General features: G+C 72.1%; 129 protein-coding genes and 22 pseudogenes (2 of these 151 running past the window's edge). 105 read left to right on the top strand and 46 right to left on the bottom strand.

The window, feature by feature from the left end; genetic code table 11:
• The 6 genes and pseudogenes from U6N30_RS25265 to U6N30_RS35785 form a co-directional block, all read left to right on the top strand.
• Nucleotides 1-433: the 3' portion of a hypothetical protein gene (locus tag U6N30_RS25265; RefSeq protein WP_324274433.1), read on the top strand. Its footprint begins 401 nt before the window's first position; only the last 433 of its 834 coding nucleotides appear in the window; its start codon lies off the left edge, out of view; the stop codon is at nt 431-433.
• Between the two features lie 453 nt (nt 434-886).
• Complete coding sequence (gene rpoB / locus U6N30_RS25260) at nt 887-3,364, top strand: DNA-directed RNA polymerase subunit beta (RefSeq protein WP_324274432.1); 2,478 nt, start codon at nt 887-889, stop codon at nt 3,362-3,364.
• Nucleotides 3,346-4,374: a DNA-directed RNA polymerase subunit beta gene (locus tag U6N30_RS35800; RefSeq protein WP_324274431.1), complete on the top strand. Its 1,029-nt coding sequence runs from the start codon at nt 3,346-3,348 to the stop codon at nt 4,372-4,374. The genes rpoB and U6N30_RS35800 overlap by 19 nt, the downstream gene beginning before the upstream one ends.
• Nucleotides 4,375-4,479: 105 nt before the next feature.
• A pseudogene (locus tag U6N30_RS35795) lies at nt 4,480-6,098 on the top strand (DNA-directed RNA polymerase subunit beta'); the annotation flags it as partial.
• Nucleotides 6,099-6,896 (top strand): hypothetical protein, encoded by a 798-nt coding sequence (locus tag U6N30_RS35790; protein ID WP_479690627.1) that lies wholly within the window; start codon nt 6,099-6,101, stop codon nt 6,894-6,896.
• Nucleotides 6,827-8,380 carry a DNA-directed RNA polymerase subunit beta' gene (locus tag U6N30_RS35785; RefSeq protein WP_324274428.1) on the top strand — a complete coding sequence of 518 codons (1,554 nt, stop codon included), beginning with the start codon at nt 6,827-6,829 and terminating at the stop codon, nt 8,378-8,380. The genes U6N30_RS35790 and U6N30_RS35785 overlap by 70 nt, the downstream gene beginning before the upstream one ends.
• A 175-nt stretch (nt 8,381-8,555) precedes the next feature.
• Here the strand turns inward: U6N30_RS35785 and U6N30_RS25235 are convergent, their stop codons facing one another.
• The 5 genes from U6N30_RS25235 to U6N30_RS25215 form a co-directional block, all read right to left on the bottom strand.
• The gene (locus U6N30_RS25235) at nt 8,556-8,831 is read right to left on the bottom strand and encodes a transcriptional regulator (RefSeq protein ID WP_324274427.1); all 276 of its coding nucleotides are present in this window, start codon (nt 8,829-8,831) and stop codon (nt 8,556-8,558) included.
• Between the two features lie 19 nt (nt 8,832-8,850).
• Entirely contained in the window at nt 8,851-9,162 is a 312-nt protein-coding gene (locus U6N30_RS25230) for a hypothetical protein (RefSeq protein WP_324274426.1), read from the bottom strand.
• Between the two features lie 386 nt (nt 9,163-9,548).
• Nucleotides 9,549-10,448 carry an LLM class F420-dependent oxidoreductase gene (locus tag U6N30_RS25225; protein WP_324274425.1) on the bottom strand — a complete coding sequence of 300 codons (900 nt, stop codon included), beginning with the start codon at nt 10,446-10,448 and terminating at the stop codon, nt 9,549-9,551.
• A gap of 92 nt (nt 10,449-10,540) precedes the next feature.
• Nucleotides 10,541-10,756 (bottom strand): hypothetical protein, encoded by a 216-nt coding sequence (locus U6N30_RS25220; RefSeq protein ID WP_324274424.1) that lies wholly within the window; start codon nt 10,754-10,756, stop codon nt 10,541-10,543.
• 261 nt (nt 10,757-11,017) lie between these two features.
• Nucleotides 11,018-11,809, bottom strand: a complete 792-nt coding sequence (locus U6N30_RS25215) for a hypothetical protein (protein WP_324274423.1) — start codon at nt 11,807-11,809, stop codon at nt 11,018-11,020.
• A 637-nt stretch (nt 11,810-12,446) separates the two neighbouring features.
• Between U6N30_RS25215 and rpsL the strand changes: the two genes are divergently transcribed.
• The 40 genes and pseudogenes from rpsL to truA all read left to right on the top strand — a co-directional run bounded on the left by rpsL (nt 12,447) and on the right by truA (nt 35,205).
• Complete coding sequence (gene rpsL, locus U6N30_RS25210; RefSeq protein ID WP_012950487.1) at nt 12,447-12,821, top strand: 30S ribosomal protein S12; 375 nt, start codon at nt 12,447-12,449, stop codon at nt 12,819-12,821.
• Nucleotides 12,821-13,291: a 30S ribosomal protein S7 gene (rpsG, locus tag U6N30_RS25205; RefSeq protein ID WP_029340028.1), complete on the top strand. Its 471-nt coding sequence runs from the start codon at nt 12,821-12,823 to the stop codon at nt 13,289-13,291. Before rpsL ends, rpsG begins: the two co-directional genes overlap by 1 nt.
• A gap of 97 nt (nt 13,292-13,388) precedes the next feature.
• Nucleotides 13,389-15,484: pseudogene (gene fusA / locus U6N30_RS25195) on the top strand (elongation factor G).
• Between the two features lie 99 nt (nt 15,485-15,583).
• Nucleotides 15,584-16,777 carry an elongation factor Tu gene (tuf, locus tag U6N30_RS25190; protein WP_324274421.1) on the top strand — a complete coding sequence of 398 codons (1,194 nt, stop codon included), beginning with the start codon at nt 15,584-15,586 and terminating at the stop codon, nt 16,775-16,777.
• Nucleotides 16,778-16,906: 129 nt separating this feature from the next.
• Nucleotides 16,907-17,212, top strand: coding sequence for a 30S ribosomal protein S10 (gene rpsJ, locus U6N30_RS25185; RefSeq protein WP_014377994.1), 306 nt, complete (start codon nt 16,907-16,909; stop codon nt 17,210-17,212).
• Between the two features lie 15 nt (nt 17,213-17,227).
• Nucleotides 17,228-17,893: a 50S ribosomal protein L3 gene (rplC, locus tag U6N30_RS25180; RefSeq protein ID WP_040338551.1), complete on the top strand. Its 666-nt coding sequence runs from the start codon at nt 17,228-17,230 to the stop codon at nt 17,891-17,893.
• 70 nt (nt 17,894-17,963) lie between these two features.
• A complete protein-coding gene (gene rplD / locus U6N30_RS25175; RefSeq protein ID WP_324274420.1) occupies nt 17,964-18,731 on the top strand; it encodes a 50S ribosomal protein L4 in 768 nt (255 codons plus the stop codon).
• Entirely contained in the window at nt 18,688-19,029 is a 342-nt protein-coding gene (rplW, locus tag U6N30_RS25170; RefSeq protein ID WP_479690626.1) for a 50S ribosomal protein L23, read from the top strand. Before rplD ends, rplW begins: the two co-directional genes overlap by 44 nt.
• Nucleotides 19,030-19,079: 50 nt before the next feature.
• Nucleotides 19,080-19,376: pseudogene (locus U6N30_RS35780) on the top strand (50S ribosomal protein L2); the annotation flags it as partial.
• A gap of 56 nt (nt 19,377-19,432) precedes the next feature.
• Nucleotides 19,433-19,912 carry a 50S ribosomal protein L2 gene (gene rplB, locus U6N30_RS35775; RefSeq protein ID WP_479690552.1) on the top strand — a complete coding sequence of 160 codons (480 nt, stop codon included), beginning with the start codon at nt 19,433-19,435 and terminating at the stop codon, nt 19,910-19,912.
• 31 nt (nt 19,913-19,943) lie between these two features.
• On the top strand, nt 19,944-20,225 hold the full coding sequence (rpsS, locus tag U6N30_RS25160) for a 30S ribosomal protein S19 (RefSeq protein WP_014377989.1): 282 nt from the start codon (nt 19,944-19,946) through the stop codon (nt 20,223-20,225).
• A gap of 20 nt (nt 20,226-20,245) precedes the next feature.
• On the top strand, nt 20,246-20,713 hold the full coding sequence (gene rplV, locus U6N30_RS25155; protein ID WP_479690551.1) for a 50S ribosomal protein L22: 468 nt from the start codon (nt 20,246-20,248) through the stop codon (nt 20,711-20,713).
• Nucleotides 20,713-21,669: a 30S ribosomal protein S3 gene (rpsC, locus tag U6N30_RS25150; RefSeq protein ID WP_324274419.1), complete on the top strand. Its 957-nt coding sequence runs from the start codon at nt 20,713-20,715 to the stop codon at nt 21,667-21,669. Before rplV ends, rpsC begins: the two co-directional genes overlap by 1 nt.
• A gap of 2 nt (nt 21,670-21,671) precedes the next feature.
• Nucleotides 21,672-22,088 carry a 50S ribosomal protein L16 gene (gene rplP / locus U6N30_RS25145; protein WP_097182408.1) on the top strand — a complete coding sequence of 139 codons (417 nt, stop codon included), beginning with the start codon at nt 21,672-21,674 and terminating at the stop codon, nt 22,086-22,088.
• Entirely contained in the window at nt 22,088-22,321 is a 234-nt protein-coding gene (gene rpmC / locus U6N30_RS25140) for a 50S ribosomal protein L29 (protein WP_179715474.1), read from the top strand. Before rplP ends, rpmC begins: the two co-directional genes overlap by 1 nt.
• Nucleotides 22,318-22,620 (top strand): 30S ribosomal protein S17, encoded by a 303-nt coding sequence (rpsQ, locus tag U6N30_RS25135; RefSeq protein ID WP_324274418.1) that lies wholly within the window; start codon nt 22,318-22,320, stop codon nt 22,618-22,620. Before rpmC ends, rpsQ begins: the two co-directional genes overlap by 4 nt.
• A 221-nt stretch (nt 22,621-22,841) precedes the next feature.
• Complete coding sequence (gene rplN / locus U6N30_RS25130) at nt 22,842-23,210, top strand: 50S ribosomal protein L14 (RefSeq protein WP_089336470.1); 369 nt, start codon at nt 22,842-22,844, stop codon at nt 23,208-23,210.
• 2 nt (nt 23,211-23,212) lie between these two features.
• Entirely contained in the window at nt 23,213-23,572 is a 360-nt protein-coding gene (rplX, locus tag U6N30_RS25125) for a 50S ribosomal protein L24 (protein WP_479690550.1), read from the top strand.
• Between the two features lie 5 nt (nt 23,573-23,577).
• The gene (gene rplE, locus U6N30_RS25120; RefSeq protein ID WP_324274417.1) at nt 23,578-24,162 is read left to right on the top strand and encodes a 50S ribosomal protein L5; all 585 of its coding nucleotides are present in this window, start codon (nt 23,578-23,580) and stop codon (nt 24,160-24,162) included.
• Between the two features lie 17 nt (nt 24,163-24,179).
• A pseudogene (locus U6N30_RS25115) lies at nt 24,180-24,364 on the top strand (type Z 30S ribosomal protein S14).
• Nucleotides 24,365-24,494: 130 nt separating this feature from the next.
• Entirely contained in the window at nt 24,495-24,905 is a 411-nt protein-coding gene (rpsH, locus tag U6N30_RS25110; RefSeq protein ID WP_324274416.1) for a 30S ribosomal protein S8, read from the top strand.
• 15 nt (nt 24,906-24,920) lie between these two features.
• The gene (gene rplF / locus U6N30_RS25105) at nt 24,921-25,460 is read left to right on the top strand and encodes a 50S ribosomal protein L6 (protein ID WP_324274415.1); all 540 of its coding nucleotides are present in this window, start codon (nt 24,921-24,923) and stop codon (nt 25,458-25,460) included.
• Nucleotides 25,460-25,882 (top strand): 50S ribosomal protein L18, encoded by a 423-nt coding sequence (rplR, locus tag U6N30_RS25100; protein ID WP_324274414.1) that lies wholly within the window; start codon nt 25,460-25,462, stop codon nt 25,880-25,882. Before rplF ends, rplR begins: the two co-directional genes overlap by 1 nt.
• Nucleotides 25,883-26,077: 195 nt before the next feature.
• Nucleotides 26,078-26,427 (top strand): annotated as a pseudogene (locus tag U6N30_RS34575) (30S ribosomal protein S5); the annotation flags it as partial.
• A 127-nt stretch (nt 26,428-26,554) separates the two neighbouring features.
• Nucleotides 26,555-26,734: a 50S ribosomal protein L30 gene (gene rpmD / locus U6N30_RS25090; protein WP_324274413.1), complete on the top strand. Its 180-nt coding sequence runs from the start codon at nt 26,555-26,557 to the stop codon at nt 26,732-26,734.
• A gap of 13 nt (nt 26,735-26,747) precedes the next feature.
• A complete protein-coding gene (gene rplO, locus U6N30_RS25085; RefSeq protein WP_324274412.1) occupies nt 26,748-27,191 on the top strand; it encodes a 50S ribosomal protein L15 in 444 nt (147 codons plus the stop codon).
• 131 nt (nt 27,192-27,322) lie between these two features.
• Nucleotides 27,323-28,117: a preprotein translocase subunit SecY gene (locus tag U6N30_RS35770; protein WP_479690549.1), complete on the top strand. Its 795-nt coding sequence runs from the start codon at nt 27,323-27,325 to the stop codon at nt 28,115-28,117.
• Nucleotides 28,118-28,119: 2 nt separating this feature from the next.
• Nucleotides 28,120-28,632, top strand: a complete 513-nt coding sequence (locus tag U6N30_RS35765; protein WP_479690548.1) for a preprotein translocase subunit SecY — start codon at nt 28,120-28,122, stop codon at nt 28,630-28,632.
• Nucleotides 28,632-28,871 (top strand): annotated as a pseudogene (locus U6N30_RS35760) (nucleoside monophosphate kinase); the annotation flags it as partial. The gene U6N30_RS35765 and the pseudogene U6N30_RS35760, both read left to right, overlap by 1 nt.
• The gene (locus tag U6N30_RS35755; RefSeq protein WP_324278459.1) at nt 28,858-29,235 is read left to right on the top strand and encodes a nucleoside monophosphate kinase; all 378 of its coding nucleotides are present in this window, start codon (nt 28,858-28,860) and stop codon (nt 29,233-29,235) included. The pseudogene U6N30_RS35760 and the gene U6N30_RS35755, both read left to right, overlap by 14 nt.
• Nucleotides 29,236-29,252: 17 nt before the next feature.
• Entirely contained in the window at nt 29,253-29,927 is a 675-nt protein-coding gene (gene map / locus U6N30_RS25065; protein WP_324278458.1) for a type I methionyl aminopeptidase, read from the top strand.
• Nucleotides 29,891-30,109, top strand: a complete 219-nt coding sequence (locus U6N30_RS25060) for a hypothetical protein (RefSeq protein WP_324274411.1) — start codon at nt 29,891-29,893, stop codon at nt 30,107-30,109. The genes map and U6N30_RS25060 overlap by 37 nt, the downstream gene beginning before the upstream one ends.
• 297 nt (nt 30,110-30,406) lie before the next feature.
• Nucleotides 30,407-30,628 carry a translation initiation factor IF-1 gene (gene infA / locus U6N30_RS25055; protein ID WP_012950459.1) on the top strand — a complete coding sequence of 74 codons (222 nt, stop codon included), beginning with the start codon at nt 30,407-30,409 and terminating at the stop codon, nt 30,626-30,628.
• Nucleotides 30,629-30,699: 71 nt separating this feature from the next.
• Nucleotides 30,700-30,813 (top strand): 50S ribosomal protein L36, encoded by a 114-nt coding sequence (rpmJ, locus tag U6N30_RS25050; RefSeq protein WP_012950458.1) that lies wholly within the window; start codon nt 30,700-30,702, stop codon nt 30,811-30,813.
• Between the two features lie 15 nt (nt 30,814-30,828).
• Nucleotides 30,829-31,209 carry a 30S ribosomal protein S13 gene (gene rpsM / locus U6N30_RS25045; RefSeq protein WP_324274410.1) on the top strand — a complete coding sequence of 127 codons (381 nt, stop codon included), beginning with the start codon at nt 30,829-30,831 and terminating at the stop codon, nt 31,207-31,209.
• A 108-nt stretch (nt 31,210-31,317) separates the two neighbouring features.
• Nucleotides 31,318-31,724, top strand: a pseudogene (rpsK, locus tag U6N30_RS25040) (30S ribosomal protein S11).
• A gap of 35 nt (nt 31,725-31,759) precedes the next feature.
• Nucleotides 31,760-32,386, top strand: coding sequence for a 30S ribosomal protein S4 (rpsD, locus tag U6N30_RS25035; RefSeq protein ID WP_092194948.1), 627 nt, complete (start codon nt 31,760-31,762; stop codon nt 32,384-32,386).
• The gene (locus U6N30_RS25030) at nt 32,272-33,549 is read left to right on the top strand and encodes a DNA-directed RNA polymerase subunit alpha (RefSeq protein ID WP_479690547.1); all 1,278 of its coding nucleotides are present in this window, start codon (nt 32,272-32,274) and stop codon (nt 33,547-33,549) included. The genes rpsD and U6N30_RS25030 overlap by 115 nt, the downstream gene beginning before the upstream one ends.
• A gap of 197 nt (nt 33,550-33,746) precedes the next feature.
• Complete coding sequence (rplQ, locus tag U6N30_RS35750) at nt 33,747-34,439, top strand: 50S ribosomal protein L17 (RefSeq protein ID WP_479690546.1); 693 nt, start codon at nt 33,747-33,749, stop codon at nt 34,437-34,439.
• A 61-nt stretch (nt 34,440-34,500) separates the two neighbouring features.
• Nucleotides 34,501-35,205 carry a tRNA pseudouridine(38-40) synthase TruA gene (truA, locus tag U6N30_RS25020; RefSeq protein WP_324278457.1) on the top strand — a complete coding sequence of 235 codons (705 nt, stop codon included), beginning with the start codon at nt 34,501-34,503 and terminating at the stop codon, nt 35,203-35,205.
• Nucleotides 35,206-35,259: 54 nt separating this feature from the next.
• On the opposite strand, the gene U6N30_RS25015 is transcribed toward truA, so the two are convergent.
• The 5 genes and pseudogenes from U6N30_RS25015 to mobA all read right to left on the bottom strand — a co-directional run bounded on the left by U6N30_RS25015 (nt 35,260) and on the right by mobA (nt 37,274).
• Complete coding sequence (locus U6N30_RS25015; protein ID WP_324274409.1) at nt 35,260-35,553, bottom strand: NAD(P)H-binding protein; 294 nt, start codon at nt 35,551-35,553, stop codon at nt 35,260-35,262.
• 32 nt (nt 35,554-35,585) lie between these two features.
• Nucleotides 35,586-35,942 (bottom strand): annotated as a pseudogene (locus U6N30_RS25010) (NAD(P)H-binding protein); the annotation flags it as partial.
• Between the two features lie 49 nt (nt 35,943-35,991).
• Nucleotides 35,992-36,126 carry an AMIN-like domain-containing (lipo)protein gene (locus U6N30_RS25005; protein ID WP_324274408.1) on the bottom strand — a complete coding sequence of 45 codons (135 nt, stop codon included), beginning with the start codon at nt 36,124-36,126 and terminating at the stop codon, nt 35,992-35,994.
• Nucleotides 36,127-36,161: 35 nt separating this feature from the next.
• Nucleotides 36,162-36,581 (bottom strand): annotated as a pseudogene (locus U6N30_RS34565) (AMIN-like domain-containing (lipo)protein); the annotation flags it as partial.
• A gap of 37 nt (nt 36,582-36,618) precedes the next feature.
• Nucleotides 36,619-37,274 (bottom strand): annotated as a pseudogene (mobA, locus tag U6N30_RS25000) (molybdenum cofactor guanylyltransferase).
• Between the two features lie 65 nt (nt 37,275-37,339).
• Between mobA and fdhD the strand changes: the two are divergent.
• Entirely contained in the window at nt 37,340-38,170 is an 831-nt protein-coding gene (fdhD, locus tag U6N30_RS24990) for a formate dehydrogenase accessory sulfurtransferase FdhD (protein WP_324274405.1), read from the top strand.
• Between the two features lie 8 nt (nt 38,171-38,178).
• Here fdhD and U6N30_RS24985 read toward each other — a convergent pair whose 3' ends face one another.
• The 5 genes and pseudogenes from U6N30_RS24985 to U6N30_RS24965 all read right to left on the bottom strand — a co-directional run.
• Complete coding sequence (locus tag U6N30_RS24985; protein WP_324274404.1) at nt 38,179-38,511, bottom strand: VOC family protein; 333 nt, start codon at nt 38,509-38,511, stop codon at nt 38,179-38,181.
• 60 nt (nt 38,512-38,571) lie between these two features.
• The gene (locus U6N30_RS24980) at nt 38,572-39,045 is read right to left on the bottom strand and encodes a MogA/MoaB family molybdenum cofactor biosynthesis protein (RefSeq protein WP_324274403.1); all 474 of its coding nucleotides are present in this window, start codon (nt 39,043-39,045) and stop codon (nt 38,572-38,574) included.
• 28 nt (nt 39,046-39,073) lie between these two features.
• Nucleotides 39,074-39,562 (bottom strand): cyclic pyranopterin monophosphate synthase MoaC, encoded by a 489-nt coding sequence (gene moaC / locus U6N30_RS24975; protein WP_324274402.1) that lies wholly within the window; start codon nt 39,560-39,562, stop codon nt 39,074-39,076.
• A gap of 151 nt (nt 39,563-39,713) precedes the next feature.
• A complete protein-coding gene (locus U6N30_RS24970; RefSeq protein ID WP_324274401.1) occupies nt 39,714-39,857 on the bottom strand; it encodes a hypothetical protein in 144 nt (47 codons plus the stop codon).
• 176 nt (nt 39,858-40,033) lie between these two features.
• A pseudogene (locus U6N30_RS24965) lies at nt 40,034-40,879 on the bottom strand (molybdopterin molybdotransferase MoeA); the annotation flags it as partial.
• A 144-nt stretch (nt 40,880-41,023) separates the two neighbouring features.
• On the opposite strand from U6N30_RS24965, the gene U6N30_RS24960 reads away from it, so the two are divergent.
• From U6N30_RS24960 to U6N30_RS24910, 11 genes and pseudogenes are all read left to right on the top strand, one after another.
• Nucleotides 41,024-41,404, top strand: coding sequence for a beta-class carbonic anhydrase (locus U6N30_RS24960; RefSeq protein ID WP_324274400.1), 381 nt, complete (start codon nt 41,024-41,026; stop codon nt 41,402-41,404).
• A 322-nt stretch (nt 41,405-41,726) separates the two neighbouring features.
• On the top strand, nt 41,727-42,227 hold the full coding sequence (rplM, locus tag U6N30_RS24955) for a 50S ribosomal protein L13 (protein ID WP_479690545.1): 501 nt from the start codon (nt 41,727-41,729) through the stop codon (nt 42,225-42,227).
• Nucleotides 42,224-42,642: pseudogene (gene rpsI / locus U6N30_RS24950) on the top strand (30S ribosomal protein S9). Before rplM ends, rpsI begins: the two are co-directional and overlap by 4 nt.
• Before the next feature lie 188 nt (nt 42,643-42,830).
• Nucleotides 42,831-44,006, top strand: coding sequence for a phosphoglucosamine mutase (gene glmM / locus U6N30_RS24945; RefSeq protein WP_324274399.1), 1,176 nt, complete (start codon nt 42,831-42,833; stop codon nt 44,004-44,006).
• 92 nt (nt 44,007-44,098) lie between these two features.
• Complete coding sequence (locus U6N30_RS24940; RefSeq protein ID WP_324274398.1) at nt 44,099-44,767, top strand: glutamine--fructose-6-phosphate aminotransferase; 669 nt, start codon at nt 44,099-44,101, stop codon at nt 44,765-44,767.
• Entirely contained in the window at nt 44,695-45,948 is a 1,254-nt protein-coding gene (gene glmS / locus U6N30_RS24935) for a glutamine--fructose-6-phosphate transaminase (isomerizing) (protein ID WP_324278455.1), read from the top strand. Before U6N30_RS24940 ends, glmS begins: the two co-directional genes overlap by 73 nt.
• A 133-nt stretch (nt 45,949-46,081) precedes the next feature.
• A pseudogene (locus U6N30_RS35745) lies at nt 46,082-46,675 on the top strand (holo-ACP synthase); the annotation flags it as partial.
• A 140-nt stretch (nt 46,676-46,815) separates the two neighbouring features.
• A complete protein-coding gene (locus U6N30_RS24925) occupies nt 46,816-47,979 on the top strand; it encodes an NAD(P)H-hydrate dehydratase (protein ID WP_324274397.1) in 1,164 nt (387 codons plus the stop codon).
• Nucleotides 47,976-48,740, top strand: a pseudogene (locus U6N30_RS24920) (alanine racemase); the annotation flags it as partial. The gene U6N30_RS24925 and the pseudogene U6N30_RS24920, both read left to right, overlap by 4 nt.
• A gap of 86 nt (nt 48,741-48,826) precedes the next feature.
• Nucleotides 48,827-49,117 (top strand): alanine racemase C-terminal domain-containing protein, encoded by a 291-nt coding sequence (locus U6N30_RS24915; RefSeq protein WP_324278454.1) that lies wholly within the window; start codon nt 48,827-48,829, stop codon nt 49,115-49,117.
• Nucleotides 49,071-50,291 (top strand): alpha/beta fold hydrolase, encoded by a 1,221-nt coding sequence (locus tag U6N30_RS24910; protein ID WP_324278453.1) that lies wholly within the window; start codon nt 49,071-49,073, stop codon nt 50,289-50,291. Before U6N30_RS24915 ends, U6N30_RS24910 begins: the two co-directional genes overlap by 47 nt.
• Nucleotides 50,292-50,299: 8 nt before the next feature.
• Here U6N30_RS24910 and U6N30_RS24905 read toward each other — a convergent pair whose 3' ends face one another.
• Complete coding sequence (locus tag U6N30_RS24905) at nt 50,300-50,959, bottom strand: TIGR04222 domain-containing membrane protein (protein WP_324274396.1); 660 nt, start codon at nt 50,957-50,959, stop codon at nt 50,300-50,302.
• A 97-nt stretch (nt 50,960-51,056) separates the two neighbouring features.
• On the opposite strand from U6N30_RS24905, the gene U6N30_RS24900 reads away from it, so the two are divergent.
• Both U6N30_RS24900 and tsaE read left to right on the top strand, forming a co-directional pair.
• The gene (locus U6N30_RS24900; protein ID WP_324274395.1) at nt 51,057-51,686 is read left to right on the top strand and encodes a uracil-DNA glycosylase; all 630 of its coding nucleotides are present in this window, start codon (nt 51,057-51,059) and stop codon (nt 51,684-51,686) included.
• The gene (tsaE, locus tag U6N30_RS24895) at nt 51,683-52,135 is read left to right on the top strand and encodes a tRNA (adenosine(37)-N6)-threonylcarbamoyltransferase complex ATPase subunit type 1 TsaE (RefSeq protein WP_324274394.1); all 453 of its coding nucleotides are present in this window, start codon (nt 51,683-51,685) and stop codon (nt 52,133-52,135) included. The genes U6N30_RS24900 and tsaE overlap by 4 nt, the downstream gene beginning before the upstream one ends.
• Nucleotides 52,136-52,139: 4 nt before the next feature.
• On the opposite strand, the gene U6N30_RS24890 is transcribed toward tsaE, so the two are convergent.
• On the bottom strand, nt 52,140-52,310 hold the full coding sequence (locus U6N30_RS24890) for a VOC family protein (protein ID WP_324274393.1): 171 nt from the start codon (nt 52,308-52,310) through the stop codon (nt 52,140-52,142).
• 369 nt (nt 52,311-52,679) lie between these two features.
• Between U6N30_RS24890 and tsaB the strand changes: the two genes are divergently transcribed.
• The 5 genes and pseudogenes from tsaB to U6N30_RS24865 all read left to right on the top strand — a co-directional run.
• Entirely contained in the window at nt 52,680-53,183 is a 504-nt protein-coding gene (tsaB, locus tag U6N30_RS24885; RefSeq protein ID WP_324274392.1) for a tRNA (adenosine(37)-N6)-threonylcarbamoyltransferase complex dimerization subunit type 1 TsaB, read from the top strand.
• Nucleotides 53,180-53,332 (top strand): hypothetical protein, encoded by a 153-nt coding sequence (locus U6N30_RS24880; RefSeq protein WP_324274391.1) that lies wholly within the window; start codon nt 53,180-53,182, stop codon nt 53,330-53,332. The genes tsaB and U6N30_RS24880 overlap by 4 nt, the downstream gene beginning before the upstream one ends.
• Before the next feature lie 79 nt (nt 53,333-53,411).
• On the top strand, nt 53,412-53,843 hold the full coding sequence (locus U6N30_RS24875) for a GNAT family N-acetyltransferase (protein WP_324278452.1): 432 nt from the start codon (nt 53,412-53,414) through the stop codon (nt 53,841-53,843).
• Nucleotides 53,836-54,492 (top strand): annotated as a pseudogene (locus U6N30_RS24870) (tRNA (adenosine(37)-N6)-threonylcarbamoyltransferase complex transferase subunit TsaD); the annotation flags it as partial. The gene U6N30_RS24875 and the pseudogene U6N30_RS24870, both read left to right, overlap by 8 nt.
• Before the next feature lie 65 nt (nt 54,493-54,557).
• Nucleotides 54,558-54,728 (top strand): annotated as a pseudogene (locus tag U6N30_RS24865) (Kae1-like domain-containing protein); the annotation flags it as partial.
• A gap of 311 nt (nt 54,729-55,039) precedes the next feature.
• On the opposite strand, the gene U6N30_RS24860 reads toward U6N30_RS24865, so the two are convergent.
• Nucleotides 55,040-56,230 carry a class I SAM-dependent methyltransferase gene (locus U6N30_RS24860; protein WP_324274390.1) on the bottom strand — a complete coding sequence of 397 codons (1,191 nt, stop codon included), beginning with the start codon at nt 56,228-56,230 and terminating at the stop codon, nt 55,040-55,042.
• Between the two features lie 187 nt (nt 56,231-56,417).
• Here U6N30_RS24860 and groES point away from each other — a divergent pair, with 187 nt between their 5' ends.
• The 3 genes and pseudogenes from groES to groEL (U6N30_RS35735) all read left to right on the top strand — a co-directional run bounded on the left by groES (nt 56,418) and on the right by groEL (U6N30_RS35735) (nt 58,473).
• Nucleotides 56,418-56,726 carry a co-chaperone GroES gene (gene groES / locus U6N30_RS24855; RefSeq protein ID WP_092194970.1) on the top strand — a complete coding sequence of 103 codons (309 nt, stop codon included), beginning with the start codon at nt 56,418-56,420 and terminating at the stop codon, nt 56,724-56,726.
• 105 nt (nt 56,727-56,831) lie between these two features.
• Complete coding sequence (groEL, locus tag U6N30_RS35740) at nt 56,832-57,572, top strand: chaperonin GroEL (RefSeq protein ID WP_479690544.1); 741 nt, start codon at nt 56,832-56,834, stop codon at nt 57,570-57,572.
• Nucleotides 57,566-58,473: pseudogene (gene groEL / locus U6N30_RS35735) on the top strand (chaperonin GroEL). The gene groEL (U6N30_RS35740) and the pseudogene groEL (U6N30_RS35735) overlap by 7 nt, the downstream one beginning before the upstream one ends.
• A 211-nt stretch (nt 58,474-58,684) precedes the next feature.
• On the opposite strand, the gene U6N30_RS24845 reads toward groEL (U6N30_RS35735), so the two are convergent.
• Nucleotides 58,685-58,984, bottom strand: coding sequence for a WhiB family transcriptional regulator (locus tag U6N30_RS24845; protein ID WP_324274389.1), 300 nt, complete (start codon nt 58,982-58,984; stop codon nt 58,685-58,687).
• Between the two features lie 346 nt (nt 58,985-59,330).
• Here U6N30_RS24845 and U6N30_RS24840 point away from each other — a divergent pair, with 346 nt between their 5' ends.
• The gene (locus U6N30_RS24840; RefSeq protein WP_479690543.1) at nt 59,331-60,056 is read left to right on the top strand and encodes a response regulator transcription factor; all 726 of its coding nucleotides are present in this window, start codon (nt 59,331-59,333) and stop codon (nt 60,054-60,056) included.
• A 68-nt stretch (nt 60,057-60,124) separates the two neighbouring features.
• On the opposite strand, the gene U6N30_RS24835 is transcribed toward U6N30_RS24840, so the two are convergent.
• A complete protein-coding gene (locus U6N30_RS24835) occupies nt 60,125-60,766 on the bottom strand; it encodes an ATP-dependent Clp protease proteolytic subunit (protein ID WP_479690542.1) in 642 nt (213 codons plus the stop codon).
• A 221-nt stretch (nt 60,767-60,987) separates the two neighbouring features.
• Entirely contained in the window at nt 60,988-61,317 is a 330-nt protein-coding gene (locus U6N30_RS24830; RefSeq protein ID WP_324274388.1) for a DUF5319 family protein, read from the bottom strand.
• A gap of 195 nt (nt 61,318-61,512) precedes the next feature.
• On the opposite strand from U6N30_RS24830, the pseudogene U6N30_RS35730 reads away from it, so the two are divergent.
• The 4 genes and pseudogenes from U6N30_RS35730 to guaA form a co-directional block, all read left to right on the top strand.
• Nucleotides 61,513-62,097 (top strand): annotated as a pseudogene (locus U6N30_RS35730) (IMP dehydrogenase); the annotation flags it as partial.
• A 125-nt stretch (nt 62,098-62,222) separates the two neighbouring features.
• On the top strand, nt 62,223-63,038 hold the full coding sequence (gene guaB, locus U6N30_RS35725; protein ID WP_479690541.1) for an IMP dehydrogenase: 816 nt from the start codon (nt 62,223-62,225) through the stop codon (nt 63,036-63,038).
• Between the two features lies 1 nt (nt 63,039).
• On the top strand, nt 63,040-64,155 hold the full coding sequence (locus U6N30_RS24815) for a GuaB3 family IMP dehydrogenase-related protein (RefSeq protein ID WP_324274387.1): 1,116 nt from the start codon (nt 63,040-63,042) through the stop codon (nt 64,153-64,155).
• Between the two features lie 31 nt (nt 64,156-64,186).
• Nucleotides 64,187-65,749, top strand: coding sequence for a glutamine-hydrolyzing GMP synthase (guaA, locus tag U6N30_RS24810; RefSeq protein WP_324278448.1), 1,563 nt, complete (start codon nt 64,187-64,189; stop codon nt 65,747-65,749).
• A gap of 117 nt (nt 65,750-65,866) precedes the next feature.
• Here guaA and U6N30_RS24805 read toward each other — a convergent pair whose 3' ends face one another.
• On the bottom strand, nt 65,867-66,418 hold the full coding sequence (locus tag U6N30_RS24805) for an META domain-containing protein (RefSeq protein ID WP_324274386.1): 552 nt from the start codon (nt 66,416-66,418) through the stop codon (nt 65,867-65,869).
• Entirely contained in the window at nt 66,370-67,242 is an 873-nt protein-coding gene (locus tag U6N30_RS24800; RefSeq protein WP_324274385.1) for an META domain-containing protein, read from the bottom strand. The genes U6N30_RS24805 and U6N30_RS24800 overlap by 49 nt, the downstream gene beginning before the upstream one ends.
• 196 nt (nt 67,243-67,438) lie before the next feature.
• Between U6N30_RS24800 and U6N30_RS24795 the strand changes: the two genes are divergently transcribed.
• Nucleotides 67,439-67,789, top strand: a complete 351-nt coding sequence (locus U6N30_RS24795; RefSeq protein WP_324274384.1) for a hypothetical protein — start codon at nt 67,439-67,441, stop codon at nt 67,787-67,789.
• Nucleotides 67,777-68,535 (top strand): sodium:calcium antiporter, encoded by a 759-nt coding sequence (locus U6N30_RS24790; protein WP_324274383.1) that lies wholly within the window; start codon nt 67,777-67,779, stop codon nt 68,533-68,535. Before U6N30_RS24795 ends, U6N30_RS24790 begins: the two co-directional genes overlap by 13 nt.
• Nucleotides 68,536-68,550: 15 nt before the next feature.
• Here U6N30_RS24790 and U6N30_RS24785 read toward each other — a convergent pair whose 3' ends face one another.
• The 3 genes from U6N30_RS24785 to U6N30_RS24775 all read right to left on the bottom strand — a co-directional run bounded on the left by U6N30_RS24785 (nt 68,551) and on the right by U6N30_RS24775 (nt 69,749).
• Complete coding sequence (locus tag U6N30_RS24785; protein ID WP_324274382.1) at nt 68,551-68,853, bottom strand: hypothetical protein; 303 nt, start codon at nt 68,851-68,853, stop codon at nt 68,551-68,553.
• Entirely contained in the window at nt 68,846-69,340 is a 495-nt protein-coding gene (locus U6N30_RS24780; RefSeq protein ID WP_422677979.1) for a LiaF domain-containing protein, read from the bottom strand. The genes U6N30_RS24785 and U6N30_RS24780 overlap by 8 nt, the downstream gene beginning before the upstream one ends.
• A gap of 76 nt (nt 69,341-69,416) precedes the next feature.
• Nucleotides 69,417-69,749: a PspC domain-containing protein gene (locus U6N30_RS24775; protein WP_324274381.1), complete on the bottom strand. Its 333-nt coding sequence runs from the start codon at nt 69,747-69,749 to the stop codon at nt 69,417-69,419.
• Between the two features lie 134 nt (nt 69,750-69,883).
• Between U6N30_RS24775 and U6N30_RS24770 the strand changes: the two genes are divergently transcribed.
• A complete protein-coding gene (locus tag U6N30_RS24770) occupies nt 69,884-70,303 on the top strand; it encodes a PspC domain-containing protein (protein ID WP_324274380.1) in 420 nt (139 codons plus the stop codon).
• A 142-nt stretch (nt 70,304-70,445) separates the two neighbouring features.
• Here U6N30_RS24770 and U6N30_RS24765 read toward each other — a convergent pair whose 3' ends face one another.
• Entirely contained in the window at nt 70,446-70,913 is a 468-nt protein-coding gene (locus U6N30_RS24765) for a hypothetical protein (protein WP_324274379.1), read from the bottom strand.
• A gap of 218 nt (nt 70,914-71,131) precedes the next feature.
• Here U6N30_RS24765 and U6N30_RS24760 point away from each other — a divergent pair, with 218 nt between their 5' ends.
• The 3 genes from U6N30_RS24760 to U6N30_RS24750 all read left to right on the top strand — a co-directional run bounded on the left by U6N30_RS24760 (nt 71,132) and on the right by U6N30_RS24750 (nt 73,210).
• Nucleotides 71,132-71,788: a response regulator transcription factor gene (locus U6N30_RS24760; RefSeq protein ID WP_324274378.1), complete on the top strand. Its 657-nt coding sequence runs from the start codon at nt 71,132-71,134 to the stop codon at nt 71,786-71,788.
• Nucleotides 71,789-71,904: 116 nt separating this feature from the next.
• Nucleotides 71,905-72,459, top strand: coding sequence for a TIGR00366 family protein (locus U6N30_RS24755; RefSeq protein ID WP_324274377.1), 555 nt, complete (start codon nt 71,905-71,907; stop codon nt 72,457-72,459).
• A gap of 136 nt (nt 72,460-72,595) precedes the next feature.
• Nucleotides 72,596-73,210 carry a TIGR00366 family protein gene (locus U6N30_RS24750; RefSeq protein WP_324274376.1) on the top strand — a complete coding sequence of 205 codons (615 nt, stop codon included), beginning with the start codon at nt 72,596-72,598 and terminating at the stop codon, nt 73,208-73,210.
• A gap of 10 nt (nt 73,211-73,220) precedes the next feature.
• On the opposite strand, the gene U6N30_RS24745 is transcribed toward U6N30_RS24750, so the two are convergent.
• The 8 genes and pseudogenes from U6N30_RS24745 to U6N30_RS24720 all read right to left on the bottom strand — a co-directional run bounded on the left by U6N30_RS24745 (nt 73,221) and on the right by U6N30_RS24720 (nt 76,122).
• On the bottom strand, nt 73,221-73,520 hold the full coding sequence (locus tag U6N30_RS24745) for a TfoX/Sxy family protein (protein ID WP_324274375.1): 300 nt from the start codon (nt 73,518-73,520) through the stop codon (nt 73,221-73,223).
• 12 nt (nt 73,521-73,532) lie between these two features.
• Nucleotides 73,533-73,859, bottom strand: coding sequence for a PIG-L deacetylase family protein (locus tag U6N30_RS24740; RefSeq protein WP_324278614.1), 327 nt, complete (start codon nt 73,857-73,859; stop codon nt 73,533-73,535).
• 30 nt (nt 73,860-73,889) lie between these two features.
• Nucleotides 73,890-74,158 (bottom strand): annotated as a pseudogene (locus U6N30_RS24735) (PIG-L deacetylase family protein); the annotation flags it as partial.
• Nucleotides 74,159-74,276: 118 nt separating this feature from the next.
• On the bottom strand, nt 74,277-74,609 hold the full coding sequence (locus tag U6N30_RS24730) for a sigma-70 family RNA polymerase sigma factor family protein (RefSeq protein WP_324274374.1): 333 nt from the start codon (nt 74,607-74,609) through the stop codon (nt 74,277-74,279).
• A gap of 149 nt (nt 74,610-74,758) precedes the next feature.
• Nucleotides 74,759-74,806 (bottom strand): annotated as a pseudogene (locus U6N30_RS34545) (hypothetical protein); the annotation flags it as partial.
• Between the two features lie 233 nt (nt 74,807-75,039).
• A pseudogene (locus U6N30_RS34540) lies at nt 75,040-75,129 on the bottom strand (sigma factor); the annotation flags it as partial.
• A gap of 59 nt (nt 75,130-75,188) precedes the next feature.
• A complete protein-coding gene (locus U6N30_RS24725; protein WP_324274373.1) occupies nt 75,189-75,743 on the bottom strand; it encodes a carboxymuconolactone decarboxylase family protein in 555 nt (184 codons plus the stop codon).
• Nucleotides 75,744-75,987: 244 nt separating this feature from the next.
• The gene (locus U6N30_RS24720) at nt 75,988-76,122 is read right to left on the bottom strand and encodes a hypothetical protein (protein ID WP_324274372.1); all 135 of its coding nucleotides are present in this window, start codon (nt 76,120-76,122) and stop codon (nt 75,988-75,990) included.
• A 101-nt stretch (nt 76,123-76,223) separates the two neighbouring features.
• Between U6N30_RS24720 and U6N30_RS24715 the strand changes: the two genes are divergently transcribed.
• The gene (locus tag U6N30_RS24715; protein ID WP_324274371.1) at nt 76,224-76,517 is read left to right on the top strand and encodes a hypothetical protein; all 294 of its coding nucleotides are present in this window, start codon (nt 76,224-76,226) and stop codon (nt 76,515-76,517) included.
• 27 nt (nt 76,518-76,544) lie between these two features.
• Here the strand turns inward: U6N30_RS24715 and U6N30_RS24710 are convergent, their stop codons facing one another.
• Nucleotides 76,545-76,718, bottom strand: a complete 174-nt coding sequence (locus tag U6N30_RS24710) for a hypothetical protein (RefSeq protein ID WP_324274370.1) — start codon at nt 76,716-76,718, stop codon at nt 76,545-76,547.
• An 85-nt stretch (nt 76,719-76,803) separates the two neighbouring features.
• Complete coding sequence (locus U6N30_RS24705) at nt 76,804-77,094, bottom strand: chorismate mutase (RefSeq protein WP_324274369.1); 291 nt, start codon at nt 77,092-77,094, stop codon at nt 76,804-76,806.
• A 345-nt stretch (nt 77,095-77,439) separates the two neighbouring features.
• Between U6N30_RS24705 and pcrA the strand changes: the two genes are divergently transcribed.
• Both pcrA and U6N30_RS24695 read left to right on the top strand, forming a co-directional pair.
• On the top strand, nt 77,440-79,770 hold the full coding sequence (gene pcrA, locus U6N30_RS24700) for a DNA helicase PcrA (RefSeq protein ID WP_324274368.1): 2,331 nt from the start codon (nt 77,440-77,442) through the stop codon (nt 79,768-79,770).
• Nucleotides 79,767-80,096: a hypothetical protein gene (locus tag U6N30_RS24695; protein WP_324274367.1), complete on the top strand. Its 330-nt coding sequence runs from the start codon at nt 79,767-79,769 to the stop codon at nt 80,094-80,096. Before pcrA ends, U6N30_RS24695 begins: the two co-directional genes overlap by 4 nt.
• Nucleotides 80,097-80,304: 208 nt before the next feature.
• On the opposite strand, the pseudogene U6N30_RS24690 reads toward U6N30_RS24695, so the two are convergent.
• Nucleotides 80,305-80,472 (bottom strand): annotated as a pseudogene (locus tag U6N30_RS24690) (M23 family metallopeptidase); the annotation flags it as partial.
• A 13-nt stretch (nt 80,473-80,485) separates the two neighbouring features.
• Here U6N30_RS24690 and U6N30_RS24685 point away from each other — a divergent pair.
• Nucleotides 80,486-80,668: a hypothetical protein gene (locus tag U6N30_RS24685; RefSeq protein ID WP_324274366.1), complete on the top strand. Its 183-nt coding sequence runs from the start codon at nt 80,486-80,488 to the stop codon at nt 80,666-80,668.
• Nucleotides 80,669-80,837: 169 nt separating this feature from the next.
• Nucleotides 80,838-81,116 carry a hypothetical protein gene (locus U6N30_RS24680; protein ID WP_324274365.1) on the top strand — a complete coding sequence of 93 codons (279 nt, stop codon included), beginning with the start codon at nt 80,838-80,840 and terminating at the stop codon, nt 81,114-81,116.
• Between the two features lie 451 nt (nt 81,117-81,567).
• Here the strand turns inward: U6N30_RS24680 and U6N30_RS24675 are convergent, their stop codons facing one another.
• Both U6N30_RS24675 and U6N30_RS24670 read right to left on the bottom strand, forming a co-directional pair.
• The gene (locus tag U6N30_RS24675) at nt 81,568-81,714 is read right to left on the bottom strand and encodes an esterase/lipase family protein (protein WP_324274364.1); all 147 of its coding nucleotides are present in this window, start codon (nt 81,712-81,714) and stop codon (nt 81,568-81,570) included.
• A gap of 74 nt (nt 81,715-81,788) precedes the next feature.
• Entirely contained in the window at nt 81,789-82,256 is a 468-nt protein-coding gene (locus U6N30_RS24670; protein ID WP_324274363.1) for an esterase/lipase family protein, read from the bottom strand.
• A gap of 339 nt (nt 82,257-82,595) precedes the next feature.
• On the opposite strand from U6N30_RS24670, the gene U6N30_RS24665 reads away from it, so the two are divergent.
• The 3 genes from U6N30_RS24665 to U6N30_RS24655 are packed head-to-tail and all read left to right on the top strand — an operon-like array spanning nt 82,596 to nt 83,899.
• On the top strand, nt 82,596-82,826 hold the full coding sequence (locus U6N30_RS24665) for a hypothetical protein (RefSeq protein WP_324274362.1): 231 nt from the start codon (nt 82,596-82,598) through the stop codon (nt 82,824-82,826).
• Nucleotides 82,793-83,464, top strand: a complete 672-nt coding sequence (locus tag U6N30_RS24660; protein WP_324274361.1) for a hypothetical protein — start codon at nt 82,793-82,795, stop codon at nt 83,462-83,464. The genes U6N30_RS24665 and U6N30_RS24660 overlap by 34 nt, the downstream gene beginning before the upstream one ends.
• A 27-nt stretch (nt 83,465-83,491) precedes the next feature.
• Complete coding sequence (locus U6N30_RS24655) at nt 83,492-83,899, top strand: coenzyme B12-dependent isobutyryl CoA mutase small subunit (protein ID WP_324274360.1); 408 nt, start codon at nt 83,492-83,494, stop codon at nt 83,897-83,899.
• A gap of 73 nt (nt 83,900-83,972) precedes the next feature.
• Here U6N30_RS24655 and U6N30_RS24650 read toward each other — a convergent pair whose 3' ends face one another.
• Nucleotides 83,973-85,712: a CocE/NonD family hydrolase gene (locus tag U6N30_RS24650; protein WP_324274359.1), complete on the bottom strand. Its 1,740-nt coding sequence runs from the start codon at nt 85,710-85,712 to the stop codon at nt 83,973-83,975.
• A gap of 281 nt (nt 85,713-85,993) precedes the next feature.
• Between U6N30_RS24650 and U6N30_RS24645 the strand changes: the two genes are divergently transcribed.
• From U6N30_RS24645 to U6N30_RS24610, 8 genes are all read left to right on the top strand, one after another.
• Nucleotides 85,994-86,809: an ATP-grasp domain-containing protein gene (locus U6N30_RS24645; RefSeq protein ID WP_324274358.1), complete on the top strand. Its 816-nt coding sequence runs from the start codon at nt 85,994-85,996 to the stop codon at nt 86,807-86,809.
• Entirely contained in the window at nt 86,775-87,095 is a 321-nt protein-coding gene (locus tag U6N30_RS24640; protein ID WP_324274357.1) for a hypothetical protein, read from the top strand. Before U6N30_RS24645 ends, U6N30_RS24640 begins: the two co-directional genes overlap by 35 nt.
• A gap of 85 nt (nt 87,096-87,180) precedes the next feature.
• A complete protein-coding gene (gene sucD / locus U6N30_RS24635) occupies nt 87,181-88,056 on the top strand; it encodes a succinate--CoA ligase subunit alpha (protein ID WP_324274356.1) in 876 nt (291 codons plus the stop codon).
• Between the two features lie 185 nt (nt 88,057-88,241).
• A complete protein-coding gene (locus tag U6N30_RS24630) occupies nt 88,242-89,426 on the top strand; it encodes a hypothetical protein (RefSeq protein ID WP_324274355.1) in 1,185 nt (394 codons plus the stop codon).
• Between the two features lie 83 nt (nt 89,427-89,509).
• Nucleotides 89,510-91,396, top strand: a complete 1,887-nt coding sequence (locus U6N30_RS24625) for a cell division protein PerM (protein ID WP_324274354.1) — start codon at nt 89,510-89,512, stop codon at nt 91,394-91,396.
• Complete coding sequence (locus U6N30_RS24620; protein ID WP_324274353.1) at nt 91,393-91,866, top strand: hypothetical protein; 474 nt, start codon at nt 91,393-91,395, stop codon at nt 91,864-91,866. The genes U6N30_RS24625 and U6N30_RS24620 overlap by 4 nt, the downstream gene beginning before the upstream one ends.
• A complete protein-coding gene (locus U6N30_RS24615; protein WP_324274352.1) occupies nt 91,791-92,915 on the top strand; it encodes a hypothetical protein in 1,125 nt (374 codons plus the stop codon). The genes U6N30_RS24620 and U6N30_RS24615 overlap by 76 nt, the downstream gene beginning before the upstream one ends.
• 25 nt (nt 92,916-92,940) lie before the next feature.
• Nucleotides 92,941-93,582 (top strand): pentapeptide repeat-containing protein, encoded by a 642-nt coding sequence (locus U6N30_RS24610; protein WP_324274351.1) that lies wholly within the window; start codon nt 92,941-92,943, stop codon nt 93,580-93,582.
• A 117-nt stretch (nt 93,583-93,699) separates the two neighbouring features.
• On the opposite strand, the gene U6N30_RS24605 is transcribed toward U6N30_RS24610, so the two are convergent.
• On the bottom strand, nt 93,700-94,245 hold the full coding sequence (locus tag U6N30_RS24605; RefSeq protein ID WP_324274350.1) for a hypothetical protein: 546 nt from the start codon (nt 94,243-94,245) through the stop codon (nt 93,700-93,702).
• Nucleotides 94,246-94,344: 99 nt separating this feature from the next.
• Between U6N30_RS24605 and U6N30_RS24600 the strand changes: the two genes are divergently transcribed.
• From U6N30_RS24600 to U6N30_RS24580, 5 genes are all read left to right on the top strand, one after another.
• Nucleotides 94,345-94,584 carry a tetrahydrofolate dehydrogenase/cyclohydrolase catalytic domain-containing protein gene (locus U6N30_RS24600; protein ID WP_324274349.1) on the top strand — a complete coding sequence of 80 codons (240 nt, stop codon included), beginning with the start codon at nt 94,345-94,347 and terminating at the stop codon, nt 94,582-94,584.
• Entirely contained in the window at nt 94,581-94,880 is a 300-nt protein-coding gene (locus U6N30_RS24595) for a DUF3017 domain-containing protein (RefSeq protein ID WP_324274348.1), read from the top strand. The genes U6N30_RS24600 and U6N30_RS24595 overlap by 4 nt, the downstream gene beginning before the upstream one ends.
• A gap of 105 nt (nt 94,881-94,985) precedes the next feature.
• Nucleotides 94,986-95,939 carry a malate dehydrogenase gene (gene mdh, locus U6N30_RS24590; RefSeq protein WP_324274347.1) on the top strand — a complete coding sequence of 318 codons (954 nt, stop codon included), beginning with the start codon at nt 94,986-94,988 and terminating at the stop codon, nt 95,937-95,939.
• 95 nt (nt 95,940-96,034) lie between these two features.
• Nucleotides 96,035-97,249 carry an NADP-dependent isocitrate dehydrogenase gene (locus U6N30_RS24585; protein ID WP_324274346.1) on the top strand — a complete coding sequence of 405 codons (1,215 nt, stop codon included), beginning with the start codon at nt 96,035-96,037 and terminating at the stop codon, nt 97,247-97,249.
• Between the two features lie 245 nt (nt 97,250-97,494).
• Complete coding sequence (locus U6N30_RS24580; RefSeq protein ID WP_324274345.1) at nt 97,495-98,340, top strand: endonuclease domain-containing protein; 846 nt, start codon at nt 97,495-97,497, stop codon at nt 98,338-98,340.
• 69 nt (nt 98,341-98,409) lie between these two features.
• Here U6N30_RS24580 and U6N30_RS24575 read toward each other — a convergent pair whose 3' ends face one another.
• Nucleotides 98,410-99,318 carry a CAP domain-containing protein gene (locus U6N30_RS24575; protein ID WP_324274344.1) on the bottom strand — a complete coding sequence of 303 codons (909 nt, stop codon included), beginning with the start codon at nt 99,316-99,318 and terminating at the stop codon, nt 98,410-98,412.
• Nucleotides 99,319-99,537: 219 nt separating this feature from the next.
• On the opposite strand from U6N30_RS24575, the gene U6N30_RS24570 reads away from it, so the two are divergent.
• Nucleotides 99,538-100,863, top strand: coding sequence for a hemolysin family protein (locus tag U6N30_RS24570; protein ID WP_324274343.1), 1,326 nt, complete (start codon nt 99,538-99,540; stop codon nt 100,861-100,863).
• Nucleotides 100,864-100,908: 45 nt separating this feature from the next.
• On the opposite strand, the gene galE is transcribed toward U6N30_RS24570, so the two are convergent.
• Complete coding sequence (galE, locus tag U6N30_RS24565) at nt 100,909-101,880, bottom strand: UDP-glucose 4-epimerase GalE (RefSeq protein WP_324274342.1); 972 nt, start codon at nt 101,878-101,880, stop codon at nt 100,909-100,911.
• Between the two features lie 42 nt (nt 101,881-101,922).
• Between galE and hisC the strand changes: the two genes are divergently transcribed.
• The 3 genes from hisC to U6N30_RS24550 are packed head-to-tail and all read left to right on the top strand — an operon-like array spanning nt 101,923 to nt 105,742.
• Entirely contained in the window at nt 101,923-103,755 is a 1,833-nt protein-coding gene (hisC, locus tag U6N30_RS24560; RefSeq protein WP_324274341.1) for a histidinol-phosphate transaminase, read from the top strand.
• Nucleotides 103,752-104,120: a tryptophan--tRNA ligase gene (locus U6N30_RS24555; RefSeq protein WP_324274340.1), complete on the top strand. Its 369-nt coding sequence runs from the start codon at nt 103,752-103,754 to the stop codon at nt 104,118-104,120. Before hisC ends, U6N30_RS24555 begins: the two co-directional genes overlap by 4 nt.
• Complete coding sequence (locus U6N30_RS24550) at nt 104,117-105,742, top strand: YhjD/YihY/BrkB family envelope integrity protein (protein WP_324274339.1); 1,626 nt, start codon at nt 104,117-104,119, stop codon at nt 105,740-105,742. The genes U6N30_RS24555 and U6N30_RS24550 overlap by 4 nt, the downstream gene beginning before the upstream one ends.
• Here U6N30_RS24550 and U6N30_RS24545 read toward each other — a convergent pair.
• Both U6N30_RS24545 and U6N30_RS24540 read right to left on the bottom strand, forming a co-directional pair.
• The gene (locus tag U6N30_RS24545; protein WP_324274338.1) at nt 105,663-106,562 is read right to left on the bottom strand and encodes a hypothetical protein; all 900 of its coding nucleotides are present in this window, start codon (nt 106,560-106,562) and stop codon (nt 105,663-105,665) included. The two genes, U6N30_RS24550 and U6N30_RS24545, sit on opposite strands and share 80 nt — an antisense overlap.
• Nucleotides 106,559-106,933: a hypothetical protein gene (locus tag U6N30_RS24540; RefSeq protein WP_324274337.1), complete on the bottom strand. Its 375-nt coding sequence runs from the start codon at nt 106,931-106,933 to the stop codon at nt 106,559-106,561. The genes U6N30_RS24545 and U6N30_RS24540 overlap by 4 nt, the downstream gene beginning before the upstream one ends.
• Before the next feature lie 294 nt (nt 106,934-107,227).
• Here U6N30_RS24540 and U6N30_RS24535 point away from each other — a divergent pair, with 294 nt between their 5' ends.
• Nucleotides 107,228-107,736: the beginning of a BMP family lipoprotein gene (locus tag U6N30_RS24535; protein WP_324274336.1), read on the top strand. 535 nt of this gene lie beyond the right edge of the window; only the first 509 of its 1,044 coding nucleotides appear in the window; it begins with the start codon at nt 107,228-107,230; its stop codon lies off the right edge, out of view.

The following is a 107,736-nucleotide window of genomic DNA, read 5'->3' as shown; positions in this document are numbered from 1 at the left end:
GGACTCGTCGATCTTCGCCGCCGCCCGCGACGGCGTGCGCGCGCTCTACGCCTACGACTACCGGGATTCCGAGGGCAGCGTCCAGGGCAAGCTCGACGTCCTGACCGGCGACCTGCGCGACCAGTACGAGCAGGACCTCGGGCAGGGCGGGATCATCGACACCTACGAGCAGGTGTCGGCCACGACAAGCTACGAGGTCCTCGAGGTCGGCCTCCAGCAGGTCAACGACGCGCAGGACACCGCGACCCTCGTCGTCTTCGGCCAGTACGTCGTCGAGTCCGTCAACAGCGGGGAGCAGCAGGCGCCGGAGGGGTCGGAGTGCCTGGTGACACCCGAGGGTGCGCAGTCGTGCACGCAGACCGTCCAGGTCCGGGTCGACAAGGTCGACGGCGAGTGGAAGATCAGCGAGCTCACCCTGCTGACCACCAGCTGACGCAGGACCCCGTGCCCCCGCCCCCGTCCCGGGGCTCGGCGAGCCTGCGAGGGATGAGGAGGACGGGGCCCTTCCACTCGCGGGCCCCACACCGGGTCGTCCACGGACGTGCGGCGTGGCATTCCGCTGAGCCACCCTCTGCTGGCATCATGGTCCGCGCACGCCCTGCAACCCCGCTCGACGGGACGCGCCCCGCGGGATGTGGCGCCGGTCGCACCGGCTCCCCCGCGTGGACAGCGCGCTCGAGCAGGGGTAAGGTCTCCTGTTGCGCTGCCCTCCTGACTGCCTGCCCGCCGAGACGGGTCACCAGGGGTGCCCGGGAGCTCGTCCCGGACCCCCGTCGACCACTGCGGACAGAGACGATCGCGGGCAGCCCGCCATTACCGACGACGACCCAGGACGAAACCCGCACAGACCCGCCCGCACGTCGTGAGGTCCTTGGAAGGACGCATCTTGGCAGGCTCTCGCCCCACCAGCACGCCCACCAGCACCACCCAGCCCAGCACTCCCCAGACCGGCCCCCGCACCGGCGAGGCCGACCAGCAGAAGATCCCCGGCGCTCCGCTCCGGGTCTCCTTCGCGAAGATCAGCGAGCCGCTCGAGGTCCCGGATCTGCTGGCCCTGCAGACCGCCTCCTTCGACTGGCTGATCGGCAGCCCCGAGTGGCGGGCCACCCTCGCCGCCGAGGAGCAGGCCGACGCCGTCGGCGGTCTCGCCGAGATCCTCGAGGAGATCTCCCCGATCGAGGACTTCAGCGGCTCGATGTCGCTGTCCTTCTCCAACCCGCGCTTCGAGGACGTCAAGGCGTCCCTCGAGGAGTGCAAGGACAAGGACATGACCTACGCGGCGCCGCTGTTCGTCACCGCCGAGTTCATGAACAACACGACTGGTGAGATCAAGAGCCAGACCGTGTTCATGGGCGACTTCCCGATCATGACGAACAAGGGCACGTTCGTCATCAACGGGACCGAGCGCGTCGTCGTCTCCCAGCTCGTCCGCAGCCCCGGCGTCTACTTCGACAAGACGCTGGACAAGACCTCGGACAAGGACGTCTTCAGCGCCAAGGTCATCCCCAGCCGCGGTGCGTGGCTGGAGTTCGACGTCGACAAGCGCGACACCGTCGGTGTCCGCATCGACCGCAAGCGCCGTCAGCCCGTCACCGTGCTGCTCAAGGCGCTCGGCTGGGGCGAGGACCGCATCCGCGAGCACTTCCAGTGGTCGCCGACGGTCCTGGCCACGCTCGAGAAGGACCACATCGCCGGGCAGGACGAGGCGCTGCTGGACATCTACCGCAAGCTGCGCCCGGGCGAGCCGCCGACGCGTGAGTCCGCGCAGGCGCTGCTGGAGAACCTCTTCTTCAACCCGAAGCGCTACGACCTCGCGAAGGTCGGCCGCTACAAGGTGAACAAGAAGCTCGGCGTCTCCGTACCGCAGGGCACCAGCACGCTGACCGAGGACGACATCGTCGCCACCATCGAGTACGTGGTGCGGCTGCACGCCGGCGAGCCCGAGCACGGCGTCGACGACATCGACCACTTCGGCAACCGTCGCCTGCGCACCGTCGGCGAGCTGATCCAGAACCAGATCCGGGTCGGCCTCTCCCGCATGGAGCGCGTGGTCCGCGAGCGGATGACGACCCAGGACGTCGAGGCGATCACGCCGCAGACGCTGATCAACATCCGGCCGGTCGTCGCCTCCATCAAGGAGTTCTTCGGCACCAGCCAGCTGTCCCAGTTCATGGACCAGACCAACCCGCTCGCGGGCCTGACCCACAAGCGTCGCCTCTCGGCGCTGGGCCCGGGCGGTCTGTCGCGTGAGCGGGCCGGCATGGAGGTCCGCGACGTGCACCCCAGCCACTACGGCCGGATGTGCCCGATCGAGACCCCGGAAGGCCCGAACATCGGCCTCATCGGTTCGTTGTCGGCGTTCGGGCGGGTCAACGCGTTCGGCTTCATCGAGACGCCGTACCGCCGCGTGAACAACGGCGTCGTCAGCGACCAGATCGACTACCTGACCGCCGACGAGGAGGACCGCTTCGTCGTCGCCCAGGCCAACTCGCCGCTGGACGCCGCCGGCCGGTTCGCCGAGGAGCGCGTCCTGGTCCGCACCAAGGGCGGTGAGGTCGACTACCTCGCGCCGGAGAACGTGGACTACATGGACGTCTCGCCGCGGCAGATGACGTCGGTCGCGACCGCGATGATCCCGTTCCTCGAGCACGACGACGCCAACCGCGCCCTCATGGGCGCGAACATGCAGCGTCAGGCCGTCCCGCTGCTGCGCAGCGAGGCGCCGCTGGTCGGCACCGGCATGGAGCTGCGGGCCGCCGTCGACGCCGGCGACGTGGTCGTGGCCGAGAAGGCCGGTGTGGTCGAGGACTCCACCGCCGACTACGTCACCGTCATGGCCGACGACGGCACCCGGCAGACCTACCGCCTGCTGAAGTTCCGCCGCTCGAACCAGGGGACGTCGATCAACCAGTCCCCGGTCGTCGAGGAGGGCCAGCGGGTCGAGGTCGGCCAGGTCATCGCCGACGGTCCGTGCACCGACCAGGGCGAGATGGCGCTGGGCAAGAACCTGCTCGTCGCCTTCATGCCGTGGGAGGGCCACAACTACGAGGACGCGATCATCCTGTCGCAGCGCCTCGTGCAGGACGACGTCCTGTCCTCGATCCACATCGAGGAGTTCGAGGTCGACGCCCGCGACACCAAGCTCGGTGCCGAGGAGATCACCCGGGACATCCCGAACGTCTCCGAGGAGGTCCTCGCCGACCTCGACGAGCGCGGCATCATCCGCATCGGTGCCGAGGTCGTCCCCGGCGACATCCTCGTCGGCAAGGTCACGCCCAAGGGTGAGACCGAGCTGACCCCGAGGAGCGGCTGCTCCGCGCGATCTTCGGCGAGAAGGCGCGCGAGGTGCGGGACACGTCGCTGAAGGTCAAGCACGGTGAGTCCGGCAAGGTCATCGGCGTCCGCGTGTTCTCCCGCGAGGACGGCGACGAGCTGCCCGCCGGCGTCAACGAGCTGATCCGGGTCTACGTCGCCCAGATGCGCAAGATCTCCGACGGCGACAAGCTCGCCGGACGCCACGGCAACAAGGGCGTCATCTCGAAGATCCTGCCGCAGGAGGACATGCCGTTCCTCGAGGACGGCACCCCGGTCGACATCGTCCTCAACCCGCTCGGCGTCCCCGGCCGCATGAACGTCGGCCAGGTCCTGGAGACCCACCTCGGGTGGGTCGCCAAGCAGGGCTGGCAGGTCGAGGGCACCCCGGACTGGGCGAAGAACCTGCCCGAGGGCGCGAAGTCGGCCGGCCCCGGCACCCGCACGGCGACGCCGGTGTTCGACGGCGCCAAGGAGGACGAGATCATCGGCCTCCTCGGCTCCACGACGCCGAACCGTGACGGCGACCGGATGGTCAAGGAGACCGGCAAGGCGCGGCTGTTCGACGGCCGTTCCGGTGAACCGTTCCCCGAGCCGATCTCGGTGGGCTACGTCTACATCCTGAAGCTGCTGCACCTGGTCGACGACAAGATCCACGCCCGCTCGACCGGCCCGTACTCCATGATCACGCAGCAGCCGCTGGGTGGTAAGGCGCAGTTCGGTGGTCAGCGCTTCGGAGAGATGGAGTGCTGGGCGATGCAGGCCTACGGCGCGGCCTACGCGCTGCAGGAGCTGCTCACCATCAAGTCCGACGACATCCTCGGTCGCGTCAAGGTCTACGAGGCGATCGTCAAGGGCGAGAACATCCCGGAGCCGGGCATCCCGGAGTCCTTCAAGGTGTTGCTCAAGGAGCTCCAGTCGCTCTGCCTGAACGTGGAGGTCCTCTCCGGCGACGGGCAGGCGATCGAGCTGCGCGACACCGACGACGAGGTCTTCCGGGCCGCGGAGGAGCTGGGCATCGACCTCAGCCGCCGCGAGCCCTCCAGCGTCGAAGACGTCTAAGAGTCCCGACCCAGGTGATCGCTACACAAGCGCAGCGATCACCTGGGTCGGCCTCAAGCCCTCAGACAAGTGCACAAGCATCACTAGCCCCTGAAAGGGGTCACATTGCTCGACGTCAACTTCTTCGATGAGTTGCGCATCGGCCTGGCCACCGGCGACGACATCCGCCAGTGGTCGCACGGTGAGGTGAAGAAGCCCGAGACCATCAACTACCGGACCCTGCGTCCGGAGAAGGATGGCCTCTTCTGCGAGAAGATCTTCGGTCCCACGCGGGACTGGGAATGCTACTGCGGCAAGTACAAGCGGGTCCGGTTCAAGGGCATCATCTGCGAGCGCTGCGGCGTCGAGGTGACCCGGGCCAAGGTCCGCCGTGAGCGGATGGGCCACATCGAGCTGGCCGCGCCGGTCACGCACATCTGGTTCTTCAAGGGTGTGCCGTCGCGGCTGGGCTACCTCCTCGACCTGGCGCCCAAGGACCTCGAGAAGATCATCTACTTCGCGGCCTACCTGATCACCACGGTGGACCAGGAGGCGCGGCACCGCGACCTCCCGACCATCGAGGCCGAGATCAGCGCCGAGAAGCACAATCTGGAGGACGCCCGCGATTCCACCGTGGAGGCCCGCCAGCAGAAGCTCGAGACCGACCTGGCCGAGCTCGAGGCGGAGGGCGCCAAGTCCGACGTCCGCCGCAAGGTCCGTGAGGGCGGCGAGCGCGAGATGCGCCAGCTGCGCGACCGCTCGCAGCGGGAGATCGACCGCCTCGAGGAGGTGCTCGACACCTTCCGCAAGCTCGAGGTCAAGCAGCTCATCGCCGACGAGGGCCTCTACCGCGAGCTGCGCGACCGCTTCGGTGAGTACTTCGAGGGCGGCATGGGTGCCGCGGCGCTGCAGAAGCTGCTCGCCGACTTCGACCTCGACGCCGAGGCCGTCTCGCTGCGCGAGACCATCCGCAGCGGCAAGGGTCAGCGCAAGCTGCGGGCCCTGAAGCGGCTGAAGGTCGTGGCTGCGTTCCAGCAGACCCGCAACTCGCCCATGGGCATGGTGCTGGACTGCGTCCCGGTCATCCCGCCGGACCTGCGCCCGATGGTGCAGCTCGACGGTGGCCGCTTCGCGACCAGCGACATGAACGACCTGTACCGCCGCGTGATCAACCGGAACAACCGGCTGAAGCGGCTGCTGGACCTCGGCGCCCCGAGATCATCGTGAACAACGAGAAGCGGATGCTCCAGGAATCCGTGGACGCGTTGTTCGACAACGGCCGCCGCGGCCGGCCGGTCACCGGTCCGGGCAACCGTCCCCTGAAGTCCCTGAGCGACCTGCTCAAGGGCAAGCAGGGCCGGTTCCGCCAGAACCTGCTCGGCAAGCGCGTCGACTACTCCGGCCGATCGGTCATCGTCGTCGGCCCGCAGCTGAAGCTGCACCAGTGCGGCCTGCCCAAGCAGATGGCGCTGGAGCTCTTCAAGCCCTTCGTCATGAAGCGGCTGGTCGACCTCAACCACGCCCAGAACATCAAGTCCGCCAAGCGGATGGTCGAGCGTGCGCGCCCGGTCGTGTGGGACGTGCTGGAAGAGGTCATCACCGAGCACCCGGTGCTGCTCAACCGCGCGCCGACGCTGCACCGCCTGGGCATCCAGGCCTTCGAGCCGCAGCTGGTCGAGGGCAAGGCCATCCAGATCCACCCGCTCGTCTGCACCGCGTTCAACGCGGACTTCGACGGCGACCAGATGGCGGTGCACCTGCCGCTGTCGGCCGAGGCGCAGGCCGAGGCCCGGATCCTGATGCTGTCGAGCAACAACATCCTGAGCCCGGCCGATGGTCGTCCGATCACCGCGCCGACCCAGGACATGGTGCTGGGCCTCTACCACATCACCACGCTGGCGGGCTCCGTGGAGACCCCCGAGGGTGAGCTGCCGAAGGCCTTCGGGTCCACCGCGGAGGCCGTCATGGCCTACGACAAGGGGTCGCTGGGTCTGCAGGAGCGGGTGCTCATCCGGCTCGACGAGGTGTACGGCGTCGACACCGGCCCGAACGACCCGTGGGTCGCGTCGGAGGGCTGGGAGCCGGGTCAGCCGGCCGTCGTCTCCACCAGCCTCGGCCGGGTCCTCTTCAACGAGGCCCTGCCCGAGGACTACCGGTTCGTCAACTACCAGGTGCCGAAGAAGGAGCTCGGGGCGATCGTCAACGACCTCGCCGAGCGCTACCCCAAGGTGCAGGTCGCGGCGACGCTGGACGCCCTGAAGTCCGCCGGGTTCCACTGGGCCACCCGGGCCGGCATCACCATCGCCATCGACGACGTCGTCACGCCGCCGTCGAAGCAGGCGATCCTGGACCGGCACGAGGACGAGGCCGCCAAGATCGAGCGCCAGTACGAGCGCGGTGTCATCACCGACACCGAGCGTCGTGGGAGCTCATCGAGATCTGGACCCGCGCGCGGGCCGAGGTCAGCCAGGCGATGGTGGACAACTTCCCGACCACCAACCCGGTCTGGGTCATGGTCAACTCGGGCGCCCGAGGCAACATGATGCAGATCAGCCAGATCGCCGGTATGCGTGGTCTGGTCGCCAACCCGAAGGGCGAGATCATCCCGCGGCCGATCAAGGCCAACTTCCGGGAGGGTCTGTCGGTGCTGGAGTACTTCATCTCCACGCACGGTGCCCGCAAGGGCCTGGCCGACACCGCGCTCCGTACCGCTGACTCCGGGTACCTCACCCGCCGGCTGGTCGACGTCTCGCAGGACGTCATCATCCGCGAGGAGGACTGCGGCACCGACCGCGGCGTCATCATGCCGATCGGCACCGTCGTCGACGGCGTCGTCACGCGCGATGCGCACGTGGAGACCAGCGTCTACGCCCGCGCCCTGGCCGCCGACGTGGTGGCCGAGGACGGGACGGTCATCGCCCAGGCGAACAGCGACCTGGGTGACGTCCTCATCCAGACGCTGATCGACGCCCAGGTGTCCGAGGTCAAGGTCCGCTGCGTGCTCACCTGCGAGTCGCTGCTGGGCACCTGCGCCACCTGCTACGGCCGGTCGCTCGCGACCGGCAAGCTGGTGGACGTCGGCGAGGCGGTCGGCATCATCGCCGCCCAGTCCATCGGTGAGCCCGGCACCCAGCTGACGATGCGCACCTTCCACACCGGTGGTGTCGCGGGTGAGGACATCACGCACGGTCTGCCGCGTGTGGTCGAGCTCTTCGAGGCCCGTGTCCCCAAGGGCAAGGCCCCGATCGCCGAGCTGGCCGGCACCGTCCGGATCGAGGACGGCGAGCAGTTTCGCAAGCTGACCATCACCCCGGACGACGGTTCCGAGGAGGTCGTCATCGACAAGCTGTCGCGTCGCTCGCGGCTGCGGATCGAGGACGGCGCGCACGTCGAGGTCGGCGAGCAGCTGACCGAGGGTGCGGTGGACCCGCACGAGGTGCTGCGGATCATGGGCCCGCGCGAGGTGCAGCTGCACCTCGTCCGCGAGGTCCAGGAGGTCTACCGGAGCCAGGGTGTGTCGATCCACGACAAGCACATCGAGGTGATCATCCGCCAGATGCTGAAGCGGGTGACCATCATCGACTCGGGGGCCACGGAGTTCCTCCCCGGTGCGCTGGTCGAGCGGACGCTGTTCGAGACCGAGAACCGTCGCGTCGTCGCCGAGGGCGGCGAGCCGGCCTCGGCCCGTCCGGTCCTCATGGGCATCACCAAGGCCTCGCTCGCGACCGAGTCGTGGCTGTCGGCCGCCTCCTTCCAGGAGACGACCAAGGTGCTCACCGACGCCGCGATCCAGGGCAAGAGCGACAGCCTGCTCGGCCTCAAGGAGAACGTGATCATCGGAAAGCTGATCCCGGCGGGTACGGGCATCAGCCGCTACCGGAACATCACGGTCGAGCCGACCGAGGAGGCGCGCGCCGCCGTCTACACCATGGCCGGCTACGACGACGGGCAGTACTACAGCCCGGACGTCTTCGGTCAGGGCTCCGGCGAGGCCGTGCGCCTCGAGGAGTACGACTGGCGGGGCTGATCCCCGGTAGGTGACGCGAGGGCCCCGCAGGCGAGCTGCCTGCGGGGCCCTCTCGCGTACCCGCCGCCGCTGATGATCAGGTTCCCTGATCATCAGGGGTCCTCCCTCGCGGTCGACGGTGAGGGAGGACCCCGGATGGTGCGGGAGGACGCCCCACCGCGGGGAGGACGACGGATCACCCCGCGTCGGTGGCTCCGACGATCTCCTGCAGGGCCCGCACGTGCGCCGCGTAGGCCCGCCGGCCCGCCGGGGTGAGGGAGAGCCAGAGCCGGCTCCGGGCCTCGCGCACCGCGCGGTCCTGCGTCACGTAGCCCGCGTCGGACAAGTGCGACAGGTGCTTGCTCAGCGCGGACTTCGACAGCCCCAGCCGGTCCTGGAGGAAGCCGAACTCCACCTTCTGCGCCGCGCTGAGGGCCGCGCAGATCCGCAGCCGCTGGGGAGCGTGGATCACCTCGTCGAAGGCCGGCGCATCAGCGGGAATCGCCGTAGGTCTTCCGGTACGTGGGGCCGGTTCGCAGGACGACACCGGCGACGAGGGCTGCCCCGACGATCCAGATCCACCAGGCGTCGGTCGTCTCGGCGACGACGAGGCACACGACGATGGTGCCGACCACGCCGGCGAGGAACGGGAGCATGTCCCCGGCCGACGGCGCCACTCCCGAGACCCGGTCGCGGAAGATCCAGTACCGGCCGCCCAGGACGATCGCGGCCACCGCCACGGCGAAGGTGGCCCTGCGGGCGTCGGACGGCGACAGCAGCTGGGCCAGGCAGATGCCGGCCACCAGGGCCGCCTGGGCCCGGAAGAACCACCGGGGAGCGGCGGGTAGCGGACGGCGTCCGCGTCCTCGGAGAGCTGGTGGAGCGTCTCGCGGGCCTCATGGGGTGTCGGCGGGCGACCCGATCCTGTTTCCATCCAGGAAACAGCAGGGCAGAGTTTCCTTGCAGGCAACAGTCGTGGCTCGATCGCCGTGTCGGAGCGGGCGCCGCACTGCGGTCCGGCAGCCGCCGACACACGGCGGGTGGGGAGGTCAGCCGGCGAGGCGCTTCATCGTCTCCACGGTCGTCAGGCGACCCTCGCGGCTGCCGTCCAGCGGCTGGAGCATGAGCGTGGTCACCCCGGCCTCGGCGAAGGCGGCGATCCGCTCGGCGACGTAGGACTCCGGCCCGATCAGCGACGACGCCTTGACCAGCTCGAGGGGACCGCGGCTGCGGCCTCGTCCTTCTTGCCGTCGAGGTAGAGGTCCTGGATGGTCTTCGCCTCGGCCTCGTAGCCGTAGCGGACGGCGAGGTCGTTGTAGAAGTTCTTGCCCCGGGCGCCCATGCCGCCGATGTACAGGGCGAGGGCCGGGCGGACGAACTCCAGCAGCGACTCGACGTCGTCGCCGATCGCCACGGGCACCCCGGTGATGACCTGCAGGTCACCGAGCGCCGCGTCGCGCCTGGCCTTGCCCGCCGACAGCGAGTCGCCCCACACCGACGCCGCCTTCTCCGGGACGAAGAAGATCGGCTCCCACGCGTCGGCGATCTCGGCGGCCAGTTCGACGTTCTTCGGGCCGAGGGCGGCGAGCATCACCGGGATCCGGTCGCGGACCGGCGTGTTGATCAGCTTGAGCGGCTTGCCGAGGCCGGTTCCCTGCTCGGGCGGGAGCGGCACGGTGTACTTCTTGCCCTGGTGGTCGAGGCGCTCGCGCCGCCACACCTGGCGGCAGATCTCGACGACCTCCCGGGTGCGCTGCAGGGGCGCGTCGTAGGGGACGCCGTGCCAGCCCTCGATGACCTGCGGTCCGGAGGCGCCCAGCCCGAGGGTGAACCGGCCGCCGGACACGAAGTCCAGGCCGGCCGCCGTCATCGCGGTGAGGGCCGGCGTGCGGCTGTAGATCGGGAAGATCGCGCTCAGCAGCTCGACCCGCTCGGTCACCGCCGCCAGGTAGCCGAGCTGGCTGACGGCGTCGAAGGTGTAGACCTCCGCGACGGCCGCGAGGTCGAGGCCGGCGGACTCGAGATCGCGGATCTCCGCCGCCGTCTCCTGGAACCCACCGCTGTAACTAGCCTGGATACCGATGCGCATCTCCGCAGATTAGCGGTGGGATGACACTGGCCCCGACGACGTCCGGAGGTCCGCCCCGAGCGTGCGAGGGGCGAGAGGGGCGGGGTCCTCGTTCAGAGCGGCCGGACGGTCCCGATGACCTCGGTGACCACCCGGACGCCGTCGACGTCTCCGGGGACCCTTGGCGCCGCCGTGGCGTCCGCCAGGTTCACCGTGAGGACGTAGCCGCTGTCCCGCCGGGCCAGCCCGATGCCCACCACTCCGGGATCGCCGGACAGGCGCTCGGCCAGCGTGCTCTTGGCGGCGCGCGCCGCGGCCCGGTCGGTCATCCCCCATCGTGCCCCGCGCGGAGCCGCAGCGGCACCCTGCATCCCCCGGAGGCCCTGGGCTCGAGTCGCCGCGGCGACCGTGCGGGGAAGTGGGGAGGGAGGTGGTCATGCCGGGCACCAGTCGACCCCGAGGGCCGCGAGCACGGTGGCGAGCGGGTTGGCGAACGTGACCCCGTACCGGCCGACCCGCCGGTCTCGCTCCCCGCGAAGAGCAGCGCCACCGGTGCCCGGTCCCGGGCGCGCCAGATGACCGAGCCGCTGTCACCGCCGGCGCTGAAGGCCCCGACCGGCCCTCGATCTCGATCTGGTCGTCGAACCGGTACACGGCCTCGTCGTACTGGACGGCCACGCCGTCCACCTCCACCGCGGTGATCCGGCCGTGGGTGTGGCCGGTCGTGCGGCCGATCTTCTCGACGTGCTCGTCGGGGTCCACCTCGAGCCCCGCCGGGACGACGTCCAGGAGGGGCCGCCGGGAACGTCACCCGGCTCGGCCACGACGCCCTCGTCGAGGGTTGCGACCGCCGCGTCGACCAGGTTCACCCCGGCTCCCATGGGCGGGAAGCCGGCGAGGGTGGCGACGCGGTCGGCCGGTCGTCCGCCGTCGGCCGGCCCGGGCTGCAGGACGGCGTCCCCGACGGAGGCGGCGTTGCTCGCGGCCAGGACGTGGTTGTTGGACAGGATGGCCAGCCCCGTGCTCGTCCGCACGAAGCCGCCCAGCGTGCCGGCCGACACCCCGACGTGGGCCACCGAGAGCCCGGGGCGCAGCGGGCGGACCGCGCGCTGCAGTTGGCCAGGGGTCGACAGCGACCGCACCGGACCGATGACCCTGACGTCCACCTCGGCCGCCGCCGGCCCGAGGTCGGGCAGCAGCGCGCGGTCCCCGTCGCGCTGCAGCCGGACGGCCACGCGTGCACCCGACCCCGAGGGGCTGAGCCCCACGGCGACCCATGGCCACGGCGCCTCGTGCTCACCGGGGAGCGCGCTGGCCTCCACCGCCGTCGGCAGGCGTTCGAGGATGCTCGCCTTGAGCTCGCGGGCGGCGTCGGGGTCCACGGGTCCTCCTGGTTGAGGGGATCGAGGGCGGGCAGCGGGGGCGGCAGAGCGGCACAGGAGCAGCGGCGCGGCGGACGCTAGGGCCCGGGTACGACGTTCCCGCCGGCCGCGCGGCGTACTCCCCACGTCCGCGCGTCCGCGGTAACGTTCGCCGTGCCACCCGGAGCCCGGGAAGTGCCCGGGGCCGGGAAGAGAACCGGTCCCGGTCTCGTTCTTCCCGGTGTCGCCGGCTCCGGCAGGTGACCGGCCGACCATCGGCTGCGTGTGTGAGGGACCCGGCTTTGACCGGTCTCCAGGGCACGGGTATCGTGGTCTGCTGTGCCCAGGGTGCCCTGGGCCTGCTCCCGTTCGCGGTGCGCCTGGGTGGCCAGAGGCTGATGCCTCATCGGCCGCCGGGGACCACCTCCTGGCCCTCGGCCGGAAGGTGGCGGCGCCGAGTCGCGAGGGGCGACCGATTCCGGTCCGACATCATCGGCCGGGTCCCGGGAAGGGCAACACGCCCGACCGCGGGGGCCGGACAGTGGGTCATGGCCAGAATGGGGCGGTCCGAGCAGGACCGGCACCAGAGCAACACGCACAGCCGTCAGCAGGAACCAGAGAGCACCACCCCAGCGCAGGTAGGAGATCCAGGCCACCCATGCCCACGATCAACCAGCTGGTCCGCAAGGGCCGCGAGGACAAGGTCGAGAAGACCAAGACTCCGGCGCTGAAGGGTTCGCCCCAGCGCCGCGGAGTCTGCACGCGCGTCTACACGACGACGCCGAAGAAGCCGAACTCGGCGCTGCGCAAGGTCGCTCGCGTCCGCCTCACCAGTGGCATCGAGGTGACCGCCTACATCCCGGGCGTCGGTCACAACCTGCAGGAGCACTCGATGGTGCTCGTGCGCGGTGGCCGTGTGAAGGACCTGCCGGGCGTGCGCTACAAGATCATCCGCGGCTCGCTGGACACCCAGGGTGTCCGCAACCGCAAGCAGGCTCGCAGCCGTTACGGCGCGAAGAAGGAGAAGAGCTAATGCCGCGCAAGGGCCCCGCGCCGAAGCGTCCGCTCGTCGTGGACCCGGTCTACCAGTCCCAGCTGGTCACCCAGCTGGTGAACAAGGTGCTGGTCGACGGCAAGCGCTCGATCGCCGAGGCGATCGTCTACGGCGCCCTCGAGGGCGCCCGCGCCAAGAGCGACACCGACCCGGTCGTCACGCTCAAGCGGGCACTGGACAACGTCAAGCCGTCCCTGGAGGTCCGCAGCCGCCGCGTCGGTGGCGCGACCTACCAGGTCCCGGTCGAGGTCCGTCCCTCGCGCAGCACCACGCTCGGCCTGCGCTGGCTGATCCAGTACAGCCGGGCCCGTCGCGAGAAGACGATGACCGAGCGCCTGATGAACGAGCTGCTCGACGCGAGCAACGGTCTCGGTGCCGCCGTGAAGCGGCGCGAGGACACGCACAAGATGGCCGAGTCGAACAAGGCCTTCGCGCACTACCGCTGGTAAGCACCGGCGCCCGCCGCCGGCGGGACAACCGGGGCGCTGCTACGAGGTCGTAGCCCTGGAAACCCCGCACGCGGACCCGAACGAAGAGGAGTAAGAGATGGCCAAGAAGGCCGAGCTCGCCAAGACCCGGAACATCGGGATCATGGCGCACATCGACGCCGGCAAGACCACGACGACGGAGCGCATCCTCTTCTACACCGGCATCACGTACAAGATCGGTGAGGTCCACGACGGCGCGGCCACGATGGACTGGATGGAGCAGGAGCAGGAGCGCGGCATCACCATCACGTCCGCCGCGACGAAGTGCTCCTGGAACGGCCACGACATCAACATCATCGACACCCCGGGCACGTCGACTTCACCGTCGAGGTCGAGCGCTCGCTGCGCGTGCTCGACGGCGCCGTCGCCGTCTACGACGGTGTCGCGGGCGTCGAGCCGCAGACCGAGCAGGTGTGGCGGCAGGCCGAGAAGTACGGCGTCCCGCGCATGTGCTTCGTCAACAAGCTCGACCGCACCGGTGCCGACTTCTTCCGCTGCGTCGACATGATGGTCGAGCGCCTGGGGGCCAACCCGCTGGTCCTGCAGATCCCGATCGGTGCCGAGTCCGACTTCATCGGTGTCGTGGACCTCGTCCAGATGCGTGCGCTGACCTGGCGCGGTGAGACCAAGATGGGCGAGGACTACGAGACCGAGGAGATCCCGGCCGAGCTCGCCGACCAGGCCGCCGAGTACCGCGAGAAGCTGCTCGAGAACATCGCGGACTTCGACGACTCGCTCATGGAGGACTACCTCGGTGGCGAGGAGATCGCGGTCGACCGCCTGAAGGCGGCCATCCGCAAGGCCACCATCGCCGCGCAGGTCAACCCGGTCCTGACGGGGACGGCCTTCAAGAACAAGGGCATCCAGCCCCTGCTCGATGCCGTCACCGACTACCTGCCCAGCCCGCTCGACGTCGAGGCGATCGTCGGCACCGCGCTGGACGGCGAGACCGAGGTCCTGCGGCACGCGGACGAGGACGAGCCGTTCTCCGCGCTGGCCTTCAAGATCCAGACCGACCAGCACCTGGGCAAGCTGACCTACATCCGCGTGTACTCCGGCAAGCTCGACGCCGGGTCCCCGGTGCTCAACAGCACCAAGGACCGCAAGGAGCGGGTCGGCAAGATCTACCAGATGCACGCGAACAAGCGCGAAGAGCGTGCGGGCGTGGGCGCCGGCGAGATCGTCGCCGTCAACGGCATGAAGCAGACGACGACGGGCGACACCCTCTCCGACCCGCAGAAGCCGGTCATCCTGGAGTCGATGTCCTTCCCGGCGCCGGTCATCTCGGTGGCCATCGAGCCGAAGACCAAGAGCGACCAGGAGAAGCTGGGCACGGCGATCCAGAAGCTCGCCGAGGAAGACCCGACCTTCCAGGTCAAGCTGGACGAGGAGACCGGTCAGACGGTCATCTCCGGCATGGGCGAGCTCCACCTGGAGATCCTCGTCGACCGCATGCGGCGTGAGTTCAACGTCGAGGCCAACGTCGGCAAGCCGCAGGTGGCGTACCGCGAGACGATCCGCAAGACCGTCGAGCGCCACGACTACACGCACAAGAAGCAGACGGGTGGCTCGGGCCAGTTCGCGAAGGTGCAGATCGCGCTGGAGCCGCTGGAGATGAGCGCCGACTCGGCGACCTACGAGTTCGAGAACAAGGTCACCGGTGGGCGCATCCCGCGGGAGTACATCCCCTCGGTCGACCAGGGCATGCAGGACGCGATGCAGTACGGCGTCCTCGCGGGCTACCCGATGGTCGGCGTCAAGGCATCGCTGCTCGACGGCCAGTACCACGAGGTCGACTCCTCGGAGATGGCCTTCAAGATCGCCGGCTCGATCGCCTTCAAGGAGGCCGCCCGCAAGGCCAGCCCGGCCCTGCTGGAGCCGATGATGGCTGTCGAGGTGACGACGCCCGAGGAGAACATGGGCGACGTCATCGGCGACCTCAACTCCCGCCGCGGGACCATCCAGGCGATGGAGGAGCGCTCCGGCGCCCGTATCGTCCGGGCCCTGGTGCCGCTGTCGGAGATGTTCGGCTACGTGGGCGACCTGCGCAGCCGCACCCAGGGACGGGCGAGCTACTCCATGGTGTTCGACTCGTACGCCGAGGTCCCGGCCAACGTCGCCAAGGAGATCATCGCGAAGGCGACCGGCGAGTAACACCGCCGGCGGGCCCTGACCTGGTCATGTCCCCGGCACCCACGCAACGCCCCACCCCAGAGCACGCACCACCTGCGTAACCACGAGGAGAGGAACCCAGTGGCCAAGGCCAAGTTCGAGCGGACCAAGCCGCACGTCAACATCGGCACCATCGGGCACATCGACCATGGGAAGACGACGCTGACCGCGGCGATCACCAAGGTCCTGCACGACAAGTACCCGAACCTCAACGAGGCGTCCGCGTTCGACCAGATCGACAAGGCGCCCGAGGAGAAGGCTCGCGGCATCACGATCTCGATCGCGCACGTCGAGTACCAGACCGAGAGCCGTCACTACGCGCACGTCGACTGCCCCGGGCACGCCGACTACATCAAGAACATGATCACCGGTGCCGCGCAGATGGACGGCGCCATCCTGGTGGTCGCCGCGACCGACGGCCCGATGCCGCAGACCAAGGAGCACGTCCTCCTGGCCCGCCAGGTCGGCGTGCCCTACATCGTCGTGGCCCTCAACAAGGCCGACATGGTCGACGACGAGGAGATCCTCGAGCTCGTCGAGCTCGAGGTCCGCGAGCTGCTCAGCGAGTACGAGTTCCCGGGCGACGACGTCCCCGTGGTCCGCGTCTCCGCGCTCAAGGCCCTCGAGGGCGACGCCGAGTGGGGCGACAAGCTCATGGAGCTCATGAACGCGGTCGACACCGCGATCCCGGAGCCGGAGCGCGACATCGACAAGCCGTTCCTCATGCCCGTCGAGGACGTCTTCACCATCACCGGCCGCGGCACCGTGGTGACCGGTCGTGTGGAGCGCGGCATCGTCAAGGTCTCCGAGGAGATCGAGATCGTCGGCATCCGCGAGAACTCGACCAAGACGACCGTCACCGGCGTCGAGATGTTCCGCAAGCTGCTCGACCAGGGTCAGGCCGGCGACAACGTGGGCCTGCTGCTGCGCGGCATCAAGCGTGAGGACGTCGAGCGCGGCCAGGTCGTCGTCAAGCCCGGCTCGATCACCCCGCACACCAACTTCGAGGGTTCGGTCTACATCCTCTCGAAGGACGAGGGTGGCCGTCACACGCCGTTCTTCAACAACTACCGTCCCCAGTTCTACTTCCGGACGACGGACGTGACCGGCGTGGTGACCCTGCCCGCCGGCACCGAGATGGTCATGCCCGGCGACAACACCGAGATGACGGTGGAGCTGATCCAGCCCATCGCCATGGAGGAGGGCCTCAAGTTCGCCATCCGCGAGGGTGGGCGGACCGTGGGTGCCGGCCGGGTCGTCAAGATCAACAAGTAACGCCTCGTCGAGCGGCGGCCGCTGGTCGGCCGCCGCTCGGCCAGGGTCCGGGTCCACCACCCGCACCCGCCCCGGGTCAGCAGACCCACTCGAACTTTCACAACCGATCGGCAGGAGCAGAAGACAGCGATGGCGGGACAGAAGATCCGCATCCGGTTGAAGGCCTACGACCACGAGGCGATCGATGCCTCGGCGCGACGCATCGTCGAGACGGTCACCAAGACCGGAGCGCGAGTGGTCGGCCCGGTGCCGCTGCCGACGGAGAAGAACGTGTACGCGGTGATCCGTTCGCCGCACAAGTACAAGGACTCGTTCGAGCACTTCGAGATGCGCACGCACAAGCGGCTCATCGACATCCTCGACCCGACGCCGAAGACGGTGGACGCGCTCATGCGCATCGACCTGCCGGCCTCGGTCGACGTCAACATTCAGTAAGGGCAGTCAGCAGACATGGCGAGCACATTTCGCGGTCTCCTCGGCGAGAAGCTGGGGATGACCCAGGTTTTCGACGAGAACAACCGTCTCGTGCCGGTGACCGTCGTCAAGGCGGGCCCGTGTGTGGTGACCCAGGTGCGCACCCCCGAGGTGGACGGCTACTCGGCCCTCCAGCTCGGTTTCGGTGAGATCGACCCGCGCAAGGTGAACCGCCCCGAGGGCGGGCACTTCACCAAGGCGGGCGTCACGCCGCGGCGGCACCTGGTGGAACTGCGCACCGAGGACGCCGGCGACTACACGGTCGGCCAGGAGCTGACCGCCGACGTCTTCGACGGCGTGGCCAAGGTCGACGTCATCGGCACCAGCAAGGGCAAGGGCACCGCCGGCGTCATGAAGCGTCACGGCTTCAAGGGCCTCGGCGCGTCGCATGGCACCCAGCGCAAGCACCGGTCTCCCGGTTCCATCGGTGGCGCGTCCACCCCGGGCCGCGTGTTCAAGGGCCTGAAGATGGCCGGCCGCATGGGCGCGGTGAAGACGACCACGCTGTCGCTGGTGGTCCACAAGGTCGACGCGGAGCGCGGGCTCATCCTGATCAAGGGTGCGGTCCCCGGTCCCAAGGGTGGCCTCCTCCTCGTCCGTTCCGCGGTCAAGGGTGGCCCCGTGGGGAGTGACAAGAAGTGAGCCAGTCGATCGACACGCGCACCGACCGCCAGGTCGACGTCCGCACCCCGGCGGGGAGACCTCCGGCAGCGTGACGCTGCCCGGTGAGCTCTTCGACGCCAACGCGAACGTCTCCCTGATGCACCAGGTCGTGGTGGCCCAGCTCGCCGCGGCCCGTCAGGGCACGCACTCGACCAAGACCCGTGGTCAGGTCAGCGGCGGTGGCGCCAAGCCGTACCGGCAGAAGGGCACCGGCCGGGCCCGTCAGGGCTCGACCCGGGCGCCGCAGTTCGCCGGCGGTGGCATCGTGCACGGCCCGACGCCGCGCGACTACACGAAGAAGACCCCGAAGAAGATGAAGGCCGCCGCCCTGCGCGGTGCCCTCTCCGACCGGGCGCGCGAAGGCCGGGTGCACGTGGTCTCCGCGTTCGTCGACGGCGACGCCCCGAAGACCAAGACCGCTCTGGCGACGCTGACCTCGGTCACGCAGGCCAAGCGCGTGCTGGTCGTGCTGGATCGGGACGACGTCCTCAACTGGGTCAGCCTGCGCAACGCGCCGCAGGTGCACCTGATCGAGGCGGGCCAGCTCAACACCTACGACGTGCTGGTCGCCGACGAGGTCGTCTTCACCGAGACGGCCCTGGCCGAGTACGTGCAGGGTCGTTCCAAGGCGCTGCCGGACGTGAGCACCCACCTGACGCCGGGCGGCGTCCCGTCGGTCGCTCCCGCCGAGGGCGAGGGCACCGTCGAGACCGCCTCCGAGGCGCCGGCCGCCAAGGCCCCGGCCAAGAAGGCGCCGGCGAAGAAGGCCGCGGCTGAGAAGACCGCTGCCGACGAGACTCCCGAGGAGAAGGCATGAGCGTCCGCGACCCCGGGACGTCCTGCTCGCCCCGGTCATCTCGGAGAAGAGCTACGGGCTGCTCGACGGCAACCAGTACACCTTCATCGTGCTGCCCGAGGCGAACAAGACCCAGATCAAGATCGCTGTCGAGCAGATCTTCGACGTGAAGGTCCTCAGCGTGAACACGATCAACCGGCAGGGCAAGCGCAAGCGCAGCCGTGGCACGCAGATGGGGAAGCGCAAGAACACCAAGCGCGCCATCGTCTCCGTCGCCCCCGGCGACCGCATCGAGATCTTCGGCGGCCCGGGCGCGTAAGCACCCGACCACCGACCGGACCAGAGAGAACAGACAGGGACTCACGACCCATGGCTATCCGCAAGTACAAGCCGACGACGCCGGGCCGCCGCGGCTCCAGCGTCGCCGACTTCGCCGAGGTCACCCGCGACCATCCCGAGAAGTCGCTGGTCCGGCCGCTGCACGGCCGCGGTGGACGCAACGTCCACGGCAAGGTCACCGCTCGCCACCAGGGCGGTGGTCACAAGCGCGCCTACCGGCTGATCGACTTCCGCCGGGCGGACAAGGACGGTGTCCCCGCCAAGGTCGCGCACATCGAGTACGACCCGAACCGCACCTCGCGGATCGCACTGCTGCACTACGCCGACGGCGAGAAGCGCTACATCATCGCGCCGGCGAAGCTGAAGCAGGGCGACGCGGTCGAGTGCGGCCCTCGGCCGACATCAAGCCCGGGAACAACCTGCCGCTGCGGAACATCCCGGTCGGCACCGTCGTTCACGCCATCGAGCTCCGTCCCGGTGGCGGCGCGAAGATCGCGCGCTCGGCGGGTACCAGCGTCCAGCTGGTCGCCCGTGAGGGCCGCTTCGCGCAGCTGCGCATGCCGTCGGGCGAGATCCGCAACGTCGACGTGCGCTGCCGCGCCACCGTTGGCGAGGTGGGCAACGCCGAGCAGTCGAACATCAACTGGGGCAAGGCCGGTCGCATGCGCTGGAAGGGCAAGCGCCCGACCGTCCGCGGTGTGGCCATGAACCCGGTCGACCACCCGCACGGTGGTGGTGAGGGCAAGACCTCCGGTGGTCGCCACCCGGTGAACCCGAACGGCAAGCCGGAGGGCCGGACGCGCAAGCGGAAGGCCAGTGACGCCCTGATCGTGCGCCGCCGGCGCGCCAACAAGAAGCGCTGAGCCCGGGTAACCGGCGGTAGAGGAGAGCCGAATGCCACGCAGCCTGAAGAAGGGCCCGTTCGTCGACGACCACCTGCTCAAGAAGGTGGACGCTCAGAACGACAAGGGCACCAAGAACGTGATCCGTACCTGGTCACGCCGATCGACGATCATCCCCGACATGCTGGGTCACACCCTCGCGGTGCACGACGGCCGCAAGCACGTCCCGGTGTTCGTGACCGAGGCGATGGTCGGGCACAAGCTCGGCGAGTTCGCCCCCACGCGCACCTTCCGTGGGCACATCAAGGACGACCGCCGTTCGCGGCGGGGCTGACCAGGTAGAGAGAGATTGAGATGACTTCCCAGTTGGGACAGGAGGCGCCGGTCGCCCGGGCTACGGCCCGGTTCGTCCGCGTGACCCCGATGAAGGCTCGTCGGGTGGTGGACCTGATCCGCTACCTGCCGACCGACGAGGCACTCGCTCTGCTGCGCTTCGCCCCGCAGAGTGCCAGCGAGCCGGTGGCCAAGGTCGTCGCCAGCGCGGTGGCCAATGCCGCCCACAACCTGCAGCTGGACCCGGCCGCCCTGGTGGTCAGCGCCGCCTACGTCGACGAGGGGCCCACGCTCAAGCGGATCCGTCCGCGGGCGCAGGGGCGGGCGTTCCGCATCAACAAGCGGACCAGCCACATCACCGTCGAGGTGAGCGAGGTCGCCACCAGCGACGTCCTCGCGCAGAAGTCGCGCAAGGCGCGCCGGGACACCGGTATGTCCGGCCCGGCCACCCAGCAGACGAAGACCAACACGAGGGGAGGGACCCGCTAGTGGGTCAGAAGGTCAACCCGCACGGGTTCCGACTCGGGATCACCACCGACTACAAGTCCCGGTGGTACGCGGACAAGCTGTACAAGGACTACGTCAAGGAAGACGTCGCGATCCGCAAGCTCATGTCCAAGGGCATGGAGCGGGCCGGCATCTCCAAGGTGGAGATCGAGCGCACCCGTGACCGGGTCCGCGTCGACATCCACACCGCCCGTCCGGGCATCGTCATCGGCCGCCGCGGCGCCGAGGCCGATCGCATCCGCGGCGAGCTGGAGAAGCTCACCGGCAAGCAGGTGCAACTGAACATCCTCGAGGTCAAGAACCCCGAGTCGGATGCGCAGCTGGTCGCCCAGGGCGTCGCCGAGCAGCTCTCCAGCCGAGTCAGCTTCCGTCGTGCGATGCGCAAGGCCATGCAGTCCGCCCAGCGCAGCCCGCAGGTCAAGGGCATCCGGGTGCAGTGCTCGGGTCGTCTGGGCGGCACCGAGATGAGCCGGTCGGAGTTCTACCGCGAGGGTCGGGTGCCGCTGCACACGCTGCGCGCGAACATCGACTACGGCATCTACGAGGCCCGCACCACCTTCGGCCGCATCGGCGTCAAGGTCTGGATCTACAAGGGCGACGTCAGCGGCTCCCGCGCCGAGCGCGCCGCCCTCGAGGCGCTGGCCGACCGTCAGCAGCGTCGCGAGCGGGCCCAGCGCCCGCAGCGCCGCTCGGGTTCCTCCGGCACCACCGCCGGCGGCACCGAGGCCGGGCGCGCGGCTGCGTCCACGACCGGTCCGACCGCGGACGCCGCGGAGAGCGCCGTCGCCGTCACCTCTGGCGACGTCACTCCCGAGACGACCGTCGCCGAGGTCGCCGGTCCGGAGGCAACCACCGCCGTCGAGACCACGGCCGCCGAGAACACGGCTGCCGAGACCACGGCGACCGAGAACGCCACCACCGACGAGCAGGGGAGCTGACCGTGCTGATCCCACGGCGCGTCAAGCACCGCAAGCAGCACCACCCCGACCGTGGCGGCAAGGCCAAGGGCGGCACCGCGATCAACTTCGGTGAGTACGCGATCCAGGCCCTCGAGCCCGCTTACGTGACCAACCGTCAGATCGAGTCCGCTCGTATCGCCATGACCCGGCACATCAAGCGTGGCGGAAAGGTGTGGATCTCGATCTACCCGGACCGCCCGCTGACCAAGAAGCCGGCCGAGACCCGCATGGGTTCCGGCAAGGGGTCGCCAGAGTGGTGGGTCGCCAACGTGAAGCCCGGGCGCATCATGTTCGAGCTCTCGGGAGTCGCCGAGCCCGTGGCCCGCGAGGCCATGCGCCGCGCGATCCACAAGCTCCCCATGAAGTGCCGCTTCATCACGCGTGAAGGAGAAGTGTGATGGCCGCCGGCCTGACCGCTCCGGAGCTGCGCGAGCTGTCCGCGGACGAGCTCGCCGCGCGGCTGCGTGAGCACAAGGAAGAACTGTTCAACCTGCGCTTCCAGGTGGCCACCGGCCAGCTGGACAACAACCGGCGACTGCAGACCGTCCGCCGCGACATCGCCCGGATCTACACGATCATGCGCGAGCGCGAGCTGGGTCTCTCGGTCGCCCCGAACGAGGGTGTGGCATGAGCGATCCCCAGTCCGCCAGCACCGTGGCGTCGGGCCCCGGCCTGGCCGGCCGCGGGTACCGCAAGGTCCGTGAAGGCCTGGTCGTCAGCGACAAGATGCAGAAGACGATCGTCGTCGAGGTCGAGGACCGGGTGAAGCACCCGCTCTACGGCAAGGTCATCCGCCGGACGAACAAGCTCAAGGTGCACGACGAGCAGAACGTCGCCGGTGTCGGCGACCGCGTCCAGATCATGGAGACCCGGCCGACGTCGGCCACCAAGCGGTGGCGGCTGGTCGAGATCCTCGAGAAGGCCAAGTAGCCGCAAGCCCCCGCACGACGCGGTTCTCCGGGGCCGTGGCACACGACCAGAGCGGTACGCGTACTCTGGACGACTGGCGCGGCCCCGGGCGCGCGCCGCATCCCGGTACCCGTGCTCCGTACGCACCGGCGGCGCTCGCCGCCGGTGCGTCGGCACGGGTGTCGGACAGCCGGTTCACCGATCCGGCCCGGCTGTCACCACAAGATTTTGGGAGTAGGGACGTGATCCAGCAGGAGTCGCGGCTGCGAGTCGCCGACAACACCGGTGCGAAGGAGATCCTCTGCATCCGGGTGCTCGGCGGTTCCGGGCGACGCTACGCGGGCATCGGCGACATCATCGTCGGCACCGTGAAGGACGCGCTGCCCGGTGCCGGCGTGAAGAAGGGCGACGTCGTCAAGGCCGTCATCGTCCGCACCGTCAAGGAGCGCCGTCGTCCGGATGGCTCCTACATCCGCTTCGACGAGAACGCCGCGGTGATCATCCGCGACAGCGGCGACCCGCGCGGTACGCGCATCTTCGGCCCGGTGGGCCGCGAGCTCCGCGACAAGCGCTTCATGCGGATCATCTCGCTCGCACCGGAGGTGCTGTGATCATGGCTGCCAACAACAGCGGTACCAGCAAGGCCAAGGCGCCGTCCATGAAGGTCAAGAAGGGCGACACGGTCGTCGTCCTGGCCGGCAAGGACAAGGGCGCGAAGGGTCGCGTCATCGCCGCCTTCCCGAAGGTCCAGCGCGTCCTGGTCGAGGGCGTCGGGCGCGTGAAGAAGCACACCGCCATCAGCTCGAGCCAGCGCGGCGCCCAGCAGGGCGGGATCGTCACGCAGGAAGCCCCCATCCACGTGAGCAACGTGATGGTGGTCGACTCCGAGGACAAGCCCACCCGTGTCGGGTACCGCAAGGACGACAACGGCCGCAGCGTCCGCGTCTCGCGGCGAACCGGTAAGGACCTCTGAACGTCATGAGCGCACCCACCCGCGAGCTGCCCCGCATGCTCGCCCACTACCGCGAGACCATCGCGCCGGCCCTGCAGTCGGAGTTCAACTTCGAGAACGTCATGCAGATCCCACGCCTGACGAAGATCGTCGTCAACATGGGCGTCGGCGAGGCCACCCGCGACGCGAAGCTGATGGACGGCGCCGTCCGTGACCTCACCGCCATCACCGGCCAGAAGCCGGCCGTGGTGCGGGCCCGCAAGTCCATCGCGCAGTTCAAGCTGCGCGAGGGCATGCCGATCGGCGCCAAGGTCACCCTGCGCGGCGACCGCATGTGGGAGTTCCTGGACCGCCTGCTGTCCCTGGCCCTGCCGCGTATCCGCGACTTCCGCGGCCTGAACCCCAAGCAGTTCGACGGCCACGGCAACTACACCTTCGGCCTCAACGAGCAGTCGATGTTCCGCGAGATCGACGTCGACAAGATCGACCGGCAGCGCGGCATGGACATCACCCTGGTCACCACCGCGACGAACGACGAGGAGGGTCGCGAGCTGCTCCGCCAGCTCGGGTTCCCCTTCGCCGGCCAGCCCGTCGTGACCACCATCCGCTGAGCCGGTAGGAGACAACCATGGCCAAGAAGGCTCTGATCAACAAGGCGGCCCGCAAGCCGAAGTTCGCGGTCCGCGGGTACACCCGCTGCCAGCGATGCGGTCGTCCCCACTCCGTCTTCCGCAAGTTCGGCCTGTGCCGGATCTGCCTGCGGGAGATGGCGCACGCAGGGAACTCCCGGGCGTTCGCAAGTCCAGCTGGTAAGACGCTCCACCGGCCCGGGCACCCGAAGCCCGGGCCGCACCACGAAGCACCACTGATCGCCGACAGGCCCAGCGCCAAGTCTCCGAGACCCAGCGCACGAGGAACCGCGGCGAGAGAGGCACCACACACCATGACGATGACCGACCCGATCGCGGACATGCTGACGCGGCTGCGGAACGCCAACCAGGCGTACCACGACGCCGCGGTCATGCCGTCCTCGAAGCTCAAGACGCACATCGCGGAGATCCTCCAGCAGGAGGGCTACATCGCCGGCTGGAACGTCAGCGACGTCGAGCGGGACGGCAGCACCTTCAAGCAGCTGCAGATCGACCTGAAGTACGGCCCCAACCGTGAGCGCAGCATCGCCGGCGTCCGGCGCGTGTCGAAGCCCGGTCTGCGGGTGTACGCGAAGTCCACGGCGCTGCCCAAGGTGCTCGGTGGCCTCGGCGTCGCGATCATCTCGACGTCGACCGGGCTGCTGACCGACAAGCAGGCGAACAAGAAGGGCGTGGGTGGGGAAGTCCTCGCCTACGTCTGGTAAGGGAGCGAACTTTCAATGTCACGGATCGGACGTCTCCCCATCGCCGTGCCGAGCGGTGTGGACATCGCCATCGACGGTCAGACGGTCAACGTCAAGGGCCCGAAGGGCTCGCTGACCCACACGGTCGCCGCGCCCATCACGGTGGAGCGCGACGAGGACGGCACGCTGCGCGTGCAGCGTCCCAACGACGAGCGCCAGAACCGCGCCCTCCACGGGCTGTCGCGGACGCTCATCGCCAACATGATCACCGGCGTCACCGAGGGGTACACCAAGACCCTCGAGATCGTCGGTGTCGGCTACCGCGTCCAGGCGCGCGGCTCGGACCTCGAGTTCGCCCTGGGCTTCAGCCACCCGGTGCCGGTGAAGGCTCCCGAGGGGATCTCCTTCGCCGTCGAATCCCCCACCCGCCTGCGGGTGACCGGGATCGACAAGCAGCAGGTCGGCGAGGTCGCCGCCAAGATCCGCAAGATCCGCAAGCCCGACCCGTACAAGGGCAAGGGCGTGCGGTACCAGGGCGAGGTCGTCAAGCGCAAGGTCGGGAAGACGGGTAAGTAATGGCTACCGCAACCACACCCCAGAGCGGGAAGACCGCCGGCGGCCACAAGCCCGTCGGCACCGACATCAGCACGGCACGCCGCGTCTCGCGGCTGCGCCGTCACAACCGCCTCCGCAAGCGCGTCGCCGGTACGGCCGAGCGGCCGCGCCTGGCGGTCAAGCGTTCGTCGCGGCACATCCACGTCCAGCTGGTCGACGACACCGTCGGCCGCACGCTGGCCAGCGCCTCGACGATGGACGCCGGCCTGCGCGGTGCCGAGGGCAACAAGTCCGCCCTGGCGCGCCAGGTGGGAGCGCTCATCGCCGATCGCGCGAAGGCCGCCGGCATCTCCGCCGTCGTCTTCGACCGTGGTGGCAACCGGTACGCCGGCCGCATCGCCGCGCTCGCCGACGGCGCCCGCGAGGGCGGGCTGGACTTCTGATGACCAGCACCGCGAACACCGTGCAGAAGCAGATCGAGAGGGACGTCTGATGCCAGGACCACAGCGACGCGGCGGTGGCGCCGGTGGCGCCGGCGGCGGCAACGACCGCCGCGACCGTCGTGACGGCGGTCGGGGCCCCGGGGCGCGCCCGCCGAGAAGAGCAACTACATCGAGCGCGTCGTCGCGATCAACCGCGTGTCGAAGGTCGTCAAGGGTGGTCGGCGCTTCAGCTTCACCGCCCTGGTGATCGTCGGCGACGGCGACGGCAAGGTCGGCGTGGGTTACGGCAAGGCCAAGGAGGTGCCCGCGGCCATCGCCAAGGGCGTCGAGGAGGCCAAGAAGCACTTCTACGCCGTGCCGCGCATCGCCAGCACCATCCCGCACCCCGTGCAGGGTGAGGCGGCCGCCGGTGTCGTGCTCCTCAAGCCGGCCAGCCCGGGTACCGGTGTCATCGCCGGTGGTCCGGTGCGTGCCGTGCTCGAGTGCGCCGGCATCCATGACGTGCTCCGAAGAGCCTCGGGTCCTCGAACCCGATCAACATCGTGCACGCCACGATGCAGGCGCTGAAGGACCTCGTCCGCCCCGAGGAGATCGCGGCCCGCCGCGGTCTGCCCCTGGAGGACGTGGCCCCGGCCGCCATGCTCCGTGCCCGTGCCGGTCAGGGAGTCTGAGATGGCACAGCTCAAGGTGACCCAGGTCAAGTCGGGCATCGGGCGCAAGAAGAACCAGCGCGACACGCTGCGTTCGCTCGGCCTGAAGCGGATCCACGACTCGGTCGTGCAGGAGGACCGTCCCGAGATCCGCGGGATGGTCGCGACGGTGCCGCACCTCGTGCGCGTCGAAGAAGTTTGAGGGATGACACACCATGACTCTTAAGGTCCACCACCTGCGTCCCGCCCCGGGCGCCCACACCGCCAAGACGCGAGTCGGCCGCGGTGAGGGCTCCAAGGGCAAGACGGCCGGTCGCGGCACCAAGGGCACCGGCGCGCGTGGGAACACGCACGCCCGGTTCGAGGGTGGGCAGACCCCGCTGCACATGCGGCTGCCCAAGCTCTCCGGCTTCAAGAGCCCGAACAAGGTCGTCTTCCAGGTCGTCAACCTCGACCGGATCGCGGCGCTGTTCCCGCAGGGCGGTCCGGTCACCCCGGACACGCTGGCGGAGGCCGGTGCCGTCCGTCGGGGCCAGCCCGTGAAGGTGCTGGGCACCGGCGAGCTCGGCGGCGTCACGGTCGACGTGCAGGCGCACGCCTTCTCCGCGTCCGCCGCCGAGAAGATCGGCGCGGCCGGGGGCAGTACCACCCGCATCTGAAAGTAGAAGGACCCCTCCTCCCCACCCCTCGCAGGCTCGGGGCGGGACCCGGGAGGGGGCCTTTGCTGCCTGGCGCGCGCGATTCCGCGTGGGCCGGTTGCTAACCTCACTCGACCGATCAGGGAGGGCACGTGCTGCAGGCGTTCGCCGCGGCGTTCCGGACGCCAGACCTCCGGCGCAAGCTGCTGTTCTCCCTGGCGATCATCGCCGTCTACCGGCTGGGTGCCGCGATCCCCGGACCGGGTGTGGACGTCCAGGCGATCAACAACTGTCTCGAGCAGGCGCAGGCCTCCGACCAGCGCGACCTCTACTCCCTGGTGAACCTGTTCTCCGGCGGTGCGTTGCTGCGGCTGAGCGTCTTCGCGCTCGGGATCATGCCGTACATCACCGCGAGCATCATCGTGCAGCTGCTGGTCGTGGTGATCCCGCGGTTCGAACAGCTGAAGAAGGAAGGGCAGTCTGGTCAGGCGAAGCTGACCCAGTACACCCGCTACCTGACGATCGCCCTGGCCGTGCTGCAGAGCACGGGCATCATCGCGCTGGCGCGCAGCGGCCAGCTGTTCCCCGGCTGTTCCGACAACATCATCGCCTCGGACTCGGTCTGGTCGACCGTCATCCTGGTGATCACCCTGACCGCCGGCACCGCACTCATCATGTGGCTGGGCGAGCTGCTCACCGAGAAGGGGATCGGCAACGGCATGTCCGTGCTGATCTTCACCTCGATCGCCGCGCGGATCCCGGCCGAGGGCGGGGCGATCCTGCAGACCCGTGGCGTCGTCGTCTTCGCCGTCGTCTGTGCTTTCGCGCTGCTGATCATCGGTGCGGTCGTCTACGTCGAGCAGGCCCAGCGCCGCATCCCGGTGCAGTACGCCAAGCGCATGGTCGGCCGCCGGATGTACGGGGCACGTCCACCTACCTGCCGCTGAAGGTGAACCAGGCCGGCGTCATCCCGGTCATCTTCGCGTCGTCGCTGCTCTACCTGCCCCAGCTGCTCACCCAGCTGCAGGGCAATGAGACCGGCGGCGTCCGGCAGTTCTTCGAGACCTACATCATCGACCAGAGCAGCCCCGTCCACATCGCATTCTTCTTCGGCCTGATCGTGTTCTTCACGTACTTCTACGTGTCGATCACGTTCAACCCGGAGGAACGGGCCGACGACATGAAGCGCTACGGCGGCTTCATCCCCGGCATCCGGCCCGGGCGGCCGACTGCGGAGTACCTGCAGTACGTACTGTCCCGGATCACCCTGCCGGGATCGCTCTACCTGGGGACGGTGGCCGTGCTGCCGAACTTCTTCCTCTCCATCACGCAGGAGGGGCAGAACCAGAACTTCCCGTTCGGTGGGGTGGCGGTGCTGATCATGGTCGGAGTGGGGTTGGAGACGGTGAAGCAGATCGAGACGCAGCTGAACCAGCGCAACTACGAAGGGTTCCTGAAGTAGTGCGCATCGTTCTCCTGGGCCCTCCCGGAGCGGGCAAGGGCACCCAGGCGCAGATCATCGCCGGCAAGCTCGGCGTCCCCGCCATCTCCACCGGTGACATCTTCCGGGCCAACGTCAGCGGGAAGACCGAGCTCGGCCTGAAGGTGAAGGCCTACCTGGACGCCGGAGACCTCGTCCCCGACGAGATCACGGTGGCGATGGTGAAGGGGCGGCTGGCCGAGGTCGATGCGGCAGCCGGGTTCCTGCTCGACGGCTTCCCCGGTCGATCCCCAGGCGGAGCAGCTCCGGGAGTCGCTCGCCGAGCTCGGGCACGGACTGGACCGGGTGCTCGAGCTCGTCGTCGACGAGGAGGAGCTCGTCCGACGCCTCTCGGGTCGGCGCATGCTCGTCGACGGCCAGATGGTGCAGCGCGACGACGACAAGCCCGACACCGTCCGGCACCGGCTGAAGGTCTACCGGGACCAGACCGAGCCGCTGTCGGGGTTCTACGAGGCCGACGGTCTCCTGGTGCGCATCGACGCGATCGGCGAGATCGACGAGGTCACCGGCCGCGCTCTGGACGCTCTGGGCGTGGCAGACCCCGGGCAGCCGAGCGACGGCTGACGGACGGCGGCGCCGCCATGTCGGACGGGATCCTCAGCCGCCTGCCGCTGCTCGCGAAGTGGAGTGGACGCATGATCCAGATCAAGACACCGCACGAGATCGAGCTCATGCGGGCCTCCGGCCTCATCACCGCCGGCGCGCTGGCCGCGGTGAGGGCCGCCGTGCGGCCCGGCGTCAGCACCGGGGACCTCGACGCGGTCGCCGAGGACTACATCCGCTCCCACGGGGCGGTGCCGAACTTCCTCGGCTACCACGGGTTCACCGGAACCATCTGCGCCTCGATCAACGAGGAGATCGTGCACGGCATCCCGAACCCTGATCGCCGCCTGGCGGAGGGCGACAACATCTCCATCGACTGCGGGGCCATCCTGCAGGGCTGGCACAGCGACTCGGCCATCACGGTGACGGTGGGGGAGCCGTCCGCCGAGGACGCCGCTCTGCTCGAGGTCACCGAACGCTCCATGTGGGCCGGCCTGGCGAAGGCGGTCGCCGGCGGTCGATTGACCGACATCAGTCACGCCGTCGAGCAGACCATCACGGCCGAGTCGCATCCCTACGGCATCGTGGACCACTACGGCGGCCACGGCATCGGGACGGAGATGCACCAGGACCCGCACGTGCTCAACTACGGCCGGCCCGGCCGGGGCCGAAGCTGGTGCCCGGGCTGGTCCTGGCGATCGAGCCGATGGTGACCGTGGGAGATCCGGCGACAGTCGAACTGGACGACGGCTGGACCGTGGTCACCAAGGACGGTTCACGTGCCGCGCACTTCGAGCACTCCGTCGCCATCACCCCTGAGGGTCCGTGGGTCCTGACGGCGGCGGACGGCGGCGTCGCCGGACTCGCACCCTTCGGCGTCACACCTCGCACCTAGCGGCCCCCGCACGGTCCCGCCGCGGCCCCGCGAGGGGCAGGGGCGGGGAAGTCCTTCCGCTGTGACGAGGCCATGACGGTGGTCACCACAGGGCGGGTTGGTGACGGGTGGGGCGCCAAGGTACAGTGGCCGATGGCGTTCGCGCCGTCCCGTCGCCGTGCTGTGGCCGCACGACCCGGGACGCCCTCGCGAGAGCGTCTGCACCACCTGTTCTGCAATCACCGAGCACGTCCGGCGGGGTTCCCCTGTGGGCGAGCACGGACAACGGACCACCGAGTCGAGGAGCGCGTGTAGGGAATGGCGAAGAAGGACGGGGCCATCGAGGTCGAAGGTCGTGTCGTCGAGCCGCTGCCCAACGCGATGTTCCGGGTCGAGCTGCAGAACGGGCACCGGGTGCTCGCCCACATCAGCGGCAAGATGCGCCAGCACTACATCCGCATCCTGCCCGAGGACCGCGTGGTCGTGGAGCTCTCGCCCTACGACCTGACCCGCGGTCGCATCGTCTACCGCTACAAGTAACCGCTCGGCCCGCGCCTGCCCACCGGCAGCACCGCGGCCGGCACACGATCGAGGAATGAGGGGCGGCACCGGTGAAGGTCCAGCCGTCGGTGAAGAAGATCTGCGACAAGTGCAAGGTGATCCGCCGGCACGGCCGGGTCATGGTCATCTGCGACAACGCCCGGCACAAGCAGCGCCAGGGCTGAGGGAGTACTCCGAACATGGCACGACTGGCCGGCGTAGACCTGCCCCGCGAGAAGCGGATGGAGGTCGCGCTCACCTACATCTATGGCATCGGCAAGGCCCACGCCAAGGAGACCCTGGCCGCGACGGGCGTCAGCCCGGACCTGCGCGTCAAGGACCTCGGCGACGAGGACCTGCTGAAGCTCCGCGACTACATCGACGAGCACTTCCGCGTCGAAGGTGACCTGCGCCGCGAGGTGGCTGGCGACATCCGCCGCAAGGTGGAGATCGGCTGCTACCAGGGTCTGCGTCACCGCCGTGGACTCCCCGTCCACGGACAGCGCACCAAGACCAACGCGCGCTCGAGCAAGGGCCCGCGCAAGACCATCGCCGGCAAGAAGAAGGCCGGCAAGAAGTAAGCCGCGCGTGCACCGTCACGGCGACCCGTGAGGGCGGGAGTGACGGTGCGCGGCGGGCTGCCTCTGGCAGCACCCCAGGCCATAGCAACTGAAGGAAACCGGAGAGACATGCCTCCCAGGGCTCGCACCGCGGCTGGTGCCAAGAAGGTCCGCCGCAAGGAGAAGAAGAACGTCGCCCACGGCGCCGCGCACATCAAGAGCACGTTCAACAACACGATCGTGTCGATCACCGACCCGAACGGGAACGTGATCAGCTGGGCCTCCGCCGGTCACGTCGGCTTCAAGGGCTCGCGCAAGTCCACGCCGTTCGCGGCGCAGATGGCTGCCGAGAACGCCGCGCGCAAGGCGCAGGAGCACGGCATGCGCAAGGTCGACGTCTTCGTGAAGGGCCCTGGCTCCGGCCGCGAGACGGCCATCCGCTCCCTGCAGGCCACCGGCCTCGAGGTCGGGCAGATCCAGGACGTGACGCCGCAGCCGCACAACGGCTGCCGCCCCAGAAGCGCCGCCGGGTCTGACCGGTCACTGACGAGACGAAACAGGAGTATTTGACGTGGCCCGTTACACCGGAGCCGATTGCCGCCTCTGCCGGCGCGAGAAGATGAAGCTGTTCCTCAAGGGCAGCAAGTGCGAGTCCCCGAAGTGCCCGATCGAGATCCGGCCCTACCCGCCGGGTGAGCACGGCCGTGGCCGCACCAAGGACAGCGAGTACCTGCTCCAGCTCCGCGAGAAGCAGAAGGCCCGCCGTATCTACGGCGTGCTGGAGAAGCAGTTCCGCGGGTACTACGAAGAGGCCAACCGCAAGACCGGCAAGACCGGTGAGGTCCTCCTCCAGATCCTGGAGTCGCGGCTGGACAACGTGGTCTACCGGGCCGGCTTCGCCGAGTCCCGCGACATGGCTCGCCAGCTGGTGCGCCACGGCCACATCCGGGTGAACGGCCGCAAGGTCGACATCCCGTCCTACCGGGTCAGCGAGAACGACATCATCGAGGTCGCGGAGAAGTCGCGCACGATGCTGCCGTTCGAGATCGCCCAGGCCCGTGCCGGCGAGCGACCCGTCCCGGCGTGGCTCGAGGTCATCAGCAGCCAGCTGCGCGTGCTCGTGCACAGCATCCCGGCCCGCCAGGTGATCGACACCCCGGTCCAGGAGCAGCTGATCGTGGAGCTCTACTCCAAGTAGCAGCAGGACGGCGGGGCGGGCGGACAGATGTCCGCCCCGCCGGCACCACCCCTCACGGCGTCATATGGCGGTCGCCGGAGGACCTGAAGGAGAACCACCATGCTCATCGCACAGCGCCCCACCCTCACCGAGGAGACCATCACCGAGTCGCGCTCGCGGTTCGTGATCGAGCCCTCGAGCCAGGTTTCGGCTACACCCTCGGCAACTCCCTGCGCCGCACGCTCCTCTCCTCGATCCCCGGCGCTGCTGTCACCAGCATCCGGATCGAGGGCACCCTGCACGAGTTCACGACCGTGCCGGGCGTCAAGGAGGACGTCACCGAGATCATCCTGAACCTCAAGGGCCTGGTCGTCAGCTCCGACTCCGACGAGCCGGTGACGATGTACCTGCGCAAGCAGGGCCCCGGTGAGGTCACCGCCGCCGACATCGCGCCGCCGGCCGGTGTCGAGGTGCACAACCCCGACCTGCACATCGCCACGCTGAACGGCAAGGGTCGCCTCGAGGTCGAGCTGGTCGTCGAGCGGGGCCGTGGCTACGTGCCGGCGCCGCAGAACAAGCAGCCCGGTCAGGAGATCGGTCGGATCCCCGTCGACTCGATCTACTCGCCGGTCCTCAAGGTCACGTACGCCGTCGAGGCCACCCGCGTCGAGCAGCGCACCGACTTCGACCGCCTGGTCGTCGACGTCGAGACCAAGCCCTCGATCGCCCCGCGCGACGCCATCGCGTCCGCCGGGTCGACCCTGGTGGAGCTGTTCGGCCTGCTGCGCGAGCTGAACGTCGACGCCGAGGGCATCGAGGTCGGGCCCAGCCCGGCCGAGGCCGCCGACATCGCGAACTTCTCGATGCCGATCGAGGACATGGACCTCACGGTCCGGTCCTACAACTGCCTCAAGCGCGAGGGCGTGCACACCGTCGGTGAGCTCGTCACCCGCTCCGAGGCCGACCTCCTCGACATCCGCAACTTCGGGGCCAAGTCGATCGACGAGGTCAAGATGAAGCTGGCGGCCATGGGCCTCGCGCTCAAGGACAGCCCGCCCGGGTTCATCCCGACCTCGATCGAGAGCTACGACGAGGGCTACGAGACCGACGCCTACCAGGGAACGCCCGAGTACGCCGACGTCGAGTACAGCGAGACCTCCTACCAGGAGACCGAGCAGCTCTGATCCGGTGCGCGCCGGACGGCGGGTCCACCCGCCGTCCGGCGCCCCGTTCCGGGCATCCACACTGAACGACGCAGCACCACGAGGACGCAGCACCACAAGGACGCAGCCGGCACCCCTCCGGCCGCCTGAGGAAGGACCGACATGCCCACCCCCACCAAGGGCCCCCGTCTCGGCGGGTCCCCGCGCACGAGCGGCTGATGCTGGCCAACCTGGCCACCTCGCTGTTCGAGCACGGGCGGATCACGACCACCGAGACCAAGGCGAAGCGCCTGCGTCCCCTGGCCGAGAAGCTGGTGACCTTCGCCAAGCGCGGTGACCTGCACGCCCGTCGCCAGGTCATGACGACCATCCGGGACAAGGACGTCGTCCACACCCTCTTCGCCGAGATCGGTCCTCGTTACGAGAACCGCCCCGGTGGCTACACGCGGATCACCAAGGTCGGGCCCCGCAAGGGCGACAACGCCCCCATGGCGGTCATCGAGCTGGTCGAGGCGCTGACCGTCGGCCAGCAGGCCGTCGGCGAGGCCGAGCGGGCGCGTGGCACGACGTTCGCCGCCGGTGCCGGGGCGTCTGCCGCGTCCGGTGAGGTCACCGCGGACGCCGTCGACTCCGCCGATTCCGCCGATTCCGCCGATTCGGCTGACTCTGCGGACAGCCCCGACGAGATCGTCACCGACGTGTTCGTGCCCGACGGCGAGCGCCAGGACGACGGCGACGTCGACCGCGAGCCGACCGCCGAGAACGGCGTCGTCGTCGAGGGGACAACGTCTCCCGGAGCTGGCCGACGCTGCCGCGGCGGAGCTCAATGCAGCGGAGACCCAGGACGCCGCCACCGAGAGCCTGAAGGCTCCCGGCGGCGAGGCTGCGCCCGACCCCAAGTAAGACCCTGACGCACCAGTACGTCCCGGACGAGCCCGTTCCCCCTCGGGGGACGGGCTCGTCCGTCTTCGGCTGGACGTCTCCTACGACGGCGCCGCACTGCACGGCTGGGCGCGCCAGCCCGGTCAGCGGACCGTCCAGGGCGACCTCGAGCAGGCGCTGGCCATGGTGCTGCGGGTCCCCGTCGACCTCACGGTGGCCGGCCGCACCGATGCGGGCGTGCACGCCACCGGCCAGGTGGCGCACTGCGACGTGCCGCGGCCTGTGTGGGAGGAGCACCGGCAGCGCCTCGTCCGTCGGCTGCGCGGGGTGCTGTCCCCGGACATCGCCGTCCGGGCGGTGGCCGAGACCTCCCCGGACTTCGACGCGCGCTTCAGCGCGCTCGGCCGGCACTACGTCTACCGGCTGACCGACGATGCTGCGGGGCCACCACCCCTGCGCCGCGCCGACACGGTGGGCTGGCCCCGCAGGCTGGACGACGCAGCGATGACCGAGGCCGCGGGACTCCTGCTCGGCGAGCACGACTTCGCGGCGTTCTGCCGCCGCCGCGAGGGCGCGACGACGATCCGGACGCTGCTGGCACTGGACGTCGTCCGCAGCGGCCCCCTCATCAAGGTGTTCGCGTCGGCCGACGCGTTCTGCCACTCGATGGTGCGCAGCCTCGTCGGCGCGCTGACCACCGTCGGCGAGGGCCGCCGCCCACCGGAGTGGCCGGCCGCCCTGTTCGCGCGCACGGAGCGCGCCGGCGAGGTGCCGGTCGCGCCGGCCGGGGACTGACCCTGGTGCGGGTCGACTACCCCGTCGACGAGGAGCTGGCTGCCCGCGCCCTGATCACGCGGGCCCGGCGCGCCTGAGCGCTGCCGGAACGGCTTCCTCGACCGGAGCCGGTCCCGCGACCACCTCGAGGACCGCGTCGTCGGAGCCGCTGTCCAACAGGGCCACGAGCACCGCGGCGACGTCGTCCCGCGGGATGCTGCCCCGGTCGACCGACCGCCCGAGGGTCACCTGCCCGGTACCCGGCTCGTCGGTGAGGCCACCCGGTCGCAGGACCGTCGTCCGCAGGGCGGGGCGGCCCAGGAGGTCCTCCTCCGCGGCCAGCTTGGCCCGGAGATAGGTGAGGAACACGTCGTCCAGACCTTCGGGCCGGGCGCCGTCGGCGACGGAGTCGACCCCATCGAGGAGACGAGCAGGTACCGCGCGACGCCCGCCTGCTCGGCTGCGTCGGCCAGCAGCACGGCGGCGCCGCGGTCGACGGTGTCCTTGCGGGCCGCACCGCTGCCCGGGCCTGCCCCGGCGGCGAACACCACGGCGTCCGCTCCGGTGACGACGGCCGCGACCTCGTGGACCGTCGCCGACTCGAGGTCGAGGACCGTGGGCTCCATCCCGTCGGCGCGCACGTCGTGCTCGTGGTCGGGGTTGCGGACGATGCCGACGACGGTGTCGCCGCGGGCGGACAGGAGACGGCCGAGGCGGCGGGCGATCTGCCCGTGGGCGCCGGCGAGGACGATGCGCATGTCGATCGCCCTACCCCGATGGGACTCCCCGGCACACGGTCGGCTCGGCTCAGCCCTCGATGGCGACGACGATCCGGCCCGGATCGGTCAGCGCCTCGACGGTGAACGGGCGCTCGCCCCCGCGCACCCCGATGAGCACCTCCTCGTAGCCATCTCCCGTGCCGGTGGCCCGGGCCTCGGCCACCGGTCCGACGGAGATCGAGGACCGGGACGACCCCTGCCCTCGGTCGACGCGTTGCTGCGGACGCGCACGCGCAGAAAGGCATCGCCCGCGACGTCGACCGGGCTCCCGTCCGGGCCGGTCGCCTCGGAGTACGCGACGGACCACTCGGGCACGCCGCTCCCACTGAGGTTCACCACCACCTGCGCCGAGGAGTCGTCGCTCCGGACGGAGAAGCCGGTGACCCGCGAACCGGCAGGGGTGTCGTCGCCTCCTCCGGGCGTGGCGGGGCCGGACCTGTCGGCGGCGTCGGGGGCCGGCTCGCCGGGTTGCGGGTCGGACGGCGGCGACGGCACGGGCGAGCTCGACGACGGCGGGGTGGGGGTCGTCCCTGGGCTGGCCACGCCGTGCACCTCCTGTGAGCAGGCGGCCAGGAGCAGCCCTGCCGACAGCACGGCGGCACCTCGGCGGCTGTGCATCACGTCCTCCTCTGGCGGTCCGCCGGAACCTAACCGCTCAACCGGGCTCGTGGGGAGCCTGGAAGCGTGGGAGGAGGCTGGGCGGTTCCTGGACCCCGGGGCGCGGCGGGGCGGGTTCCGGTGGCGATCCCGGCGTCAGGTGGCCGTCGGCGATGGCCCGCGCCCGCGCGAGGTCGGCCGGGGTGTCGCAGTCCAGCCACGGCGGCGGATCCCCGGGGCGGACGTCGGGCCGCCACCGGCGGACCGAGATCGTCCCCAGCACCCGGCGCAGCGACGTCGGACCCTGGACGCGCGCCGTCGCATCCCGCAGCGCCGTCGTCCGCCAGGCACCCAGCAGGTACTGGTCGCGCCCGGTGTCGTCGACGACCAGGACGCCGTCGCCGGTGAGGCGCTCCCGCAGGCCGCGCACCAGCTCGGCCGTCAGGAAGGGCAGGTCCCCGGCCAGGACGACCACCACGTCCGTGTCGACCTCGGCCAGGCCGGCCTGCACGGCCGCGACCGGGCCACCGCCGGGCGGCTGCTCGCGGACGAGCAGCACGTCGGGCGGTACGGGTTGAGGGGCCCCACCACGATGCGCCGTTCGGCGTCGGCGACGGCGACGAGCACGCTCGCCAGGATCGGGCGGCCGCCGACGATCAGCTGCGGCTTCGCCTGACCGCCGAGCCGGGCGGCCCGGCCACCGGCGAGGACCACGGCCGTGACAGCGGGCGTCGGGTCCACCGCGTCACCGTAGAGCGGAACATGGGTACCGTCCTCTCGTGGGACGAGTCACCAGCCGGACGCCGGTGCTGCGCATCCGCGGAGCGCAGCACAGCACCCGGCCCGACACCGTGGCCGCCGAGGAGCCGCTGGAGATCCGGCTGGTCGGCACGCCGCTGGCGGTCACGATGCGCACGCCGGGCGATGACTTCGACCTCGTGCACGGGTTCCTCGCCACCGAGGGCGTCATCAGCGGACCCGACGACGTGGCGGGCCTGCGCTACTGCGACTCCGTGGACGCCGAGGGCCGCAACACCTACAACGTCGTGGACGTCGACCTCGCCCCCGGCGTGCCCATCCCCGACACCGGCCTGGAGCGGAACTTCTACACCTCCAGCTCGTGCGGGGTCTGCGGCAAGGCCAGCATCGACGCGATCCGAACGAAGACCTCCTACGACGTCGCCGCGGACGCGGGGCGGGTACCGCTCGAGGTGCTCCTGGCCCTGCCGGACCGGCTGCGCGCCGAGCAGCAGGTGTTCGAGAAGACCGGCGGGCTGCACGCCGCGGGCCTGTTCACCGCGGCTGGCGAGCTCGGCGCGCTGAGGGAGGACGTCGGCCGGCACAACGCCGTCGACAAGGTCGTCGGTGACGGCGTCCGGGCGGGCCGGCTGCCGCTGGCCGGGCACGTGCTGATGGTGAGCGGCCGGGCCAGCTTCGAGCTGACCCAGAAGGCCGCCATGGCCGGCATCCCGGTGCTGGCAGCGGTGTCCGCGCCGTCGTCGCTCGCGGTCGAGCTGGCCCGCGAGGTGGGCATCACGCTGGTCGGGTTCCTGCGCGGCGACGGCTGCAACGTCTACACCCACACCGAGCGGATCGTCCTGCCCGAGTAGGTGGGTCCTCAGTAGACGAGGCAGAACGGGTGGCCGGCGGGGTCGGCGTACACACGGAAGCCCGTGCCCTGCTCGCCACGCAGCAATCGGGCCCCGAGGCGGAGCACGGCGTCCTGGGCCGCCTCGACGTCGTCGACCCGGATGTCGAGGTGCTCGTGCTGGGGGCGGTCCGGGTCGGGCCAGCTCGGTGGCGTGTAGTCCGGATCGCGCTGGAAGGCCAGCTCCCGCAATCCCGGCTCGCGGCCGATGACCACCCAGTCGTCGTCGTCCTCGGTGACCCGCATGCCGAGCACCTCGGCGTAGAAGGCCCCGAGCGCCTGCGGGTCGGGGCAGTCGAGCACCGTCTTCCGAGGCGTCCGATCACGCGCCCAGGATGATCCCGACGGCAGTGACGTGCCAGGTCAGGCGGGCGGGTGGTCGCCGCCGCGGAGCTGGCTGACCACGTGCGGGAGCAGGGGCCCCAGGACGGCGAGCCCGTCCTTCACCCCGCCGGTCGAGCCCGGCAGGTTGACGATCAGCGTGCGCCCGGCGGTCCCGGCCAGGCCGCGGGAGAGCACCGCCGTCGGGACGCCGTTGCCCGCCCCGTACCGGCGCACCGCCTCGGCGATGCCGGGCGCCTCGCGCTCCAGCATCGCCCGCGTCGCCTCCGGCGTGACGTCGGTGGGGGAGAGGCCGGTGCCGCCGGTGGTGAGGACGACGTCGAAGCTCGCGTCGACCGCCGCCCGCAGCACCGCCTCGAGCTCGGCGGCGTCGTCCGGCCGGACGTGTGGTCCCTCGACGTCGAAGCCGAGCCGTTCCAAACCCTCGGCCAGCGCCTTCCCGCTGCGGTCCTCGTAGACGCCGGCGTAGGCGCGGTTGGAGGCCGTGAGCACCATCGCGCGGGCGTCGGGGGCAGCTGGGCGGTCACCGCGTCCACTCCCCGCTCTTCCCGCCGGACTTGTGCAGCAGCCGGACATCGGCGATGCAGGCCCGGGGGTCGACCGCCTTCACCATGTCGATCATCGTGAGGCCGGCGACGGCCACGGAGGTCAGCGCCTCCATCTCGACCCCCGTGCGGTCGGCGGTGCGGGCCGTGGCCGTGATGTCGACGCCGTCGTCGGTGACCTCGATGTCGACGGTGACGCCGTGCAGCGCGATCGGATGGCACAGCGGAACCAGGTCCGGCGTCCGCTTGGCCCCCGCGATGCCCGCGATGCGGGCGACGGCGACCGCGTCGCCCTTCGGGACGCCCCGCCCGCGCAGCAGGTCGACGACCTCCGCGCTGACCAGCACCCGTCCGGCCGCGGTCGCCTCCCGCGCGGTGACCGCCTTCGCGCTGACGTCCACCATCCGGGCGGCGCCGGTCTCGTCCACGTGCGTGAGCCGCGCCCCGCCGTCGGATTGCTGGGTCATGATGCTCCTCCTGTTCGGCTCCGCGCTCGCTCCGCTCCTCGGTCCATGCCCGGCGGCGCCTCCGCGGTCGCTCCGCTCCTCGCTCGTTCGTCGCTGCGATGCTCACTCCCTGTCGGCGCCGGCCTCGCTGCGATGCTCACTCGCTGTCGCCTCACTGGAGCGCTCCTTCGATCAGCACGACGTCGACCTCGGCGCCGGCAGGCAGTTCGGTGACGTCCTGGGGGACGACGACCAGGCAGTTGGCGCGGGCGAGGTGCGCCACGAGGTGGGAGCCGGGCCCGCCGACCTGCGACACCTCTCCGCCGTCGAACCGGCCGCGCAGGAACTGACGACGGCCGGCGGGGAGCGCAGCGGACCGGTCAGCCGCGCCGGGACGTGGAGGCGGTCGGGGTGGGTGTAGCCCATGGCCCGCCGCAGGGCCGGGCGGACGAACACCTCGAAGGAGACGAACGCGCTGACCGGGTTGCCGGGCAGCGTCACCACCGGGACGCCGTCCACCGTCCCGGCGCCCTGCGGGCCGCCCGGCTGCATCGGCACCTTCACGAACTCCACGGTGCCGAGCTCGCGGAAGGCGTCCTTGACCACCTCGTAGGCGCCGGCGCTCACCCCGCCGCTGGTGATCAGCAGGTCGGCGCCCGCCACCTCGGCCCGGACGGTGGCGAGGAACTGCTCGACGTCGTCGGGGACGAAGTGCAGTCGCCGGGCCACGCCACCCGCGTCCTCGACCGCGGCGACCAGCACCTGGGAGTTGGACTCGTAGATTTGCCCCGGTAGCAGCGCCTGCCCGGGGGCGACGAGCTCGCTGCCCGTCGACAGGACGAGCACCCGGGGCCGCCGGCGCACGGGCAGGGTGGTGACCCCGACGGCCGCGGCGAGGCCCAGCTGGGCGGCACCCAGCGGGCTGCCGGCCTGCAGGGCCACCGCTCCCTCGGCGATGTCCTCCCCGGCCGCGCGCAGGTGCGTGCCGGCGGCGGGGCAGTCGCGGATCTCGACGACGTCGGTGCCCCCGTCGGTGAGCTCCACGGGGACGACGACGTCAGCGCCCGCCGGCAGCGGGGCCCCGGTCATGATCCGCTGCACGGTGCCGGGCGCCAGCGGGACGACGTCGGTCCGGCCGGCCGGGATGTCCTCGGCGACCGGCAGCGTCACGGGCGTCCCTGACACCTCCGCCCAGCGCGCGGCGTAGCCGTCCATCGCAGAGTTGTCGAAGCCCGGCAGCGCGACCGCGGCGGCGACGTCGCGGGCGAGCACCCTGCCGTGCGCCGCGGCGAGGCCGACCTCCTCCTCCGGCAACAGGGGCAGCAGGGCGGCGACCACTGACTGGTGTTCCTCGACCGTGCGCACGGGTCCATCCTGTCCGATCACTCGGGCACGGGCTCAGGACGTGCTCCGGATAGGGTCCCGGCTGCGAGACCGCAGGGTGGGCCCAGACGGAGGTGCAGGGTGTCGGAGATCGACCGGATGCTGACCGCGAACGAGCAGTGGGCGGCCCGCTTCCCCGGCAGCAAGCCCGTGCGCCCGGCCCGCGAGGTCGCGATCGTGGCCTGCATGGACTCCCGCATCCCGCTGTTCGGCGTGCTGGGCCTCGAGGTCGGCGACGCGCACGTCATCCGCAACGCCGGTGGCGTCATCACCGAGGACGTCATGCGCTCGCTGACGATCTCCCAGCACCTGCTGGGCACGCGCGAGATCCTCCTCGTGCACCACACCGAGTGCGGGCTCCAGTCCACCGACGACGTCTCCTTCGCCGATGTCGTGGAGCAGGCGACCGGCCGTCGCCCGCCGTGGCGGCGCGCGCCTTCACCGACGTTGACGACGACGTCCGGGAGTCCATCCGGCTGATCCGGGAGAGTCCGTACCTGCTCTCCCGCGAGGTCCGCGGAACGGTCTACGACGTCGAGACAGGACGCCTGCGCGAGGTCGGCTGAACTCGCCCCGCCCGGTCACCAGCTTCAGCGGTCAGAGGTCGAGGCACCCGTAGAGCCGGAGCCCGTGGGCGGGGGCGTACCGCGCGAGGGATCACGCAGGTGACCTTCCCCGGTCGACGGCCCGCGCGCGATGGCCTGGCCGGTCGACTGCGCCGGAAGGGGCAGACGCGCAGGCTGGTATCGTGCCCGGTTGGCGCGCGCAAGCCGGCTGGTGCCCGCGTGTCGCAACGTCTCCCGTGCTCGGTGAGGCGATCCCACCAGCCTTCCCGACGACGACGGAGGACACGAGCGCCGTGCGCACGTACTCACCCAAGCCCGGCGAGATCGCCCGGGCCTGGCATGTCATCGACGCCACCGACGTGGTGCTCGGTCGACTCGCCAGCCAGACCGCGCAGATCCTGCGCGGCAAGCACAAGCCGCAGTACGCCCCGCACCTCGATGTCGGCGACTTCGTCGTCATCATCAACGCCGGGAAGGTGGCCCTCACCGGCTCCAAGCGCGAGGACAAGGTCGCCTACCGGCACTCCGGTCACCCGGGCGGCCTCAAGACCATCAACGTCGGCGACCAGCTGCGCACGCACCCCGACCGCGTCATCGAGCGCGCGATCAAGGGCATGCTCCCGCACAACACCCTCGGGCGGCAGATGCTGTCCAAGCTCAAGGTGTACGCCGGCCCCGAGCACCCCCACGCTGCGCAGCAGCCCCAGCCCTTCGAGATCAAGCAGGTGGCCCAGTGACCCACGCCGCGACCGTGACCGACGCCGACGGCCGTCCCATCCAGACCGTCGGCCGCCGCAAGGAGGCCATCGTCCGGGTGCGTCTCCTCCCCGGCACCGGCCAGTTCACGCTCAACGGCCGGACCATCGAGGAGTACTTCCCGAACAAGGTCCACCAGCAGCTCATCCGTGAGCCGTTCGTGATCCTGGAGAAGAACGAGCAGTACGACGTCGTCGGCCTGCTGCACGGTGGCGGCGTCTCGGGTCAGGCCGGCGCGCTGCGCCTGGCCATCGCCCGGGCCCTCATCGAGGTCGAGCCCGACGACCGTCCGGCGCTCAAGAAGGCCGGCTTCCTCACGCGCGACCCCGCGTGATCGAGCGCAAGAAGTACGGACTGAAGAAGGCGCGCAAGGCGCCCCAGTACTCCAAGCGCTGATCCGCACGGCTGCGCCGCTCATGGGGGCAGGCTGTTCGGGACCGACGGCGTCCGGGGTCTGGCCAACGCCGAGCTCACGCCGGAGCTGTCCCTCTCGGTGGCACGCGCTGCCGCCGGGTGCTCGCCGACCGCGACGGGGCCTCGCGCCCCGTCGCGGTCGTCGGGCGCGACCCCGCGCGAGCGGGGAGATGCTCGAGGCCGCGGTGGCGGCCGGGCTGAGCAGTGCCGGCGCCGAGGTGCTGCTGGCCGGCGTGCTGCCCACGCCGGCGCTGGCGCACCTGACGGCGGAGACCGGCGCCGACCTCGGCGTCATGATCTCCGCGAGCCACAACCCGATGCCCGACAACGGCATCAAGCTGTTCAGCCGCGGCGGGCACAAGCTGCCCGACGCGGTCGAGGCAGCGATCGAGCGCACCGTCGTGAGCGGTGCCTCCGACGGCGTCCGGCCGACCGGTGCGGCGATCGGCCGGGTCCGGTCTCTGCCCGACGCCGCCGATCGGTATGCCCGCCACGTCCTGTCCACCGTGGACCAGCCGCTGGACGGCCTCCGCGTGGTGGTCGACTGCGCCCACGGAGCCGCCGCTGCCGTGGCCCCCGACGTCTACCGCCGGGCCGGGGCCACGGTCCACGCGATCGGCGACCAGCCCGACGGCTGGAACATCAACGACGGCATCGGCTCCACGCATCTCGAGCCCCTGATCGAGGCGGTCCGGGCCCAGGGCGCGGACCTCGGCATCGCCCACGACGGCGACGCCGACCGGTGCCTCGCGGTGACCGCTGCCGGCGACGTCGTCGACGGCGACGCGATCCTGGCGGTCTGCGCACTCGCCCTGCACGAGCGCGGCAGGCTCACCGGCGACACGGTCGTCGCGACGGTGATGAGCAACCTCGGTTTCCACCACACCATGCGCGACGCCGGCATCGCGGTGCAGACCACCGCGGTCGGGGACCGCTACGTCCTCGAGGCCCTGCGTGCCGGTGGCCTGAGCCTGGGCGGCGAGCAGAGCGGCCACCTCGTCTTCCTGGACCACGCGACGACCGGCGACGGCCTGCTGACCGGGCTGGCCCTGCTGTCGCGCATGCGGGCGACCGGCGCGTCGCTGGCGGAGCTCGCCTCCGTGGTGCAGCGGCTGCCCCAGATCCTGGTGAACGTGCCGGTGACCGATCGTCTCGCGGTGGCGGAGAGCGACTCGGTGGCCGAGGCCGTCAACTCCGTGGAGGAGGAGCTCGGGGACACCGGCCGGGTGCTGCTGCGCCCGTCGGGCACCGAGCAGCTCGTGCGCGTCATGGTCGAGGCGCCGACGCAGGAGCAGGCGGACCGGGCCGCGCACCGGCTCGCGGAGGTCGTCGCCGCCGTCCGCTGAGCCGCCCGGTGCCCGCCCCCGGGGGTGGGAGTTCGTGCGGTCGTGCGGTCGACCGTGCCCGCGCCGGTACTCTGTCGCCAATGTGCGGCATCGTGGGATACGTCGGTCCGCAGGACGCCCGGGACGTCGTCCTGGAAGGTCTACGGCGGCTGGAGTACCGGGGTTACGACTCCGCAGGCATCGCGGTCGTCGCCGACGGCGAGCTGACCGCGGCGAAGAAGGCCGGCAAGCTGGCCAACCTCGAGAAGGTGCTGGCCGACCGGCCGTTGCCGGCCGCCACCGTGGGCATCGGGCACACGCGGTGGGCGACGCACGGCGGCCCCACCGACCGCAACGCGCACCCGCAGCTGTCGGCCGACGGGTCCGTCGCGGTGGTCCACAACGGCATCATCGAGAACTTCGCCGTGCTGCGCGGTGAGCTCGAGGACACCGGCATCGAGTTCGAGTCGGAGACCGACACCGAGGTCGCCGCGCACCTCCTCGCGGCCACCTACGCCGCCACGCCGGAGGGTGAGGGCCGACTGGCCGAGGCCATGCGCGCGGTCAGCCGCCGGCTCGAGGGCGCGTTCACCCTCGTGGCGTCGTCCGTCACCGAGCCCGACACCCTCGTGGCCTCGCGGCGCAGCAGCCCGCTGGTGGTGGGTGTCGGTGACGGGAGTACTTCCTCGGCTCCGACGTCGCGGCCTTCATCGGCCACACCCGCAACGCCCTCGAACTGGGGCAGGACCAGGTCGTCGAGATCCACCGCACCCGCGGGGTGACGGTCACGGACTTCTTCGGCGCGGTGGCCGAGCCGAAGGCGTACGCGGTCGACTGGGACGCCGCCGCCGCCGAGAAGGGCGGCTACGACTGGTTCATGCTCAAGGAGATCGCCGAGCAGCCGCAGGCGATCGCCGACACCCTCCTCGGTCGGCTCGGCGAGAGCGGTGAGCTGGTGCTGGACGAGGTCCGGCTGTCGGACCAGGAGCTGCGCGATATCGACAAGATCTTCGTCGTCTCGTGCGGCACCTCCTACCACGCAGGCCTGATCGCCAAGTACGCCATCGAGCACTGGACCCGCATCCCCGTCGAGGTCGAGGTGGCCAGCGAGTTCCGCTACCGCGACCCGGTGCTGGACCGCTCCACGCTCGTCATCGTCATCAGCCAGTCCGGCGAGACGATGGACACGCTGATGGCGCTGCGCCACGCCAAGGACCAGCGGGCCCGCGTGCTCGCCATCTGCAACGCCAACGGCTCCACCATCCCGCGCGAGTCCGACGCCGTGCTCTACACGCACGCGGGGCCCGAGATCGCCGTCGCCTCCACCAAGGCGTTCCTCAGCCAGATCGTCGCCTGCTACCTGGTGGGCCTCTTCCTGGCCCAGGTGCGCGGGATCAAGTACGAGGACGAGGTCGCGGCGATCGTCGAGGACCTGCGCCGGCTGCCCGAAGCGGTGGCCCAGGTGCTCACCGGGATGGACGAGGTGCGGGCGCTGGGCCGCTCGCTCGCCGACGCGGGCACGATCCTCTTCCTCGGCCGGCACGTCGGGTTCCCGGTCGCGCTCGAGGGCGCGCTCAAGCTCAAGGAACTGGCCTACATCCACGCCGAGGGATTCGCCGCCGGTGAGCTCAAGCACGGCCCCATCGCCGTCGTCGACGAGGGCACCCCGGTCGTCGTGATCGTCCCGTCGCCGCGCAGCCGGGAATCGGTGCACGGCAAGGTCGTCTCCAACATCCAGGAGGTCCGGGCCCGCGGCGCGCGCACCATCGTGATCGCCGAGGAGGGCGACGAGGCGGTCCTGCCCTACGCCGACCACCTCATCCGCGTGCCCCGGACGCCGACCCTCATGGCCCCCGTCGTCACCACGGTGCCGCTGCAGGTGCTGGCCTGCGAGATCGCCGACACCCGCGGCTACGACGTCGACCAGCCCCGCAACCTGGCCAAGTCCGTCACCGTCGAGTGACCCCCTGATGATCAGGGAACCTGGTCATCAGGGGTCATCCCTCGCGGTCGACGGTGAGGGAGGACCCGCTACCGCGAGGTAGGACGGCGCTCGGGCGCGGTAGGACGGCGCTCGGGCGCGGTAGGACGGCGCCATGCGGGCCCGGACGGCGGTCCGGACGGCCGCGCGAGAGACTGACCCGGTGATCATCGGGGTGGGGATCGACGTCGTCCCGGTCGAGCGCTTCGCGGAGTCGCTGACCCGCACACCCGGGCTGCGCGACCGGTTGTTCACGGCGGCCGAGCAGCTGACGCCGTCCGGGAACCCTCGCACCGGTGAGTCGCTCGCGGCCCGGTTCGCGGCCAAGGAGGCGCTGGCGAAGGCCCTCGGTGCGCCGGGTGACCTGTTGTGGCACGACGCCGAGGTGACCGTCGGCGAACACGGCCGGCCCCACCTGGAGGTCCGCGGTTCGGTGGCCGGTCGGGCGGCGCAGCTGGGCGTCTCGTCCTGGCACGTCTCCCTGAGCCACGACGGCGGCATCGCCTCCGCGGTCGTCGTCGCCGAAGGCTTTCCCCGGGGAGGGCTCGTGATCGGGCTGCACACGGTCGACGAGGTCAGGGCCGCCGAGGAACCGCTGCTCGCCGCCACGTCGCCCGGCACGCTGATGCAGCGCGCCGCCACCGGCCTGGCGACGGTGTGCCTCCGGTTGCTGGGGAGCGTCTACGGGCGGCGGGTCGTGCTGCTCGTCGGCACCGGCAACAACGGCGGTGACGCGCTGTTCGCCGGTGCGCGTCTCGCCGCGCGGGGGCGCGGGTCAGCGCCGTCCTCCTCGACGTCGGCCGGGTCCACGGTCCCGGCCTGGCCGCCCTGCGCCGGGCGGGTGGCCGGGTGCACCCGGTCGGCGCGGCCGACGCGGAGCAGGTCCTGGCCCGCGCCGACCTGGTGCTCGACGGCATGCTCGGCATCGGCGGCTCCGGTGGTCTTCGCCCGGGGGCGGCCGGACTGGCTGGTCTGGCGGCGCGGGGCGCGGGCATCACGGTCGCCGTCGACGTCCCCAGCGGCGTGGACGCGTCCACCGGCGCGGTGGACGGCGCGGCCTTCCCCGCGATGCACACGGTGACCTTCGGCGCGGTGAAGGTCGGGCTGGTGGTGGGTGAGGGCCGGGCGTACGCGGGTCAGGTGCACCTGGTCGACATCGGTCTGGACCTCCCGGCGGCCACGGCCCACCAGCTCACCGACGCCGACGTCGCCGCGCGGCTGCAGCCGCCAGGGACGACGGACGACAAGTACTCGCAGGGCGTCGTCGGCGTCGTCGCCGGCTCGGCCACGTATCCCGGGGCCGGCGTCCTCTGCACCGGGGCCGCGCTCCGCACCCGCCCGGGCCTGGTCCGCTACGCGGGCACCGCCGCCGAGGGTGTCCGCGCGGCGTGGCCGGAGGCCATCGTCACCGACGGCCGCCCCGCGGACGCCGGCCGCGTGCAGGCCTGGGTGGTGGGTCCGGGCATCGGCATGGACGACGCCGCCCGGTCGGTGCTGGCCGAGGTGCTGTCGACCGAGCTGCCGGTGGTCGTCGACGCCGATGCCCTGACGATGGTGGCCGAGCAACCGGCGCTGGTCCGCGACCGGCGGGCCGGCACGCTGCTCACCCCGCACGACCGCGAGTTCGCCCGGTTCGGGAGCGAGGTCGGCGGCGATCGGGTCGCCGCGGCCCGGCGCCTGGCCGCCGGGCTCGGCTGCGCGGTGCTGCTGAAGGGCGAAGCCACGGTGGTGGCCGGCGCCGACGGAGCCGCGTTCGTGAACGGCACAGGAACGCCGTGGCTGGCCACCGCCGGGACCGGTGACGTGCTCTCGGGTATCGCCGGTGCCGTGCTGGCCACCGGGGCGTCCGCCGTCGAGGCCGGTGCCGTCGCCGCCCACCTGCACGGGCGTGCGGGGCAACTGGCCGCGCGGCGCGGGCCGCTGCTCGCGGGGGACCTGGTCCGCCGGCTGCCCGAGGCGGTCGGCCGGGTGCACGGATCCGCGCCGGTCGTCCTGGGAGACTCGGGGGCGTGACCGATCCAGCCGCCCGCGCCGAGGTCGTCGTCGACCTGGACGCGATCGCTGCCAACACCGCCGTGCTGCGCGAGCGCGTCGGCCGGCCGCTGATGGCGGTGGTCAAGGCCGACGGCTACGGCCACGGCCTGGTGCCGGCTGCCCGCGCCGTCCTCGCGGGAGGCGCCGACCATCTCGGCGTGACGGTCCTCGAGGAGGCGCTCGCCCTGCGCGCGGCAGGCGTGACCGCTCCCGTCCTCTCCTGGCTGCACAACCCGGGTACCGACTTCGCCCCGGCGCTCGAGCTGGACGTCCAGGTGTCGGCGAACGCCCGCTGGGGGCTGGACGAGGTCGTCGCCGCCGCGCAGGCCACCGGCCGCACCGCCGCGCTGCACCTGTTCGTCGACACCGGGCTCTCCCGGGAGGGCGCCACCATGGCGGACTGGCCGGCGCTCGTCGAGGCCGCGTCCCGCGCCCAGGCCGACGGGCACGTGGACGTGGTCGGTCTGTGGAGCCACATGGCCTACGCCGACGCCCCCACCCACCCCACGATCGGTGCGCAGGTGCGGGTGTTCGAGGAGGCGGTGGCGGTGGCGCGGGCCGCGGGCCTCACCGGCGCCCGGCTGCACCTGGCCAACTCGGCGGCCACGGTCGCGCTGCCCGAGACCTGGTACGACATGGTCCGCCCCGGCATCGCGCTGTACGGACTGGACCCGCTGTGCGGGTCCGACCCGCGAGCGCACGGCCTGCGACCGGCCATGACCGTGCGGGCGAGCGTGATGCTGACCAAGCGGGTGGCGGCCGGCGTCGGCGTCTCCTACGGCCACACCTACCTCACGCGAGGGAGACGACGCTGGCCCTGGTCCCGGTGGGGTACGCCGACGGCGTCCCGCGGGCCGCGGGCAACTCCGCGCCCGTCCTCGCCGCCGGCGCCCAGCGCACCATCGCCGGGCGGGTCTGCATGGACCAGTTCGTCCTGGACGTGGGGGACGACGCGATCGCGGCCGGCGACGAGGTCGTCCTCTGGGGGCCCGGCGACCGCGGCGAGCCGACGGCGCAGCAGTGGGCCGACGCGCTCGACACCATCCACTACGAGCTGGTCACCCGGATCAGTGGCCGGTTCACCCGCCGGTACGTCGGCTCCGCCGGGGCGGTGTGATGGCCCGCCAGCACCCGTCCAAGCACTCCAGCGGGCGCACCGCCGGCGTCGTCGGGGCCGTCGTGGGCCTGGCGGCCGCAGGGACGGCGGTCGGCGTCGCCGTCACCCGCATCGCCGGACGGCGGGTGCGCGCCCAGCTCGGGCCGGCCGCGGACTCCGCCGAGCGGTCGGCCGCCCGCCTGCGCGAGGACGACCCGCTCGGCGCGGACTCGCGGCCCGCCGACCGGACCGCGCTCGTGCTGGCCGACGACGGCGTGCTGCTGGCCGTCGAGGAGATCGGGCCCCGGGACGCGCCGCTGACCGTGGTGTTCGTGCACGGCTACACGCTCTCGATGGCGTCCTGGACCTTCCAGCGGCGCACGCTGGCCGAGGAACTCGCCACCGCGAACGGGCACCGTCCGGACGCGCGGCTGGTGTTCTACGACCAGCGTGGCCACGGGGCCTCCGGCCGGGGGCGCCCGAGCAGTCGACCATCGAGCAGCTGGCCCGCGACCTGGCCGCCGTGCTCGACGCACGCGTGCCCCGCGGGCCGGTCGTGCTGGTCGGCCACTCGATGGGCGGTATGACGATCATGGGCCTGGCCGCGCTGCGGCCGGAGCTGTTCGGCCCGAAGGTCGTCGCGGCAGCGCTGATCTCGACGTCGAGCGGGCAGCTGGCGGACCTGAGCTTCGGCCTGCCGGAGCTGCTCACCCGCGTGCGGGCGACCGTGCTGCCCATCGCCGCCTGGACCATGCGCCGACGGCCTGCCATCGCCGAGCGCACCCGGCGGGTGGCCGCCGACGTGGTCTCCGCGGCCACCCGGTGGCTGTCCTTCGCCTCGAAGGACGTCGACCCGGCGCTCGTGCGCTACGTCGACTCGATGATCGCCGGGACTCCGGTGGACGTGATCGCGGAGTTCTACCCGGCCCTGGCCGGCCTGGACGAGACCGGCTCGCTGGACGCGCTGCGGGACGTGCCGACGCTGGTGCTCACCGGCGACAAGGACGCGATGATCCCGATGGCGCACAGCGAGCTGCTCCTGGAGCGACTCGGGCGGGACGGCGACGGCCTGGCCGAGTACGTCGTCGTCCCGGACGCCGGGCACATGGTGCTGCTGGAGCAGCCGGGCGCGGTGACCGAGGCCATCGCCGCTCTGCTGCGCCGGGTGGGTGCCGGCGTGTCCGCCGGTCGCTGAGCGACGGCTCAGAAGCCCCCGCCGTCGCCCGCGCCGCCCTCGAGGAACCCCATGGCGGCGGCACCGCCCAGGGCCGTCTGCTGCGTGCGGTGGATCGCGAGCTCGGGGTCGCGCAGCTCCGCGCGCCGCAGTCGCCAGCCGACCCCCGAGCTCCGCGGGAGGGGCGGCACGGGCGGTTCGAAGATCGCCGCGCGGAGGGCGGGGTCCGGCATCACCGCCCGCCCGTCCAGGGCCACCACGAGCGCGGTGCCGGCGCACAGGGCGTGGCTCGACGGTGCCTGCCGGACTTCGCGCAGCGCCCGGCGCCCTGCCCTCGTCATCGACAGCCGCTGTCCTCGTCCCCGTCCGGCGAGCGGGACGCGGCGGCGGAGCAGACCCGCGGCGGTCAGCGACCGTCCCGAGTCCAGCAGGCGCTCGTCCCCGACCAGCCGCCAGTGGATGGTGTCGACCGAGCGGTGCCCGTGCGTGCCGATCGCGTCCATCAGGGCCGCCTCCACCGGGTGCCGGCGGCCCGGCTGCACGACGGCGAGCTGCCCGGGCGCGTGCACCCGGACCCGGCCGGACTCGACCAGGGCCACCAGCGCCGTGTCGACGACCCGGCGCGGCCCGCCGGTGAGGAACGCGATGTCGTAGAGATCCAGCCGCGGAGGACCGCCGGTTGCCGTCATGACCGCCTGCCCTTCACCCCAGTGGCCGTGGCGTCGACGGTCCCATGCGCAGGCGGGCGTCGGAAGCCCTCCGTTCCCCGCTCGTTAGGGTGCCCGGGTGGCCGCCTCCCGACCGCCCCGCCTCGACGCGACGGCAGCCGAGGTGGCCCGCGTCGCCGCGGCGGCCCCCGACTGGACCGCGCTCGCCGAGGTGAACCGGCCCTGCGTCGCCTGCCCGGAGCTCGCCGCGACCCGGCAGCACGTGGTCGTCGGGGACGTCCCGGTCGGTGGCCGCCCCAGGTTCGCGCTGGTGGGTGAGGCGCCGGGCGCGACGGAGGACGAGACCGGCCGGCCCTTCGTCGGGAAGTCCGGGGCGCTGCTGGACCAGCTCCTCGGCGAGGCGGGCCTGTCGAGGGACGAGGCCGCCGTCCTCAACATCGTGAAGTGCCGGCCCCCGGGCAACCGCACGCCGAAGGCTCCCGAGGTGGCGCGCTGCAGCGGCTGGCTGCGCCGCCAGCTCGAGCTGCTCGACCCGCCGGTCGTCGTCGCCCTCGGGTTGTCGTCCGCGAAGTGGTTCCTCGGCCCGCGGACGGTGCTCGCCCAGGTGCGCGCGCGGCCGCACGACGTCGACGGCCGGGCCGTGTGGGCGACCTACCACCCGTCCGCGGCGATCCGGTTCGGCCCGAACGGTGCCCCGCGCGCGGGGCTGCTCGCCGACCTCACGGCCGTCGCCGGGACCCTGGCATGAGGCGCGAGCACGTGCTGCCGGCACCGGAGGACACCCACGCCCTCGGGCGGGCCCTCGCCGGCCTGCTGGTGCCCGGCGACCTCGTCGTCCTGGTGGGGCCGCTGGGTGCCGGGAAGACGGCGCTGACGCAGGGGATCGGTGCCGGGCTCGGCGTCGGGGAGCCCGTCACGTCACCGACCTTCGTCATCTCCCGGGTGCACCGGGGCGGCCGGGTGCCGCTGGTGCACGTGGATGCCTACCGCCTGGGTGGCGTCGCCGACGTCGACGACCTGGACCTCGACGCGTCGACCGAGGAGTCCGTCACGGTCGTCGAGTGGGGCCAGGGGCTGGTCGAGCGGCTCGCCGACGAGCACCTGGAGATCCGGCTCGACCGGCGCGACGACGACGTCCGGACGGCGCTGCTCGTCCCGCACGGCCCCGGGTGGACGGGACGGCTGGATCCCCGCTGACGCCTCACCAGCCGGCCGGCACCGGTCCCGGCGGAGCCGACGTCGGCGGGACGTCGGTGTAGCGGGTCCCGTCGGCGTCGCAGCGGTCCTTGATCCGGTCGACGTGCTCCTCGGTGACGAGGAACGCGTAGTGCTGGGGCGTCAGGTCCGGTGGCGCCGCGGCGACGTCGAGCACGAGGGAGTCGTCGAGCTGGACGCAGCGGAAGAAGCCGTCGTCCCACGGCTCGCGCAGCTCCAGGAGCTCGACGAACCAGGCGACGGCGGCATCCGCGGTCGGAGACCGTGACGATCTGGTGGTGCAGTGCGACAGGGCTGGGCATGGGAGTACTCCGGGTCGGGGTGCCCCCGGGGGCGGGAATGCGATCCGATCCGGGAGGCGGCGGCGCTCTCGGCCGCCGGCGGCTCACTCCTGGGCCGGGACCCTGTTCCGCTCGTGGCTCGAGGCCGACCCGGCAGTCACGGTGCGGAACCGTAGCGGCGAGCGGGACAGCGGGGAAAGGCCGCGGTGCGAGGGCGCGCTCCGGTCGCACTACCCTCGACGACCGTGCTCGTCCTCGCCCTCGACACCGCGACCCCGACGCTCGTCGCCGGGCTCGCGCGCTGGTCTCGGGACGGCGACGTCCAGGTACTGGCCGAGCGGGCGGTGCCGTCGGGCAACCGGCACGCCGAGCTGCTGACGCCGGCCATCCAGGGCGTCCTCGACGACGCGGGCCTCACGACGGGCCACCTGGACGCCGTCGTCACCGGTCTGGGCCCCGGCCCGTTCACCGGCCTGCGCGTCGGGGTGGTGACCGCGGCCGCGCTGGCCGATGCACGCGGCCTCCCGGTGGTCGGCGTCTGCTCGCTGGACGCCATCGGCTCGGGGAGCGGACGGTCGTCACCGACGCCCGCCGCAAGGAGATCTACTGGGCCGCGTACGACGCCGACGACGCCCGGATCGAGGGTCCTGGCGTGGTGCGCCCCGAGGAGCTGGGCCGCTCCGGGCGGTTCGTCGGCGACCCGGCGTTCGCCGCGCGGCTCGGTGCCGACGTCGTCGCCGACGAGGTGACGACGGCGGGGCTGCTGCGCGCGGCCGGGCCGCAGCTGGCCGACCCGTCGGCCCTGTCCTCGCCCGCCCGCCCGCCGCTGCTGCCGCTCTACCTGCGCCGGCCGGACGCCACGCCGCCGACGGCGATCAAGGCCGTGAGCCAGTCATGACCGTCACGCTGCGGCCCATGACGCTCGCCGACCTGCCCGCCGTCATGCGCCTGGAGGAGGAGCTCTTCGCCCCGGACACCTGGACCGAGGCCATGTACCGCGACGAGCTGTCCCGCGGCGACACCCGGCACTACGTGGTGGCGGAGTTCGACGTGGGCGGCGACGAGGACGAGCCGGTCGAGGGCCCGCCGGTGATGGTGGGCTACGGCGGGCTGATCGCCTACGACGACGAGGCGCACGTGGCCACGCTCGGGGTCACGACGGCGCTGCAGGGGAGGGCATCGGTTCGCTGCTGCTCGACGAGCTCCTCGCCGAGGCCGACCGGCGCAGCCCGGTGGTGCTGCTGGAGGTGCGGGCGGACAACGAGACGGCCCAGCACCTGTACCGGCGCCGGGGGTTCGTCGAGATCGGCCGACGGCGGGGGTACTACCAGTCCAGCGGGGCCGATGCCGTCGTCATGCGGCGCAAGCGGGTACGGGCGCTGAGCCGGGCCGGAGGCGGACGTGGCTGAGCGGGTGGGCGAGGAGCCGCTGGTCCTGGGGTTCGAGACCTCCTGCGACGAGACCGGGATCGGGCTGGTCCGCGGGCACACCCTGCTCGCCGACGCGCTGGCCACCTCGATGGCAGAGCACGAGCGGTTCGGTGGGGTCGTGCCGGAGATCGCCTCCCGGGCGCACCTGGAGGCGATGGTCCCGACCGTGCACCGCGCCCTGGCGGACGCCGGCGCGACGATCGACGACGTCGACGCGATCGCGGTGACGTCGGGTCCGGGCCTGACCGGGGCGCTGCTGGTCGGGGTCGCGGCGGCCAAGGCCTACGCCCTGGCTCTGGGCAAGCCGCTGTACGGCGTCAACCACCTGGCCGCGCACGTCGCCGTCGACGAGCTGCAGCACGGCCCGCTGGCCGAGCCGTCGATCGCCCTGCTCGTCTCGGGCGGGCACAGCTCGCTGCTGCTCGTCCCCGACCTGTCGCAGGAGGTTCGGTCGCTGGGCCGGACGGTCGACGACGCGGCCGGGGAGGCCTTCGACAAGGTGGCCCGCGTGCTGGGCCTGCCGTTCCCGGGCGGACCGCCCATCGACCGGGCGGCGCACGAGGGTGACGCGACGGCCATCGGCTTCCCGCGCGGTCTCACCGGCCCCCGGGATGCGCCCTACGACTTCTCCTTCTCCGGGCTGAAGACGGCGGTGGCGCGCTGGATCGAGGCGCGGCAGCGGGCGGGGAGGACGTGCCGGTGGCCGATGTGGCGGCGTCCTTCCAGGAGGCGGTCGCGGACGTGCTCACCGCCAAGGCGGTGCGGGCCTGCCGCGACCACGGTGTCGACCACCTCGTGCTCGGCGGCGGGGTGGCCGCCAACTCGCGGTTGCGGGCGCTGGCCGAGGAGCGGTGCGCGGCGGCCGGGATCGTGCTCCGGGTGCCTAGCCCACGGCTGTGCACCGACAACGGCGCCATGGTGGCGGCCCTCGGCTCCCGGCTGGTGGCGTCCGGCGTCGCCCCTCCGCGCCGGACCTGGGCGCGGACAGCTCGCTGCCGATCGAGGTCGTCCGGCGCTGAGCCGCCAGGCGGTCCGTGCTCCTGCTCAGTGCCGCCCGGGGGAGGGCGTCGACTCATCGGTGGGGGTTGGCACGGAGGAAGGCTCGCAGACCAGCACCGTGGGGGCTCCGGCCACCCGGGTGACCACGACGACGGCCGAGTCGCTCCCGGGGCCCCTCAGCTGCCGGGCGAGGGCCTCCGGCTCGATGGGGAGCCGCGCTTCTTGACCACGACGCGGCCGACGCCGCGGGTCCGCAGGTGCGCCTTCAGCTTCTTGAGGTTGAACGGCAGCACCTCGGTGACGCGGTAGGAGCTCACCCAGGTCGACGTCGAGGGGCCGTCGGAGCTCAGGTAGGCGATGGTCGGGTCGATCAGGGTCGCGCCCAGGTCGCCGGCCACCAGCGACATCAGCCCCGAGCGGATGAGCGCCGGGTCGGGCTCGTGCAGCCAGCCGCGGACGGCGCCGACGGGGGCCGGGCCGGGGTCGCCGTCCGCCGTCACCTCCGAGAAGCGGCCGTCGCGCAGGAGGGTCGCCCGCCGCCAGGTGGTCGACACGCCGCGGCCCCACAGGAGCGCCTCGACGATGGAGCCGCCCACGGACACCCACTCGGCCTCCACGCCGGCCGGGACGCGGTCGTGGTCGAGGCCGGGAGCCACCTTGACCACACCCACCGGCACGCGGTCCAGCAGCCCGGTGACCGTCGACCACGGCGGCGACCACCGGTCGGGGTCCAGCTGCCGCCGACCGCCGGCACGGCGCGCGGGGTCGAGCACCGCCGCGTCGCACCCGGCCACCGCGCCGTGCCCGGCGGACGCCACGAGGTCCACGACGTCGGCGTCGAGCACCTCCACCCCGGACAGGCCCAGCGCAGCCGCGTTCAGCCGGGTCAGCTCCCGCGCCACGGGATCGCGGTCCACGGCGACCACGCGCGCGCCCGCTCGGGCCAGGGCGAGCGTGTCGGTCCCCGCCGCGCACCCCAGGTCGGCCACCGCCTCTGCGCCCTCGGCCAGCAGGCGGGCGGCGCGGCGGTCGGCGAGGACCGGGCGGCCGGCCTGCTCGAGGGTGTCCCCGGTGAACAGCAGCCGGTCGGCGTCGGCGCCGAACGTCGGCCGCGCCTTCTGCCGCTGGCGCGCGATGCCCCATGCCGGTCCGGCGAGGTCCGTCCCGACCTCGGCGCGCAACCGGCTCAGCGCGGACACCGCATCGGCACCGCCGGCCAGCAACGTCGCCGCCCGGGACAGTGCGGCGGCGCCGCCCGGCGTGGCCAGGGCCCGCAACTGGCGCACCGTCTCGGCGGCCTGTTCCTGCGGCTCGTGGTCCACCCGCACAGCGTGGCCTACGGGCAGGTCGGCCCCGTCGTCACCCACCCCGGGGACCCGGTTGAGCGGCTGGCACTCTCATGGGTAGAGTGCCAACCGACACGGGCTGGCGCCCGACCCCGCGACGGCGGGTGCCCGGATCCCGTGCCACAGCATCAGCAGTTCAGCACTACCGCAGTACCGCACCACAACGTCATAGCCACCAGCCGTCCGACACCGAAGGGGGCGTCACGACGTGACGACCGCTACCAAGGTCAGCATCAAGCCGCTGGAGGACCGGGTCGTGGTCCAGGCCAACGAGGCCGAGACCACCACCGCCTCCGGTCTGGTCATCCCGGACACCGCCAAGGAGAAGCCCCAGGAGGGCACCGTCGTCGCCGTCGGCCCCGGCCGCATCGACGACAACGGCAACCGCGTCCCGCTCGACGTGAACGTGGGCGACGTGGTCATCTACTCGAAGTACGGCGGCACCGAGGTCAAGTACAGCGGCGAGGAGTACCTCGTGCTCTCCGCTCGCGACCTGCTCGCCGTCGTGGAGAAGTGACCTCTCCCCGCTAGCACCACCGCACCCTCCGACCGCCCCGGGCGACCCGATCTCGGGTCCCGGGGCGGTCGTCTTTCCTTCATGCCCTGATCGAGAGGTCCCCACATGGCCAAGATCATCAAGTTCAACGAGGACGCCCGGCGTGCCCTCGAACGCGGCGTCGACAAGCTCGCCGACGCGGTCAAGGTGACGCTCGGCCCCCGCGGCCGCAACGTCGTCATCGACAAGAAGTTCGGCGCCCCGACGATCACCAACGACGGCGTGACCATCGCCCGGGAGATCGATCTCGACGACCCGTACGAGAATCTCGGCGCCCAGCTGGCCAAGAACGTCGCCACCAAGACCAACGACGTCGCCGGAGACGGCACCACCACCGCCACCGTGCTCGCCCAGGCGCTGGTGCACGAGGGCATGCGCAACGTCGCGGCAGGCGCCAACCCGATGGCCCTGGGCCGCGGCATGCGCGCGGCGGTCGACGCGGTGCACGCCGAGCTGGACAAGGTCGCCATCCCGGTCGACGACCGCAAGGCCATCGCCGGTGTCGCCACGATCTCGGCGCAGGACCCCGAGGTCGGCGAGCTCATCGGCGAGGCGATGGAGCGGGTCGGCAAGGACGGTGTGATCACCGTCGAGGAGAGCAACACCATGTCCACCGACCTGGACGTCACCGAGGGCGTCCAGTTCGACAAGGGCTACCTGTCGCCGTACTTCGTCACCGACCAGGAGTCGATGGAGGCCGTCCTCGAGGACGCCCTCGTGCTGCTGGTGAGCGGGAAGGTCGGCGCGCTCGCCGACCTGCTGCCGCTGCTGGAGAAGGTGCTCTCGCGCGGGGGCAGCCGCTGCTGATCGTCGCCGAGGACGTCGAGGGCGAGGCGCTGTCCACGCTCGTCGTCAACTCCATCCGCAAGACGATCAAGGTCGTGGCGGTCAAGTCGCCGTTCTTCGGGGACCGCCGCAAGGCGTTCATGACCGACCTCGCCGTCGTCACCGGCGGTCAGGTCGTCAGCGAGGACGTCGGTCTGTCCCTGGACTCGGTCGGTCTCGAGGTCCTCGGCACCGCCCGGCGCGTGACCGTGGACAAGGAGACGACCACCATCGTCGACGGTGGTGGCACGTCGGAGGCCATCGGCGACCGCGTGGCGCAGATCCGCCGCGAGATCGACGCCACCGACTCCGACTGGGACCGCGAGAAGCTCCAGGAGCGCCTCGCCAAGCTCGCCGGTGGCATCGGGGTCATCCGGGTCGGCGCGGCCACCGAGGTGGAGCTCAAGGAGCGCAAGCACCGCATCGAGGACGCCATCGCCGCCACGCGCGCGGCCGTCGAGGAGGGGTCATCCCCGGTGGCGGCTCGGCGCTGGTGCACACCGCCGCGGCCATCGATGCGCTCGACCTCGCCGGTGACGAGCTGACCGGCGCCCGCGCCGTGCGCTCGGCGCTGGACGCCCCGCTGGCCCGCATCGCGGAGAACGCCGGCTTCGAGGGTCGGGTCGTCGTCAGCAAGGTGCGCCAGCTGGGTGCCGGTCAGGGCTTCAACGCCGCGACCGGTGAGTTCGGCGACCTGGCCGCCCAGGGTGTCATCGACCCGGTGAAGGTGACCAAGGCCGCGCTCGGCAACGCCGCCTCGATCGCGGCCATGGTGCTGACCACGGACTCGGCGGTCGTGGAGAAGCCCGAGGAGGAGCACGAGCACGGCGGCGGGCACCACACCCACGGGCACTCGCACGGTGGGCACGGCCACTCGCACTGACGAAGGACCCCGTCCTCCTCACCGCTCGCACGCTCGCGGCGAGCCTCGGACGGGGCCTGATGATCAGGTGACCTGGTCATCCCGGGTCCTCCCTCACTGTCGACGGTGAGGGAGGACCCGCCACGGTGAGGTAGGACGTCGGCGAGAACGAACGAAGAGGGCGGGCCCGGAGGAATCCGGACCCGCCCTCTTCGGCGTGTGTGCGGGGGAACTACACCCCGGCGGCGACGGCGGCGGGCTCCGCGGCGATCAGCCGGGCCCGCTCCTCCTCGCTCATGCCGCCCCAGACCCCGTAGGGCTCGCGGACCGACAGTGCGTGCTTGAGGCAGGACTCGAGGACGGGGCACCGACCGCAGACTGCCTTCGCGGCGTTCTGCCGCCTCGCCCGGGCGGGGCCGCGTTCACCGTCCGGGTGGAAGAAGAGGGACGTGTTCTCGCCACGGCATGCGCCGTGGAGCTGCCAGTCCCAGACCTCCGCGACCGGCGTCGGGAGCCTGCGAATGTCGGCCATGTGTCCTCCAGCGCTCGGTGAGCCGGAGGGGGCTGTCCGGCTGCAAGGGGCCGGTGCCCTTGGCCCCCATGGTCAAACACGTCGTGATCGCAACTTTTCGTCAGATGTTCTGCGTCACGGCCCTCACCCCCGGGGTGATGGCCGCTGTTGTAGCCCGATCGTGTCGATCAAGGTGGGTTCTGGACGCGTCGGTTCCGGAGGGAGATCCCCGCCGAGATCGTGCCGCGACCAGCGCAGAGGAGGTGGCTCCCATGGACGGGGACCGCGACCCGCGCGACGCCGGCCGGGTGTTCCCCGGCCGGTTCGGGCCCGGCCGCGAGCCGTCCGGGGGAGCGAGGAGCAAGGCGTGATCGACGACAGAATGCGTGGGCCGGTCAACGGCGCCACTGTCTGGGTGTACGACGAGCGCCGGCGGGTTCGGGACGACGTCGCCTCGCGCCTGGTGGCGCTGCCCTTCGTGGGACGGGTCGAGGTGGTGGCCGACGCCACCTCCCTCATGTCCCGGCTGGCCACCCGGTCGCCCGACGTCCTCATCGTCGGTACCCAGCGAGCCGTGGACACCGGGCTCAGCGCCGCGACCCAGGCGCTGCGCGCCTACCCGGGGTTGCCGGTGCTGGTGCTCGGCGCTCCTGACGACGCCGAGAGCGTCCGTGCCGCCGTCGCCTTCGGTGCCCGCGGCTACCTCCGGTGGGACGCCAGCCCGATCGAGATGGGCCTGGGCCTGTCCCGGGTCGGTCTGCGCGCCGACGGCGGGCGCATCCCGCAGCAGGTGGGCTCCGGCCACACGAACGGTGTGCCCGCCTGGAGCGGTGCTGCGCCGCTGAACGGCTCCGCACCGACCACGGTGCGCTCGACCGTCCGCGAGGCCGCGCCGCAGGCGAGCCTGTCGATGCGGGAGATGCAGGTGCTCACCGGCATGAGCCAGGGCAAGAGCAACGCCCAGATCGGCCGCGAGCTCTACCTCTCCGAGGACACCATCAAGACCCACGCGCGCCGGCTGTTCCGCAAGCTGAGCGCCAAGGACCGTGCCGAGGCGGTCGCGATCGGCTTCCGCCGCGGCATCATGGCCTGACGAACCCCGGCATGCCCGAGGGCGGTCCCCGGTTCCGGGTGGCCGCCCTCGGGCGTGTGCGGACGGCGTCAGTCGCCCGCACCCGGATCGTCCCGGACGGGCAGTGCGGCGGCGTTCGCGACGACGTGGTCGACGAGACCGTAGTCCCGGGCCTCGTCGGGCGTGAACCAGCGGTCGCGGTCGGAGTCCTGCTCGATCCGGGCCACGCTCTGCCCGGAGTGCGCCGCCTGCAGCTCGTTGAGCTCGCGCTTGAGGCGGCCGAAGAGCTCGGCCTGGATCGCGATGTCGGACTGCGTGCCTCCGACGCCCGCTGACGGCTGGTGCATCATGATCCGCGTGTGGGGCAGCGCGAAGCGCTTGCCGGGGGTGCCGCAGGTGAGCAGGAACTGGCCCATCGAGGCGGCCATGCCCATTCCGTACGTCGCGACGTCGCAGTCGATGAACTGCATCGTGTCGTAGACCGCCATTCCGGCGCTGACCGAGCCGCCCGGCGAGTTGATGTAGAGATGGATGTCGCGGCGGGGGTCGTCGGCCGAGAGCAGCAGCATCTGCGCGGCGAGCTGGTTGGCGACCACGTCGTCGACCTCGCTGCGCAGGAAGATGATCCGTTCCCTGAGCAACCGCTCGTAGATCGAGTCAGTCAGCGTCCCCTGGGAGCCGCTCTCGCCCAGCAGACGGGTGTTCTCGCGCATCGACAGGGCAGTTCTCATGGGGCCGGACCTCCACGACTCGAGGGTGAGCTGTCACCCGGAGTCTGGTGCGAATGGCCAGGAAAAGCGCCGGTGAATGGTCGATTGCGCTGACTGCCGAATTGTTGCGCCGGTCGCGAAAGCGCATTGACATCCTCGCTGCGGCCGGGGTGTCGATCCCAGCCGAGGGTGCCGCGAGCCGCAGCACACGACGGTCACCGCATATCGGTGAGCGGGTTGTGCTACTCCTCGCGGGCGTGCTTGCCGGCGTTGTGCCGGCCGCTGGGCTCCTCCTGCTCGGCGGTCGCCGCCACGCCGTCGGCATAGCCGCTGGCGTAGTCCCAGCTGACGTAGTCGTCGGGGTTCGGGTCGAACGGCGGCTCGTGCCGGCCGGTCTGCCCCTCGTCGAGCAGCTGGCGGAGGTTGGCCTGCATCAGCGCCCAGTCGACGTGGTGCTCCTCGTCGCAGTCGGGGCAGTCGACGACGATGCCCTTGATGCCCGTCGGCTCGAGCAGGGTGCGGAACACCTCGAGCTCGGCCAGGTCGTCGAGGACACCAGCGCGCTCCTCCATCGTCAGCGGGGCTGACCCGCAGGATCGAGGGGCCCGAAGTCGGGACCGGAGGCGTCGTCGAACGGAGTCACGCCCTCCACGGTAACGGCCGGGCAGGCAGAGCACCGCCCCTTCCGGCCGCCGCCTACGATCGAGGGCGAACCTCTCGCGCCCGGCGACGTACGCCGACCGCAGTTCGACCCGATCTGCCGAAGGGTGGCCGCGCCTCATGCAGCCCGACTCCGTTCCCGAACTGCCGGCGAAGTTCGCCCCCTCGGGCTGACCTACGACGACGTCCTGCTCATCCCGGGCGCGTCCGACATCGTCCCGACCGAGGTCGACACCGGCAGCCAGGTCACCCGCCGGATCCGGCTGGCCGTGCCGCTGCTGTCCAGCGCCATGGACACCGTCACCGAGGCGCGCATGGCCATCGCCATGGCCCGTGTCGGGGGCATGGGGGTGCTGCACCGCAACCTCGCCGCCGAGGACCAGGCCGGCCAGGCCGACCTGGTCAAGCGGTCCGAGGCCGGGATGGTCACCAACCCGGTCACCTGCACGCCCGACAACACCCTCGCCGAGGTCGACGCCCTCTCGGCCCGGTACCGGATCTCCGGTGCGCCGGCGGTCGACGCCGACGGCGTCCTGCTGGGCATCGTGACCAACCGCGACATGCGGTTCGAGACCGACCCCAACCGGCTGGTGCGCGACGTCATGACGCCGATGCCGCTGATCACCGCCCCCGTGGGCGTCGACGCCGACACGGCGCTGCAGCTGCTGTCCAGGCACAAGGTCGAGAAGCTGCCGCTGGTCGATGCGGCGGGCCGGCTGCGCGGGCTGATCACGGTCAAGGACTTCGTCAAGCGCGACCAGTTCCCCTGTCCACCAAGGACGCCAACGGCCGGCTCGTCGTCGGCGCGGCCCTGGGCGTGGGGGACGACGCCTACAAGCGCGCCGGGCTGCTGGTGGAGGCCGGGGTCGACGTGCTCGTCGTCGACACCGCCCACGGTCATCAGCGCGCGGTGCTGGAGATGGTCGCCCGGGTCAAGAAGGACTTCGGTGGGGACGACGGCGTCGAGGTCGTCGGCGGCAACATCGCCACCCGCGTCGGCGCACAGGCCCTCATCGACGCGGGAGCGGACGCGGTGAAGGTCGGCGTCGGCCCCGGCTCGATCTGCACCACCCGGGTGGTCGCCGGCGTCGGCGTCCCGCAGGTCAGCGCGATCTACGAGGCCTCGCTGGCGGCCGGCCCGGCCGGCGTGCCGGTCATCGCCGACGGCGGCCTGCAGTACTCGGGCGACATCGCCAAGGCCCTGGTCGCGGGCGCTGACACAGTCATGATCGGAGGCCTGTTCGCCGGCGTCGAGGAGGCGCCCGGCGAGCTGGTCTTCATGAACGGCAAGCAGTACAAGACCTACCGGGGCATGGGCTCCCTGGGCGCCATGCAGAAGCGCGGCAACCAGTCCTTCAGCCGCGACCGGTACTTCGCCGACGACGTCCTCTCCGACGACAAGCTCGTCCCCGAGGGCATCGAGGGCCAGGTGCCCTACCGCGGCGCCCTGTCCGGCGTGGCCCACCAGCTCGTCGGCGGGCTGCGCGCCTCCATGGGCTACGCGGGTGCGGCCACGGTCGCCGATCTGAAGGAGCGCGGACAGCTGACCCGGATCACGTCGGCGGGACTGGTGGAGAGCCACCCGCACGACATCCAGATGACCGTCGAAGCACCGAACTACCGGGGCCGCTGACATGAGCGCACGCGACACCGTCGAGATCGGTCTCAACCGGTTCGCCCGGCGGGGCTACGACCTCGACGAGGTCTCGATCGTCCCGTCCCGGCGCACCCGCGACGTCGACGACGTCTCGACCGCCTGGCAGATCGACGCCTTCCGCTTCGACATCCCGCTGGTCACCAGCCCGTCGGACGCCGTCGTCAGCCCGGCGACGGCGGTCGCCGTCGGCAGGGCCGGCGGGCTCGGCGTCCTCAACGCCGAGGGCCTGTGGACGCGGTACGAGGACCCGGAGCCGGTCTTCCGCAAGCTCCGCGACGCCGCCGGCGACGGGGCGCCACCGCTCGCCCTGCTGCAGGACGTCTACTGCGAGCCGGTCAAGCCGGAGCTGATCGGTGAGCGCATCCGCGAGATGCGCGACGCGGGCGCGACGACGGCGGTCCGCGTCTCCCCGCAGCACACCGAGCAGCTGGCGCCGGCCGCGCTCAAGGCCGGGGTCGACCTGCTGGTCATCCAGGGCACGATCGTCTCGGCCGAGCACGTGACCACCCAGGGCGACGCGCTCAACCTCAAGCAGTTCATCGCCGACCTCGACGTCCCGGTGATCGTCGGCGGGGCGGCCAACTACACGACGGCCCTGCACCTGATGCGGACCGGCGCGGCCGGGGTGATCGTCGGCGTGGGGGCGGACAGCTTCTCCACGAGCGACGACGTCCTGGGCATCCGGGTGCCGCTGGCCAGCGCGATCGCCGACGCCGCGGCCGCCCGCCGCGACTACCTCGACGAGACCGGCGGCCGGTACGTGCACGTCATCGCCAACGGCCGGATCGAGACCAGCGGTGCGATCGCCCGCGCGCTGGCCTGCGGTGCCGACGCCGTGCAGCTGGGGAGCCGCTGCGGATCGCCGCCGAGGCGCCCGCCGGCGGGATCTGGTGGGACTCCGTCGCCGCCCACCCGCGGCTGCCGCGCGGCGGCACGTCGGCGCCGGTGGGCCCGGTCGGGACGCTGGAGCAGGTCCTGCTCGGCCCGGCGGAGACCTCGGACGGGCGCACCAACCTCTTCGGTGCGCTGGCCCGGACGATGGCCAAGACCGGCTACCGGGACCTCAAGGAGTTCCAGCGGGTGGACCTGGTGATCGGCGGGGCCAACGGGGACGAGTCCCGTTGATGGATTTTCCGACCGTCCTCGTCGTCGACTTCGGGGCCCAGTACGCCCAGCTGATCGCCCGGCGGATCCGCGAGGCCGGTGTGTACTCGGAGATCGTCTCCTCCGAGGTCCCCGCCGCGGAGATCGTCGCCCGGAAGCCGGCGGCCATCGTGCTGTCGGGCGGCCCGTCGAGCGTCTACGCGCCCGGGGCCCCGCAGGTGGACCCGACCCTCTTCGAGTCCGGGGTGCCTGCCTTCGGCATCTGCTACGGCTTCCAGGCGATGGCCCAGAGCCTCGGCGGCTCCGTCGCGCACACCGGCGACCGCGAATACGGCGGCACGGCGCTGACGGTCACCACCGGCGGCCGGCTGTTCGGGGAGCTGCCGGTGGAGCAGAACGTGTGGATGAGCCACGGGGACGCCGTGTCGCAGGCACCGCCCGGCTTCACCGTCACGGCGACGTCGACCGGGGCGCCGGTCGCGGCCTTCGAGGACGTCGACCGCAGGCTCGCCGGCGTCCAGTTCCACCCCGAGGTCCGGCACACCGCCCACGGGCAGACGGTGCTCGAGCACTTCCTCTTCGACATCGCCGGCCTCGAGCCCACCTGGACGATGGCCAACGTCGTCGAGGAGCAGGTCGAGCGCATCCGCGCGCAGGTCGGCGAGGGCCGGGCGCTGTGCGCGCTGTCGGGCGGGGTGGACTCCGCGGTCGCCGCGGCGCTGGTGCAACGGGCCATCGGTGACCGGCTGACCTGCGTCTACGTCGACCACGGGCTGATGCGCGAGGGCGAGACCGAGCAGATCGAGCGCGACTTCGTCGCGGTCACCGGCGTCGACCTGCGGGTGGTCGATGCCCGCGAGCAGTTCCTGGGTGCGCTCGCCGGGGTGTCCGACCCCGAGGAGAAGCGGAAGATCATCGGCCGGGAGTTCATCCGGGTCTTCGAACAGGCCGCTCTCGACGTCGTCGGCGATGCCAAGGAGCACGGCGACAGCGTCGACTTCCTCGTGCAGGGCACGCTCTACCCGGACGTCGTCGAGTCCGGCGGGGGCAGCGGGACGGCGAACATCAAGAGCCACCACAACGTCGGCGGCCTGCCCGAGGATTTGCAGTTCACCCTGGTCGAGCCGCTGCGGACGCTGTTCAAGGACGAGGTCCGCGAGGTGGGCGTCCAACTGGGCCTGCCCGAGGCGATGGTGTGGCGCCAGCCGTTCCCCGGCCCGGGTCTGGGCATCCGGATCGTCGGCGAGGTGACCCAGGATCGGCTGGACGTCCTGCGCCAGGCCGACGCGATCGTCCGCGCGGAGCTCACGGCGGCCAAGCTGGACCGCGAGATCTGGCAGTGCCCGGTCGTGCTGCTGGCCGACGTCCGGTCGGTCGGCGTCCAGGGCGACGGCCGCACGTACGGCCACCCGATCGTGCTGCGGCCGGTGTCCAGCGAGGACGCCATGACCGCGGACTGGACCCGGCTGCCCTACGACGTGCTGGCGAGGATCTCGACCCGCATCACCAACGAGGTGCGCGAGGTCAACCGGGTCACCCTCGACATCACCAGCAAGCCGCCCGGCACCATCGAGTGGGAGTAAGCAGAAGGAGCCCGTCCTCCCTACCACTCGCACGCTCGTAGCGGGACCCGGGACGGGGCCTGACCCCACGCCTCGCAAGCTCGGCGCGGACCCCTGCAGAAGGGCCGTTCCAGCTCGTCACCTGGCTGCTCGGTAGAGCAGCGCAGAGGTGTCGGCGCCGCGGGTGTCGACGGCCCGGACGGTCAGGACGTCACCGTCGAGCTGTGGGCGGAACGCGCCGGCCAGCACCTCGACGAGCGCGTCGTCCTGGGCGGTGACCTCCGCAGGGCAGTCGAGGAGCTCGTACTCCCAGCCGGTCAGGTGCACGGCGTCCCCGGCCGTCTGCCACACCGCCTCGAACTCACGACAGCCGGTGGACACGGTGGCTGTCCCGTCCGACCGCAGCTCCAGGGCGGCAGGGTGGGTCGCTGCCGACGTGCCGGTGCCGTGCACGACCGCCTCCAGCGCCCATCTCCGGTCGGTCAGCTCCTCGACCGGGACGGCCGGGAGGCGTTCGAACGTCAGGCTTCCTGCTTCGCTCGCGAGCACCAGGCGATCACCCTCCAGGTCCACACGGTGGGTCCGGTCGAGCAGGGCGTCGAGGTAGGCGCCCTCGGCGGCCCCGACCGGCCCCGCACACATCACCAGGGAGACAGCGACGTCCTCGAACCGGAGCTCGTCGCCCTCCAACGAGTAGGTACCGCCGTAGCCGTTGCAGAAGGACGTACCGCCGGCGCGGGAGCCGGGGAGAACGTCAGCGTCGCGCGGGACCCCTCCGGAATCGGCAGGGGTGAGCCTGCGGCAGAGCCGTCGACGAGCGCCCAGCTGCCGAGGATCTCCGCGTCGTCGGGGCTCTCGGCACGGTAGGCGAGACCGCGGCCGTCGTCGGCGGTGAGGGTGAGCCGGTCCTCCTCGATCTCCATGGCGGGGCCGCCGTGCAGGACCGCCGTCACGTGCGCATCCTGGCGCTCGAGATCGGGCGGGCACGTCGCGCCGTCGCCCATCAGGTCGTCGATGACCAGTGATCCGTCCTCCACCAGCCACGTGCCGGTGATCGTCCGGCAGCCGGTGGTCGCCTCCGCCGTGCGGTCGCTGTCGAGCAGCAGGACCGCGGGCTCGCCGGTCGTCGAGGACGCCGTCTCGCCCTGGACGACGGTCTCCAGCACCCAGCGGGTGCCCTCGAGCGGGCTGTCCGGCACCGGCGCCACCTGCGTGAACCGCAGCTCGACGCGGTCGCCGGTGAGCACCAGGTCCTTCCCGTCGGTCGACGCGGTGCGCACGGCGCCGAGGGCGTCCAGGTAGGCGCTCTCGGCGGCCATCACCTCGGGCTCGCAGGCCATCTCCGTCCGGCCCAGCCCGTCGATCGCGAGCGAGGACCCCTCCAGCCGGTAGGACGCGAAGTAGGAGTTGCAGAAGGCGACGCCGCTCAGCTCCTGCTCGTCGATGCGCAGGGTCGCGCCTGCCCCCGGACGGGGAGGTCCACGCCGTCCGCCGTCCCACCGGCGAACTGCCACTCGCCGGCGACGTCCGGAGTCGTGCCGGCGTTCCCGCCGCAGGCGGAGACGATCAGGACGGCCAGGAGCAGGAGGACGGCGCGGGGCACGTCAGGCTGACGTGTAGTGCGGCCGTCCGGTTCCCCGCCGGACGTGCGCGGCGGCCGCGGTCGTGCTGTGGTGGGGTGACCTGACCGGCGATCGGACGGAGCGTGGAGTGACCACCTCACCGTGGCCACTCCTGCCCAGCGTGCTCGCGCTGCTGGGAATGGCCGTCGTCATGGTCGTGGTCGGGATCCGGCTGACCCGTATCGCGGACACCCTCTCGGAACGCACCGGCCTCGGGGACGCGGTCGGCGGAGCGCTGCTGCTGGGCGCCCTGACCTCCCTGCCCGGCAACGTCACCGTGCTCACCGGCGCGCTGGAAGGGGATCCGGGCTTCGCGCTGGCCAATCCCATCGGCGGCATCGCTCTGCAGACGGTGTGGCTGGCGATCGCCGACCTGGTCTACCGGCGAGCCAACCTGGAGCACGCCGCGGCCTCCTGGAGAACGTCATGCAGTCGGTGATCCTCTCCGCGATGCTCGCGATCCCCGTCATCGGCTACGCCACCCCCGGCCTGCAACTGGGCTGGTTCCACCCGCTCTCGTTGCTCATCCCGCTCCTCTACGGCTACGGGCTGCGGCTGCTGCGCAAGATGCGCGAGGAGCCGATGTGGCAGCCGACCCGCACCGACCAGACCGCCGACGACGACACCGGCGAGAGCAACGGCGGCAATGGGGACGGCGCCGAGGACCCGTACGGCGCGACGTCCACCCGTGGGCTCTGGGCCCGGCTGGCCGCCCTGGGGCTGGTCGTGGGCGTCGCCGGCTGGATCGTCGGTCAGGCCGGGCTCGGTGTCGTGGCGGCGACCGGGCTCGACAGCGGCCTGATCGGCTTCACGCTGACCACCGGCATCAGCTCGCTGCCCGAGCTCGTGGTGCTGATCGCGGCGATCCGCCTGGGCCAGCTCACCCTCGGCGTCGGCAACATCGTCGGCGGCAACGTCTACGACGTCCTGATGATCACGGTCGCCGACCTTGCCTACCTCGACGGCCCGCTGTACCGGAACGCGGGCCCGACGAGCCTGGTGCTGCTGGGCGGCACGCTGCTGATGACCGCCGTGCTGGCCGGGGGCTCATCCTCCGGGACCGCAAGTGGATCGGCTTCGAGGGCATCTCGATACCGCTCATCTACCTGGCCACCGTCGCCCTGGTCTTCGCCAGCGGATGAACGGCGAAGGGCCCGGGGAGCTGGTGTCCCCGGGCCCTCCTGACGTCCGCTCCGGCGGTCAGCTGCGGCGCCGCCGGGACTTCTTCAGCTCCGACACCAGCAGCGCGATGCCACCACCGATGAGCAGGATCCAGACGAAGCCACCGTCCTCCCAGAACCCGAACGGCAGGTCGGCGCCGGCCATCGCGACGACCGCCAGGGCGATGAACAGCACGCCCGGGATCAGGGCGCCCAGGTCCACCGTCCGCCGGGGCGGCTCGGGGGTGTCCTCGGTCGACAGCGGCATCACCGTCTGCCAGTCCGCGAGCTGACGCTCCTGCCAGGCGGTCGGCGTGGTCGGGAACTCGCTGTAGTCAGCCACGGGACACCTCCACGTCTCCCACGCCGGAGTTGATGCTGAGGATGAACTCGGGCTCGCCGTCGTCGGTCCACGACGAGCTCCCGATGCCGGGGAAGAACCCCTCGGTCTCGGAACCTCGGTCGAAGACGTCCACGTCGCCGAGGCCGTGCTCGATCTCGAGCCGCACGTCCGCCGAGCGAGGCAGGACGACCTCGAGATCACCGACGCCGTGCTCGATGCGGGTGGTCACCGGATCCCCGGAGATGCCCTGGTCGAGCAGGCTGAGGTCGACGGTCACGTCGCCCAGGCCGCCGCTGTAGACCTCGCGGACCTCGGCGGCCGTCGCCGGCCGGTAGGTCCGGTCGCCCACTCCGGAGGCGGGGACGTCCACCGTCGAGACGGTGATCAGGGCCAGCGACAGGACGGCGCCGAGTGCGATGAGGCCGCCCCGTCCGCTCCGTCGCCCGGTGAGGGCCAGGGCGACCAGCCCGAGACCCACGACCGCCAAGCCGGCACCGAGGACCCCCGGCCGCCGATGTCCCAGTCGCTGAAGTGGTTGATCATCGCCAGGAACCCGAACACGATCAGCAGGGCGGCGACGGTGATGCGCGGGACCGGGGAGCGGGGAGGGCCGGCTTCGCCGCCCGCGCCGCGACGGCGGTGCCCGGCATGCCGGGGTAGGGGGACGGACCGGCGGGCATGAGCACCCAGAGGAGCAGGTACACGATGACGCCGGTGCCGGCGGCGAGGGTCAGGGCCACGAAGCCGACGCGCCAGAGGAGGGCGTCGATGCCGGTGTACTCGGCGAGCCCGCCGTTGACGCCGCCGAGGATCTTGTCCGTGCGGCTGCGGCGCAGCTGGGGGCGGACGGGCTGCGGTCCCTCCGGTGGGGGTGGCGGCCAGGACGGCGGCTCCATCGGCGGAGGGAGCGGCGGAGGAGCTGCGGGGGCGGAGCGGATGTCATGGCACAGAGCCTGCCCATCGTCTGTCCGGCAATCCATCAGGGAACGCCCCCATCCGACCCTGCATCGTCGGGAACTGCTCTTCCAGGGTGATCACCGGTGTCGGTGGGGCGGCCCGCGGTGCGACGATCGAGTACGTGACCACCGCTGCGACCGGGACGCCGCCCGGCACGACGGCCGACCGGCCGCCGTTGGCGCGTCCGCGGTCCGGACGGCTGATGGCCGGCGTCGCCGCCGGAACGGCCGCGCACCTGCGCCAGGACCCGCTGGTCGTCCGGGTCGCCTTCGTCGTCCTGGCGAGCTTCGGCATCGGCGTCGTGATGTACGGCCTGCTCTGGCTGACCATGCCCGTGGCGACCCCGGGCGAGGACCCGACCCCGGGGCGGTGCGGCTCGCGCGACCCACGGGCAAGCGCCAGGTGCTGGTCCTCGTGCTCCTGGGGATCGCTGCGGTCACCGTGCTCGGTCAGGTGGCCCGCCTCAGCAGCGGCGATCTGGTGCTGCCCCTGATCTTCGTCGCCGTCGGCATGGCCGTCATCTGGCGGCAGCTGGACACCGACCGCACGCTCAACCTGCCGGGCGTCCGCTGGGCGCTCGCCGGCGGTGCGGCGCTCGCCGCGGGCGGGCTCATCCTGCTGCTCGCCACCACCGGTCAGCTCGCCAACGCCCGCAACGGTTTCGCCGCCACCCTGGTCATCCTCACCGGCGTCGTCCTCGCGACCGCGCCGATCTGGCGCCGGCTGCTGGACTCCCGGGCGGAGGAACGGTCGGCGCGCGTCCGCTCGGAGGAGCGCGCGGCCGTGGCCGCGCACCTCCACGACTCCGTGCTGCAGACGCTGGCGCTCATCCAGCGCCACGCCGAGGACCCGCAGGCGGTCAGCCGGCTGGCGCGCAGCCAGGAGCGCGAGCTGCGCGCATGGCTGTACGACCCGAAGGTCGTCCGGGAAGGCGGTACCTGGGCCGGGCTGGTGGCGCAGATGGTGTCCGACGTCGAGGCCGACCACGCGTTCCTGGTCGATCCGGTCGTCGTGGGCGACGCGCCCGTGGACGAGGACCTCGCCGCTCTCGGCGCTGCCACCCGTGAGGCGCTGGTCAACGCGGCCAAGCACTCGGGCGCCACCGCGGCCGACCTGTACACCGAGGCCACTCCCGACCGGGTGTCGGTCTACGTCCGCGACCGCGGCAAGGGGTTCGATCCGGCGGAGGTGCCCGACGACCGCCGCGGCCTGCGCGACTCCGTGACCGGCAGGCTGACGCGCCTGGGGGCACCGCCGTCGTCCGGTCCGCGCCCGGTGAGGGCACCGAGGTGGAGCTCGCGCTCCCGAGAGGAACAGCTCCATGACCGCCCCCAGAGTCTTCGTGGTCGACGACCACGCCATGGTCCGCGCCGGCGTGCGCGCCGAGCTCGGGGACGACGTCACGTTCGTCGGGGAGGGCGCCGACGTGCCCTCCGCCGTCGACGGCATCCGCGCCACCCGCCCCGACGTCGTCCTGCTCGACGTGCACATGCCGGGCGGCGGCGGCCGGACGGTGCTGGAGACGCTGCGCACCGAGCTGCCCGACACGAAGTGGCTCGCGCTGTCGGTGTCCGACGCCGCCGAGGACGTCATCGCGGTCATCCGGGCCGGCGCCAAGGGCTACGTCACCAAGACCATCTCCGGCCCGGACCTGCTCGACGCCGTCCGCCGGGTCGCCGACGGGGACGTGGTCTTCAGCCCCCGGCTGGCCGGCTTCGTGCTCGACGCCTTCTCCGCCGGCGGGCCGGCCACACCGGAACCGGAGGAGACGACCGACCCCGGGCTGGACCTGCTCAGCGCGCGAGAGCGCGAGGTCATGCAGCTGCTGGCCCGCGGCTACACCTACCGCGAGATCGGTTCCCGGCTGTTCATCTCCGTCAAGACCGTGGAGTCCCACGCCTCCAACGTGCTGCGCAAGCTGCAGCTGTCCAACCGCAACGAACTCACGCGCTGGGCGGCGACCAACCGCCTGCTCTGACGAGCGCCGAGCCACGGGCCCCTCCATGATGCTGAGGGATGTGCGGCAGGTCACGTCCCTGACGTCGTGAGGAGATGGCCGATGCTGCGCATGCTGTCCCGCCCCTGGTCGCCGGCGTGGAGAGGTACCTCCCCGGCGCCTTCGTCTTCGCGGTGGTCCTCACCGTGATCGTGGCCGTGCTCGCGCTGATCTTCGGCGACATCGGCCCGGCGGAGCTGACGCGGGCCTGGGGCGACGGGCTGGCCGGGCTGCTGGCGTTCATGACGCAGGTCGCCCTCGTGCTCCTGCTGGGCTACACGCTGGCCCTCACCCGCCCGGTCAAGGCCGGCCTGATCCGCATCGCCGACGTGCCCAAGAGCCCCCGGGCGGCGTACGCGTTCGTCGCGTTCGTGTCGGCGGTCGCGTCGCTGATCAGCTTCGGGCTGGGCCTGGTGGTCGGCGGGGTCATCGCCCTCGAGGTGGGCCGCGCCGCCCGCCGCCGGGGCACGCAGCTGCACTATCCGCTGCTCGTGGCCAGCGCCTACTCCGGCTTCGCCGTCTGGCACATGGGTTACAGCGCCACGGGCCCGCTCGCGGCCGCGACCCCGGCAGCTTCGTCGAGGAGGCCATCGGGCGGACCATCCCGATCAGCGAGACGGTCTACTCGCCGTGGAACCTCATCGCGATCGTGATCGCGGTCGCGGCGATCCTCGGGACCGTCGTCCTGATGGCCCCCAAGAGCGGGGACCGCGTCATCGAGCTGCCCGAGCGGATGGGGAGGAGGAGCCCGACGTCGCGCTGAAGGACCCGGAGACCCCGGCCGAACGCATGGAGGCCTCGCGCCTGGTCACGCTCATCCCCGGCCTCGCGCTGCTGGGCTACCTGGGGGTCTACTTCGCGCAGGAGGGCTTCGACCTCACCCTCGACATCGTCAACTGGAGCTTCCTCGCCGCGATCCTGCTGATCGTGCGCAGTCCGGCGGAGCTGGCCGAGCTCATCGGCGGCGCGGTGCGGACGGTCGGCGAGGTGCTGCTCCAGTACCCGCTGTACGCCGGGATCATCGGGATGATGACCGCGTCGGGGCTGGCCGCCCAGCTCAGCGGCTGGTTCTCCGACATCGCCAGCCCCGGGACCCTCGGCCTGTTCGCCTTCCTCTCGGCCGGGCTGCTCAACCTGTTCGTCCCGAGCGGCGGCGGGCAGTTCGCCGTCCAGGCGCCGATCTTCCTGGACGCCGCGGACTCGCTCGGGGTCGATCCGGCCGTCATCACGATGGCGATCGCCTACGGCGACCAGTGGACCAACATGATCCAGCCGTTCTGGGCGCTGCCGCTGCTGGCCGTCGCGGGGCTCGGCGTCCGGGACATCTTCGGCTTCACCGCGATCACCTGCCTGATCACCGGGATCGTGTTCGGCGGGACGATGCTCGTCCTCGGGGCCGGCTGACCGTTCTGGCCTACTGCTGGGACTCCACCCAGGCGCGGGCCTCGGCGGCCACCGGATCCCAGCTCACCGATTCCCCCAGCACCACCCAGCCGTTCATCCGGCGGCCCGGCATCGGCTCGAAGTGCTCGGCCTGCCCGGTCGCCACCAGCTCCTGGAGCCGCTCGGGAGGCAGCTTCACGACCAGCTGCTCGGCCCACCAGATGGCGAAGAACCTCCGGCCGGTCCGCAGCCCCTGGCAGCCGAACATCGACCCGGACGTCACGTCCGCGTCGCAGGTGCGCTCGACGAGGTCCTCCCACGAGTCAGCCATGCCAGCAGCAGATCACGCGGTGTGGACGACGTGGAAGGCCTCGGCGAGCCGGCCGTCGGGCAACCCGAAACGCGTCGCCGTCTGACCCATCCAGCCGGTCACGAACCGCTCGAGGTCCGGGTTGTGGCTGACCTGGGTCACGTGGCAGCGCAGGGCGGCGAGCTTGCGGTCCAGCACGTCGGTGACGTCGACCGGGTGGTCGGCGCGCGGGCTGGCGCCGAGCCACACCTCCGAGACGGTCCAGGCCGCCAGCCCCTCCTCGGCCAGCAGCTCGGGGAACGCGAACGGGTTGCGGGCGTCGGGGTAGACGGCCCGCAGCGTCGACTCGCCCACGGTCATGTGATCGGGGTGACTGGCGCCGATCCGCTCCCAGAACCGCTCCGGCGAGCTGGTGAGGACCCGCTGCGGCCGCACCTGGCGGATGACCCGGCTGATGTCGCGTCGCAGGTCGAGCGTCGGCTCCAGGCGCCCGTCGGGGTAGCCGAGGAACCGGACGTCGGTGACCCCACGGCGGCCGCGGCGGCCCGTTGCTCTGCCTGCCGCAGCGGGCCCATCCGGTCCCGCGGCGTCTCGTCGAACCCGCCGGCGTCGCCGTCGGTGACGATGCAGTAGACGACCTCGGTGCCGGCCGCGGTCCAGGTCGCGACGGTCCCCGCCGACCCGAAGTCGACGTCGTCGGGGTGGGCGAGGACGCAGAGGACCCGCTCGACGTGCTCGGCAGGGGCGCGGGGCGGGGGCGCGGTCACCCGGCGGAGCCTAGAAGGGCCGCTCCGGGGCGTGCACGATGCCCCGGAGCTTGTCCGGGTTGCGGACCAGCAGCACCTGCTCGATCCGGCCGTCCTCGCCGACCTCGATGGACATCGACAGGAAGGGCTCGGTGCCCTCCCAGCCGACGATGGCCGGGGCGCCGTTGACGTCGACCAGCTCGACCCGCAGGTCGGGGTTCTCCAGCCCTGCCACGGAGACGGCGGCGACGAAGCGCGCGACCTTGTGCGCGCCGGAGATCGGCCGCAGGGCGGCCTTGGCCTTGCCACCGCCGTCGGTGACCAGGACGACGTCGGGTGCGAGCACGGCCAGCAGCGCCGCCACGTCGCCTCCGGCGGCGGCGGCGAGGAAGCGCTCGGTCGCCTCCGCTGCGCCCGGCGGTCGGTGTCGAAGCGGGGACGGCGGGCCTCGACGTGCTCGCGGGCCCGGTGCGCCGTCTGCCGAATGGCCGCCTCGCTGCGTCCGAGCGCGGCGGCCACCTCGGCGACGGGCAGGCCGAAGACCTCGCGCAGGACGAACACCGCCCGCTCGGCCGGTGACAGGGTCTCGAGGACGACGAGCAGGGCGAGGGAGACCTGCTCGCCGAGCTCGGCGGCCTGGTCGGGGTCGGGGAGGGCGGTGCGCTGCCGACTGCGGGCCCGCCGGTCATGAGCGGCTCGGGCAGCCAGGGCCCGACGTAGGTCTCCCGCCGCGCGCGGGCGGAGCCGAGGCGGTCCAACGCCAGGCGGGTGGTGATCTGCACCAGGTAGGCGCGCTCGTCGGACACGTCGTCCCGTGCGGCGGCCGACCAGCGCAGCCAGGTGTCCTGCACGACGTCCTCGGCGTCGGCGACGCTGCCGAGCATCTGGTACGCCACCGTGAACAGCAGCCGCCGGTGCCGGTCGAAGGGCGCCAGGGCCGACGTCATGCCGGCGCCGGGATCTCGCAGCGGTCGCTGAACCCCTGGCTCGTCAGCCCGAGGGCGCTGTTGAACCGCGACCGGACGTTCTCCACGGCGACCATCATGGTGAGTTCCACGAGCTGCGCGTCGTCCAGTCGGCGTCGCAGTTCCACGACCATCTCGTCGGTCACGGCGGGCGGGGTCGCCGTCACCGCCTCGGCGTAGGCCATGACCTGGCGCTCCAGATCGGTGAAGACGTCACTGTCCCGCCAGTTCGGCACGGCGCGCAGCTTCGCCGGATCCACACCGGCCCGGGTGCTGATCCAGTGGCCGAAGTCGACGCACCACGAGCAGCCGATGTCGACGGCGGACGCCATGACGGCGAGAGCCTTGAGCGTCGGGTCCAGCCGGTTCCAGCGCGCGAGGGACGTCTCGAAGCGGGCGTCGGTGAGCAGGACCCGCGGGTTGTGACCCATCGCGGCGAGCGGGTCGGGGAGGACGCCGTAGCTGCGACGGGCGTACCACTCGGCGAGGCGGAAGAGCCGGGTGCGGGGTGGGTCGAGCGGGATGCGGGCCATGTCGGTGTCCTCTCCATGGGGCGACGGGGTGGGAGGGCTGAGGACATGGAGACGGGACAGAGCCGCGGGACGTGACATGGGCCGGGGCCGGACGGGTCCTCCCCTGGCGACCCGTCGGCCCCGGCGACCGGACGCGCTCGGCGACCACCGGGAAAGGGAGTCGCCGGAGCGGTCCGGCCTCCGGCCCGCTCCGGCAGCTCCGCGGGATCAGGGCGGGCGACCGGAACGGGCCGGACGGATGGGATCAGCAGCCCGGGGTCTCCGCCGCGAACGCCGTCCGCCGGGGCGGTGGGGCGGGCGGAGCGGTGGCCCGGATCCGTGCGGCGACGTCGGTGGGCAGGCGATGCACGAACGGTGGGACGGGCATCTGCTCGGGCATCGCCGTCAGGTCCTTCCGGGAGGCTGTGACCGGAGGAGGCGCCGGACGCGACGGCGGATACAGGCCGGACGCGCGGGCGGTCCGGCGGGCAGACTCGCCCGGTGGACACCTTCACGCTCTTCCTCGCACTCCGTCCCGAGCCCCTGCTGGACGACGCCGCCGTCGACGCGCTGGGATCGGCGCTGCGCCCCGGCGACCACGACCTGCGGGTGTGGCGCGAGGAGGGCCGGGGCCTCGTGCGGGTGTCGACCGAGGCGCCGGCCGACGGGCTCGAGGCGGCGCTGGAGCTCGCCCACGACCTGGGCGCCGAGGTGCTGGCCCGGTGCCCGGGTGCTCTGATCGAGGTGTCGGCCCTGGGGGACGAGGACTCGCTGGTCTGGCGCTCGGTGCCCTGACGGGCACCCGCGCCCACGGGCGAACCGCTAGAACGTGATGGTCTCCTCGACCGTGATCAGTTTCGCCAGCGGGGCGCCGTCGGACGTCGCGTCCGGGACGGTGGCCGCCCCGCCGACGAGCACGCCCAGTGCGAGGAGGACGGCGGCCGCGCGGCGCAGGGAGCGGCGGCGCCGGACGGGCGTGGAGCTCGTGGTGGTCACCGGGTCTCCAGGACTGGGACGGCGCTGGCGCATGGAGGAGGAGCGGACGACGTCCCCGGGATACCGCGGCCCGCGCGGCCCCTCGTCAGAGGCGGCCGCGGCCCTGGCGCAGCAGCATCATCCCCAGCGCGGCGCCGTCGGCACCCAGAGCCGCCTCGAACCGGGCCAGGACCTGCTGCTCCCGGGAGAGGTTGAGCCGGGTACCGCCGCTGGCCGAACGCAGCGCGCCGATCTCCCGCGAGATGGCCAGCCTGCGCTGGACGAGCGCGATGATCTCGGCGTCGCAGGTGTCGATGACGGACCGGAGTTCGCCGATGCGCTCGACCTCGGTGCCGGTGACGGCGGCGGAGGCGGAGGCGGTGGTGGGGGCGCTCATGGGATGTCCTTCGGGGGCTGGTGGCCCGAAGGTCTCCGGAGACGAGAAACGCCCCGGGGCTCTTCGGGCCCGGGGCGTCTGTTGCGGCGGTTGCTCAGCCAGCGGTGACGGACACCGGATCCCGGTGACCGTAGGCAAAATCGACCCTGACAGGGCTGACCGTGGCGAGCACGGAGCGGAGTCTGCCACAGCCCGGCCCGGACCGCCATGACCCCACCTGGGGCGGGTGTGGCCCAGGTGGACGGGACCGGGGAGTGTCCTCCGTCCGGCTTACAGTGATGTGGACATGAACCCACCCCACGAAAACGCTCCGCTGGCGCTCCACGTCTCCGCGGGGACACCGGGATGAGCGTCCAGGAAGCCCTGCCGGGGCCGCAGCAGTCCCTGCCCGGAACCGAGGCGCTCCAGCGCACCGCCACGGGGTCCGTGGGGCGTGAGCTCGAGCGGATGCTGGCCGGGCTCAACGGCCCGCAGCGCCAGGCCGTCGTCCACGAGGGCGGTCCGCTGCTCATCGTGGCCGGTGCCGGCTCGGGCAAGACCCGGGTGCTCGCGCACCGGATCGCCTACCTGCTGGGGGCCCGGCACACCCAGCCCGGCGAGATCCTGGCGATCACCTTCACCAACAAGGCCGCCGGCGAGATGAAGGAGCGGGTGGCCCACCTCGTCGGGCCGCGTGCCCGCGCCATGTGGGTGTCGACGTTCCACTCGATGTGCGTCCGGATCCTGCGCGCCGAGGCCGCCAAGCTCGGGCTGAAGTCGTCGTTCACGATCTACGACCAGGGTGACTCGGTCCGGCTCATGACGATGGTGGCGCGCGACCTGGACCTCGACGCCAAGCGCTATCCGGGCCGGAGCCTGGCCGCGCAGGTCTCGAACCTGAAGAACGAGCTGGTCGACGAGGAGAGCTACGTCCCGGGGACGGCGCCGGAGAAGGTGCTGGCCGAGGCCTACAAGCTCTACCAGCAGCGGCTGCGCCAGGCGCACGCGATGGACTTCGACGACCTGATCATGAACACCGTGCACCTGCTGCAGGCGTTCCCCGACGTCGCCGAGCACTACCGCCGGCGCTTCCGGCACGTCCTGGTCGACGAGTACCAGGACACCAACCACGCCCAGTACATGCTGGTGCGCGAGCTCGTGGGGTGGGCGGGTGACGGCGGCCCAGTGGGCCCGGTGCCGATGGCGGAGCTGTGCGTCGTCGGTGACGCCGACCAGTCGATCTACGCCTTCCGCGGTGCCACGATCCGCAACATCGACGAGTTCGAGCGCGACTACCCGCAGGCCACCACGATCCTGCTGGAGCAGAACTACCGCTCGACCCAGCGCATCCTCAAGGCGGCCAACCAGGTCATCTCGCGCAACACCGGCCGCCGTCCGAAGAACCTGTGGACCGACTCGGGCGACGGCGAGCTGATCGAGGGGTACGTCGCCGACAACGAGCACGACGAGGCCGCCTGGGTCGCCGAGCAGATCGACGCGCTGGTCGACGAGGGCGTGGCCCAGCCGAAGGACATCGCGGTCTTCTACCGGACCAACAACGCCTCGCGGGTCTTCGAAGAGGTCTTCATCCGGGTCGGCATGCCCTACAAGGTCGTCGGCGGCGTGCGCTTCTACGAGCGCAAGGAGGTCCGCGACGCGCTGGCCTACCTCAAGGTGGTCGCCAACCCGACCGACATCGTGAGCCTGCGCCGGGTCATCAACACCCCCAAGCGCGGCATCGGTGACCGCGCCGAGGCGTGCGTCGAGAACTTCGCCGACCGCGAGCGGATCCCGTTCGCCGCGGCCCTGCGCCGGTGCTCGGAGGTCGGGGAGCTCGCCACCCGGTCGCTCAAGGCGATCCAGGAGTTCGTCGCGCTGCTGGAGGAGTTCGAGCAGCTGGTCGAGACGGGGTCCGGTCCGGCCGCGCTGCTCGAGAGCATCCTCGACCGCACCGGCTACCTCGCGGAGCTGCAGGCGAGCACCGACCCGCAGGACGAGGGGCGCGTCGACAACCTCAACGAGCTGATCTCGGTCGCCGCGGAGTTCGAGGCGGCCACGCCCAACGGGACGGTCACCGACTTCCTGGAGCAGGTCTCGCTGGTGGCCGACGCCGACCAGATCCCGGTCACCGGCGACGACGCCGGCGTGGTCACCATGATGACGCTGCACACGGCCAAGGGACTGGAGTTCCCCGTCGTCTTCCTGACGGCGCTGGAGGACGGCGTCTTCCCGCACCTGCGCGCCCTGGGCGACCCGCGGGAGCTGGAGGAGGAGCGGCGGCTGGCCTACGTCGGCATCACCCGCGCCCAGCAGCGGCTGTTCCTCTCGCGGGCACAGGTGCGCACCAGCTGGGGGCAGCCGTCCTACAACCCGCCGTCCCGGTTCCTGGACGAGATCCCGCCGGACACCGTGCACTGGGCCCGGCTCGAGCCGGCCCCCGCGTCGTCGAACAGCTACTCGTCCGCGCAGTCGCGGGTGGCCGCGACCGGCCTGTCGACCGGTGGCCTGCGCGGCGGCGCCGGCAACCGGGCGGTCATCTCGGTGGACGTCGGTGACCGGGTCAGCCACGACGCGTTCGGGCTCGGGACGGTGGTCGAGGTGACCGGCGTCGGTGACAAGGCCCAGGCGACGGTCGACTTCGGCTCCGGCGGGACCAAACGCCTCGTGCTGAGGTATGCGCCGCTCGTCAAGCTGTGACCACTGCGCCCGATCGGCCGCGCTACACCGTGGTCGCCGTCGTCGACGTGCAGCCGGACGGGGCGGTGGCGCTCCAGCGGTACGAGGACCAGGTGCTGCTCCTGCTGGGCCGGCACGGCGGCCTGCTCGAACGCCGTCTCCGCACCCCGGAGGACGCGACGGAGGTCCACGTCCTGTCGTTCCCGTCCGAGGGCGCCTACCGCGCGTTCCGCACCGATCCCGAGCGCTCGCGCCACCGGCCGCTGCTGGACGGCGTGGACGTGGTGCACCGCGTCGTCGAGTCCCTCTCGGACGTGCGGCGGGCGACGCCCGCGTGCGGGTCGTGATCCGGGCGGCCTGACCCGCACACGGGCCACGGCCATCCCGGCCGGGATCAGATGCCGACGCCGCGTTCGGCGAGCCACTTCTGCGGGTCCAGCGGGCGGCCGTCCATGCCGCCACGGTGGATCTGGTAGTGCAGGTGCGGTCCGGTCGAGTACCCTCGTTGCCGACCTTGGCGATCTGGTCGCCCGCGTGCACGATGTCGCCGGCCCGGACGTCGTAGTAGCGCATGTGGCCGTAGATGTGCACGTTGCCGTCGGCGTCCTGGATGTACACGGCGTTGCCGTATCCAGAGACGCGTCCGGCCTTGATCACCACGCCGTCGGCCGCCGAGTAGATCGGGGTGCCGAGCGGAGCCGCCAGGTCCAGGCCGTAGTGCATCTGGCCCCAGCGCATGCAGAAGCAGGTGGTGAGCCGGCCCTGCGTGGGGAGCACGGTCTTCGGCGCACGGGCGGCGCGGGAGGCGGCGAGTTCGCCCAGCCGGGCCTGCGCCTCCGCCTCGGTGATGCTGCGTCGCACGCCGGCGTCGTCGATGCCGCCGCTCAGGGCGAGATCGGCGGCGATGCCGAGGCCGTAGTCGGAGGCGGTGCCGGTGAGCTCCTGCGAGGGCCCGGTGAAGCCCGGCACCGCAGCGAGGAGGGCGCCCGCGATGAGGGCGGCCAGCCAGAGATGCGCCCGGCGGCCGGGCGGGTGCGGGAGCCGCCGGGACCGCGGTCGACCGGGGGAGGGGCCTCCTCGGCGGCGGGTTGGGCGGCGTCGTCGTCGGCGTCCACGGCGGGTTCGGCCGGTGCCGCGGTGTCGGCGGCGGCACGCCTCGTGCGCAGGGCCTCGACGAGGGGCCGCGCAGCGAGGCGGTGTCGTGCTCGCTGCCGGGCCGCTCGAGGATCTGCGGTGCACTGCTGCGTGACATGGCGCACCTTCCCGGACGAGCGCTGCCCTGCCGAGCCGTGGAGCGGCCCGCCGGGGAGCGGCGGCGGCTCAGGACGACCGTGGTCCGGTCACCCGCCGGTGGCCCGGCGCCGTGATCGAACCGTAACGATGTGTCAGGGCGCGACAAAGCACCGCACAGCTCGTGTCGCGATAAGTGCGCGGTGTGACGGAAATGTGGCGTGACTGGACGATGACTGCCGGCTGCGACCACAAGAGTCGCCAGACGGACGGACGACGGCGGCCCCGGCCGAGCGCGGTCAGGCGACGGCGCCGCGACCGGTCGCAGGCCGTTCCCCAGCGTCCCGGCGACCGGCCAGGATCGCCGCGACCTCGTCGACCACCTGCCGGTGGCGGGGAGGCTCATGTGCCCGATCCCGCGCAGCAGGACGTTGCGGGCGGCGAGGTCCGGGTGGTCGCACCGGCCCGACCGCGTCGGTAGCACCATCTGGTCGAGGTCGCTGTAGATCGCCGTGACCGCGGTCCGGCATGCCGGTGCCGGCCCGGCGAGCTCCCGCAGGACGGGTGACCCGGGCCGGAGCTGGCGGATCAGCGGGGTGGGGACGACGTGCGCGAGCACCGACCCTCGTGCGGGGTCCCGAGCGTCACCAGCGACTCCACCCGGCGGTCCCCACCCTGACGCTGCACGTGGTAGCGGGCGATCAGCCCTCCCAGGCTGTGGCCGACGACGTGCACGCGGTCGTAGCCGGTCTGCTCGCAGATGCGCTCGATGTGCGCGCCGAGGTCGGTCGCCCCGCGGGCGATGTCGGTCAGGAGGGGCTGTAGTTCCAGGTGCAGACGTGGGCGAACCCGCGCCGGCGCAGGCTGCGCTCCATCACGGAGAACACCGAGCGGTTGTCCACCAGGCCGTGCACCAGCAGGACCGGGATGCGGGCGGCCAGCGGATCGGCGGCGAACAGCGCCCGGACGGTGGGCGGCTGCTGGCCCGGGCGCTTGCGCACGTCGGGCCGCAGTGCCGCGACCCGGGTGCCGAGGGGGTACATGAGCACGTGGGCGCCCACCCAGGCGAGCTCGGTGAGGCCGCCGGTCAGGGTGGCGGGGAGCAGAGCGCTCGCAGGGTGCTCCGCGGGGTGTCCGGCGTCGGCGCAGCGGTGTGCGACCCTGGTCGCCGCTCGGGACCACTCGTCGTGCGCACGACCGACCTCCCGACTGCTTCTCACCGGCATCGGCGCGGGTTCGGCGTCGCTGGTCGGTGGATAGGTGTCCGTTGCCGTCACGGTAATGCGCAGCTGTGGTGCGCATCACACGCGGCTCCCCGGATCCTCGGCAGATCGAGTCCGGTTCGTGACCGGATCGCGCCGACCGGAACCACGCGACCGCCGAGCGCGGCCGCAGACTGGGACGACGCCTGGTGACCACGCACCGGCGACCGAAGGGGAAGACGTGTCCCGCGACGCCCGAACGGGGCCGACCAGCCGCCGCGCGACTCCGACCGCGCGCCGCGGCGCCGTGCGGACGACGCCGTCCGCGCGCCCTGCCGCGCGCGACGGTGCGGCGTCCGGGTCCGGGGAGGACCTCGTCGTGGGCGACGTTCCCCCGGCGCCCGCATCGTCGGGGTGCTGCTCGTGCTGGCGGCCCTGGCCGGGGCCGCGACCGTCGTCCCGACCTACCTCGTCGTGGGTGGGGAGGAGCTGTCGCCGGTCGACGACCTCGCCAGTGCGCTCGTCGTCCTCCTCGTACCCGTGGCCCACCTGGCGGTCGGCGCGGTGCTCCTCCGGGGGCGGTCCCGAAGTTCGGCCTGGCCTACGCGGGCGTGGCCGGAGCCCTGGGGATCGGTCAGCTCCTGATCGAGGTCTACCGCGGCAGCAGCTCGACGTCGCGTCCCGCCGTCGAGGTGCTCGCCGGGCAGCGGGTGCTCACCAGTGGCGTCGAGGCGGCGCCCGGCTGGGTCCTCGGTGTCGTCGCCCTCGGCCTCACCGTCCTCGCCGGTGCCGTGGCGATCTGGTCCTGGGGCCGGACCGTCATGGACGACGGCGGTGCCCTCGATCCCGTCCGCTCGGGCCTCGCGGGCTCCGGGGTCCTCCTCGGCGTCATGACCGTCCTGTGCCTCTCCCTGCCGTCTGCCGACGTCCCCGATCAGGTGGTCACCGACCCTGCGACGGGGCTGCAGACCGTGGTGACCCAGGAGGGGCCCCAGGCGCTGCTCGAGCGGCCCGGGCTCGCGCTCATGGGCGGACTGCTGCTCGCCGGCGCCGTCGTCCTCTGCTCGGTCGTCGCACCGTCGCTGCGTCCGCGGCTGGCCGTCGTCGGGGGCCTGCTCGCCATCGCCGTCGCCGTCCTGGGTGCCGCACTCACCGGCATGCGGGACGCCGCCGCCTCGGACGACCTGGAGTGGACCCTTCCCGGCGCGGGCCTGCTCGTCGCCGGACTGGGCTACGCGGGGCTCACCGCGCTCGCCTGGCGGCTCCGCCGAGGCCGCTCCTGATCGGGCCCATTCACTAGGCTGCCGCTCGTGGACGAACGCATCCGGGTGGTCATCGCCAAGCCGGGCCTCGACGGGCATGATCGCGGCGCGAAGATCGTGGCGCGTGCGCTGCGCGACGCCGGCATGGAGGTGGTCTACACCGGCCTGCACCAGACGCCGGAGCAGATCGTCGAGACCGTCGTCCAGGAGGACGCCGATGCCGTCGGGCTGTCCGTGCTGTCCGGCGCCCACATGACGCTCTTCGCGCGGCTGCGCGAGCTGCTGGACGACCGGGGCATCGACGACGTCGTCGTCTTCGGTGGCGGGATCATCCCCGACGAGGACCTCCCCGAGCTCGAGCGCCTCGGCGTCGGCCACATCTTCACGCCCGGCGCCACCACCACCGAGATCGTCGACTGGGTCCGCGCGAACGTGGGGACCCCCACCGGCGCCTGAACCTCGCGCAGGCATAGGTACCTATACCTGCGTCTGGGGACCGGGAACGCAGGTATAGGTACCTATGCCTGGGTCAATCGACGACGGGCACGGTGAGCTGCTGGGTGCGGCCGGGGCCGGTCGCCAGGCCCACCTGCTGCGGGACGGTGGAGCCGCGGTAGGCCAGGTCGCCGCCGGCCAGGACCACGGCCAGTCGGTGACCGGCCTCGAACCGGTGCACGATCCCCGGCAGCTCGATGGTGACCGGCTTCGTGACGTCGCTGACGCGGGCCGGAGAGATGAGCCTGTGCGGCAGTTCGATCGCGCCTTCGGGGCCGACGTCGTAGACCTTCGCGTAGACCACCAGCTGCCCGGCCGGGCCGGTCAGCTGCGACGCGGCCACGGCCGGGGCGTCCAGCTGCACGGTGAGCCGTGGGGAGCCGACGACGTCCAGCGGTTCGGGCAGCGGCGGCGTGGAGAAGCGGATCGCCGTCCCGGGCGGATCGGTCACCGGACCGGACTGGTCGAGGAACGACGTCTCCGTGTAGTTCGGCCCGAACGGCGCCACGCTGCTGTACGCGCTGGTGCCCGGGACCACCTGTGCCGGGCTGTCGACCAGCTCACCTCCCTGGAGGCCACCGCCGGACAGGTGCAGGGTCCGCTCGGTCCCGACGGGGTAGAACGGCGCCGAGGCGTAGGCCTGCTCCACGTCGCCCGTCTCCTCCATGACCCAGTCGCGGTAGTAGTCGAAGACCGGCTCCGGGGCCGGGCCGCGGCCACGGACGTAGTGGTCGAACCAGCCCAGCACCTGGCGGCCCTGGTAGGAAGCCTCCGGGTTGCGCTCGTCCAGCTCGCCGGGCTGGGGGCCCAGGCCGCTGTGGCCCCACGACTGCCACACCAGGGAGACGGGGGTGCCCTGCTCCCTCAGCGCGGCGTAGGTGGCCACCGACTCCTGCAGGTTGAACAGCGTGTCGGCCTGGCCCTGCGCGAGGAGGGTCGGCACGCGGACGTCGGACACGTAGCTCGCCACGGAGTTCGACCGCAGGAACTCCACGGACGACTGGCTGGCGAAGCCGGTCGTGGCCACCTCGGCGAGGGCGGCGCAGACCGGGGCGTCGAAGTTCAGGCAGTTCTGCTGCGCCAGGTTGCGGACCTGGGCCGGGTCGGACAGTGCCGGCAGGTCCTGGACCCCGTTCGCGAAACCGAGCGCGGTGAACAGCAGGGACCACTGGTACGTGAAGACGCCGGTGTTCGCCGTGCTGACCGATCCGCTCCCGGCGGTGCCGCCCGGGATGCCGCTGTTGTCGGGGTTGAGCGAGTAGGAGAGGTCGTTCCAGGTGATCATCGGGACGATCGCGTCGAGGCGGTCGGTGCCGGCCGCGTGCTCGACCGCGGTGGCCGCGAACTGGATCTGGCCGCCGTAGGAGCCGCCGACCATCCCGACCGCGGGGTCGTGGGGCACCTTCGTGCGGCGGTCCTCGCGGATCACCTGGTCGACGTGCACCCGCTCCCCGGTCGCGTCGTCCACCGCGACGATCGTCCGGTCGCCGCCGAGGAAGCGCAGCAACTGGCTCGCCGCGGCGCCGTCGTGCTCGCGGTCGTCGAGGGTGATGGGGCACAGGTCGCCGTCGACGAACCCGAGTCCGGTGTAGGAGAGCGTGACGTACCCGTGCTCGCCGAACCCCTGGGCGAAGTCGGCCTGGTCGGCCTTGGTCCCTCCGAAGCCGTTCGTCGCGAGCAGCGCCGGTCCCGGCCGGCGCTCGGTCACCCCGGCCGGCACGTAGAGGTCGGCGTCGATCTGGCAGGTCCGCTGCTCGGGTCCGAGGCCGGTCACCGTGATCGTCAGGTCGCGGGGGACGATCTCGGACGCGGCGGCGGGCGGCGCGATCGCGGCCGTTCCCCGGCGGTCAGCACGGCGGTGACCAGGACGGTTGCGGCTCGGCGCACGGACGGCTCCTCAGGGGCGGGGGTCGGGAGGTGCGGCGGGCCGGCGCGTCCCGGCCGGGCCGGGTCTACGGCGATCGAGTGACGCACCGTGTGATGCGCCCCACGCCTTCCCGGTGCGTACAACGCCCGAGGGGCGGACGGGTTACGGGCGGGCTACGGTGCCTGATCGTGGATCTTTTCGAGTACCAGGCCCGTGACCTGTTGGCGTCGCACGGCGTCCCCGTGCTCCCCGGCGGTGTCGCCGAGACGCCCGAGCAGGCGGAGGCGATCGCCCGCGAGATCGCCCTGCCCGTCGTCGTCAAGGCGCAGGTGAAGGTCGGCGGTCGCGGCAAGGCCGGCGGCGTGAAGCTGGCCGACAACGCCGAGGACGCGAAGGCGCGCGCCCACGACATCCTCGGGCTGGACATCAAGGGGCACATCACCCACAAGGTGATGGTGGCCCAGGCCAGCGACATCGCCGAGGAGTACTACTTCTCCTACCTGCTCGACCGCTCCAACCGCACCTTCCTGGCGATGGCCTCGAAGGAGGGCGGCATGGAGATCGAGCAGCTCGCCGTCGAGCGGCCCGAGGCGCTGGCCCGCATCCCGATCGACGCCAGCAAGGGTGTCGACGAGGCCAAGGCCGCGGAGATCGTGGATGCCGGCAACTTCCCGGCCGACGTACGCGACCAGGTGATCGCCATCGCCGTCCAGCTGTGGGAGGTCTTCACCCAGGAGGACGCCACCCTGGTCGAGATCAACCCCTGGCGAAGGCGCCCGACGGCACCGTGCTCGCGCTGGACGCCAAGGTCACCCTCGACGAGAACGCGGAGTTCCGGCAGCCGGAGCACGCCGCGCTCGAGGACGCCGCCGCCGCCGACCCCTCGAGGCGCGGGCCAAGGAGAAGAACCTCAACTACGTCAAGCTCGAGGGCGAGGTCGGGATCATCGGCAACGGTGCCGGCCTCGTCATGAGCACTCTCGACGTCGTCGCCTACGCCGGTGAGGAGTTCGGCGGCGTCAAGCCCGCCAACTTCCTCGACATCGGCGGTGGGGCCTCGGCCGAGGTCATGGCCAACGGCCTGGAGATCATCCTCTCCGACCCGGCCGTCAAGAGCGTCTTCGTCAACGTCTTCGGCGGGATCACCGCCTGCGACGCCGTGGCCAACGGCATCGTCTCCGCCCTGGGCATCCTGGGCGACGAGGCGACCAAGCCGCTGGTCGTGCGCCTCGACGGCAACAACGTCGAGGAGGGCCGGCGGATCCTCGCCGAGGCCAACCACCCCTGGTGACCGTGGTCGACACGATGGACGGCGCCGCGCGCCGGGCCGCCGAACTCGCCGCCGCCTGAAGCCCTAGCGAACAGGACCTGTAGAGATGTCGATCTTCCTCAACGAGAACAGCAAGGTCATCGTCCAGGGCATGACCGGCTCCGAGGGCAGCAAGCACACCCAGCGCATGCTCGCCTCCGGCACCGCCATCGTCGGCGGCGTCAACCCGCGCAAGGCCGGCACCAGCGTCGACTTCGACGGCGCGAGCGTGCCGGTGTTCGGCGGGGTCGCCGAGGCCATGAAGGAGACCGGCGCCGACGTCAGCGTCATCTTCGTGCCGCCGCCGTTCGCCAAGGCCGCCGTCATCGAGGCCGTGGACGCGGGCATCGGGCTGGCCGTCGTCATCACCGAGGGCATCCCGGTGCACGACTCGACCTCCTTCTGGGCCCACGCCCAGGGCAGCGCCACGAGGATCATCGGGCCCAACTGCCCGGGCCTGATCAGCCCCGGCCGCTCGAACGCCGGCATCATCCCGGCGAACATCACCAAGCAGGGCAGGATCGGGCTGGTGTCGAAGTCCGGCACGCTGACCTACCAGATGATGTACGAGCTCCGGGACATCGGTTTCTCGACCGCGATCGGCATCGGTGGCGACCCGGTCATCGGCACCACGCACATCGATGCGCTGCAGGCCTTCCAGGACGACCCGGAGACCGAGGCGATCGTGATGATCGGCGAGATCGGTGGCGACGCGGAGGAGCGGGCCGCCGACTTCGTCAAGGCCAACGTGACCAAGCCCGTCGTCGGCTACGTCGCCGGTTTCACCGCGCCGGAGGGCAAGACGATGGGGCACGCCGGCGCCATCGTCTCGGGCTCGGCCGGAACCGCCCAGGCCAAGCAGGAGGCCCTCGAGGCCGCCGGCGTGCGCGTCGGCAAGACGCCCTCGGAGACCGCGCGTCTCATGCGGGAGATCGTCGGCTGACCTTTCCGGCCCCCACCTCCACCGCTGCCCGGTGTCCCCCGTCCGGGGAGACCGGGCAGCGGTGTCTCGGCACCCCTGCGAAGATCACGGTCGGACGACGACGTGCGTGGCGTCGTTGCCGGACCGCGTGCGGGACGGGAACCATCCGCCTCGCACCCCCGATCCTCTGCGAGGAGAACCCCGCGATGACTGCCAGCCAGCCTCCGCAGCCGCCCTCGGGTGAGCAGCCGGAGCACCCGCAGGGGCACCACCCGCAGCAACCTCCGCAGCAGCAGCCCCCGCAGGGTCCGCCTCCCGGCTACGGCGGCCCGCCCGCTCCCGGTCAGCAGCCGCCCGGCCACGGCCAGCAGCCCCCTCCGGCTACGCGCCCCCGGGGTACGGGCAGCCCGGCTACGGGCAGCCCGGCTACGGGCAGCCTGGCTACGGACCGCCCCGGGGTACGGGCAGCCCGGCTACGGCCCGCCGCCGGGCTACGGGCCGCCCCGGGGTACGGGCAGCCCGGCTACGGCCCGCCGCCGGGGTACGCGCCGCCGCCGGGTTACGGCCCGCCGCCCGGCTACCCGGGTGCCTACGGTCAGCCGGGTTACGGCCAGCCCGGGTACGGGGCGGGCCACAACCCGTACGCGCGCCCGCCCGGCACGGGCATGACGTTCTCCTTCGACCTCAAGCGGCTGAAGGTGGCCGACTACCTCCTCGCCGGCGGGACGCTGCTGTTCTTCGTGCTGGCCTTCTTCCCCTGGCTGACCTTCGGCGACGAGTTCTTCGGCTTCCAGCTCAGCGGGTGGGATCTGGGCCAGGTCACGTCGGCGTTCGTGCTGTTCCTCCTGGCGACGGCGTGGGCCGTCACACCGGCGTTCGTCGACATGACGATCGGGTTCCCGCGCTCCTGGATCACCGTCGGCCTCGCCGGCCTCGGCTGGCTGCTGACGCTCTTCGCGTGGCTCGACGCCCTGGACGGCGGCTTCTCGATCTGGGCACTCCTGGGATTCCTGACGGCGACCGCGATCCTCGGCGTCGCCGGACTGTCGCTGGTCCCCGAGATCCGCGACCGGCCGGCGATGCCCGGGCGGCTGGCGGAGGCGGCTCAGTGGGCGAGCCAGCCGGCCCCTGGCTTCGGTCAGCAGCCGACGCAGCCGCAGCAGCCGTACGGCCAGAGCGGCCCCGGTCAGCCCGCCTACGGGCCTCCCGGCCAGCAGCCGGGCTCCGGCCAGGGCAGCCACGAGCAGTCTGGCCGGCCGGTGCAGCCCTATGGCCAGCAGCCGCCTCCGCCACCAGCGCCTCCGGCCGCGCCTCCGGCGACTCCGGGCGGCTCGACAGCATCCGGTGAGGGCTCGGGCACTCCCGGTCCCGACGAGCGGCCCACCGGCTGACGGACGCGCCGCGGAGCCCGATATCGGGACGGGCCTCGGCGCGTGCGGCCACCTCCACCGCCGGCAGTTGCGAGAGTGGGGGCGTGGTCTCCCTGCTCGCCCGCCTGCCCCGGGGCAACCACGTGACCGCACTTCCGCTCGTGGGTCTGGCCGGGGCGGCGTCGGCCGCCGTCAGCGCCGCCGCGCTGGCCGGTCTGGCGCTCGCGCTCGTCGTCGTCGAGACCCTCGATCCCGACGGTGGTCAGTCCGCCGGTGACTCGATCGTCCTGGCCGGCCGGCTGTGGCTGCTCGCGCAGGGCGGCGAACTGCGGATCGCCTCCGGCCCGCTGGTCCTCGCACCGCTCCTGCTCACCCTCGGCCTGGCCTGGGGGCTGGCGCAGGCCGGCCGCGGGGTCGCCCGGCTCCGCGCTCCGGCCGGCCGGGGCGAGGCCGCGCGGGCGGTCGGCGCCGTCGTCGGCGTGCACGTGCTGCTCACCCTCGTGCTGGCGCTCGCCGTCGACGGCCCCGAGGCCCGGGTCGGGCTGCTGCGGACGCTCGCGGGGGCGACGGTGCTGGCCGTGGTCGCCAGCGGATGGGGCGTGGGAAGGGAGTCCGGTCTGCTCGACGACGTGCTCGACCGGGGGCCGCTCCGGGCGGTGCTCCGCGGCGTCGTCGCCGGTCTGCTCACGGCCGTCGCGCTCAGCACGGTCGTCGTCGCCGTCGCCCTCGTGGCCGACGCCGCCGGGTACGCGGCCCTGTCGGGCTCGCTCGGCGGCGCGGGAGCGGGAGCGGTGGGGCTGGCCGGGCTGGGCCTGATCCTGCTGCCCAACGCCGCCGCCGCGGTGCTGGGACTGGCCGCGGGTCCCGGCTTCCACGTCGGCTCGGGCACGCTGGTCTCGGTGCACGGGGTGACCCTCGACGCCGTCCCGGCGCTCCCTCTGCTCGCGGCGCTGCCGGACACGCAGGCGGTCCCGCTGATCGCCTTCGTGTCGCAGGTCATCCCGGCCGTGGCCGGGCTGGTCGCCGGTGCCACGGTGGGCCGCTGGCTGCGCGACGACGCCGGCGGCTCGGTGGTCGCCGGGCTGAACGGCGTCCTCACCGGTGGCCTGCTGGGGGTGGCAGGGGGCTGCTGGTCTGGCTGGCCGGCGGCTCGCTCGGGGACGGCGGCCTCGCGGAGGTGGGGGCGCCCCCGGTGGCCACCGGCATCGCGATCGCGGCGCAGAGCGGGATCGCGGCAGCCGTGGGCGCCGCCGTCAGCCGCTGGCGGGCGCTGGGCTGACCGATCACCCCGCACCTCCACGGCTGGCAGGTTCGCTGCGGGCCCCTGCGAGGGGCCGGCTGGATCGGTTCCTTTAGGGTCGTGGACGTGCCCGCCACCGAGCCCGTGTCGCGGGCGCGGGTCGCCGTCCTGCTGTCCGGCACCGGCTCCTCTGCGCGGCCCTCCTGGCCGCGACCGACGACCCCGTCTACCCGGCCGACGTCGTCGTGGTCGGCAGCGACCGCGCTGCCGACGGGCTGGAGCACGCCCGCCGGCGCGGCATCCCGACGTTCACCTGCGCGCTCGCCGAGCACGCCGACCGGGGAGCCTGGGACCGCTCCTGGCCGCTGCGCTGACCGAGCACCGGCCCGACCTGGTGGTCTCCGCCGGGTTCATGAAGCTGGTCGGCCCCGCCGTCCTCGCCACCTTCGGTGGCCGGCTGATCAACACCCACCCGGCGCTGCTCCCGGCGTTCCCCGGTGCGCACGCCGTGCGTGACGCGCTGGCCGCCGGTGCGACGGTGACGGGCGCGACCGTGCACCTGGTGGACGCCGGCCTGGACACCGGCCCGGTCCTCGCCCAGCGCGAGGTCGCCGTCCGCCCGGACGACGACGAGGCCGGGCTGCACGAACGCATCAAGACCGTGGAGCGCGAGCTCCTGGTCCAGACGGTGGCCCGGCTGGTCACCCCCGACCGGCCGGCCGAGCACGCGACGAGGAAGAGCGACCGATGAGCGACCGCGCCCCCATCCGCCGCGCCCTGCTGGGCGTCTACGACAAGACCGGCGTGGAGGAGCTGGCCGCGGGGCTGGCCGCCGCCGGGGTGGAGCTGGTCAGCACCGGCGCCACCGCCCGGCGCATCGCCGAGGCCGGGATCCCGGTCACCCCCGTCGAGCAGGTCACCGGCTTCCCGGAGTGCCTTGACGGCCGGGTGAAGACCCTGCACCCCGCCGTCCACGCCGGGATCCTGGCCGACCGGCGCAAGGCCGACCACGTCGGGCAGCTGGAGGAGCTGGGCATCGCCCCGTGCGACCTGGTGGTGGTGAACCTCTACCCCTTCACCGAGACGGTCGCCTCGGGTGCGAGCCCCGACGAGTGCGTCGAGCAGATCGACATCGGGGGCCGGCCATGGTGCGGGCGGCGGCGAAGAACCACCCGTCGGTGGCGGTCGTCGTCGACCCCGCCCGCTACGCCGACGTCCTGACCGCGGTCGCCGCCGGGGGTTTCACGCTGGCCGAGCGGCAGAAGCTGGCCGCGGCCGCGTTCCGGCACACGGCCTCCTACGACGTCGCCGTCGCCTCGTGGCTGGGCAACGTGGTGGCCCCGGACGACGACAGCGGCTTCCCCGCCTGGGCCGGCGCGACCTGGGAACGGGCCGACGTCCTGCGCTACGGCGAGAACCCGCACCAGAGCGCGGCCCTGTACCGCGGCGGCCGGCCGGGCCTGGCCCACGCCGAGCAGCTGCACGGCAAGGAGATGTCCTACAACAACTACGTCGACACCGATGCCGCCTGGCGGGCCGCCCACGACCACGCGGACCCCTGCGTCGCGATCATCAAGCACGCCAACCCGTGCGGGATCGCCGTCGGCCCCGACATCGCCTCGGCGCACCGCAAGGCGCACGCCTGCGACCCGCTGTCGGCCTTCGGTGGCGTGATCGCGGCCAACCGGGAGATCGACCTGACCATGGCCGAGCAGGTCGCCGAGGTGTTCACCGAGGTCGTCGTCGCACCGTCGTTCACCGACGACGCCGTGCGGGTGCTGTCCGGCAAGAAGAACGTCCGGCTGCTGCGTCTCCCGCACCTGCCGGCGGCGGGAGCCGAGATGCGCCCGATCGACGGCGGCCTGCTCCTGCAGGTCACCGACCGGCTCGACGCGCCGGGCGACGACCCGACCACGTGGACCCTGGCGACCGGCGAGCCGCTGGACGCCGCCGGCCTCGACGACCTGGTGTTCGCCTGGCGCGCGGTCCGCGCGGTGAAGAGCAACGCGATCCTGCTGGCCCACGACCGGGCCACCGTCGGCGTGGGGATGGGCCAGGTCAACCGGGTCGATTCCGCCCGGCTGGCCGTGTCGCGGGCGGGGAGCGGGCCGCGGGATCGGTCGCCGCCTCCGACGCCTTCTTCCCGTTCGCCGACGGCCTGCAGGTCCTGCTGGACGCCGGGGTGCGTGCCGTCGTCCAGCCGGGCGGCTCCGTGCGCGACGAGGAGGTCGCCGCCGCGGCGGCGGCCGCCGGCGTGCCGCTCTACCTGACCGGCACCCGCCACTTCGCCCACTGATGGCGGCGCGCTACTCCTCCCGGCCACACCTGGGCCCGCCGGAGGCGGGTTCCGTCGTGGAGGAGGAGGACTTCGCCCGGGTGGACTGGTGGGGCGTCGAGCTCGACGGCGTGACGTTCGTCCGCTGCCGGTTCGACGACGCCGGGCTGGAGGAGCTCGTCAGCCGGCGGTGCGTGTTCGAGGAGTGCGTCCTCACCGGTGTGCGGATGGCCGGCTCGCGGCACCTGGGGTCGGCGTTCCTCTCCTGCCGCTTCGACCGGGCCAAGCTCATCGACGTCACCTGGGACGGCTGCAAGCTGACCGGCTCCCAGTTCCCGGGTGCGCAGCTGCGGCCCATGACGGCGACCGAGTGCGACTGGAGCTACGCGTCGCTGCGGGGCGCGGACCTCTCGGCGCTGGTCCTCGCCGGGCAGCGGTTCCGGGAGACCGATTTCACCGACGCCGACCTGCGCGGGACCGACCTCACGAACTCGGACCTGAACCGCGCCCGCCTGCAGAGCGCGAAGCTGCGCGGCGCCGACCTGCGCGGCGCGTCGACCGACGAGATCAACTGGCGGGCCTTCGAGCTGACCGGCGTCCGGCTCGACCTGAGCCAGGCCGTCCAGTTCGCCGGCGCCCACGGCGCCGTCATCGGCAGCTGATCCGAACTGTCGTGTCGTGAGCAGTGGAGCCTGGAGGGTTTCGCGAGCGAGCGACTCAACGGCTCAACGCGTCAGGGGACGGCTCCTGGCCGCGGTGCGGCCCGGAGGACCGCGATGTCATGCGTACCGCCGGCGACTGAACAGCGCCTTCAGGCTGCCGAGCAGGCCGAGGACGGCGACGGCGATGGCGCACCAGAAGCCCGGGCCGAAGACCCCGAGGTCCCAGCCGGCGTCCGCGAGCGGCACCAGGACGCCTGCCGTCACCGCCGCGCTGACCAGCAGGGCCAGCAGCCCGAAGAAGCGGTGGGACCTCATCGGCAGCCACATCAGGACGCCGAGGACGAACAGCACGCCGCCGCCGAGCACGATCGCCAGCGGCTGCCACAGACCGTTGTCGACGATCTGGCCGAGGTCGTCGAAGCCGTTCCGGACCAGGCCCCAGCCGGAGACGTCGTCGTCGGCCTCCCAGTCCAGGACCAGGCTGATGGCGGCGGCGAGCCCGGCGAGGATCAGCAGCAGCCCGCCCAGGCTCTCCGGTCCGCGGATGGCGACCGGCCGATCGGAATAGGCGGGCGCCGTGGAGTCGCCGGGCCCGGCGTCGTGCGGGTAGGCGGTCGCACCGACAGGCTGGGTGCCGGGTCGGGCGGGTTCGCGCTCGGTCATGTGCGTACCTCCGGCGGTCGGCGGGGCGCGGGGGCGCCCGCATCCCGGAGCGTAGGACCACAGACGAGTTGGTGGGGCCTCTCGGGCAGACTGTCCGACGTGCCCGCGACGATCCTCGACGGCAAGGCCTCGGCCGCGGCGATTCGCGACGAACTGACCCACCGGGTGGCCGCCCTGGCCGCGGCCGGGCACCGTCCGCGGCCGGGAAGGCTGCTGGTCGGGGACGACCCGGGCAGCCGCTGGTACGTGGACGCCAAGCACTCCGACGGCGCCCAGGTGGGCATCGCCAGCATCCAGCGCGAGCTCCCGGCGACGGCCACGCCGGCGGGCCGGCCATGACCCGGCCCCCGCTGTACGTCCGCCGGCCGTTCCTCGCCGGACTGCTGCGTCAGCTGCCCCTACTGGTGGTCCTCGCGATGGTCGCGGCGGGTCTGCTCTTCGTCAGCGTCGGGCAATGGCGGCAGGGGCTGGTCGTGGCCGGCCTGGCCCTCGTCGTCGGCGGTGTCCTGCGGCTCCTCCTGCCGGTGCGGCGTGCGGGGTTCCTCGCCGTGCGGAGCCGCCCGGTCGACTTCGTGCTCATGACGGGCGCGGGTCTCACGCTCGCGGTCACCGCCATGATGATCCCGGCCGCCTGACGAAGGACCCCGCTGCCCCCACCGCTCGCAGGCTCGACTCGGGCCCCTGCAGCGGGGCCACGCCCCGCCCGGGCGGGGAGCGCACTCAGCGATAGGTTGCTGGCCATGGCAGACACGTCCAGGCAGGGCAAGGTCACCGTCGTCGGCGCCGGCTTCTACGGCTCCACCACCGCGCTCCGACTCGCCGAGTACGACGTCTTCGAGACCGTCGTGCTCACCGACATCGTCGAGGGCAAGCCCGAGGGCATCGCCCTCGACATGAATCAATCGCGGCCCATCGAGGGCTTCGAGACGAAGGTCGTCGGCGTCGGCGGTGGGTCCTACGAGGGCACCGAGGGATCCGACGTCGTCGTCATCACCGCAGGCCTTCCCCGCAAGCCCGGCATGAGCCGGATGGACCTCATCGAGACCAACGCGAAGATCGTGCGCCAGGTCGCGGAGAACGTCGCCGCCTCCTCGCCCGACGCGGTCATCATCGTCGTCTCCAACCCGCTGGACGAGATGACGGCGCTGGCGCAGCTGGCCACCCAGTTCCCCAAGAACCGGGTCATGGGGCAGGCCGGCATGCTCGACACCGCGCGTTTCAGCAACAACGTGGCGGAGGAGCTCGGCGTCCCGGTGTCCTCCGTCCGGACCCTGACCCTGGGCTCGCACGGCGACACGATGGTGCCCGTGCCCTCGCGCTGCACCGTCGACGGCAAGCCGCTGTCCGACGTGATGGCCGCCGACCGCATCGAGCACCTCGTCGACCGGACCCGGAACGGCGGTGCCGAGGTCGTGGCGCTGCTGAAGACCGGGTCGGCGTACTACGCGCCGTCCGCCGCCGCCGCCCGCATGGCCAGGGCCGTGATGGAGGACTCCGGCGCGGTCATGCCGGTGTGCGCCTGGGTCGACGGCGAGTACGGCATCAATGGCGTCTACCTGGGCGTCGAGGCCGAGATCGGTCGACAGGGTGTGCGGAAGGTCGTCGAGGGCGACCTGTCCGAGAGCGAGCTGGCGGGCCTGCGCGAAGCGGCCGAGGCCGTGCGCGCCAAGCAGGCTGACGTAGCCGACCTCTGAACAAGGACCCCTTCCTCCCACCCTTCGCACGCTCAGGGCGGGCCCCGGGAAGGGGCCGTTCCAGAACTTCACCACCGCAGAGAGGGAATCACCACGTGAGCAAGATCAAGGTCGAGGGCACGGTCGTCGAGCTCGACGGCGACGAGATGACCCGGATCATCTGGCAGTTCATCAAGGACCAGCTGATCCTCCCGTACCTCGACGTGAACCTGGAGTACTACGACCTGGGCATCGAGGCGCGCGACGCGACCGACGACCAGATCACCGTCGACTCCGCCAACGCCATCAAGAAGCACGGCGTCGGCGTCAAGTGCGCCACGATCACGCCGGACGAGGCGCGTGTCGAGGAGTTCGGGCTCAAGCGGATGTACCGCTCGCCCAACGGGACCATCCGCAACATCCTCGGCGGCGTCATCTTCCGCGAGCCGATCATCATGGAGAACGTGCCGCGCCTGGTGCCGGGCTGGACCAAGCCGATCGTCGTCGGCCGTCACGCCTTCGGCGACCAGTACCGCGCCACCGACTTCCGGTTCCCCGGCGAGGGGACGCTGACGATCAGCTTCCAGCCGAAGGACGGCTCGGCGCCGATCGAGCACGAGGTGTTCCAGTCGCCCGGTGGCGGCGTCGCGATGGCGATGTACAACCTCGACGACTCGATCCGCGACTTCGCGCGGGCCTCGATGAACTACGGCCTGCAGCGCGGCTACCCGGTCTACCTGTCGACCAAGAACACGATCCTCAAGGCCTACGACGGCCGCTTCAAGGATCTGTTCGAGGAGGTCTTCCAGGCCGAGTTCAAGGACACGTTCGAGTCCGCCGGCATCACCTACGAGCACCGGCTGATCGACGACATGGTCGCCGCGTCCCTCAAGTGGGAGGGCGGCTACGTCTGGGCCTGCAAGAACTACGACGGCGATGTGCAGTCCGACACCGTGGCGCAGGGCTTCGGCTCGCTCGGCCTCATGACCTCGGTGCTGATGAGCCCCGACGGACGGACCGTCGAGGCCGAGGCGGCGCACGGCACGGTGACCCGGCACTTCCGGCAGCACCAGCAGGGCAAGGAGACGTCGACCAACCCGATCGCGTCAATCTTCGCCTGGACCCGGGGCCTGGCCCACCGCGGCAAGCTGGACAACACCCCCGAGGTGACCCGCTTCGCCGAGACGCTGGAGAAGGTCTGCATCGACACCGTCGAGGGCGGCCAGATGACCAAGGACCTCGCGCTGCTGATCTCCAAGGACCAGCCGTGGCTGACCACCCAGGACTTCCTGGCGGCCATCGACACCAACCTCCAGAAGGCCATGGCCTGAGGTAACCCGTACGCCGCAACGGCCCCTCACCGGCGCTTGAGGGGGCCGTCGCGCGTTGCTGGTGGGGGCTACGGGACCGAGTGTGCGGAAACGGGGCTCCGCAAGGCTGTCGGCACCACGACGAACCCACACTCGCGAGCCTGTGGACGACGACGGCGTCCAGGTCGCCGATCCGGCAGCCTCGTGCGATGCCCTCGCCCCGCCGTCCGGTTTCGTTGCAGCGAGCGGTCTTCCGGGCCCGCGACGTGCTGAGGGACGGAGTCCTGACGCCGGAGGCGCTGCGCAGCTCGGCATGGCGACGCCTGTACCGCGGCATCTACGCCGACTCCCGCCTGCCGGAGTCGCACGGCGTCCTCGTTCGCGGAGCACGACTGCTCGCCCCCTGCGTCGGCGGTTGTCAGCGGGCGCACCGCGGCATACCTGCACGGGGCACCACGCTGGTCGGCCCGGGAAGGCCGGTGGAGATCGCCATCCCCGCTGTCATGCAGTTCGGTCCCGTGACCGGTCTGCGCGTGCGCCGGGTGCGGTTGCCCGAGGCGGACGTCGTGCGCCGAGATCCCTTACGGTTCACCACCGGTCTGCCGACAGCGCTGGACATCGCGCGTCTCGAGACCGTTCACGACTCCGTCCCCGCGCTCGACGTCCTCCTCGCCCGGCAGGTGGTCGACCTCGCGGAGCTCCAGGACGCCGCATCGGAGCTGGCGGGTGTGCGCGGCGCCCGGAGGGCCCGGGAGGCCGCTTCGCTGGCGGATCCCCGCGCAGAGTCGCAGCCGGAGTCACGCCTCCGAGTCGCGCTGGCGCCGGCCGGCCTGCCTGCCGTCCCGCAGTACACGGTCCGTGCTGCGGCGGGCGGCTTCGCGGGTCGTGTGGACCTCGCGCTCCCGGCTCAGCGGGTCGCTGTCGAGTACGACGGCGCCTGGCACGGCGAGACACGCCAGCTCGGCCGCGATCGTCGCCGGCTCAACCGCCTGGCTGCCGCCGGATGGATCGTCTTCCACGTCACCGCACGGGACATGCACGACGTGGAAGTGCTGGTTGCCGCGCTGAGGGAGCTCCTCGCTGAGCGCGAGCGTTGGCTTGTCGGCCCCTGAGTTCCGTCGTCGACCCCGAGAACCGCACACTCGGGCCCGACGAGGGCGACGAGCGACGACGACGCCGGGTCAGCCGAAGAGCTGGGTCCACCACGGGCCGCCGCCGCTGCCCTCGGCCACGCCCACCCCCAGGCGGGTCAGGCCGCAGTTCAGGATGTTGGCGCGGTGACCGGAGCTGTTCATCCAGGAGTTCATCACCTCGGCCGCGTCCCGCTGCCCCCAGGCGATGTTCTCGGCCCGCGCGGCGACGCCGGCGCGGTCCGCGCGGTCGAACGGGTCGAGCCCGTCGAGGTTCACGTGGTCGAAGAACCCCCGGTCGCGCATGTCCTCGCTGTGCGCGCGGGCGACGGCGGCCAGCCCGCCATCGGCGGAGACGGGGCCGCAACCGGCGGCTGACCGCTCGGCGTTGACCAGTGCCAGGACCTGGTCCTCGAGGCCACCGGAGGGCGGCGCGGCAGCCGCCACGGGAGCGGGCGCCGGCGCAGGTGCCGGAGCGGGGGCAGGAGCGGGGGCAGGAGCAGGGGCAGGGGTAGGGGCCGCTGCCTCGGGCTCCGGGGTGACCGGCTCGGCAGCAGGCTCGGGCGGTGCGGCCGGAGCCGTGGTCGCCGGATCAGGCGCCGGGGCGGCGGCGACGGGCGCGGGGGCGGACGGCGTCGCCGTGACCCCGGCCGATGAACCGGTCGCCGACGGCGCCGCCGTCGCCTCACCCGTCGCAGAGGAGAACGTCGCAGCCGACGTGAGGCCGGCGAACGCGCTCGAGGTCAGCGGCCCGCCGTCCTGGCCGAGGACCACCGGGGAGGTCGGGCCCGTGCCCGCCATCACCGGCACGGCGAGGACGAGCGCCGTCACCACGGTGCTGAGGGCGGCGCTGAAGGCCAGTCGCGCGCCGCGGTGCCGGGAGGCCCGCCTGAGACCCGTCCAGCGGCGAACAGCGCTGGTCGCGCGGGCGGGCGGGAAGTCCGCAGGGGCGTGGTGCACGGCATAACCTCACGAGAACGGTCAATCACGATTCGTTACCTGCTCGAGACTAACGGTGCGCGCAAGGTCACCGTGAGTCGGGAGAGAATCGTCACGGACGGCGCCGAGAACCCCTGGTGGGGGTGCCGTCAGACCCGATGGACCCCGGGCAGCGGCGCGAACAGGCACCATGGACTCGCCCGCGCACCACCTACCCGAACCCCGAGGAGTACGCCGCCGGTGAGCGACGTCTGGCTCAGCATCGTCATGGTCGTCGTCTTCATCCTGATCGGCGGTGTCTTCGCGGGAGCGGAGATCGCCCTGGTCTCCCTGCGCGAGTCCCAGGTCCGGGCCATGGCCGAGACGGGTCGCCGTGGTCAGGCCGTGCAGAAGCTGCTCAGCGACCCCAACCAGTTCCTGGCCGCCGTCCAGGTCGGGGTGACCTTCGCCGGCTTCTTCTCCGCCGCCTTCGGCGCCAGCACGCTGTCGCAGCCCTTCGCGGACTGGTTGGTCGGGCGGGGTGTGTCGGAGGGGCTCGCCGGCACCCTGGCGTTGGTCCTGGTCACGGTCGCCATCAGCTACCTGTCACTGGTGGTCGGTGAGCTGACCCCCAAGCGGCTGGCCCTGCAGCGGGCGGAGGGCTTCGCGCTCCTCGTCGCCGCGCCCCTGAACGCCATCGCGAAGCTGTCGCGACCGGTCATCTGGCTGCTCTCCAAGTCCACGAACGTCATGGTCCGGCTCTTCGGCGGCGACCCGAAGCAGAGCGGGGAGTCCATCAGCCAGGAGGAGCTGCGCGACCTCGTCGCGGCGCACGAGTCGCTCAGCAGCGACGAGCGGCGCCTGATCGACGAGGTCTTCCGGGCCGGCGAGCGGGAGGTGCGGGAGGTCATGACACCCCGCACCGAGGTCGCGTTCCTCGACGCGTCGATGACCACCAGCCGTGCCGCGAAGCTGATGGGTGACTCGAACTGGTCGCGCTTCCCGGTGGCCGGCCGCGACCAGGACGACGTCGTCGGCTTCGTGCACGTGCGCGACCTCTTCCTCCCCAACCATCCGGCGGGCCGGGCCGCGACCGTCGGCGATCTCGCCCGGGAGGTCAAGCGGCTGCCCGGCACGGCCGGGGTGCTGACCGCGCTGAGCGAGATGCGGCGGGAGAACCACCACCTGGCGATCGTCGTCGACGAGTACGGCGGCACGGACGGCATCGTCACGCTCGAGGACCTGATCGAGGAGGTCATCGGGGAGATCTACGACGAGTACGACGAGGAGGTGACCCCGGAGGCCGGGCAGCCGCCCGGGGGCCCGCGCGAGGTGGACGGCCTGCTCAACCTGGACGACTTCACCGAGGCCACCGGCCTGCGGCTGCCCGACGGCCCCTACGAGACCGCCGCGGGCTTCGTCCTGGCCGAGCTGGGCCGGTTGCCCGAGGTCGGCGATGCGATCGCGGTCGAGGGCCGCACCCTGTCGGTCCTCGAGCTCGACGGGCGGCGGATCGCCCGGCTCCTCGTCGGCCCTCCGCCGGCCCGCGGGGACGACGGGACGAGCACGCCGGCGGACCAGGCATAGGTACCTATACCTGCGTCCCGCGGGCGAAAGCGCAGGTATAGGTACCTATGCCTGGGGTGTCACCCGGTGCGCCCGCGCGACGTCCCACGCGTCGCGGACGATCCCCACGAGGTCGGTGTGCCTCGGCGCCCAGCCCAGGTCGGCCCGGATGCGGTCGCTGGACGCCACGAGCTGGGCGGGGTCACCCGCCCGGCGCTCACCCAGGACGACCGGGACCGGGTGGCCGGTCACCTCGCGCGCCGCGTCCACGACCTCCTGGACGGAGAACCCGGTTCCGTTGCCGAGGTTGTAGATCCGGTGCTCGCCGGCGGCCGGGGCGGGCAGGGCGAGCAGGTGCGCCTCGGCCAGGTCTTCGACGTGCACGTAGTCGCGGATGCAGGTGCCGTCGGGCGTCGGGTAGTCCTCGCCGTAGACGGTGAGCGATTCCCGCTGGCCGGCTGCGACCTGCAGCGCGAGCGGGATGAGGTGCGTCTCGGTCGTGTGCCGCTCGCCGAGGCCGTATGCGGCTCCGGCGACGTTGAAGTAGCGCAGGCTCACGGCCGCGAACCCGTGGGCGACGGCGTAGGAGGTCAGCATCTGGTCGACGGCGAGCTTCGTGGCGCCGTAGGTGTTGGTCGGGCGGGTCGGCGCGTCCTCGCGGATCGGCACCGACTCCGGCTCGCCGTAGGTGGCCGCGGTGGAGGAGAAGACGATGCGGCGGCAGTCGGCGGCCCGCATCGCCTCCAGCAGCGCCAGCGAGCCGCCGACGTTGACGTGCCAGTAGTCCTCCGGCTGCTGCTGTGAGGCCCCGACCAGGCTCCTGGCCGCGAAGTGCAGCACCGCGTCGGGCCGGACGTCGGCCAGCACCGGCGCCGAGTCGTGCAGCGACACCTGCGCGAAGGAGGCACCCTCGGGGACGGCGTCGGCGTGGCCGGTCGACAGGTCGTCGAGCACGGTGACCTCGTGGCCGTCGGCCAGCAGCGCCGCCGTCACTACGCTGCCGATGTAGCCGGCTCCACCGGCGACGAGTACGCGCATGGCGGCCAGCCTAGGGAAGCCGCCGGTCAGGAGGCAGACCCCGTGGTTTCGCCACGCCCCGTCGTCCAGGCGCTCCCCGCCTACAAGCCGGGCCGCAACCCCGCCGACCTCGCCCGCGAGATCGGTGTCGAGCGCGCCGTGAAGCTCGCCAGCAACGAGGTCGCCTTCCCGCCGCTGCCCGCGGTCGTCCAGGCGGTCGCCGCGGCCGCCGCGGAGACCAACCGGTATCCGGACAACGGCGCCGTCGTCCTCACGCGGGCTCTGGCCGAGCGCTACGGCGTCGACCCCGGTCAGGTGGCCACCGGGTGCGGGGCGGTCACGCTCTGCCAGGAGCTGGCCCAGGCCTACAGCGAGCCGGGCACGAGCATCGCCTTCGCCTGGCGCTCGTTCGAGATGTACCCGCTGCTCGCCCAGGTCGCCGGTGCGCGCGCCGCCCAGGTGCCGCTGGTGCCCGGCCGGGCCGGCGGGCCGGCCGACACCCACGACCTCGACGGCCTGCTCGCCGCGATCGACGACACCACGCGGCTGGTGTTCGTGTGCAACCCGAACAACCCCACCGGGACGGCGGTGCGGCGCGCGGAGCTCGAGCGCTTCCTCGACGCCGTCCCCGAGCAGACCCTCGTCGTCCTGGACGAGGCCTATCGCGAGTTCGTGACCGATCCCGACGTCCCGGACGGCATCGAGCTGATGCGCGGGCGGCCGAACGTCGCCGTGCTGCGCACCTTCTCGAAGGCCTGGGGTCTGGCCGGGCTCCGCGTCGGCTACCTGATCGCCGAGGACCCGGCCGTCGCCGAGGCCGTGCGCAAGACCCACGTCCCGTTCAGCGTGTCCATGCTCGCCCAGGCCGCGGCGGTCGCCGCGCTCGCCAGCGAGGAGGAGGTCCGCGCCCGCTGTGCCGCCGTCGTCACCGAACGGGACCGGTTGACCGCCGCCCTGCGCGAGCGCGGGCTGGACGTGGCCGACAGCCAGGCGAACTTCGTGTGGCTGGCCGTGGGGGAGGAGGCGACGGGCCTGGCGGCCGCCCTGGAGTCTCGCGCCGTCATCACCCGGCCGTTCGCGGGGAGGGCGTCCGCGTCACCGTCGGCAGCCCCGAGGAGGACGACGTCTTCCTCGCGGCCCTCGACCAGGTCAGGGGCGACGCCGGCGTCCTCTGACGTCATCGGAACGGGGAGGCCGGAACGTCCGGGGCGTCCGGCTGGTTTGATGGCCGACGTGCCACCGTCCTCCATGCCATTGCCCCGTGTGCTCTCGGGCATCCAGCCGACGGCGGGCTCCTTCCACCTCGGCAACTACCTGGGTGCGCTGCGCCAGTGGGTCGCGCTGCAGGACTCGGCCGAGGCGTTCTACTGCGTCGTCGACCTGCACGCCATCACCGTCCAGCAGGACCCGGCGGTGCTGCGGCGCAACACCATGGTGTCGGCCGCGCAGCTGCTCGCGCTCGGCGTCGACCCCGGGCGCAGCACCCTGTTCGTGCAGAGCCACGTACCCGAGCACCTGCAGCTGTCCTGGGTGCTGGAGTGCCTCACCGGGTTCGGCGAGGCCAGCCGGATGACCCAGTTCAAGGACAAGAGCCAGCGAGAGGGCACGTCCGGCGCCTCGGTGGGGCTGTTCACCTACCCGGTCCTGCAGGCGGCCGACATCCTCGTCTACCAGGCCGATCAGGTGCCGGTGGGAGAGGACCAGCGCCAGCACCTCGAGCTGACCCGCGACCTCGCGACCCGGTTCAACAGCCGGTACGGGCCCACGCTCACGCTGCCCGCGGCCCACATCCCGCCCGGGGCGGCGAAGATCCTCGACCTGCAGTCGCCGGACAAGAAGATGAGCAAGAGCCTTCCCCCGCCGGCTGCGTCCTCCTGCTCGACGAGCCCGACGTGACGGCGAAGAAGATCCGTTCGGCGGTCACCGACACCGGTCGCGAGATCGTCGCCGACGCCGAGAACAAGCCCGGCGTCACCAACCTGCTGACCATCCACAGCGCGCTGTCGGGCACGGCCGTCGCGGACCTGGAGCAGCAGTTCGCCGGCCGGGGCTACGGGGACCTGAAGAAGGAGCTGGCCGAGGTCGTCACCGACTTCGTCACGCCCGTCCGAGCGCGCACCCAGGAGCTCCTGGACGATCCGACCGAGCTGCAGCGGATCCTCGCCGGCGGGGCGGAGCGGGCCCGAGAGGTCGCGGCCGGGACCGTCGCCGCGGTCTACGAGCGGACCGGTTTCCTCCCTGCGGCAGGGGCCCCGCGGTGAACGACGACACGTTCGTGCCGCGCGGCAGCGCCCGACGGGACAACGCGGTGCTCGGCATCGTCGTGGCGATTCCCGAGCCGTGGGCCCAGCTGCTGGTGGACTGGCGGTCCAAGGTGGGCGACCCGCAGGCGAACCAGGTGCCGCCGCACGTCACCCTGTTGCCCCCGACCGAGGTCGCCGTCGCCGACCGGACGCTGATCAGCGCCCATCTCGCCGAGGTGGCCCGGTGCCATCAGCCGTTCGACATGCACCTGTCCGGCACGGGCACCTTCACCCCGGTGTCCGACGTCGTGTTCGTCGCCGTGGCACGCGGGATCGGCAACTGCGAGCTGCTCTCCAACGACGTGCGCCGTGGCCCGCTGGCGCGGTCGCTGGCCTTCCCGTACCACCCGCACGTCACCGTGGCCCACGACGTCCCCGCCGACATGCTGGAGCTGGCGTACACCGGCCTGGCCGACCTGTCCGCCGAGTTCCGGGTCACCGCCTTCACCGAGTTCGAGCAGACCTCCACGGGGGCGTGGGCCGTCGCCCGCGAGTACCCCTCACCGGTTGAAGGACCCCGTCCTCCTCGCGCCTCGCACGCTCGGCGCGAGCCTCGGGACGGGGCCGGATGGGGCCGTAGCGCGGTCCGCGCGGGGAGGCCGCAGACTCGGGCGGTGAGTTCCGCCGCTCCTCCGGAGCAGTCCGGCGTCCGGGAGCCGTGGTGGACCCGGCTCTACTCCCGGGTCGAGGACGCTGTCGACGCGCAGCGCCGGCGGTACCGCTGGTTCGACCACCTGGCCCGCGCGGGCGGCCGCTACCAGCGCACCCAGGGTGACCTGATGGCCGCCGGGGTCACGTACTTCGTCTTCCTCGGGCTCTTCCCGATGCTGCTGCTGGTCGCGTCGATCATCGGGCTGGTCATCGCCGGCGACGCGCTCCTGCAGGCCGAGCTGTTCGCCGTCATCCGCGACACCTTTCCCGGCAGCATCGGCCGAGAGCTGGTCGACCAGCTGCGCAGCGCCATCGACGCGGCGGGCTTCATCTCGCTGATCGCCCTCGCCGGCTTCATCTACGCGGGGCTGCGCGCGATGGACAAGCTCCGGATCGGCATGGAGCGGATCTGGAAGGGCCACGTCGACCCGCCCGACGCCCTCCGCGACAACCTCCAGGACGTCGTGGCGCTGGTCGCCCTGGGCGCGGTCGGGCTGGCCAGCCTCGGCGTCACCGGCGGGGTCACCCAGGCGACGTCGTGGGTGCTGGACCTCCTGGGGGTCGCCGACGATCCGGGCTTCGGAGTGCTGACGTGGGCGCTGGGCATCGGGCTGGCCGTGGCCGCCGACGTCCTGGTCTTCCTCTGGCTGCTGCGCGTCGTGCCGTCGGTCAACCACCCGCTGCGGCTGCTGCTGCCGGGCGCCCTCTTCGGGGCGGCGGGGGTGGAGGCGCTCAAGGTCATCGGCGGCTACTACCTGTCGCTGATCTCCGGCAGCGTCACGGCCTCGGCGTTCGGGGGCGCCGTCGGTCTGCTGGTGTGGATCAACCTGGTGGCCCGGTTCGCGTTCTTCACGGCCGCCTGGACGTCGACCCTCCGGCGGATCGAGGCGGTGAGCCCGCCCCGGGAGGAGCGTCCGGTGGTGAGCTGAGCGCCGGGACCACCCGCACGGCCCGCCGGCGCCCCGCCACGGTCGCCGTGAGGATCACGACGGCAGCTCCGCCGAGAGCCACCGGCAGCCAGGGGACGTCGTCCCCGCGGACGCGGGTTCGGCCGTCACGGTCGGTGGCGGCCGGCTGGTCCTCGGTGCGGCGCCGGAGGCGCTGGACGGCGCCGGCAACGGCGGCAGGTCCCCGAGGCCACGAGCGTGCCCACGTCGTCGGTGCCGGCCGGGACGGTGAAGCCCCAGTCGAGGAGCAGCGCCGCCTGGTCGGCCGCGCGCAGTGGGACGTTCTCGGTGTCCATGACGCTGACGACCAACCGGCGGCCGTCCCGCTCGGCGGCCGTGACGAAGGTGTGCCGGGCGGCGTCGGTGAAGCCGGTCTTGCCGCCGAGGTTGCCGGGAGTCGCGGCCAGCGGGTTCTGGTTCTGGATCTGGTAGCCGGGGAGCGGCCCTCGACCGGAGGCATGTCGGCCGTGGGCGTGGTCAGCACCGCCGCGGTTCCCGGGTCGGCGAGCAGCGCTCGGAAGACGAGCGCGAGGTCGTAGGGCGAGGACGACTGGCCGGCGACGTCGAGACCTGACGGCGACCCGGCGACGGTGTCGTAGGCGCCGATGCGCTCGGCGGTCTCGTTCATGGCCGCGAGGGTGACGTCCATCCCGCCGGCCGCCCGGGCGAGCGCGTTGGCGGCGTCGTTGCCCGACTGCAGGATCAGTGCCTGGAAGAGCAGGGAGACGGGGTACCGGCCGCCCCGGACCAGCCCCACCCGGCTGCCCTCGATGTTCTCGTCCTCCGTGGTCCCTTCGATCACCGCGGCCGGGTCCAGCAGGGGGCCAGTGTCAGCAGCGTCAGGGTCTTCAGCGTGCTGGCCGGGTAGAAGCGGCCGTGCGGGTCGCGCGCGGCGAGGACGTCGCTCGTGCCGAGGTCGGCGACCAGCCAGCCGCTCGCCACCAGTCCCTCGGGCAGGGGCGGGGCTCCCTCGGCCACCACGGTGCCGCGCGTGTCCAGGTCCTCCCCACCGACCGTCCGGCCGTCGGGCGCCGACCCCTGGGGCGGGCGGCCGACGTAGGGGGCGGAGGGTGTGGGGGCGGTCGGGTCGACCGTCGGACGGGGGTCCTCCGCCGCAGCGGGGAAACCGCCGGCAGGACGATCGCCGCCGAGACCAGGGCGGCCACCGGCCACCGGGCCGCGCGCCGGCGTCGCTCCATGGAACGCACGGTAGGGCGTCGCCCCTCGGTAGCCCGAAAGGGTGACCCAGCGCACCCGGTCCCGGTGCTTCGCAACGATCGCATCTCAGTCCGGGGCGAGGCAGTGGTGTCCGTCGCGGCCGCGGTTAGCGTTCCTCAGTCCTAAGCGATCGAGTCCGGCTCGTGCGACACGAGGCGGCCGGGGCCGATGGATTCCTGACCCCACCGGGGCGCACCTCGGAAGACCGTGCGCCCCTCCAGAGAGGAGATCGTCTTGCGCCGAGCGCGGATGACGAAGGCTGCGGCACTGCTGCTGGCCGGCGGCCTGGCCCTGTCGGCCTGTGCCAGCGACGAGGACGGCGGCGGCGACACCGCCGCCGAGGGCGGCGGCGCCAGCGAGGAGCTCAAGGTCGGCGTCGCCTACGACACCGGCGGCCGTGGCGACCGCTCGTTCAACGACTCGGCCATCGCCGGCGTCGAGGCCGCGATCGACGAGCACGGCGGCGAGGTCCGCGACCTCAGCCCGAACTCCGACGCCTCCAACCGCGTCGAGCTGCTGACCCAGCTCGCCGACGAGGGCTACAACCCGATCATCGCCGTCGGCTTCGCCTACGGCGACGTGATCGGTGACGTCGTGGAGCAGTACCCGGACACGACCTTCGCGATCGTCGACTCCTCGGTCGAGGAGATCGGCGCCGACAACCTCGTCGGCCTGCTGTTCGCCGAGGAGCAGGGTTCCTTCCTCGCCGGTGTCGCGGCCGCGCTGAAGACCGAGACCAACAGCGTCGGCTTCGTCGG

The organism is Blastococcus brunescens (assembly GCF_035320885.1).
Classification (GTDB): domain Bacteria; phylum Actinomycetota; class Actinomycetes; order Mycobacteriales; family Geodermatophilaceae; genus Blastococcus_B; species Blastococcus_B brunescens.
This window is presented reverse-complemented; position numbering and strand designations above follow the sequence as displayed.

What these genes read in the sequence shown, in the direction of transcription:
- U6N30_RS24725 (WP_324274373.1), bottom strand. Translation starts at nt 75,743, where the DNA reads ATGGCCCGCATCCCGCTCGACCCACCCCGCACCCGGCTCTTCCGCCTC.
- U6N30_RS25220 (WP_324274424.1), bottom strand. Translation starts at nt 10,756, where the DNA reads ATGACCGACCGGGCCGCGGCGCGCGCCGCCAAGAGCACGCTGGCCGAG.
- tsaE (WP_324274394.1), top strand. Translation starts at nt 51,683, where the DNA reads ATGAGGCGCGAGCACGTGCTGCCGGCACCGGAGGACACCCACGCCCTC.
- U6N30_RS24960 (WP_324274400.1), top strand. Translation starts at nt 41,024, where the DNA reads ATGCTGACCGCGAACGAGCAGTGGGCGGCCCGCTTCCCCGGCAGCAAG.
- U6N30_RS24640 (WP_324274357.1), top strand. Translation starts at nt 86,775, where the DNA reads ATGAGCACTCTCGACGTCGTCGCCTACGCCGGTGAGGAGTTCGGCGGC.
- U6N30_RS24980 (WP_324274403.1), bottom strand. Translation starts at nt 39,045, where the DNA reads ATGGTGCTCACGGCCTCCAACCGCGCCTACGCCGGCGTCTACGAGGAC.
- rpsS (WP_014377989.1), top strand. Translation starts at nt 19,944, where the DNA reads ATGCCACGCAGCCTGAAGAAGGGCCCGTTCGTCGACGACCACCTGCTC.
- rplE (WP_324274417.1), top strand. Translation starts at nt 23,578, where the DNA reads ATGAGCGCACCCACCCGCGAGCTGCCCCGCATGCTCGCCCACTACCGC.
- rpmD (WP_324274413.1), top strand. Translation starts at nt 26,555, where the DNA reads ATGGCACAGCTCAAGGTGACCCAGGTCAAGTCGGGCATCGGGCGCAAG.
- map (WP_324278458.1), top strand. Translation starts at nt 29,253, where the DNA reads ATGTCGGACGGGATCCTCAGCCGCCTGCCGCTGCTCGCGAAGTGGAGT.
- U6N30_RS24685 (WP_324274366.1), top strand. Translation starts at nt 80,486, where the DNA reads ATGCAGAAGCAGGTGGTGAGCCGGCCCTGCGTGGGGAGCACGGTCTTC.
- U6N30_RS25225 (WP_324274425.1), bottom strand. Translation starts at nt 10,448, where the DNA reads ATGCGCATCGGTATCCAGGCTAGTTACAGCGGTGGGTTCCAGGAGACG.
- U6N30_RS24615 (WP_324274352.1), top strand. Translation starts at nt 91,791, where the DNA reads ATGGTGCGGGCGGCGGCGAAGAACCACCCGTCGGTGGCGGTCGTCGTC.
- U6N30_RS24745 (WP_324274375.1), bottom strand. Translation starts at nt 73,520, where the DNA reads ATGGCTGACTCGTGGGAGGACCTCGTCGAGCGCACCTGCGACGCGGAC.
- rplR (WP_324274414.1), top strand. Translation starts at nt 25,460, where the DNA reads ATGGCTACCGCAACCACACCCCAGAGCGGGAAGACCGCCGGCGGCCAC.
- rpmC (WP_179715474.1), top strand. Translation starts at nt 22,088, where the DNA reads ATGGCCGCCGGCCTGACCGCTCCGGAGCTGCGCGAGCTGTCCGCGGAC.
- rpsG (WP_029340028.1), top strand. Translation starts at nt 12,821, where the DNA reads ATGCCGCGCAAGGGCCCCGCGCCGAAGCGTCCGCTCGTCGTGGACCCG.
- guaA (WP_324278448.1), top strand. Translation starts at nt 64,187, where the DNA reads ATGGATTTTCCGACCGTCCTCGTCGTCGACTTCGGGGCCCAGTACGCC.
- U6N30_RS24620 (WP_324274353.1), top strand. Translation starts at nt 91,393, where the DNA reads ATGAGCGACCGCGCCCCCATCCGCCGCGCCCTGCTGGGCGTCTACGAC.
- rpsJ (WP_014377994.1), top strand. Translation starts at nt 16,907, where the DNA reads ATGGCGGGACAGAAGATCCGCATCCGGTTGAAGGCCTACGACCACGAG.
- rplQ (WP_479690546.1), top strand. Translation starts at nt 33,747, where the DNA reads ATGCTGGCCAACCTGGCCACCTCGCTGTTCGAGCACGGGCGGATCACG.
- rplO (WP_324274412.1), top strand. Translation starts at nt 26,748, where the DNA reads ATGACTCTTAAGGTCCACCACCTGCGTCCCGCCCCGGGCGCCCACACC.
- rpsM (WP_324274410.1), top strand. Translation starts at nt 30,829, where the DNA reads ATGGCACGACTGGCCGGCGTAGACCTGCCCCGCGAGAAGCGGATGGAG.
- U6N30_RS24705 (WP_324274369.1), bottom strand. Translation starts at nt 77,094, where the DNA reads ATGAGCGCCCCCACCACCGCCTCCGCCTCCGCCGCCGTCACCGGCACC.
- rpsL (WP_012950487.1), top strand. Translation starts at nt 12,447, where the DNA reads ATGCCCACGATCAACCAGCTGGTCCGCAAGGGCCGCGAGGACAAGGTC.
- U6N30_RS24775 (WP_324274381.1), bottom strand. Translation starts at nt 69,749, where the DNA reads ATGGAGCCGCCGTCCTGGCCGCCACCCCCACCGGAGGGACCGCAGCCC.
- U6N30_RS35755 (WP_324278459.1), top strand. Translation starts at nt 28,858, where the DNA reads ATGCGGCAGCCGGGTTCCTGCTCGACGGCTTCCCCGGTCGATCCCCAG.
- U6N30_RS24630 (WP_324274355.1), top strand. Translation starts at nt 88,242, where the DNA reads ATGACTGCCAGCCAGCCTCCGCAGCCGCCCTCGGGTGAGCAGCCGGAG.
- U6N30_RS24760 (WP_324274378.1), top strand. Translation starts at nt 71,132, where the DNA reads ATGACCGCCCCCAGAGTCTTCGTGGTCGACGACCACGCCATGGTCCGC.
- U6N30_RS24815 (WP_324274387.1), top strand. Translation starts at nt 63,040, where the DNA reads ATGAGCGCACGCGACACCGTCGAGATCGGTCTCAACCGGTTCGCCCGG.
- U6N30_RS35790 (WP_479690627.1), top strand. Translation starts at nt 6,099, where the DNA reads ATGGCGGTGCACCTGCCGCTGTCGGCCGAGGCGCAGGCCGAGGCCCGG.
- galE (WP_324274342.1), bottom strand. Translation starts at nt 101,880, where the DNA reads ATGCGCGTACTCGTCGCCGGTGGAGCCGGCTACATCGGCAGCGTAGTG.
- rplC (WP_040338551.1), top strand. Translation starts at nt 17,228, where the DNA reads ATGGCGAGCACATTTCGCGGTCTCCTCGGCGAGAAGCTGGGGATGACC.
- U6N30_RS24750 (WP_324274376.1), top strand. Translation starts at nt 72,596, where the DNA reads ATGGAGGCCTCGCGCCTGGTCACGCTCATCCCCGGCCTCGCGCTGCTG.
- glmM (WP_324274399.1), top strand. Translation starts at nt 42,831, where the DNA reads ATGCTCGAGGCCGCGGTGGCGGCCGGGCTGAGCAGTGCCGGCGCCGAG.
- U6N30_RS24835 (WP_479690542.1), bottom strand. Translation starts at nt 60,766, where the DNA reads ATGAGAACTGCCCTGTCGATGCGCGAGAACACCCGTCTGCTGGGCGAG.
- mdh (WP_324274347.1), top strand. Translation starts at nt 94,986, where the DNA reads ATGGCAGACACGTCCAGGCAGGGCAAGGTCACCGTCGTCGGCGCCGGC.
- sucD (WP_324274356.1), top strand. Translation starts at nt 87,181, where the DNA reads ATGTCGATCTTCCTCAACGAGAACAGCAAGGTCATCGTCCAGGGCATG.
- U6N30_RS24830 (WP_324274388.1), bottom strand. Translation starts at nt 61,317, where the DNA reads ATGGAGGAGCGCGCTGGTGTCCTCGACGACCTGGCCGAGCTCGAGGTG.
- rplV (WP_479690551.1), top strand. Translation starts at nt 20,246, where the DNA reads ATGACTTCCCAGTTGGGACAGGAGGCGCCGGTCGCCCGGGCTACGGCC.
- U6N30_RS24595 (WP_324274348.1), top strand. Translation starts at nt 94,581, where the DNA reads ATGACCCGGCCCCCGCTGTACGTCCGCCGGCCGTTCCTCGCCGGACTG.
- U6N30_RS24610 (WP_324274351.1), top strand. Translation starts at nt 92,941, where the DNA reads ATGGCGGCGCGCTACTCCTCCCGGCCACACCTGGGCCCGCCGGAGGCG.
- groEL (WP_479690544.1), top strand. Translation starts at nt 56,832, where the DNA reads ATGGCCAAGATCATCAAGTTCAACGAGGACGCCCGGCGTGCCCTCGAA.
- U6N30_RS24740 (WP_324278614.1), bottom strand. Translation starts at nt 73,859, where the DNA reads ATGACCGTGGGCGAGTCGACGCTGCGGGCCGTCTACCCCGACGCCCGC.
- rplF (WP_324274415.1), top strand. Translation starts at nt 24,921, where the DNA reads ATGTCACGGATCGGACGTCTCCCCATCGCCGTGCCGAGCGGTGTGGAC.
- rpsH (WP_324274416.1), top strand. Translation starts at nt 24,495, where the DNA reads ATGACGATGACCGACCCGATCGCGGACATGCTGACGCGGCTGCGGAAC.
- U6N30_RS35785 (WP_324274428.1), top strand. Translation starts at nt 6,827, where the DNA reads ATGGTGGACAACTTCCCGACCACCAACCCGGTCTGGGTCATGGTCAAC.
- U6N30_RS24720 (WP_324274372.1), bottom strand. Translation starts at nt 76,122, where the DNA reads ATGCCCGAGCAGATGCCCGTCCCACCGTTCGTGCATCGCCTGCCCACC.
- infA (WP_012950459.1), top strand. Translation starts at nt 30,407, where the DNA reads ATGGCGAAGAAGGACGGGGCCATCGAGGTCGAAGGTCGTGTCGTCGAG.
- U6N30_RS24845 (WP_324274389.1), bottom strand. Translation starts at nt 58,984, where the DNA reads ATGGCCGACATTCGCAGGCTCCCGACGCCGGTCGCGGAGGTCTGGGAC.
- U6N30_RS24605 (WP_324274350.1), bottom strand. Translation starts at nt 94,245, where the DNA reads ATGACCGAGCGCGAACCCGCCCGACCCGGCACCCAGCCTGTCGGTGCG.
- rpsQ (WP_324274418.1), top strand. Translation starts at nt 22,318, where the DNA reads ATGAGCGATCCCCAGTCCGCCAGCACCGTGGCGTCGGGCCCCGGCCTG.
- U6N30_RS24905 (WP_324274396.1), bottom strand. Translation starts at nt 50,959, where the DNA reads ATGACGGCAACCGGCGGTCCTCCGCGGCTGGATCTCTACGACATCGCG.
- rplX (WP_479690550.1), top strand. Translation starts at nt 23,213, where the DNA reads ATGGCTGCCAACAACAGCGGTACCAGCAAGGCCAAGGCGCCGTCCATG.
- pcrA (WP_324274368.1), top strand. Translation starts at nt 77,440, where the DNA reads ATGAGCGTCCAGGAAGCCCTGCCGGGGCCGCAGCAGTCCCTGCCCGGA.
- moaC (WP_324274402.1), bottom strand. Translation starts at nt 39,562, where the DNA reads ATGACCCAGCAATCCGACGGCGGGGCGCGGCTCACGCACGTGGACGAG.
- U6N30_RS24790 (WP_324274383.1), top strand. Translation starts at nt 67,777, where the DNA reads ATGCAGTCGGTGATCCTCTCCGCGATGCTCGCGATCCCCGTCATCGGC.